The 115,343-nt window shown below is 51.1% G+C and carries 94 protein-coding genes, 3 tRNA genes and 1 riboswitch (2 of these 98 only partly in view); of the genes, 35 read left to right on the forward strand and 62 right to left on the reverse strand.

Annotated features, from left to right (window positions below; translation table 11 throughout):
- Positions 1-124, forward strand: partial view of an alkene reductase gene (locus tag ACSF8X_RS21920; protein ID WP_500851455.1) — the 3' portion only. The gene continues 977 nt to the left of window position 1, outside the view; only the last 124 of its 1,101 coding nucleotides appear in the window; its start codon lies beyond the left edge, outside the window; its stop codon occupies positions 122-124.
- A gap of 104 nt (positions 125-228) precedes the next feature.
- Here ACSF8X_RS21920 and ACSF8X_RS21925 read toward each other — a convergent pair whose 3' ends face one another.
- Complete coding sequence (locus ACSF8X_RS21925; protein WP_500851456.1) at positions 229-1,131, reverse strand: LysR substrate-binding domain-containing protein; 903 nt, start codon at positions 1,129-1,131, stop codon at positions 229-231.
- A gap of 200 nt (positions 1,132-1,331) precedes the next feature.
- On the opposite strand from ACSF8X_RS21925, the gene ACSF8X_RS21930 reads away from it, so the two are divergent.
- Positions 1,332-2,294, forward strand: coding sequence for an NAD(P)H-dependent oxidoreductase (locus ACSF8X_RS21930; protein ID WP_500851457.1), 963 nt, complete (start codon positions 1,332-1,334; stop codon positions 2,292-2,294).
- Positions 2,295-2,345: 51 nt separating this feature from the next.
- Here the strand turns inward: ACSF8X_RS21930 and ACSF8X_RS21935 are convergent, their stop codons facing one another.
- Positions 2,346-3,239 (reverse strand): SDR family oxidoreductase, encoded by an 894-nt coding sequence (locus ACSF8X_RS21935; protein ID WP_500851458.1) that lies wholly within the window; start codon positions 3,237-3,239, stop codon positions 2,346-2,348.
- A 154-nt stretch (positions 3,240-3,393) separates the two neighbouring features.
- On the opposite strand from ACSF8X_RS21935, the gene ACSF8X_RS21940 reads away from it, so the two are divergent.
- Entirely contained in the window at positions 3,394-4,278 is an 885-nt protein-coding gene (locus ACSF8X_RS21940) for a LysR family transcriptional regulator (RefSeq protein WP_500852145.1), read from the forward strand.
- 108 nt (positions 4,279-4,386) lie between these two features.
- Here the strand turns inward: ACSF8X_RS21940 and ACSF8X_RS21945 are convergent, their stop codons facing one another.
- From ACSF8X_RS21945 to ACSF8X_RS22045, 21 genes are all read right to left on the reverse strand, one after another.
- Complete coding sequence (locus ACSF8X_RS21945; protein ID WP_500851459.1) at positions 4,387-4,971, reverse strand: ATP-binding cassette domain-containing protein; 585 nt, start codon at positions 4,969-4,971, stop codon at positions 4,387-4,389.
- A complete protein-coding gene (locus ACSF8X_RS21950) occupies positions 4,955-5,680 on the reverse strand; it encodes an ATP-binding cassette domain-containing protein (RefSeq protein ID WP_500851460.1) in 726 nt (241 codons plus the stop codon). The genes ACSF8X_RS21945 and ACSF8X_RS21950 overlap by 17 nt, the downstream gene beginning before the upstream one ends.
- Positions 5,667-6,530, reverse strand: coding sequence for an ABC transporter permease (locus ACSF8X_RS21955; protein ID WP_500851461.1), 864 nt, complete (start codon positions 6,528-6,530; stop codon positions 5,667-5,669). The genes ACSF8X_RS21950 and ACSF8X_RS21955 overlap by 14 nt, the downstream gene beginning before the upstream one ends.
- Positions 6,527-7,528, reverse strand: a complete 1,002-nt coding sequence (locus ACSF8X_RS21960; protein ID WP_500851462.1) for an ABC transporter permease — start codon at positions 7,526-7,528, stop codon at positions 6,527-6,529. The genes ACSF8X_RS21955 and ACSF8X_RS21960 overlap by 4 nt, the downstream gene beginning before the upstream one ends.
- Positions 7,525-9,180: an ABC transporter substrate-binding protein gene (locus tag ACSF8X_RS21965; protein WP_500851463.1), complete on the reverse strand. Its 1,656-nt coding sequence runs from the start codon at positions 9,178-9,180 to the stop codon at positions 7,525-7,527. Before ACSF8X_RS21965 ends, ACSF8X_RS21960 begins: the two co-directional genes overlap by 4 nt.
- Positions 9,170-11,542: a carbamoyltransferase HypF gene (hypF, locus tag ACSF8X_RS21970; protein ID WP_500851464.1), complete on the reverse strand. Its 2,373-nt coding sequence runs from the start codon at positions 11,540-11,542 to the stop codon at positions 9,170-9,172. Before hypF ends, ACSF8X_RS21965 begins: the two co-directional genes overlap by 11 nt.
- A 5-nt stretch (positions 11,543-11,547) precedes the next feature.
- Positions 11,548-13,284, reverse strand: coding sequence for a Kae1-like domain-containing protein (locus ACSF8X_RS21975; protein ID WP_500851465.1), 1,737 nt, complete (start codon positions 13,282-13,284; stop codon positions 11,548-11,550).
- A gap of 13 nt (positions 13,285-13,297) precedes the next feature.
- The gene (locus ACSF8X_RS21980) at positions 13,298-13,834 is read right to left on the reverse strand and encodes a HyaD/HybD family hydrogenase maturation endopeptidase (protein ID WP_500851466.1); all 537 of its coding nucleotides are present in this window, start codon (positions 13,832-13,834) and stop codon (positions 13,298-13,300) included.
- On the reverse strand, positions 13,831-14,514 hold the full coding sequence (gene cybH / locus ACSF8X_RS21985; RefSeq protein ID WP_047880832.1) for a Ni/Fe-hydrogenase, b-type cytochrome subunit: 684 nt from the start codon (positions 14,512-14,514) through the stop codon (positions 13,831-13,833). Before cybH ends, ACSF8X_RS21980 begins: the two co-directional genes overlap by 4 nt.
- A 10-nt stretch (positions 14,515-14,524) precedes the next feature.
- Positions 14,525-16,228: a nickel-dependent hydrogenase large subunit gene (locus tag ACSF8X_RS21990; RefSeq protein WP_500851467.1), complete on the reverse strand. Its 1,704-nt coding sequence runs from the start codon at positions 16,226-16,228 to the stop codon at positions 14,525-14,527.
- 2 nt (positions 16,229-16,230) lie between these two features.
- Positions 16,231-17,376: a nickel-dependent hydrogenase small subunit gene (gene hyaA, locus ACSF8X_RS21995; RefSeq protein WP_500851468.1), complete on the reverse strand. Its 1,146-nt coding sequence runs from the start codon at positions 17,374-17,376 to the stop codon at positions 16,231-16,233.
- A gap of 126 nt (positions 17,377-17,502) precedes the next feature.
- Entirely contained in the window at positions 17,503-17,847 is a 345-nt protein-coding gene (gene hypA / locus ACSF8X_RS22000) for a hydrogenase/urease nickel incorporation protein HypA (protein ID WP_500851469.1), read from the reverse strand.
- Entirely contained in the window at positions 17,847-18,851 is a 1,005-nt protein-coding gene (hypE, locus tag ACSF8X_RS22005; protein ID WP_500851470.1) for a hydrogenase expression/formation protein HypE, read from the reverse strand. The genes hypA and hypE overlap by 1 nt, the downstream gene beginning before the upstream one ends.
- Positions 18,841-19,968: a hydrogenase formation protein HypD gene (hypD, locus tag ACSF8X_RS22010; RefSeq protein ID WP_500851471.1), complete on the reverse strand. Its 1,128-nt coding sequence runs from the start codon at positions 19,966-19,968 to the stop codon at positions 18,841-18,843. Before hypD ends, hypE begins: the two co-directional genes overlap by 11 nt.
- On the reverse strand, positions 19,956-20,210 hold the full coding sequence (locus tag ACSF8X_RS22015) for a HypC/HybG/HupF family hydrogenase formation chaperone (RefSeq protein ID WP_047880838.1): 255 nt from the start codon (positions 20,208-20,210) through the stop codon (positions 19,956-19,958). The genes hypD and ACSF8X_RS22015 overlap by 13 nt, the downstream gene beginning before the upstream one ends.
- 9 nt (positions 20,211-20,219) lie before the next feature.
- Complete coding sequence (gene hypB, locus ACSF8X_RS22020) at positions 20,220-20,936, reverse strand: hydrogenase nickel incorporation protein HypB (RefSeq protein WP_047880839.1); 717 nt, start codon at positions 20,934-20,936, stop codon at positions 20,220-20,222.
- A gap of 640 nt (positions 20,937-21,576) precedes the next feature.
- Positions 21,577-22,074 carry a 4Fe-4S binding protein gene (locus ACSF8X_RS22025; RefSeq protein WP_500851472.1) on the reverse strand — a complete coding sequence of 166 codons (498 nt, stop codon included), beginning with the start codon at positions 22,072-22,074 and terminating at the stop codon, positions 21,577-21,579.
- Complete coding sequence (locus tag ACSF8X_RS22030) at positions 22,061-22,672, reverse strand: molecular chaperone TorD family protein (RefSeq protein WP_500851473.1); 612 nt, start codon at positions 22,670-22,672, stop codon at positions 22,061-22,063. The genes ACSF8X_RS22025 and ACSF8X_RS22030 overlap by 14 nt, the downstream gene beginning before the upstream one ends.
- A 78-nt stretch (positions 22,673-22,750) precedes the next feature.
- The gene (locus tag ACSF8X_RS22035; RefSeq protein WP_500851474.1) at positions 22,751-23,602 is read right to left on the reverse strand and encodes a dimethyl sulfoxide reductase anchor subunit family protein; all 852 of its coding nucleotides are present in this window, start codon (positions 23,600-23,602) and stop codon (positions 22,751-22,753) included.
- Positions 23,602-24,231: a DMSO/selenate family reductase complex B subunit gene (locus ACSF8X_RS22040; RefSeq protein WP_047880843.1), complete on the reverse strand. Its 630-nt coding sequence runs from the start codon at positions 24,229-24,231 to the stop codon at positions 23,602-23,604. Before ACSF8X_RS22040 ends, ACSF8X_RS22035 begins: the two co-directional genes overlap by 1 nt.
- Positions 24,231-26,678 (reverse strand): DmsA/YnfE/YnfF family dimethyl sulfoxide reductase, encoded by a 2,448-nt coding sequence (locus tag ACSF8X_RS22045; RefSeq protein WP_047880844.1) that lies wholly within the window; start codon positions 26,676-26,678, stop codon positions 24,231-24,233. The genes ACSF8X_RS22040 and ACSF8X_RS22045 overlap by 1 nt, the downstream gene beginning before the upstream one ends.
- A gap of 1,066 nt (positions 26,679-27,744) precedes the next feature.
- Between ACSF8X_RS22045 and ACSF8X_RS22050 the strand changes: the two genes are divergently transcribed.
- Positions 27,745-27,927 carry a hypothetical protein gene (locus ACSF8X_RS22050; protein WP_500851475.1) on the forward strand — a complete coding sequence of 61 codons (183 nt, stop codon included), beginning with the start codon at positions 27,745-27,747 and terminating at the stop codon, positions 27,925-27,927.
- A 58-nt stretch (positions 27,928-27,985) separates the two neighbouring features.
- On the opposite strand, the gene ACSF8X_RS22055 is transcribed toward ACSF8X_RS22050, so the two are convergent.
- Positions 27,986-28,387 (reverse strand): hypothetical protein, encoded by a 402-nt coding sequence (locus ACSF8X_RS22055; RefSeq protein ID WP_500851476.1) that lies wholly within the window; start codon positions 28,385-28,387, stop codon positions 27,986-27,988.
- Positions 28,388-28,983: 596 nt separating this feature from the next.
- Between ACSF8X_RS22055 and ACSF8X_RS22060 the strand changes: the two genes are divergently transcribed.
- Positions 28,984-30,648: a P-loop ATPase, Sll1717 family gene (locus tag ACSF8X_RS22060; RefSeq protein WP_500851477.1), complete on the forward strand. Its 1,665-nt coding sequence runs from the start codon at positions 28,984-28,986 to the stop codon at positions 30,646-30,648.
- Positions 30,649-30,937: 289 nt separating this feature from the next.
- Here ACSF8X_RS22060 and ACSF8X_RS22065 read toward each other — a convergent pair.
- A tRNA-Ser gene (locus ACSF8X_RS22065) sits at positions 30,938-31,028 on the reverse strand.
- A gap of 282 nt (positions 31,029-31,310) precedes the next feature.
- Between ACSF8X_RS22065 and ACSF8X_RS22070 the strand changes: the two genes are divergently transcribed.
- Positions 31,311-32,435 (forward strand): M14 family metallopeptidase, encoded by a 1,125-nt coding sequence (locus ACSF8X_RS22070; protein WP_500851478.1) that lies wholly within the window; start codon positions 31,311-31,313, stop codon positions 32,433-32,435.
- A 93-nt stretch (positions 32,436-32,528) separates the two neighbouring features.
- On the opposite strand, the gene ACSF8X_RS22075 is transcribed toward ACSF8X_RS22070, so the two are convergent.
- From ACSF8X_RS22075 to ACSF8X_RS22085, 3 genes are all read right to left on the reverse strand, one after another.
- Positions 32,529-33,482: an HAD family hydrolase gene (locus ACSF8X_RS22075; protein WP_500852146.1), complete on the reverse strand. Its 954-nt coding sequence runs from the start codon at positions 33,480-33,482 to the stop codon at positions 32,529-32,531.
- A gap of 178 nt (positions 33,483-33,660) precedes the next feature.
- Positions 33,661-34,728, reverse strand: a complete 1,068-nt coding sequence (locus ACSF8X_RS22080; RefSeq protein ID WP_500851479.1) for an FUSC family protein — start codon at positions 34,726-34,728, stop codon at positions 33,661-33,663.
- Between the two features lie 169 nt (positions 34,729-34,897).
- Positions 34,898-36,154: an adenylosuccinate synthetase gene (locus ACSF8X_RS22085; protein WP_047881094.1), complete on the reverse strand. Its 1,257-nt coding sequence runs from the start codon at positions 36,152-36,154 to the stop codon at positions 34,898-34,900.
- A gap of 176 nt (positions 36,155-36,330) precedes the next feature.
- Between ACSF8X_RS22085 and ACSF8X_RS22090 the strand changes: the two genes are divergently transcribed.
- Positions 36,331-37,227, forward strand: a complete 897-nt coding sequence (locus ACSF8X_RS22090) for a LysR family transcriptional regulator (RefSeq protein ID WP_047881093.1) — start codon at positions 36,331-36,333, stop codon at positions 37,225-37,227.
- 198 nt (positions 37,228-37,425) lie between these two features.
- Positions 37,426-38,436 carry a manganese-dependent inorganic pyrophosphatase gene (locus ACSF8X_RS22095; protein WP_500852147.1) on the forward strand — a complete coding sequence of 337 codons (1,011 nt, stop codon included), beginning with the start codon at positions 37,426-37,428 and terminating at the stop codon, positions 38,434-38,436.
- A gap of 68 nt (positions 38,437-38,504) precedes the next feature.
- Here ACSF8X_RS22095 and ACSF8X_RS22100 read toward each other — a convergent pair whose 3' ends face one another.
- The 6 genes from ACSF8X_RS22100 to ACSF8X_RS22125 form a co-directional block, all read right to left on the reverse strand.
- Positions 38,505-39,194, reverse strand: coding sequence for a DedA family protein (locus tag ACSF8X_RS22100; RefSeq protein WP_047881091.1), 690 nt, complete (start codon positions 39,192-39,194; stop codon positions 38,505-38,507).
- Between the two features lie 32 nt (positions 39,195-39,226).
- Positions 39,227-39,676, reverse strand: coding sequence for a hypothetical protein (locus ACSF8X_RS22105; RefSeq protein ID WP_047881090.1), 450 nt, complete (start codon positions 39,674-39,676; stop codon positions 39,227-39,229).
- Between the two features lie 430 nt (positions 39,677-40,106).
- Positions 40,107-40,685: an HD domain-containing protein gene (locus tag ACSF8X_RS22110; RefSeq protein ID WP_500851480.1), complete on the reverse strand. Its 579-nt coding sequence runs from the start codon at positions 40,683-40,685 to the stop codon at positions 40,107-40,109.
- A gap of 303 nt (positions 40,686-40,988) precedes the next feature.
- Positions 40,989-41,065 (reverse strand) — tRNA-Asp (locus tag ACSF8X_RS22115).
- A 43-nt stretch (positions 41,066-41,108) separates the two neighbouring features.
- Positions 41,109-41,199: transfer RNA gene (locus tag ACSF8X_RS22120), tRNA-Ser, on the reverse strand.
- Positions 41,200-41,315: 116 nt separating this feature from the next.
- Positions 41,316-42,011, reverse strand: a complete 696-nt coding sequence (locus tag ACSF8X_RS22125) for a DUF4336 domain-containing protein (protein ID WP_500851481.1) — start codon at positions 42,009-42,011, stop codon at positions 41,316-41,318.
- Between the two features lie 265 nt (positions 42,012-42,276).
- On the opposite strand from ACSF8X_RS22125, the gene ACSF8X_RS22130 reads away from it, so the two are divergent.
- A complete protein-coding gene (locus ACSF8X_RS22130) occupies positions 42,277-42,645 on the forward strand; it encodes a helix-turn-helix domain-containing protein (protein ID WP_240478225.1) in 369 nt (122 codons plus the stop codon).
- A 363-nt stretch (positions 42,646-43,008) separates the two neighbouring features.
- Here the strand turns inward: ACSF8X_RS22130 and ACSF8X_RS22135 are convergent, their stop codons facing one another.
- Together ACSF8X_RS22135 and ACSF8X_RS22140 are read right to left on the reverse strand one after the other, a co-directional pair.
- On the reverse strand, positions 43,009-43,479 hold the full coding sequence (locus ACSF8X_RS22135; RefSeq protein ID WP_047876807.1) for a DM13 domain-containing protein: 471 nt from the start codon (positions 43,477-43,479) through the stop codon (positions 43,009-43,011).
- Between the two features lie 62 nt (positions 43,480-43,541).
- Positions 43,542-44,435, reverse strand: coding sequence for a LysR family transcriptional regulator (locus ACSF8X_RS22140; protein ID WP_047876808.1), 894 nt, complete (start codon positions 44,433-44,435; stop codon positions 43,542-43,544).
- 204 nt (positions 44,436-44,639) lie between these two features.
- Between ACSF8X_RS22140 and ACSF8X_RS22145 the strand changes: the two genes are divergently transcribed.
- Positions 44,640-45,086 (forward strand): PACE efflux transporter, encoded by a 447-nt coding sequence (locus tag ACSF8X_RS22145; protein ID WP_500851482.1) that lies wholly within the window; start codon positions 44,640-44,642, stop codon positions 45,084-45,086.
- 41 nt (positions 45,087-45,127) lie between these two features.
- Complete coding sequence (gene tyrS / locus ACSF8X_RS22150; protein WP_500851483.1) at positions 45,128-46,333, forward strand: tyrosine--tRNA ligase; 1,206 nt, start codon at positions 45,128-45,130, stop codon at positions 46,331-46,333.
- Here the strand turns inward: tyrS and ACSF8X_RS22155 are convergent.
- Entirely contained in the window at positions 46,330-47,022 is a 693-nt protein-coding gene (locus ACSF8X_RS22155) for an aspartate/glutamate racemase family protein (protein ID WP_500851484.1), read from the reverse strand. The genes tyrS and ACSF8X_RS22155 overlap by 4 nt on opposite strands.
- 226 nt (positions 47,023-47,248) lie before the next feature.
- On the opposite strand from ACSF8X_RS22155, the gene ACSF8X_RS22160 reads away from it, so the two are divergent.
- Positions 47,249-47,833, forward strand: a complete 585-nt coding sequence (locus ACSF8X_RS22160) for a cyclase family protein (RefSeq protein WP_500851485.1) — start codon at positions 47,249-47,251, stop codon at positions 47,831-47,833.
- Positions 47,834-47,911: 78 nt separating this feature from the next.
- Here ACSF8X_RS22160 and ACSF8X_RS22165 read toward each other — a convergent pair whose 3' ends face one another.
- The 4 genes from ACSF8X_RS22165 to ACSF8X_RS22180 all read right to left on the reverse strand — a co-directional run bounded on the left by ACSF8X_RS22165 (position 47,912) and on the right by ACSF8X_RS22180 (position 53,406).
- Positions 47,912-48,451 (reverse strand): GNAT family N-acetyltransferase, encoded by a 540-nt coding sequence (locus ACSF8X_RS22165; RefSeq protein ID WP_500851486.1) that lies wholly within the window; start codon positions 48,449-48,451, stop codon positions 47,912-47,914.
- A 39-nt stretch (positions 48,452-48,490) separates the two neighbouring features.
- Positions 48,491-49,660: a MerR family transcriptional regulator gene (locus ACSF8X_RS22170; protein WP_500851487.1), complete on the reverse strand. Its 1,170-nt coding sequence runs from the start codon at positions 49,658-49,660 to the stop codon at positions 48,491-48,493.
- A 200-nt stretch (positions 49,661-49,860) separates the two neighbouring features.
- On the reverse strand, positions 49,861-52,440 hold the full coding sequence (gene ygjK / locus ACSF8X_RS22175; protein ID WP_500851488.1) for an alpha-glucosidase: 2,580 nt from the start codon (positions 52,438-52,440) through the stop codon (positions 49,861-49,863).
- A gap of 189 nt (positions 52,441-52,629) precedes the next feature.
- Entirely contained in the window at positions 52,630-53,406 is a 777-nt protein-coding gene (locus tag ACSF8X_RS22180) for a transcriptional regulator (protein ID WP_500851489.1), read from the reverse strand.
- Positions 53,407-54,497: 1,091 nt separating this feature from the next.
- On the opposite strand from ACSF8X_RS22180, the gene ACSF8X_RS22185 reads away from it, so the two are divergent.
- From ACSF8X_RS22185 to ACSF8X_RS22210, 6 genes are all read left to right on the forward strand, one after another.
- Positions 54,498-58,142, forward strand: coding sequence for a DUF4132 domain-containing protein (locus ACSF8X_RS22185; RefSeq protein ID WP_500851490.1), 3,645 nt, complete (start codon positions 54,498-54,500; stop codon positions 58,140-58,142).
- A gap of 102 nt (positions 58,143-58,244) precedes the next feature.
- A complete protein-coding gene (locus tag ACSF8X_RS22190; RefSeq protein ID WP_500851491.1) occupies positions 58,245-59,339 on the forward strand; it encodes an ATP-binding protein in 1,095 nt (364 codons plus the stop codon).
- A complete protein-coding gene (locus ACSF8X_RS22195) occupies positions 59,326-61,668 on the forward strand; it encodes a DUF5682 family protein (protein WP_500851492.1) in 2,343 nt (780 codons plus the stop codon). Before ACSF8X_RS22190 ends, ACSF8X_RS22195 begins: the two co-directional genes overlap by 14 nt.
- Positions 61,661-62,767: a VWA domain-containing protein gene (locus ACSF8X_RS22200; RefSeq protein WP_500851493.1), complete on the forward strand. Its 1,107-nt coding sequence runs from the start codon at positions 61,661-61,663 to the stop codon at positions 62,765-62,767. The genes ACSF8X_RS22195 and ACSF8X_RS22200 overlap by 8 nt, the downstream gene beginning before the upstream one ends.
- Entirely contained in the window at positions 62,764-64,389 is a 1,626-nt protein-coding gene (locus ACSF8X_RS22205) for a hypothetical protein (RefSeq protein ID WP_500851494.1), read from the forward strand. Before ACSF8X_RS22200 ends, ACSF8X_RS22205 begins: the two co-directional genes overlap by 4 nt.
- Positions 64,376-64,666 carry a hypothetical protein gene (locus ACSF8X_RS22210; protein WP_500851495.1) on the forward strand — a complete coding sequence of 97 codons (291 nt, stop codon included), beginning with the start codon at positions 64,376-64,378 and terminating at the stop codon, positions 64,664-64,666. Before ACSF8X_RS22205 ends, ACSF8X_RS22210 begins: the two co-directional genes overlap by 14 nt.
- A 155-nt stretch (positions 64,667-64,821) precedes the next feature.
- On the opposite strand, the gene ACSF8X_RS22215 is transcribed toward ACSF8X_RS22210, so the two are convergent.
- From ACSF8X_RS22215 to ACSF8X_RS22230, 4 genes are all read right to left on the reverse strand, one after another.
- Positions 64,822-66,456 (reverse strand): phosphoethanolamine transferase, encoded by a 1,635-nt coding sequence (locus ACSF8X_RS22215; RefSeq protein ID WP_500851496.1) that lies wholly within the window; start codon positions 66,454-66,456, stop codon positions 64,822-64,824.
- 218 nt (positions 66,457-66,674) lie between these two features.
- Complete coding sequence (gene dbpA, locus ACSF8X_RS22220; RefSeq protein ID WP_500851497.1) at positions 66,675-68,063, reverse strand: ATP-dependent RNA helicase DbpA; 1,389 nt, start codon at positions 68,061-68,063, stop codon at positions 66,675-66,677.
- Between the two features lie 170 nt (positions 68,064-68,233).
- Positions 68,234-69,559 (reverse strand): DUF3943 domain-containing protein, encoded by a 1,326-nt coding sequence (locus tag ACSF8X_RS22225; protein ID WP_500851498.1) that lies wholly within the window; start codon positions 69,557-69,559, stop codon positions 68,234-68,236.
- A gap of 188 nt (positions 69,560-69,747) precedes the next feature.
- Positions 69,748-70,596: an alpha/beta hydrolase gene (locus ACSF8X_RS22230; RefSeq protein ID WP_169753861.1), complete on the reverse strand. Its 849-nt coding sequence runs from the start codon at positions 70,594-70,596 to the stop codon at positions 69,748-69,750.
- 402 nt (positions 70,597-70,998) lie between these two features.
- On the opposite strand from ACSF8X_RS22230, the gene ACSF8X_RS22235 reads away from it, so the two are divergent.
- Positions 70,999-71,799: a GGDEF domain-containing protein gene (locus ACSF8X_RS22235; protein ID WP_047876828.1), complete on the forward strand. Its 801-nt coding sequence runs from the start codon at positions 70,999-71,001 to the stop codon at positions 71,797-71,799.
- An 81-nt stretch (positions 71,800-71,880) separates the two neighbouring features.
- On the opposite strand, the gene ACSF8X_RS22240 is transcribed toward ACSF8X_RS22235, so the two are convergent.
- The gene (locus ACSF8X_RS22240; protein WP_047876829.1) at positions 71,881-73,053 is read right to left on the reverse strand and encodes a conjugal transfer protein TraF; all 1,173 of its coding nucleotides are present in this window, start codon (positions 73,051-73,053) and stop codon (positions 71,881-71,883) included.
- A gap of 377 nt (positions 73,054-73,430) precedes the next feature.
- Positions 73,431-73,604: riboswitch (Lysine riboswitch) on the forward strand.
- Between the two features lie 84 nt (positions 73,605-73,688).
- On the opposite strand from ACSF8X_RS22240, the gene ACSF8X_RS22245 reads away from it, so the two are divergent.
- Positions 73,689-75,275 (forward strand): Na+/H+ antiporter NhaC family protein, encoded by a 1,587-nt coding sequence (locus ACSF8X_RS22245; RefSeq protein ID WP_047876830.1) that lies wholly within the window; start codon positions 73,689-73,691, stop codon positions 75,273-75,275.
- Between the two features lie 106 nt (positions 75,276-75,381).
- Here ACSF8X_RS22245 and ACSF8X_RS22250 read toward each other — a convergent pair whose 3' ends face one another.
- Positions 75,382-76,089 carry a hypothetical protein gene (locus ACSF8X_RS22250; protein WP_047876831.1) on the reverse strand — a complete coding sequence of 236 codons (708 nt, stop codon included), beginning with the start codon at positions 76,087-76,089 and terminating at the stop codon, positions 75,382-75,384.
- Positions 76,090-76,572: 483 nt separating this feature from the next.
- Here ACSF8X_RS22250 and ACSF8X_RS22255 point away from each other — a divergent pair, with 483 nt between their 5' ends.
- Positions 76,573-78,771 carry an immunoglobulin-like domain-containing protein gene (locus ACSF8X_RS22255; protein ID WP_500851499.1) on the forward strand — a complete coding sequence of 733 codons (2,199 nt, stop codon included), beginning with the start codon at positions 76,573-76,575 and terminating at the stop codon, positions 78,769-78,771.
- Positions 78,772-78,897: 126 nt separating this feature from the next.
- Here ACSF8X_RS22255 and yqfB read toward each other — a convergent pair whose 3' ends face one another.
- Positions 78,898-79,215: a N(4)-acetylcytidine aminohydrolase gene (gene yqfB, locus ACSF8X_RS22260; protein WP_047876833.1), complete on the reverse strand. Its 318-nt coding sequence runs from the start codon at positions 79,213-79,215 to the stop codon at positions 78,898-78,900.
- 241 nt (positions 79,216-79,456) lie between these two features.
- Positions 79,457-80,692, reverse strand: a complete 1,236-nt coding sequence (locus ACSF8X_RS22265; protein WP_500851500.1) for an NRAMP family divalent metal transporter — start codon at positions 80,690-80,692, stop codon at positions 79,457-79,459.
- Between the two features lie 330 nt (positions 80,693-81,022).
- On the opposite strand from ACSF8X_RS22265, the gene ACSF8X_RS22270 reads away from it, so the two are divergent.
- A complete protein-coding gene (locus tag ACSF8X_RS22270; RefSeq protein WP_047876835.1) occupies positions 81,023-81,214 on the forward strand; it encodes a hypothetical protein in 192 nt (63 codons plus the stop codon).
- A 121-nt stretch (positions 81,215-81,335) separates the two neighbouring features.
- Here the strand turns inward: ACSF8X_RS22270 and malI are convergent, their stop codons facing one another.
- On the reverse strand, positions 81,336-82,358 hold the full coding sequence (gene malI / locus ACSF8X_RS22275) for a Mal regulon transcriptional regulator MalI (protein WP_047876836.1): 1,023 nt from the start codon (positions 82,356-82,358) through the stop codon (positions 81,336-81,338).
- A 311-nt stretch (positions 82,359-82,669) separates the two neighbouring features.
- Between malI and malX the strand changes: the two genes are divergently transcribed.
- Positions 82,670-84,241 (forward strand): maltose/glucose-specific PTS transporter subunit IIBC, encoded by a 1,572-nt coding sequence (gene malX / locus ACSF8X_RS22280; RefSeq protein WP_500851501.1) that lies wholly within the window; start codon positions 82,670-82,672, stop codon positions 84,239-84,241.
- Positions 84,242-84,435: 194 nt separating this feature from the next.
- Positions 84,436-85,614 carry a MalY/PatB family protein gene (locus ACSF8X_RS22285; protein WP_500851502.1) on the forward strand — a complete coding sequence of 393 codons (1,179 nt, stop codon included), beginning with the start codon at positions 84,436-84,438 and terminating at the stop codon, positions 85,612-85,614.
- Between the two features lie 29 nt (positions 85,615-85,643).
- Here the strand turns inward: ACSF8X_RS22285 and norR are convergent, their stop codons facing one another.
- Positions 85,644-87,218 carry a nitric oxide reductase transcriptional regulator NorR gene (gene norR / locus ACSF8X_RS22290; RefSeq protein WP_500852148.1) on the reverse strand — a complete coding sequence of 525 codons (1,575 nt, stop codon included), beginning with the start codon at positions 87,216-87,218 and terminating at the stop codon, positions 85,644-85,646.
- 239 nt (positions 87,219-87,457) lie between these two features.
- On the opposite strand from norR, the gene norV reads away from it, so the two are divergent.
- The 3 genes from norV (at position 87,458) to ACSF8X_RS22305 (ending at position 90,622) form a co-directional block, all read left to right on the forward strand.
- Positions 87,458-88,990 carry an anaerobic nitric oxide reductase flavorubredoxin gene (gene norV, locus ACSF8X_RS22295; RefSeq protein ID WP_500851503.1) on the forward strand — a complete coding sequence of 511 codons (1,533 nt, stop codon included), beginning with the start codon at positions 87,458-87,460 and terminating at the stop codon, positions 88,988-88,990.
- Positions 88,990-90,153, forward strand: coding sequence for an NADH:flavorubredoxin reductase NorW (gene norW / locus ACSF8X_RS22300; protein ID WP_500852149.1), 1,164 nt, complete (start codon positions 88,990-88,992; stop codon positions 90,151-90,153). Before norV ends, norW begins: the two co-directional genes overlap by 1 nt.
- Positions 90,154-90,268: 115 nt before the next feature.
- A complete protein-coding gene (locus ACSF8X_RS22305) occupies positions 90,269-90,622 on the forward strand; it encodes a TehB family protein (protein WP_500851504.1) in 354 nt (117 codons plus the stop codon).
- Here ACSF8X_RS22305 and ACSF8X_RS22310 read toward each other — a convergent pair.
- Positions 90,619-90,990, reverse strand: coding sequence for a hypothetical protein (locus ACSF8X_RS22310; RefSeq protein WP_500851506.1), 372 nt, complete (start codon positions 90,988-90,990; stop codon positions 90,619-90,621). The two genes, ACSF8X_RS22305 and ACSF8X_RS22310, sit on opposite strands and share 4 nt — an antisense overlap.
- 53 nt (positions 90,991-91,043) lie before the next feature.
- Entirely contained in the window at positions 91,044-92,333 is a 1,290-nt protein-coding gene (locus ACSF8X_RS22315; protein WP_500851507.1) for a phosphatase PAP2 family protein, read from the reverse strand.
- Between the two features lie 321 nt (positions 92,334-92,654).
- Between ACSF8X_RS22315 and ACSF8X_RS22320 the strand changes: the two genes are divergently transcribed.
- From ACSF8X_RS22320 to ACSF8X_RS22330, 3 genes are all read left to right on the forward strand, one after another.
- A complete protein-coding gene (locus ACSF8X_RS22320) occupies positions 92,655-93,449 on the forward strand; it encodes an oligogalacturonate-specific porin KdgM family protein (protein WP_500851508.1) in 795 nt (264 codons plus the stop codon).
- 217 nt (positions 93,450-93,666) lie between these two features.
- Entirely contained in the window at positions 93,667-94,122 is a 456-nt protein-coding gene (locus tag ACSF8X_RS22325) for a MarR family winged helix-turn-helix transcriptional regulator (RefSeq protein WP_047876842.1), read from the forward strand.
- 167 nt (positions 94,123-94,289) lie between these two features.
- Positions 94,290-95,450: an amidohydrolase gene (locus tag ACSF8X_RS22330; protein WP_500851509.1), complete on the forward strand. Its 1,161-nt coding sequence runs from the start codon at positions 94,290-94,292 to the stop codon at positions 95,448-95,450.
- 92 nt (positions 95,451-95,542) lie between these two features.
- Here the strand turns inward: ACSF8X_RS22330 and ushA are convergent, their stop codons facing one another.
- On the reverse strand, positions 95,543-97,198 hold the full coding sequence (gene ushA / locus ACSF8X_RS22335) for a bifunctional UDP-sugar hydrolase/5'-nucleotidase UshA (RefSeq protein WP_500851510.1): 1,656 nt from the start codon (positions 97,196-97,198) through the stop codon (positions 95,543-95,545).
- Between the two features lie 81 nt (positions 97,199-97,279).
- Positions 97,280-98,281: a porin gene (locus ACSF8X_RS22340; protein WP_500851511.1), complete on the reverse strand. Its 1,002-nt coding sequence runs from the start codon at positions 98,279-98,281 to the stop codon at positions 97,280-97,282.
- Between the two features lie 542 nt (positions 98,282-98,823).
- Between ACSF8X_RS22340 and ACSF8X_RS22345 the strand changes: the two genes are divergently transcribed.
- Both ACSF8X_RS22345 and ACSF8X_RS22350 read left to right on the forward strand, forming a co-directional pair.
- On the forward strand, positions 98,824-99,078 hold the full coding sequence (locus ACSF8X_RS22345; protein ID WP_157037747.1) for a hypothetical protein: 255 nt from the start codon (positions 98,824-98,826) through the stop codon (positions 99,076-99,078).
- Between the two features lie 535 nt (positions 99,079-99,613).
- Entirely contained in the window at positions 99,614-102,901 is a 3,288-nt protein-coding gene (locus ACSF8X_RS22350; RefSeq protein ID WP_500851513.1) for an autotransporter outer membrane beta-barrel domain-containing protein, read from the forward strand.
- A gap of 87 nt (positions 102,902-102,988) precedes the next feature.
- Here the strand turns inward: ACSF8X_RS22350 and ACSF8X_RS22355 are convergent, their stop codons facing one another.
- The 6 genes from ACSF8X_RS22355 to ACSF8X_RS22380 all read right to left on the reverse strand — a co-directional run bounded on the left by ACSF8X_RS22355 (position 102,989) and on the right by ACSF8X_RS22380 (position 109,232).
- Complete coding sequence (locus ACSF8X_RS22355; RefSeq protein ID WP_047876845.1) at positions 102,989-103,474, reverse strand: hypothetical protein; 486 nt, start codon at positions 103,472-103,474, stop codon at positions 102,989-102,991.
- Positions 103,475-103,527: 53 nt separating this feature from the next.
- The gene (locus ACSF8X_RS22360) at positions 103,528-104,655 is read right to left on the reverse strand and encodes an anhydro-N-acetylmuramic acid kinase (RefSeq protein WP_500851514.1); all 1,128 of its coding nucleotides are present in this window, start codon (positions 104,653-104,655) and stop codon (positions 103,528-103,530) included.
- 40 nt (positions 104,656-104,695) lie between these two features.
- Complete coding sequence (locus tag ACSF8X_RS22365; protein ID WP_500851515.1) at positions 104,696-105,721, reverse strand: M23 family metallopeptidase; 1,026 nt, start codon at positions 105,719-105,721, stop codon at positions 104,696-104,698.
- Between the two features lie 423 nt (positions 105,722-106,144).
- On the reverse strand, positions 106,145-107,356 hold the full coding sequence (gene fabV, locus ACSF8X_RS22370; protein WP_500851516.1) for an enoyl-ACP reductase FabV: 1,212 nt from the start codon (positions 107,354-107,356) through the stop codon (positions 106,145-106,147).
- A 15-nt stretch (positions 107,357-107,371) separates the two neighbouring features.
- The gene (locus tag ACSF8X_RS22375) at positions 107,372-107,839 is read right to left on the reverse strand and encodes a methylated-DNA--[protein]-cysteine S-methyltransferase (protein WP_500851517.1); all 468 of its coding nucleotides are present in this window, start codon (positions 107,837-107,839) and stop codon (positions 107,372-107,374) included.
- A gap of 31 nt (positions 107,840-107,870) precedes the next feature.
- A complete protein-coding gene (locus tag ACSF8X_RS22380; protein ID WP_500851518.1) occupies positions 107,871-109,232 on the reverse strand; it encodes a DNA-3-methyladenine glycosylase 2 family protein in 1,362 nt (453 codons plus the stop codon).
- A 740-nt stretch (positions 109,233-109,972) separates the two neighbouring features.
- On the opposite strand from ACSF8X_RS22380, the gene ACSF8X_RS22385 reads away from it, so the two are divergent.
- Together ACSF8X_RS22385 and ACSF8X_RS22390 are read left to right on the forward strand one after the other, a co-directional pair.
- The gene (locus ACSF8X_RS22385) at positions 109,973-110,944 is read left to right on the forward strand and encodes a TAXI family TRAP transporter solute-binding subunit (protein WP_047876849.1); all 972 of its coding nucleotides are present in this window, start codon (positions 109,973-109,975) and stop codon (positions 110,942-110,944) included.
- A 62-nt stretch (positions 110,945-111,006) separates the two neighbouring features.
- The gene (locus tag ACSF8X_RS22390; protein ID WP_500851519.1) at positions 111,007-113,601 is read left to right on the forward strand and encodes a TRAP transporter permease; all 2,595 of its coding nucleotides are present in this window, start codon (positions 111,007-111,009) and stop codon (positions 113,599-113,601) included.
- A gap of 43 nt (positions 113,602-113,644) precedes the next feature.
- Here the strand turns inward: ACSF8X_RS22390 and ACSF8X_RS22395 are convergent, their stop codons facing one another.
- Positions 113,645-114,256, reverse strand: a complete 612-nt coding sequence (locus tag ACSF8X_RS22395; protein ID WP_500851520.1) for a very short patch repair endonuclease — start codon at positions 114,254-114,256, stop codon at positions 113,645-113,647.
- Between the two features lie 168 nt (positions 114,257-114,424).
- Between ACSF8X_RS22395 and ACSF8X_RS22400 the strand changes: the two genes are divergently transcribed.
- Positions 114,425-115,343, forward strand: the 5' portion of a protein-coding gene (locus ACSF8X_RS22400; RefSeq protein WP_500851521.1) for a glycosyl transferase family protein. Its footprint extends 53 nt past the window's final position; only the first 919 of its 972 coding nucleotides appear in the window; its start codon is at positions 114,425-114,427; its stop codon lies beyond the right edge, outside the window.

The raw sequence follows: 115,343 nt of genomic DNA on the forward strand, positions 1-115,343 counted from the left end.
CGCAAACCCGGATCTGCCAAGCCGAATCCAGCACGGCTACCCGATGGCCGAGCATGATCCAAATACCCTGTTTGGGGGCAATGAAAAAGGTCTTCTGGATTACCCGGAATATCAAGCGAGCTAACTAGTTTAGCTCTAACGAAAAAGACAAGCTAAAAAGACAAAGCCCTGCCAGCTGATGTATCCCATCAGGCAGGGCTTTTTGATCCATTAAACAAGGCAAAGAACTCAGACAACCTGGCTGCGCTCAAGCAGAAAATCAATCAATACCCTAACCCGCTTCGCTTTCTGGGCATTTCTGTGAAAATAGATAAACACCCCAGGATAGGTATGCCAGAACGCCTCCAGCACCGGCACCAAATCCCCTTTGGCGAAATGCCCGGCAACTATCGGTTCGACAATTCGACCAACACCAAGCCCATTCAGGGCGGCATCCACCATCACATCGGTATCATTGACCACCAGCGCATTGGCCATATCGACGGTCAGTGACTCGCCGTGGTTATTGAGCACCAACGGTGCCAACTGATTAGACGCAATAAATCGATACTGGATCAGCCTATGTTGTTTCAGATCAGCTGGCTGCAAGGGATTCCCCCAATGGGCCACATAACCGGGCGAAGCAAACAATGCCTCTCTCATCGGCGGAGTCAGGGGCCTTGCCACCATCCCTTCTTCGATACGATGACCAAAGCGAATGCCCACATCAAACCCCTCTTTGAGAATATCAATGGCAGCATCCGAAATAGAGATCTCTAGTTCAATCGACGGATAACGCTGGCAAAATTCGGGATAAACCTGCTTGATAAGTGTTTGATAGACAAAACGCGGCACCGTCAGCCGCACCTTACCAGACGGACTCTTACTAAGATCACTAATACTTTCAACAGCCACATTAAGCTCGGCAACCGCCCCCTTGGTACTTTCATACAGCAGCCTACCGGCCTCGGTCAGCTCAATGCGCCGAGTTGTACGGGTAAATAGAGGCAACCCCAACTCATTCTCCAACGCCTTGAGGGCATTGCTGACTGACGGCGAGGCAATTTCCAATTTCTGGGCAGCCTTGGTAATACTGCCTTCATTGACAATCGTATGAAACATTGTCAACTGATTAAATGTCGTTCCATTCATTCACGTATTCACCTAGGCACCGTGTACCCAGCACCACTGTACACACTTTATTATTAGCTAAAGACTAATAATGATTTAAAGAAAAGTCATCTAATCATTAGCTATTGGCTCACGTACACTGGCAACCACATCAACCGTTTTTAGATTTCATTGTAGGGCCCTACACCTGCAATAAGACCACATAGCTAGGAGACAGCACCATGAGCCATGTACTTGTGATTTCAGGCCACCCAAACCTTGAGTCTTCCAATACCAACACCGTGATCCTCAATGAGCTCGAACGCCGTATCGATAGCCTTGAAGTGCGTCGCCTAGACAGCCTCTACCCAGACTACCAGATCGATATCGCCGCCGAACAGCAAGCACTACTCAAGGCCGATATCATCGTGTTCCAATTTCCGTTTTACTGGTATTCCGTTCCGGCCCTACTCAAAAAATGGATCGATGACGTATTTAGCTACAACTTCGCCTACGGCAGTAAAGGCGACAAACTAAAAGGCAAAGATTTCATTTTGTCCTTTACCATCGGCGGCCCGGCCGAATCCTATGATCCGCTCGGCTACAACCACTTCACCATCGAACAGATCATGCACCCGCTACAGCAAACAGCCTATTTGGCAGGGATGAACTACCAAAAACCGGTTTACAGCCACCGCATGGTTTATATCCCAGGGGTCTATAACGAACTGACAGAGGTGCAAGACAGAGCCAAAGCCCATGCCGTTCGCCTTGCCGAACAGATCAATACTCTGGCCCAAAGCAGCGAAAACACTATCAAGCAACAGATCATCGAATGGTTCGCGACCATGGATAAACTACCGGAGAATACCGATAGCTTTACCGTGCATCTTGCCAATGATCTCATCATGGATATGCCCGAAGGTACTTTCAATGGCGTCAACGGATTCCGTGACTGGTACGGTACAGCGCGGAGCCTATTCAAGCCGGGATGCACCCATACCATCGAGCAAATAGAGATTAAACCCAACGGCGATCGCTATGAGGCCGAACTTCGAGTGCGCCTACAGGCAGATACCCAAGCAACTTCGTGTTTCAACGGCGAAACCATCAATATTCTGGTCAACGAAACCTGGCAACTTTCTTTGAATAGCGAAGGGAAAATGGTAATTCACCAATACCGTGTCGAACCTGTGGCAGGCTAAGTGTCTCCACATACAACAAAAGGGACGCCAAGGCGTCCCTTTTGTGTACTATCAAGCAACCAGCTTGATGAGATCGGCTTTGTGCTCTTGAAGCCAAGCCTCGAAGGGTTGAGGCTGCTTTCCAGTAAGGATTTCAAATGCCTCGCTGGTGCCATCTGAACACTGGGCGCGGTTATGCTGATCCATCGTCACGCACAAATCAACAATCGGTGCTGGCAGCCCGAATGATTCCAGCTGTGCCTGATAGTCCTCATCCGTCAGATGCACCATAGTGGTGGAAGTACCCAGCACCTTGTCGATTAGCTTAGCCATATCGGCGTGGGTCAGTGACTGCGGGCCGTTCATCGCCAACGTCACCTTGCCCTGTGCTGGCTTAACAAGGGCAGACGCCGCTGCAAAGGCCAAATCTTTGCGAGACAGCTGTGCCACTCGGCCTTCTTCGGCAGAGCTCAGCCAATGCCCCGTTTGCAGCACACTGGCGAAATATTCCGGCAGGTTCTCAAAATACCAGTTGTTGCGCAGGATCGTCGCGTTCGCGATGGCACTTTGGTTAATGGCGTTTTCCGTTGCGGCATGCTCATGGGCAAAAACAACCGGTGACGATTGCGCCGCCCCCATCGAGGTATAGACAATATGATCAACGCCGGCCTTTTCTGCCGCTGCCACGGCATTTAAGTGAGCCTGGGTACGCGGGCCCGTGGCATCCATGCTAATCAGCAACATACTATCTGCACCCTGAAAGGCATTTTCCAGTGATGCCGCGCTGAAGAAGTCAGCTTCGCGCACCTCGACACCTTGCGCAGCCAATATCTGGAGTCGCTCTGCATTTCGCGTCGTCACAATCAGCTGGCTTGGTTTCACACCCAGCTCCTTCAGTAGGCTTTCGACCACTTGCGCACCCAATTTGCCTGAGGCACCCGTAACAAGAATTTTGCGATCTGACATATCTGTCTCTCCATCTATTGATGCTAAATAAGACAGCGATCCCCCTCATGCGCGGGCGTCTCGCTGTTGATGGAGACACTATATCGTTTGATGATTGATAGATAATTAGCCTTTGATTAAACTGATTGTTAATTAAAACTAAACAATGCGCACTATGATCTCACTTGATGACATGATGGTTTTTGCCAAAGTCGCGGAACGAAAGTCGTTTACCTTAGCTGCCGAAGAGCTGGATATCGGCAAGGCACGAGTTTCCCAAATTGTTTCCAAGCTCGAGCAATCCTTGAATACCCGCCTATTGCACCGTACAACCCGCTCACTGTCGCTAACTGATGCAGGAGCCCGCTACTACGACAAATGTAAGCTGATTGGCGAAATCGCCCTTGAGGCCAATGCAGAGACGCAAGACACCAACCAGATCCCAAGTGGTATCATCCGGATTTCGACCCCCAGCTCGGCAATGGTCGATATCCTGAGTGAATTTCTCCACCTCTACCCCAAGATCAAACTGGATATTGTTGAAAGCGACAGTTATAGCAACTTGATTGAATCACGCTGTGATATTGCACTGCGTGCCTCTTCAGCCTTGGAGGATTCCAGCCTGTATGCGGTCAAGCTCGGCTACTTCCGCGATATGCTGTGCGCTTCCCCTGCCTACCTCGCCAAGGTTGCCCCCGTCACCAAACCGGAAGATCTGCTGAAACTTGATTGGATAAGCCATCACATCGTCCACGGCGACAAACAGCTCACCCTAACCAACAGCCAAGGGACGATCACCCGATTACCTCACAGCCCGAAAGTACAAGTTCGCACCTCCGCCACAGTGAAAGAGTTTGTATTAAATGATCTGGGTTTTGCGATTATGCCCAGCTTCATGATGAAGAACGAGCTGGCAAAGGGAGATCTAACCCGCCTTTTGCCCGATGTGCATGACTTGGCGATCCCTATCTATGCCGTGTATCAGGAAAAGGCCCTGATGCCATTACGCGTCCGGACCCTGATTGAGTTCCTGCGACAAAAAGAAAGGGCATTCGAATAACAACGGATAATATCCCAATCCCCTTACAAGCCGGCATTCACCGGAAGACGAAGGCCCAAATTCAGTAGTCAGTTGCTCAATAGCTCAGTAGCTCAGTAGCTCAGTAGCTCAGTAGCTCAGTAGACGGTCGCAAACTTGGCCCAACAGCATACGATCATGGGAAATCACCAGTACGCCCAATTCCCTCGCCCGGCAATGGCCCAGCAAGGTTTGCCAAAGGTGCTTTTGGGTCAGCAGATCGAGCGGGGCCGATATTTCGTCACACAGCAGATACTGGGTTGACGGGATCAAAGCACGAACGACATTGAGCCGTTGCAGTTGCCCGCCGGACAACTGCTGCGGATAACGCTCCAGCCAACTCGGGCAAATACGGTAATCATCCAGCAAGGCGAAAAAATCCTCTGATCGCCAGCTCTCGCGTAACGACTGGCCCACTGTCAAATACGGGTTAAAGGCAAATTCCGGCTGCTGGGCCACCCATTGAACGGGATTCGCCTGCCCCTTTTGCCGCTCAGGAACCGACAACATGCCGCTGCTTAGCGGCTGGATCCCCGCCAGCACTTTGGCCAGAGTCGACTTGCCTACGCCACTCGGCCCGGACAATCCCACCACCTCGCCACGAGCCAGTGAAAGATCACACAAGGAGAGACGGTTTCGCTGATAGCAAACCACCCCATTACGCAGCATCAACATGGCTTTCCCCCCAGTTTTCCGGCAATGCCTCCCAAAGCGCCCGACTGTACGGGGCACAGTTCCCCCGCCTTATCGCTGCGGGGGTCGTGACATCAACCAACTGACCATGGCGCAGAACCAAAATACGATCGGCCCACGTCAGCAGCTGGCGCAAATTGTGCGAGATGATCAGCAGCCCAAGGTGTTCGCTATCGGCTTTATCGCGCAACTGGCGGTAAGTACGCTGTGCGCCTGCCTCATCCAAACCGGCGCAGGGTTCATCCGCCAGAATATAGGACGTGGACTGCACAAGAGCCTGCGCCAAGCAGGCCCGCTTGCCCATGCCGCCAGAGAGCTGATGACGGTAGCTACCCGCAATCTCCGGATCGATACCCAACGTGCTCCAGCGGTGGTGGGATGCCGTACTCTCTTCTTGGCAAGATGAACGCAACAGCCAACGTGACAGATGTTGTCTGACGCTTTTGAGCGGATCGAACACCGACGCCGACTGGGCTGAGAGTGCCACCGATCCAACGCCTTGGATATCCCCCTGCAAACGGTAACCCTTGGGGGCATGACCAAGCATGGCATGCGCCAGCAGGCTCTTGCCGCTTCCGCTCTCGCCAATAACCCCGACGATTTCTCCTTGCGCCAAGGTAAAGCTCAGCGGGTGGAGCAAATATGTTCCCCCGTTATTGGCAGCAATGGCCAATTGATTAACGTGCAGCATAATGATTCTCGGACAAAGACGAACGGTATAACGACAACGGTGAGCACTGCCCGCGGATCAGCAAGCTGACTCGCTGGGCCAGCAACGACAGCAACAACAGACAGACCACCAGCAAGGCACCGGGCAGCACGGCCAGCCACCATTCACCGGCAAGAAGATAACGACTGGCCTGAGACAATATCACCCCCATCGACGGTGTTGATGGCTCAAGGCCAAACCCCAAAAACGTCAATCCCGCCATGTGTGACAGGGCCTGGGGCAACATCAGCAATGCCCCGGTCAGCCATTGGGGGGCAACATGGGGAACGATATGCCGGAGCAACAAATGGGATCTTGGCTGCCCAAACTGCTGGGCCAGTTGATAATACGTCGAATGCGTCACGGCCTGCATATCGCACAACAGCAAGCGGGTCAGGCGCGGCCAATGACTCAGCGCAATGGCGGCCACCACCCCCGATGACGCGCCACCGAAGGCCAACGACAACAAAATCAAAAGCAGCAGGTGCGGCAAAGACAAGAAGACATCGACCAACAACTCAATACCACTGCCGATCCAACGATTTAACGTCGAGGCCAAAGCAAGCACCATCGCCAGCATACTGCTGATCACCACAGCCACAGAAGCCAGAAAAAGGCTGTTAAGCAAGCCCTTCAAGCTACGGGTCAGCATATCCCGCCCGAGCCAGTCGGTTCCGAAGGGGTGCAGCCAACTAGGCGGCATGTTGCGGGCCAGCAAATTAAGTTCCAGCCCAGACTGAGGCCACAGCACCGCTATCGCAACCAAGAATATCGCGCCCCACAGCGGCCACGCCATCAAACGTAACTTACGGAGACATAACACAGCACTCACCCCCGCACTCCCGGCGTTAACCCGGCGGCAAACAGCGATGCTGCCATATTGCCAACAAAAACAAGTACGGCACTAATTAGGGTTGCCCCCATGAACAGGGCAACATCGTTCGCCAATCCGGCTTTCACCAGCGTCTGCCCTAACCCCGGGTAATTGAAAATCGTCTCGGCCAAGATCGAACCGCTGAACAACTCGGCAAAACAGGCCAGATGAAGCACAAGGGCTGGAAGCAGACTGTTTTTCACAACATGGAAGCGGATCTGCGCCATGACACTTTGGCCATGAAGACGCGCATATTGCACCGGGGAGTCAGCCAATACATCGATGACCTTTTCCCGGGTATGCAATATCAGCGGAGCCATGTAGACCAATGCCAGCGTGGTCATCGGCAAAACCAGATGCAATAACATGCTGGCCATCCCCTGATCGCCAAAGCTGCTATGATACGGGGCGGCACAACACGCGGGAGCCCATTGGAGCTTCACCGCGAACAGGGCGATCATCACCATTCCGAGCCAGAACGGCGGAATGGCAGCCAGCACCCACGCAAAAGTGCGGATGATACTGTCGACCCAGCGGTAGGAAAAAAGACCGGCAAGCAAGCCCAACACATACCCCACCAACAGCGCAAGCAGCCAGCTTGATCCCATCAGCAGCAAAGAGAGCTGTCCCCGCGCCCACAGCACATCCAGCACTGGCTGACGGTAGAGATTAGAAAATCCCATATCCCCGCGAATAAGGTTCGCCAGCCACTGCGAGACCACCGGCCACCAGTGCACACCACTAGGCACACCATCAGGCACACCACCAGACCCGCTCATCCCCAGCCGCTCGGCCAACAGCACCTTCTGCGCCGCCGATGCAGCAAAGACATTGCCGTCAAGGTACTGGGTGACAGGATCCAACGGGGAAAAGGCAAGCAGCCCCCACGCCAGCACAACCACCAACAGGAGCTGCAGCCCCAGCCTGATATTGGTCCTGAATATCGAAAACATCATGGCCGGGCCGAGCACTCCCACGTCCAGTCGGTAATATTATTCGTCAGGGGCCAGCCGTGATCGTGGGGTTCGACCATCGGCGAAGCCAGATTAAGGCAAGGATTGCCCGCATACAAATGCTGCAAATTCACCAGCCACGTCCAAGGGACATCTTGATAGACCAACTGCTGGGCCTGTTGGAAATGGGGCATCGCCTCCAGCCACGACGGCGATGACTGAGCCGCATCCAGCTCGCGGTCCACTGCGGGACGGCTATAATACCCGCTATTGTAGAAATCCACTCCGCGAAAACGGCTATGGTAGGTGTAGCGCATCTCGCTTGGCGACAGCGCCCCGAACCCGAACAGCACTGGGGAGCGGTGCATCACCTTGCTGATATTCTCCCAACTTGTTCCCTTAGTCCTGACGGCAATGCCCAGCGGTTTGATCATCTGCGCCACGGCCAGCACCAGTTGCTCGCGAATACTGTCACCGGATTTGTAATAGAGCGTAAACTCAGCCCTCACCCCGTTCTTGGCCCGAACACCGTCAGGCTGAACCTGCCAGCCAGCCGCATCCAGTTGCGCCTTGGCCTGATCCAAAGAGGTATGGCGGTGAACCGGTTCAGTGCTCCACGGCAGACCATCGGCTATCGAGTATGCTTGCCTCGCGTGGCCATCCAGCAAGGCGTCGACCAGCAGCTTCCTGTCAATGATTCCATCGATTGCTGTCCGTATGGCCTTGTCACTGGTGACATCATTGCCAATGCTATGGCCGTCATAAGGCACCATCGGCCAGGCGATCCCCCGGTTATCGACACTGGTGATACTCCATAACTTGGTCGTTCCCGGAAGATTACGTGCATATTGCGGCGGGATCGCTGCAAGATCGAGCTGACGGGCCAGCAACTGGGTATAGCGGCTCTCCTCATCGCTAAAAACGATAATAAGATGGCGGAGATGAGGCTGAGGGCCGTAATACAGGGGATTGGCTACCAATTCGAGAAGCTGTCCTTTTTGCCAGCGCACAAACTGATACGGGCCGGAGCCAATCGGATGCTGCGCATAATCCGCCCCGTACGCATGCTGCGGCACAATAGCCAGCGAGGCCAGCGTATCCGCGAACAGAATATCCGCTTGCTTGAGGTAGAAGGTCAGCGATTCCGGTGAGTTAACCTCTATCCGGTCAAGGTTGCTCAAATCATAGAGCGTCGCGGCCGACTGGGCCGTACGATAGGTAAAGGCGACATCCTCCGCCGTCAGTGCCGTGCCGTCACTAAATACCAAGCCGGGACGGAGTGTGACAGTCCACGCCTTCTTGTCAGGGGAGAGCGTCCAGCCCTCCGCCAAGTCACCTTCCACATTCAGCTCGCCGTTGCGTTTGAGCAAAGCCGATTGGATCAAAGGATTATTGTATCGGCCCCAACCATAAATGGGATCGAAACCGGCCTCCGGCTCATCCCCCAGCGAAAGTGTCACTGGCTGATCATAACCGTCCGTGGCCTGCACCGAAGCAGCCGGATGATCCGATACCGCAGACCACGCAAGCGGGTGCCAAGCCGCACCGCTCAATAGCACCGACACAGAAAGGGCGGAGCACAGTGCCGATCGTCTTCTGGCCTGCGTCCCGTTGTTTTTTCGTTTCACCACGAATGGGAACGTATTATTGTTCATTGTGAATTCCATACCAGAGTTGGCCCAGCGCAATGCTGGCATCGTTGACCGGGAGTTGCTTGCAAGGCAGAACCGGCAAGCCCAACGCGATAAGTTGTTGCTGGCACAAGGCATACAGCAATTTGTTTTGAAACACCCCGCCGCACAAAGCGATACAAGGCTGCTCTTCTTTTTCTCCCCCAGCCAGCTTGGCTTGGGAATAATGTGCAACGGATAGCTGGCAAACAGCATCGGCCAGAGCCTGAATAAAACCCAAAGCAATAGAGGCCGTCCGTGCATGCGATAAGGGCTCCGCGTTGACCGCCGCGACGATCTGCCCAAACAACGCCTGCGTATCCCACACTTCGCGCCCTTCAAACGCCACCAACGGCAGTTCAAACGCCGTCCGTGCCTCTTCGCATTGGCCATTGCCATCAGCCGCGCCCGCCAGTGCCGCCCGCGCGGAAAGCTTCATTCCGGCCTCCCCTTCAAACTGGGTCTGGCCAACCAAGCCCAACAACCGGGCAACGGCATCAAACAGACGTCCCATCGAGCTACAGGCCACGCAGGCCGCCTTGGATGCCCATAACCGGTGCAGGTTTCGTATCCAGCGAGGGTCTACGCCATCAAGAGCCTCCAACTCCATCGCGATAACCTCATCTAAGCTGAACCGCTCGAACAGCAGAGCCAGCATTAACCGGGTCGGATCCTTGACCGCACTGTCACCGCCTATCAGCAAGAAAGGCTTAAGACTGGCAACACGCCGATAGCCATGAACATCGGCCACCATCGCCTCAGATCCCCACACACTGCCGTCATCACCCAGCCCTGTACCATCAAAGGCAAACCCCAGCACAGGCGCGGTCCGTTGGTTGATCGCCAACTGGCCGAGAATATGCGCATAATGGTGCTGCACCGCGAGATGCGCCGCAGGAAACGCCTGAGCAATCCGGGTCGAGGCATAATCAGGGTGCAAATCGTGCACCGCGACTTCTGGTGTCAAACCGTAGCAATGAATAAGAAAATCGGAGACTTGGCGATAGTGCTGCTCACTGGCCAAGGTATAGAGATCGCCAATATAGGGGCTGACGAGAACCTGCCGCTCGAACGCGACAGCCAAGCTGTTTTTCTGTTGGGCCCCGGCCGCGTAGACCGTGCGGTCAACCGGTTCAGGTAGGGAAAAGCTCAACGGGGCATACCCGCGCCCGAGCCGGAGTACCATCTCCTGACCGTTGATGACCTGCACGACGCTATCGTCACACGGGTGCTCGATAGGACGGTCATGGTCCAAAATGCCATCAACCACCTGCGCCAGCTGCCCGAGCACCGACTCATAATCAGTGAGAATCGGCTCCCCGCTGATATTGGCCGAGGTTGCCACCAGCGGCGTCGCCAAGCCTTCCAGAAGCAGGGTATGCAACGGGGTATAAGGCAAGAACAAGCCCAGTGTGTCGATATCCGGCGCCACACTATCAGCCACTGCGCACACCGGGTGCGGCTGCTTTTGCATCAGGACAATCGGCCGACGGGCACTACCCAGCACCCGCCACTCATCGCTGTCACCAACGACAATTTGTCGGGCCATCGCCTCGTCCTTCACCATCACGGCCAACGGCTTGGCCGGGCGTTGCTTGCGAGCGCGGAGCAACTGGACGGCGGCATCATTGGTGGCATCGCACATCAAATGAAAACCACCCAATCCTTTGACGGCGATAATTTTCCCCTGTGATAACGCCGTGATTGCCTCGCTCAAAGCGGCCTCTTCTGAGCCCGTTACCGCGCCGTCGACTGTCAAATAGCGCAACTGGGGCCCGCAATGATGGCAGCTAATCGGCTGGGCATGATAACGGCGATCCAGTGGATCATGATAGGCACGGGCGCAATCCGGGCACATGGCAAAACCCGCCATGGATGTCGCCTGCCGATCATAGGGCAGATGGCGAATAATCGAATAACGCGGGCCACAATTAGTACAGTTGGTGAAGGGGTAGCGATAAAAACGGCTGGCCGGATCGGCCATATCAGCAAGGCAGTCCTCACAGGTTGCCATATCCGGCGACAGCGCAACGGTAGCCCCCGCAGAAGATTCCTCACTTCCGATGATATGGAAACCGTCAACCGGCAGCCATTGGGCGAGCTCCTCTACCTTACAACCGTCAATGCGGGCCAACGGCGGCGGATTGGCAATGATTTCCGCAACGCAAGCCTCAACCGATGCCGCGCTGCCATGAAGGTGAATCGTCACGCCCTGCGCGTTGTTCAGCACCGTGCCATCCAGTTCAAACCCCTTTGCCACGCGATAGACAAAAGGCCGAAAGCCGACCCCCTGCACAATGCCTTGGATTTTCACCTCACAATGGCGAATTGTTGTTGCTACAGCCATCGTGCTTATCTCCGGCGACGCTGCTTGAGCAATAAGGCACCGACACTAAGGTTGCTGCCATCGAGCATCAGGCGACGGTTGGCGAACAGGGAAAAGTTCTTGCCAACGCGTACCGCGATACGCTGGGCAAGGCACTCGTTGCCCATTTCATTACCCGCCAGCACGACCTGCTCGATACCATGCTTGCCGTCGAGGTGCTCGATCCACGTAGCCAGATAGTCAGCCAAGGAATCCATGATCCCAAACGCCAACTTGGGCACTAGGCTGTCATCCCCGTTGGTGGCAAGCCGAAAGGCCATGATACTGGCTAGGGTCTGGTAGAAATCCAACCCGCTTACCGGCGACGATTCATCAAAGGCAAAATCAATACGGTGCGCATTCTTGCCACGGTAGGCCAACGCCGCCGCGACGACCCGATCGGCCAACTGCTGCTTCGACAACCCCGATGACGCCAGCCCCATCACACAGGCGGCTGCCGCAAACAAGGTGGTGAGGTTATCGCGCTCGCCCTGAAACAAGGTGTAGGCCATCTCGGCCATGGCATCGGGGTACTCGGTGGTGAAGCGGCCGACCAGCTCGCTACGCCCCCGCGCCTCCAACTCGTGAAGCAACTGCTCCCCCGTTTTGGGCAATGGGCGCAGCATAAAGAACGCCTCGGTATTCAGGCGGTGATCGAGAACGGCCAGCTGACCGGGGGACTGGTCGCTAAAATACACCACGGCACTATTGCGCAACACGCCCGATTCGATATTGCCACCATGAAGCGCGCACAGCGCATGGGTTTCCCGCCCTGAGGTGTCAGGGGTATGCGACGAAAACATCACCTTGCCCTTAACCTTGCCCTTGAGCCAGTCGGCACGCAGACCACGGATTGTCGCGCTGTCATGCAACGGCTCCTTGATCCCGAACAGCGGGTTGGGCAACGGCATTTGCGAGGAGTAAGCCAGCTCACTCCACTGGCCGTTAACCCAAGCTACCGCCATCTTGGCATCGCTGGTGTGGTAAAAGAGATAGTCCATCCCCTGCTGGCGCAGCACCTCGGCCAAAACAGACAGTGCCCGGCTCCAGGCAAAGCGCACATCGTATAGGGTATGCACCAATGTTTGGTGATCCTCCTTGGCACGTAACGCAACCCGAGGCTTTTCTAAGCTCGATAACGCCAAGACATGGTGGTGCTCTGCCGCAAAATGGGCAGAAAGCCGATTGGGGTTGCACACCAGAACCTGCGCCCGCAGGCCATCGGCAAACGGCGTGGTCCGGAAATCATAGCGGTGCCCCGCCCAAATCAGTTTCGCCTCGCCGCAACGGCGCAACTGGGCAGCCAGCTCCTGCAAGCCACCCAGCGAAACCTCACCGGGTACGTGCTTTTCACCATGGCACAGCGGGCATTCCAGCACCATTTGGCCAAACAGGGATGACTGGTTGTCGGAAAACTGCGGATGGCAATGGTTACAGAACGGCAATTGCACCGCGAGGTGGCTGAGAGCGCTGCGGCTGCCGATCCGCTCCGCGACCTCCTCCATCTTGGCATCCGTCAACCAGATTGAGTAAAGGAAATCCTTGGCAACCGACGCGGCCAACGCTTCCAACTGGCTCTGGTTGCCCTCCGCTTCGAGAATAAAGCAGCTGTTGTGCCAAGCGATAGTGACCTGCAGTTCAGGATAATCAAGGTAATGGTTGCACAACTGGGCGTAAAACGGCACCTTGCGCGAACAGGCAAAAGAAAATCGAATTAGCTTCATAAAACACCTGACATTAGCCGCGTTTGAATGAATCGGGGATCAAGGTATTGATATCGACATCGGCAACCCGCCGACACTCAATACCCAGCGAGCCCATATGGTCGAGCAGGGCTTTTTCCATCACCGGGATCGCCGCCTGAATTTTTCCTGTCAGACCTAAATGCATAGGCTCCAGTACGGTCGGCACCACGCCGACAATCCAGGTATCCGGCCGATCGCCCACCATCTCCATCATGATCAGGGTCTGCAGCATTTCCACTTCGTGGGCGCTGCCCTGCCAGTCGATTTCCGGCGGCGCATTATCAAAGTTGAAGTAATAGACCTGACCGGGCTCGGCCCCGGCGGCATTGACGGTATCCACCACAACCAAGTGGTCATAGCGGGACAGGATCGGCGTCAGCCCCTGAGCCAGCGTGCCACCGTCCAAGGTGTCGATGTGGTGTTCGGGATGACTAAAGCGGTAATTTTCAGCAATATAATTAACGAAGTGTACGCCGACTCCTTCGTCGGCGTACAAGACATTGCCAATACCAAGCAGCAATATCTTCATTCAGCGTGATCCTTACGGACGGATTTGTAATCGTAACCGGACAGGATCGAGTCGGCCGAACCGTTACGGAATCGGATCCCGGTCCATACCACCATGTAGATGTGCATAAACACAAAGATGATGAAGGCCCATGTCACGTAGTGGTGCCACAAACGAACATTCGCGAGCCCACCCATCAGGCGAGTCAGGTAGTCCGTCACCGGCAGTAGCAAGGCCGCCAGACCACCGTGATAAACGTTGTCATACAGCATCAACCCCGTTACGCACATGAAGATGGCCAATGTCGAAATACCGGCATACACCATCAGCTGCAACGGACCGTAGGCACCGTGGTGCGGCGGCTTGCCCATCCACAAATACGCCTTGATCTGCTGAAGCCAGCTCTTGGTGCTCAGGGCATCACTGATAGAACGTCGTTCCACATTGCTGCGGCTAAAGAAGAACAGGTAGACCCGGGCCATCGTGATTGCCACCAGCATGAAGCCAAACACCTCATGGGCAAAACGAATCCAACCATTGACCAGCACGTCACTGCTATCCGGTGCGACCAAAAACGGCCACGAGATATAAAAACCCGTGATCACCAAGGCCGTAATCGCCAAGGCCCGCAGCCAGTGGCAGACGCGGATAACAACAGAAAAGACCCGCTCTCGTTTATAGAGAACTTCTTCAGTACTCATCGCGAACTCCTTACAGTGCGTTAGGATCGATACGGAACTGGCTCAGAGACTGACCCTTGTAGTCCATCACGTGTACCGAACAGGCCATGCACGGGTCAAAGGAGTGGATCACCCGCAAAATCTCCAACGGCTTGGTCGGATCATCCAGTTTCAGGCCAACCAGAGAAGCCTCGTACGGGCCCACCTTGCCATTGCCGTCACGCGGGCCGGCATTCCATGTGGTCGGCACCACGGCCTGATAGTTCTCGACCAAACCATTCTTGATCCGAATCCAATGACTCAGCAGGCCACGCGGCGCTTCGACCATCGCAAAGCCCTTGTACTCCTTAGCTGCATCGAGATCCGGCGCAATGTAAGTCGAGGTATCAGACTGGATATTGGTGACAAGGGCATCAAAGGTACGGTTACCATGACGGGCCTGCACCAAGGTATGCAGCATACGAGCCGCAGTACGGCCCAACGTGGTAAACAAGGCTTCCTTCGGCAACCCGGTACGGGCCAAGAAGTCATCGACAACCTCGACGACCTCCGGCACACCACGGCCGTAGTTCACCAGCATGGCGGCCAGCGGGCCGACTTCAACCGGTTCTCCGGCATAGCGCGGGGATTTCACCCATGAATATTTGCCCTCGCCGTCAACCGTCGGCAGCTTGCCATAAACGGTATCGCGCTCGACAAACGGGGTATGCTCGGGGATCGTCGTTCCATCAAGCGGATGCTGCGGGTGCGCCGCGTTATACCAAGAGTGAGTGACATCCTCTTCGATCTTGTACGGGTCGATATCCTCGACATTGGCCAAGTCGCCGTTGCGAACAATACCGCTCTTGAACAGGTGCTGGTTCTGGCCAACCAGTACATCATCGGTCGACATGAAGTTGCGCACGTTGACACCGCCGAGCACCGAGGTCTCTTTGCCGTAGGCATCAGCCGCCATGATCAAATCAGCCTGGTAGGCACGCTCGATAAACTCCACCACCGTGGCCCTGCGCTGTTCCCACTCCTGCAGCCTTGCCGGGTTGATCATGTCACGGACACAGGTGATCCCACCAACCACTACCGATTGCGGGTGCGGGTTCTTGCCGCCCCAAATCGCCATCATTTCGGCCACAACACGCTGAATTTCCAACGCCTTGAAATAGTGAGACAAACCAATCAGGTTCTGCTCCGGCGTAAACGAATACGACGGGTTCCCCCAGTAGGCATTGGCAAATGGCCCAAGCTTGCCGGTATCGACAAACTTCTTCACTTTCTCTTGCACCGCACGCAGCTCGCCTTCACCGGCAGCCATCGGGGTATCGGAATACTTCATTGCTACCTGGGCGGCCTTGGCTGGATCCGCCTTCAGGGCAGAAACAACATCTATCCAGTCGAGGCCGTGCAGGATATAGAAGTGCACGATATGGTCATGCATGTGCAGTGCTTCGAGCATCATCGAACGCAGGTACTGGGCATTCATCGGAACGGCCGCGCCAATGGCATTTTCCACCGCCATGGTGCCGCACAGGTAATGCGAGAAGGTACAAACACCGCAGATGCGCTGAACCAACAAACCGACGTCAAACGGCGTACGGCCCTTGAGGATGATCTCCAGCCCGCGGAACAAGGTCGAAGACGCCCACGCCTTTTCGATCACATTGTTCTCGTCGACCTCGACTTCAATGCGAAGGTGCCCTTCAATGCGGGTGATAGGGTCAATTACAACACGTTTGCTCATTCTTAGTTGTCCTCATCGTTATACGTACCGGCAAAGAAGCTACCCACTGCGTGAGCGCCAATTCCTACCGCGGTCAGGCCAAGGGTGACGGCCCCAATAGTGTCCGCCGTCGCATCCAGACCATGCAACAGCTGGCGGCCAAGCGGCTTTTCGAAATCCGCCATGTCATCCCAAAAATCCGGCTCGGAGCAACCAATACAGCCGTGACCGGCCAAAACAGGCCAACTGGTATGGTTGTTGAAACGCTCCTGCGGGCAGTTGTTGTAGGTGTAAGGCCCCTTGCACCCCATTTTGTATAGGCAGTAGCCGTTCTCTGCACCGACATCACCGAACTCTTCGACAAATTCACCGGCGTCAAAATGGCCGCGTCGTTCGCAGTTGTCGTGCACTCGGGCCCCGTAAGCCCATTTCGGACGGTTGAAAGTATCAAGGGCCGGCAACTTGCCGAACATGATGAAATACATCAGGGTGCCGACAATGTTCGAAGAACTCGGCGGGCAACCACCTAGGTTGATCACCGGGCGGTCAACCACGGCATGGACACCTTTGGCACCAGTTGGGTTAGGCTTGGCGGCCTGTACCCCGCCGAACGACGCACAGGTACCTACCGAAATAATGGCTGCCGCCCCTGCCGCAGCCTCCTGCACCATCTCCAAGCCAGTACGACCTTTGCAGCCCAAGGTAAGGAAAGCCCCCCCGTTAGCGGTCGGAACAGCACCCTCAACTGCCAGCAGATACTGGCCCTTGTAGTTGCGCATCGCCGCATCAAGGTTTTCTTCCGCCTGCCAGCCTGCTGCGGCCATCAAGGTCTCCTGATACTCAAGCGATACATGATCAAAAATCAGCGTGCTGACATCCGGGGTCGATGAACGGATCAAGGACTCTGAACACCCGGTACATTCGGCCATGTGCAGCCAGATCAAAGGCACCCGATCTGCCAGCTCGGCAGCCTCGGCCACCAGCGAGCTAAAAGGCATAGGCAGTGCCAACGCGGCCGTCAGGGTCGCGCTCCACACAAGAAATTCCCGGCGGCTAATACCATTTTCAGCCAAGCGCTCTTGCAAAGGCTGTTGTTTATTACTGGGGAGTTGGCGCAGCTGTTCTAGCCGGGCCTTACCCAGCTCGTAGAGGGCAGCATGTGTATCCATTGCTCATCCTTATTATTATGGGTTGGTTGTTTCTGTGGTATCGATGGCCGCCAGCCCGATAGGCAGACGGCCCAAGGAATCTCATGCGAAAAAAAAGACGAGAGTAAACCCGTCACGTTGCAGGGCTCAGGTTTCCAGCTCCAGCTGCATCAGCAGCAGCTCCTCACCATCAATGACATCGGTATCCCGGCTGTTACAGTGCGGGCAGATCACCTGCCGTGTCTCCATCACCGCTTCATGCCCGCATTCACGACAGCGGATCACCAGAGGCTGAATTTGCATCTCGAGTACGGCATCGCGGCATACCCCTTCTTGCTTGAACGTCTCAAACGCCGTCTCCAGCAACGCAGGCTCCACGCCGCTAAGCTGGCCGACCTTGATGGCGACCCGTGTCACTCGGTTCGCCTGATTCTCACGGGCATGGCGTTCACACTGGTCAATCAGCGCGCTGACAATAGAGTATTCATGCATCAGCAAATCCTCGGTAACAGCTCACCTTGCGGGGCATCAAGGTAGCGCAGGCTGCCCCACGGGGTAGTCAGCAGAACCCGGCCAATCTGGCGCTGGTCCACACAGCCAATCACCGCCGCCTCTGGGCAACAAGAAAAATGACGCATCACGGCCAGTGCCACTTCGGCCTGCTCGGCTGGCAGGGCCAGAACGAACGTCCCTTCGTTGGCGAGATCAAACGGTTCCATGCCGTATAGCTCACACAGGCCCCGCACCTCGTCACGAACCGGAATCGCCTTTTCATCCAGTGTGATACCGATAGCAGCGGTACGGGCCCATTCATTGACGACCGCCGACAAACCGCCCCGGGTCGCATCACGCATGGCATGGATATCAATGCCCGCCGCAATCAATGCCTCGACCACCGGCCACAAGGTGGCGCAGTCACTTTGCAGATCCGAACTCAGTTCCAGCCCCTCGCGGTTCATCAGCACCGTTGCACCGTGGCAGCCAATATCGCGCGACACGATAATGGCGTCCCCTTCGCGGATCTGATGGGCAGAAATGCCCGGCCGCCGCAACTGGCCCAAGCCTGCGGTATTGATGAAGATGCCATCGGCACAACCGCGCGGCACCACTTTGGTATCGCCGCACACAACCAGCGCCCCGCTGACCTGAAGCTCTTTGGCCATGCTCTCGACAATGGTGCCGAGGGTTTCAATCGCCAGCCCTTCTTCCAAAATAAAGCTACAGCTGAGATAGAGCGGCTGGGCACCCATCATCGCGAGATCATTGACGGTACCGGCCACCGCCAGTTTGCCGATATCGCCACCGTTGAAGATCAGCGGTGATACCGTGAAGCTATCGGTCGTGAAAGCGGTCTGGTTCGACAGCGACAATACCGCCGCGTCTTCTTCCTGCCGCAAGACCTCATTGTCGAACGCAGAAAAGAACATTCCCTTGATCAACTGGTTCATTTCTTCGCCGCCGCCACCGTGGCTCAGTTGGATATATTTATCTTTCATTCAGCACTCCTTGATATCGGTAATAGGCGTTGCAGGCTCCCTCCGAGCTCACCATACAGCTGCCAAGCGGGCGCTGCGGGGTGCATCCCCGGCCAAACACTCGGCAGTCTGCGGGCTTGGCAAGACCACGGAGAATATCGCCGCACTGGCACGCTTTGTGGTCGTCAATTTCGCGATCGGTAAGAACGGCACCGAACTGACGTTCGGCATCACGATGGGCATACTCGGGCTTGAGGCGAAGTGCGGAATGGGCAATGGGCCCCAACCCACGCCAGCGGAACGCGTCGCGGGTTTCAAAGTAAGTATTCACCAACTGTTGGGCTGGGACGTTCCCATCAGGGCTAACAGCACGGCTATACTGGATATCGACCCTCGCCTCGCCGGCCACTTTCTGCCGAACCAGACGCAAGACCGACTCCATCACATCGACCGGCTCGAACCCCGCCACAACCACCGGGGTGGCAAAGTTATCCACCAGCGGCTGGTAAATCTTCGCCCCCTGAATCACGCTAACGTGCGACGGGCCGATAAAGGCATTGACCTGCACTTGGGGATCATCCATTACCGCATTGACGGCAGGTGGCACCAAGACATGGTTGATATGGAACAGCAAGTTGGTGACCCCGCGTGACTCGGCCTGCTGCAACAGCACGGCAGTCATCGGGGTTGAGGTTTCAAAACCGATGGCAAAGAAAACGACAGTTTTGGTTGGGTTGTCCTGCGCGATGCGCAATGCATCGAGCGGATCATAGAGGGGGCGCACATCGCCGCCACGGGCGCGGCATTGGGCCAGACTCCCCTGCGAGCCCGGCACCCGAATCATGTCCCCCAGCGTCACCAGAATCACATCCGGCTGCATTGCCAGCGTCACGGCGTGATCAATCCGCTCTTTGGGCATGACGCACACCGGACAGCCGGGGCCGTGGATAAACTGGATGTTATCGGGCAGCAGCGCCTTGAGACCAAACTTCATAATGGTATGGGTATGACCGCCACACACTTCCATGATATTGAGCGGAGCGGCAAGATCCGCGGCCTCATCCTTGATGGTACGCGCCAGATGACGCACCGTTTCCGGATTGCGGAAACCGTCATAGAGCTGCTTTATATCGAGCATGGTTCGTTTCCATCCTCGAGCTTATCAATCATTTCCTGATAGAGCGCAAGGCTTAGCTCGGCATCGGCCTTGTCGATCTTATTCATCACAAAACCGATGTGGATCAAGACATAGTCGCCGATCGCCAATGGCTCCATGTACAAATGACGGCTGACTTTGCGTTGCACCCCGAGCGATTCAACCGTGACGCTCAGATCATCATCGTCGATAGCGATAATTTTCGATGGCACTGACAAACACATAGTGCCTCCTCACTGAATCTGGCTGTTAAGCCAATCCACAACAGGGACCAATGTCTCGGGCTGTTTTACCGACACTTCAAGAACCACGGCATTGGGGTTGAGCTTTGCAACCTGCTCGCGTGCTTCCTCGACACTGAAATCAAAATACGGCAGCAAATCGCACTTGGTCAGCAGAACCAGATCAGCACGGCGGAACATCACCGGGTATTTTTCAATTTTGTCATCGCCTTCGGGAACCGAAACCAAAACAATATTCTTGTGGGTACCCACATCGTAACTGGCAGGGCAAACCAAGTTTCCGACATTTTCAACAAAGCAGATATCAAGATTATCCAGCGGGAGATGATGCAGCGCGCCGTGGACCATAAACGCATCCAGATGGCAGGCCGATCCGGTTTGAATTTGGTAGGCAGCAATACCCTGAGCCTGCAAGCGATCGGCATCGCGCGAGGTTTCCAAATCGCCTTCAATCACGGCATAACGTAGTGAGGTGTGTTGGTGCAAGTGCTCAAGAAGGGTCGTCTTGCCGCTGCCCGGGCTGCTCATCAAATTGAATGCCGAGACCCCGTGCGACTCAAAATGCTGGCGGTTATGCGCCGCTTCGAGATCATTTTTATCGAGTATTTTATGGATGACTCTCAGCGTTTTCTTATCATTTAGCTGCGGATTTTGGACTATATCGTGGTGATGATGATCAGTTAAAGAACAACCACAGTCTTTGCACATAAATACTCCAAACACATTCTATTTATTAATTTAATTTTTTCAGTCACATTTAAAGAAATATAAATATTTCTATTTAAACTCAATAAGAATGTATAAATGGGAATATCTAAAAAACATGCAAGACCGCCCAAATATTATATTCAGACCATTCAATACAAAATCTTAAAGGCAACACCCAACCGCATGAATCATTATCGGCAAAATAAGATCACATGCGCCACTTCAAATAAAGAGAGTTATTAATATGACTCTTATTGGCCATATTATTCCTGAGGAAATGCTCTATAAACACATAAAACATCAATCTAATATTGTATTTTTATGTCTTTATGGAATGAGGTAAACCGTTGATGAGAATGATTATTAAGTATAGAAAGAAATAGGAGGAGGCTCTTCAGCCCACAAAAACTGTCTTAAACACCATAATTTCTATGGAAAAACAGAGACGATATATAAATAAAAACCATAACTGCGCAGCTAAAAGTCATGAAAATCATGATTAGACTAAAAGCGCAACAAGACAAAAACATCGATAATTTATAATAGGGAGAAATTAAAAATAAACATACCAAGCAACCTCATACCTTATTACTTACTGCTCTTAAATAAGCATCATAAATACGAGGGTGCTTGGGTATATTTATCGTTTGAGTTGGAAGCTAATCATACTGGTATAACAGCTTTGGGCACATTGCCCGCAACCATTGCACTTATCGGCATCAATAATCGGCTTGGCATCGTCTTGCCATATTAATGCCCCGTATTGGCAGCTGTCTTCACAGCTACCGCAGTAGCCGTAGAGGTTTTCGCAACTATTGGAGACCGTCGCCACCAACCCCGTACTGATCTTTTGGCCGGACAGCGCAAGCGTCGGGCAGGCCTGCTGGCACTGCCCGCACAAGTCACAAAAGGCATAGTTAATATCAATGGCAGCCACGCCCCCTGCCATTTCGATAATTTGATTGGGGCATGCCGCCGCGCACTGGCCGCAACCATCGCACAGACGAACAAACATCGACTCCTCAACCGCAAAAGGCGGACGTGCGTTCATTCGCGGCTCGCTTCGCGGTTGCACGGCCGGGCGGCAGAGCCCGAATAGCCGACGCTTGCTATGATCAATCACTTCAGAGTGCGGCATCCAGATAATCTCGCTTGGTTGGCACCACAACGTGGTAATGATCGCACAGTGCTCCCAGCACATCCGCCGTTACCTCGGCCAGTAAGGCATAAGGGGCCTGGGCGGCAGCAACCGCAAAACGCCGATTAAAAAAGCCGAACCATGTCATCAGGTGCTCGCCCAACAGTTCTCTGGCCAGCTCCTCGCGGCCTGACTCAAGCAACATCCCGAGCACCATCAGCATCAGCCCGATCTGATCTTCAGGCTCTCGCTGCGCCGAGTCCAGCACAAAGCCGCAACGCTGCAAAAAGTACCGGTAAACAATGGTGGATTCGCCAAACAGCACCGCTTCCCGATCCAAATACGCAGAGCCCCACGGCGGTGCAGGCATCTCGCCTATCCCCGAAAACAAACGGTCGTGTTCGAGCTGCAACATGGATAGATCCTCAGCAGAGAAACGGGCAAGCACCTCGTTCAACGCAGCAACAGGCGTATCGACACTATGGAGCAGCGCATCCAGATTAGCCGCGGCATAATCTTTGGGCTGGTAGTAAAACAACGCCCCGAACAATTTGAGTACAACGCTGAGATCTTGTTGTTCAAGCTGGCTAATTTGCATGACGTACCTTTGATGTCTGGTGGGTAATATCAAAAAAATCGGGCGGAATAGCACCGCTACCCCGCCCGCTCATGGCTGTTAGTACAAGCCAGAGGTAAAGTGCATACCATAGAACACGTTGCGGCCAAGGATCTCGGCTACGAACAGCACGACAAAGGCCATGACAACGAACAAGTTCTTCTGGCGTTCCGGCGCAACAAACAACTCGGCATACAGCCATAGCGCAGCGGCCGCAGCCAACAGCACTACATGCCCGGCAACGTAGCCTGATAGCAGGGTGATCTGCTGCAAGCCGCTGTGAATAGCCGTTGAGATCCCGGCAAAATACAGGGTATGCATCACGGCAAACGCAATGTTGAGGGCGATCAGCGTTACGCCAGCCCACATCATGCTGCGGTTGATCCCTTCTGCCGACACATTCAGAACATTAAGCAGGGTGTAACCAAACATCAGGCCAGAGGTCACCACGGTGAACCAGAATGCCACTGTGGTCATCGACGTGTACCAAGCCGGTACGGTTTCGATCTGGTATACGTTCGCCATCGCAAACATGAAAACCACACCGACAACAATCGACAGACCGTTGATGCTCTTGCGGATCCCCTCGCTACCGATCTTCAGTACCGTCATCAACCAGTACAACCCCGCCAAAGAGAGGAATCCCGCACCGGTCAGGATCTCGTTGGACAAGGCGGCGCTGCCTACTCGGTTAAGAGCATTGAAGGCGCGCAGCGGGCTGCCTAGGTGCGTGGTGGAAAAGATGAACCCCACCCCCATCAGAACCAACACCGCAAAGCGGGCGATATTCATCCGCGCTTCAGAGATAGAAGGCAACTTGCTGAATGTCTGGAACCCGTTGATGGTCAAATGCGCACCGACCGCAGTTTGGGCCAGAACCGTAAAGGCGACTAATGGCGCTTCGTATAACATTATTTCACCTCTCTTGGATTCTGGAGGAAACCGGTACGGTCATTGGTTGGGCGACCATTAGGGTTCAGCTTAACAATCAGATTCGGGCTGGTAATGCGAGAGTCTGGCAGAGGTGCCACATCGGCATTGGAGCCGTACTTCGCACGCAGCTCATCAATTGGGCCGAATTCGATCGCACGCAGCGGGCAGCTATCGACGCAAATAGGCATCAAGCCTTCTGCGACACGCTCGTAGCAGCCATCGCACTTGGTCATGTGGCCTTTTTCCTCGCTGTACTGCGGCGCACCGTAAGGACACGCCATGTGGCATGACTTACAGCCGATACAGACGCTTTCGTCTACCACAACAAAGCCGTCTTCCTCGCGCTTGTGCATCGCCCCCGACGGGCAGACTTTGGTACAGGCCGGGTTCGAACAGTGGTTACAGGAAATCGACAGGTAGTAGGCAAACACATTCTGGCGGAATGCCCCATCCTGCTCGGTCCAGTTACCGCCTACATACTCGTACACACGGCGGAAGTTGCGGTCGACGCCGAGATCTTTGTTGTCCTTGCAAGAAAGCTGGCATGTTTTGCAACCCGTACACTTGCTGGAATCAATGTAAAAGCCATACTGCTTCGCGGTGCTCATTATTTGGCCCCCATTTTCTTAATTAGCGTCACTTCAACGAGGTTGGTATGGCTTGGGTTGGATTTCGCCAACGGGCTAGGACGCTGCGTGGTCAGCACGTTAATCGAGCCAGCTTGGTCAACACCTTTGGCATTCGGTGCATACCATGCCCCCTCACCCAGACCGACAACATGCGGCATAATGCGAGGCGTGACTTTCACGCGAACGTTCATCTCGCCGAACTTGCTGCGTACGCTGACCAAATCGCCGTTTTCGATACCGCGCTCAGTGGCGTCTACCGGGTTGATCCACAATTCCTGCGGAGCAGCCGCTTTCAGGATATCGACATTACCGTAGGTCGAGTGGGCACGCGCCTTGTAGTGGAAACCGGTAAGCTGAAGCGGGTAAGTCTTGCGATCCGGCGAATCCCAACCGTTGAAGGTCGAGACATATTCCGGCAGCGGGGTGATCGACTCGTCCGGGTCAAGCTCCCACTCCTCGCTGATTTTGGCCAGCGTCTCCGAGTATATTTCGATCTTGCCCGATGGTGACGGAAGCGGGTTGGCCTCCGGATCACGGCGGAAGTCCTCAAACGCCACATGCGGACGGTCGAATTGCTTCTTGTAGATCCCCTGCTTTCTCATCTCGTCGTATGCCGGCAAGTTAGGGTCGTTATTTTGCTTAACTGTTTCGGCGTACATCCATTGCAACCACTCTTCCTGAGTGCGGCCTTCGGTGAACTCGTCAAACACACCCATGCGTTTGGCAACGCCGGACATGATCTCGTAAATTGGCTTGCACTCGAAACGCGGCTCAATCGCCTGGCTGGCAAAAATAAAGTAAGGCATGGATGCCGCAGCACCATCCATACAGAAGTCAGACTGCTCTGAGGTGGTGCAGTCCGGCAGCACGATATCGGCGTATTTGGCTGATGACGTCATGTGGTTGTCGATCACCACAATCATTTCACATGCTTTTTCGTCTTGCAGAATATCGTGGGTACGGTTGATATCAGAATGCTGGTTGATCAGGCAGTTACCTGCGTAGTTCCAGATAAACTTGATGTTGTTGTTTAGCTTCTTCACCCCTTTGATGCCGTCAGTCAAATCGGTCATCTGGGTGCCACGGAAAATCGCATCGGTCCACAGGAACATAGGGATAGACGCGGTGATCGGGTTCGGCACTTTAGGGAAGCGCTGGAACGGGTAGGAATGGTTACCTTCACGAGCACCAGTACCACCGCCTTGCAAGCCAACCTGACCGCGAAGCAGCGACAGCATCATGATTGCCTTACAGGCTTGCTCGCCGTTGGCTGAGCGCTGCAGGCCCCACCCCTGTGTGATGTAAATACGTTTAGCATCACCGATTTCAACTGCCAGCTTGGTGATCACATCAGCCGGAATACCGGTAATTGGCTGTGCCCACTCAGGCGTTTTGGCAATACCGTCTGGGCCCGTGCCCATGATGTAATCTTTGTAGCTGCCATTTTCCGGCGCCGAGGCCGGTAGCGTTTTGCGGTCGTAGCCGACACAGTAGCGGTCGAGGAAGTCCTGATCGACCTTGTCCTTGCTGATCAATACATGCGCAATTGCTGCCACCAAGGCCGCATCGGTACCGTGCTTGATCGGGATCCACTGATCTTCTCGGCCTGCCGCCGTATCCGTGTATCGAGGGTCAATACAGATCGTACGTGTCTGGCTGATATTCTTCGCATCCACGTAGTTGTGGACTTGGCCACCACCGGACATCCGTGTTTCTGCCGGGTTGTTACCAAACATCAGGCAAAGATCAGCATTTTGGATATCATCAATCGAGTTGTTGTCGACCCAAGTACCGTAAAAGTACTCAGACATACATTCGATGTTAGCCGCAGAGTAATCACCATAATGGTTCAGGTAACCGCCGCACAGGTTCATCATCCGGGCAACCAGTGTTGCACTTGGATCCCAGCTCTTGGTCACGGTACCGCCCAGCGTACCCGTACCATAGTTCAGGTACACGGCATCGTTACCGTAATCCTTGATGATACGCTGCAGATTATCGCCAATCAGATCATAGGCTTCATCCCAGGTAATACGCTTGAACTTGCCCTCGCCACGCTTACCTACACGAAGAAGTGGGTATTTTAAACGGTCTGGCGCGTAAACACGGCGGCGCATAGAACGACCACGCAGACAGGCGCGCACCTGATGATTGTGGTTATACACATCATCACCTGTGTTATCGGTTTCCACCCACTTGATCTCACCATCAACCACATGCATGCGCAGCGGGCAACGAGAGCCGCAGTTCACCGTACATGCCGACCAGACGATTTTCTCATCCGGCTTGGCTGGGGTTTCTTTCGCTACAGCCTTGGTTGCGAAAGGCAAAGACAGCGCGTTTCCTGCCAGCGCCAATGCACCCAGTGCAGAGCCGCCCTTTAATGCATCGCGCCGCGTAATATTTAACTTACCATTTTGGCTCATGGTTTTTCCTAATTTCCGGTTTGAATTAGATAGTGGCGCTTAATTAATAGCTTTAGACAGGAAAGAACACGGATAAAATAAGCAAGCCATAACTTATCGTTATGTATCACTTACAAAAGCTATCAATTAAGTAAGCTCGCCAAGCCAAATAACAAGGCTCAACAGACAACCACTACTGACAACTCTATATGTGTGGCAACCCACTGTGTTGACCACAATCAATTTATAAAATGACACTAGGTGGAATCTTACATTCCATTTTGGCATTTATTATTAATGGGATATTAATAACACAATCAATGGTAATGACAATCGTTACCAAACACTCATAGGCATATTACAAGAGGTTGTTTTTAAAGGCATTTATATAATGGTGATTTATTGTAAACACAAAAACAAAATTCGACACCACAAAGCAAAGCCATATATTACTCACACCAAGAAGAAATGATCGAACGAAGAATAGAAGCCATTTTGTGCGCCTGTTTTGATTATGGATTAATCAAGTCAGTAAAATAACAATAGACAGCAAATTATAATGACATTGCTAGCATTATTTAGTCTCCTACTTCATTTACTTATTGATATATAGATATTTTAGCCATACTATCCATTATCTTTTTATGACATTAAAAACACGAATGATAATATATAAAATTTTCAAAAATAATGATGTGATTGTATGTATTGACTCAACAGACAACAATGCTGAAAAACAATCTGAGGATTTACTTAAAAATGGATATGATTATTGTTACAAAGTAAACGCCAGCACTGAAAATGAAGCCATTATAAAATTCAAAGAAAAAGAACGATTGAAAAAAACATCTATGATAAAGGGTGTCGTTCTCGGATTGCTCGCATTGTTTCTGTGGTACATGCCCATTGCCTACGAGATCCCCCAGAGCTTCGACTCCACATGCAGTTTTTGGAAGGTTATGTGGTATGAGGGCATATTTTCCCCATCGCAACATTATTACAACTACTACACATACCCAGCCGAATCATTAGAGGAGATAACACCTTTTTTGTTATCTCTGTCGTGCTGTTTATCCTCTCGGCATTAGTGAGAACAAAAGCATTTGCCATTATCTCATCACTCGCCTTCTCCGCCATCATCGCCATCACTGCGCTTGATATTTACTACCACGTTAATGGTTACTGTATCTACTGGGGCTACTATGGCCTGGTGTTAGTTTCACTATTGAGCTTGAAATATAGCTTCTCTATGAAGACAGAAAGTCAATAATATTTAATGCCAGCTAATTCCGTATAAGCGCATTAGCTGGCAAATTTCATTAAAACGATCAACCTTTCTTTGCCCATTGTGATTTGAATACAAAAAAGAAAAACAGCATGAACACAAAATCATTGAGCCCGTAGATGGTATAGAAAATGCCCGCAAACAAATCGGCATCATAGACAGCAGAAAGGCTATTAGACGCTATCCATTTTACCCAAGCGACAACATACACCAGCTTCTCTAAGGTAAATGCCCCCGCCAGCCATGTGATATTGGCTTTTATCGTTGCCGCCCCCAGATAGGCAAGCCCCCATACCATAATCATCAACAAGCCAAAATTAGACATCACAACAGGGTCAAACTCGTTGATCACACTATTGGTCAAGGCCCGCGAAAAGACTAACACCCCACCTATATTCATTGCCGCCGCAGCAACAAGTCCGAGCCTTACGGTATTTATGTTCATTGTTTACTCCTACAGAGCCAAGAATCTGGAAGTCTGGCAAGATACTCATCGCTTACACGCGAATTGTTAGTATACAACCAACGCGCAGTCCTCAGCCCCAGCAACAAAGTAATCACCCACAACAGGCACTTCTGAAATAGAAGCTTAACTCGCTGTTCGCACAGTCATAAGGTAAACGTATATAACCAATTAGACATAATTTGGATATAAAAAAACCGACGGCTAAGTCGGCTTTTTGAATATGCGAGGCTGGAATGTATGCAGCGAAGGATTGGCTACCAGCAGGAACTGTCTCTTTGCTCAAGGGAAGCCTGTTTAAGGTCTACAGGCTATCTTTTTCAATGAGCAAACTCAAGTTTGGACACTTGTGAGTTACAGCTATTGCTAAATTACCAAAATAAAATTATTTCAAGGATACCTAACCTATTTTCAATTCCTCAGGCTCTGGTTTCAGCCACTGCATGTTATATATTTATTTGCTTTAGCAAATTTTGTGGCTGAAGTCTCTTTTTTACATCTTAAAATAAGCCGCTAAACATAATGGTTCTAATATTCATAATAACGAATGAACATATTGACAATTATAAGGGTATATTTTGGCTGATAGAATAATCATAAAAAACAATCTAAGAGTTGGTGACTTAGATGCTGAAACAGATACTGCTTTCCTCAATTCCTGTTTTATCGATAAAGGCTATGTTGATGAGTTGTGTGATGTAAGCAATCCTTTATCAATAATTCTTGGTCGAACTGGTGCAGGTAAAAGTGCTCTTCTTTATAAAATTTCTCAAGAAACAGAAAAAAATGTTCAAATAGATCCCAATGACATTTCAGTTCGCTTTCTGGAGCATTCAGACATCATTCAGTTTTTTGATGCATTAGATGTAAACTTAGATTTATTTTATAGGCTTCTATGGCGTCATATATTAATAGTTGAATTATTAAAAATCAGATATAACATTAAAAATGAAATAGATAATAGAAATTTCATAGATAATATTGTTGATTACTTCAGAAAAGACACTGTTAAACAAAAGGCTATAGAATACTTCCGAGAATGGGGTGATAAGTTCTGGCTGGATACTGATGAACATTTAAAAGTAATAACAAAGAAATTAGAAAATGATACAAAAGCAAATCTAGGTGCGAAATTTAGTGACTTGAATATTAGCGTTAGTGGCGCTGATAAACTCACAGATGAGCAAAAGACTGAGATTAAGCAGAGAGCTAGTCAAGTTGTCAGTGGCTTACAAATAAAAAAGCTTAATGAAATGCTAGATTTATTATCAGAGCACTCATTCAATGACCCACAAAGACATTTTTACATCTTGATTGATCAACTAGATGAAAGCTGGGCCAATACTATGACTCGTTGTAGGTTTATTCGTGCCTTGATAGAGGAGATTAAAACATTCAGAAAAATAGAGAATGTTCAGATAGTTGCAGCAATGCGTAAAGATTTACTTGATCTTGTCTTCGATAAAACACGTGGAGCAGGCTTCCAAGAAGAAAAGTATGAATCCTATATTTTACCGATTAACTGGACAAAAGCAGAATTAACCGAACTTATTGAAAAACGGATAAATGAAGTTTTTAAAAGACAATACACGAGAAAATCAATCTCATTTAGTGACATTTTCCCTTTAGCCAAAAAGGGTCATGGTCAAATGGCTATTGATTTCATTTTAGAAAGAACATTATTTAGACCTAGAGATGTTTTGCAGTTTGTTAATGAGTGTTTTAAAGTAGCTTATGGAAGAGAAAGAATATCATGGAGGGCTATTTATGCAGCAGAGGCGCAGTATTCTGAAAAGCGATTAAAGTCTTTGAAAGAAGAGTGGGGAGAAGTATACCCTTCTTTTGATGATACTGTTGAAATATTGAGAGCTTTACCGATGTCATTTAGTCGTTCAAGTTTCACAGATATAAGGTTAGAGAACTTAGTAACTGATTTATATGATCAAAAAACAAATGATCCTTGTGTTTTAATTGTGAGAGATTACTTTAATTCATCTGGTGATGTAAAAATAACTGAAGTACTAAACAATGTATTAATTTGCTTATATCGTGTCGGTGTGATTGGAATAAAAATAAGCTCATTAAGCACATTTATATGGTCATTTATAGATCAAAGTACTGTCTCAAGAGGAGAAGTTCGTCGGGCTAGCCAAATCAAAGTCCATAAGATGCTACATCGTGCATTAGATATTGAAGTTGCTGGTACTGAACGTTTTGAAGAAATGGTTTTAGAACAACAATAGCAACATCTAGTAATACGAGGTGAAAGTTTAAGTCGGATTTACCTAGACTGTGATGGCATTGGTAAAGGCAAGCAAATAGAGAGTGAGTTGTCTATATGGGACAAATTCTCTAACTCATTTTGGGGCAAAAACGAGTTACAAACTGTTCTCTGCCCACTCTGTGTGGGAGGGGTACTGAAGACAATGTACTTTCGATTCGTTCAAATGGAATGACATAGGTTGAACCCTACCCCATTGTCACAAAACTCAGATGTAAAAAAGCCGACAATTAAGTCGGCTTTTTTGAAAGTGGCGGAGGGATAGGGATTTGAACCCTAGATACGCTATAAACGTATGCCGGTTTTCAAGACCGGTGCTTTCAACCACTCAGCCATCCCTCCGTAAGTGCGGTGAATATTACTCGACCAAAGGCAATGCGTAAAGACCCCACAAACTCAAGTGGATAAATTACGATCAATAATCGCTAGGTTTTACCAACCCGCTGCAATTTAAATACTCGTGAGTTACATTCGCCCATGCCAATGCTTGAAATATAAACAACAAATAGCTGAGTTTCCCCGGCAGATCACAATCGCGATGCCCAAGATAGCGTGCTGTCATCTTGTTATCTCACAAAGCAGCTATAGTTATATCCAATCTATTGGGCTACCTTGCGGATCACTATGAAAATATTCAGCAATTTCGAAAGCGGCAACATCACGGTTGTGAAATCCGATACCCCAGACAATATCCAGCTCGCCATTCCGGCAGACAACCAATCGGATATTGCCCAGTGGTTTCATTTTCGCCTTGAAAGCGAGCCTCAACGCCAGCACCAGTTCAAGATTTTGAATCTGGCCAAATCCGCCTATCCGGAAGGCTGGCAGGACTATGATGTGGTTGCCTCATATGACCGCGAGGAGTGGTTCAGAATCCCGTCCCAATTTGACGGCGACACCTTGAGTTTCAACGTGATCCCTGAATACGGCTCGATGTATTTTGCCTACTTTGCCCCTTATAGCTACGAACGCCATCAAGATCTCCTCCATCAAGCCCAAATGCACTTTAGCTGCACTCTCGACACCTTGGGCCAAACCCTTGACGGCAACGACGTAAGCCTGCTCACCATCGGCGAGCCTGATGAGGGCAAAAAGAATATTTGGATTATCGGCCGCCAGCATCCGGGCGAGACGATGGCTGAATGGTTTATCGAAGGACTGCTTCAGCGCCTGCTTGACGATACCGACACTGTTGCCAAAGCCCTGCTCGACAAGGCTGTCTTCAGGGTTGTGCCGAACATGAACCCGGACGGCAGCATCCGCGGCCATCTGCGTACCAATGCCATCGGGGTCAACCTCAACCGTGAATGGCAGGCGCCGTCGATGGAAAAAAGCCCGGAAGTATTCTTGGTGCGCGAGCAAATGCTGGCCTGTGGGGTGGATATGTTCCTCGATATCCACGGCGACGAGGCGATCCCCTACAATTTCGTGGCGGGCAGCGAAGGCATCCCTTCATATAACGAACATCACGCCGCACTGGAACAGGCGTTCAAGCAGGCACTCCTGACCATTACCCCCGAATTTCAGGATCAACACGGCTACGACAAAGATGCCCCCGGCAGTGCCAACCTGACTATCGGATCCAATTGGGTGGCCGAACAGTTCAAGTGCCTGTCATACACCATCGAAATGCCGTTTAAGGATCATATCGCCCATCCAGATGAATTCTACGGCTGGTCACCCGAGCGCAGCGTGGCATTCGGCCAGGATGTACTCGCTGCAATATGGGCGGTGGTGGATCAGATTTGATCCTGTCGATCAAAAAAACCGGAATAGGTTCTGCCTATTCCGGTTGTTGATGGTTCTTTGAAGGTCAGCGGATGCCGCTGGCACAAATATCGGCTAATAGATCTCACACCATTCGTTTTTCATATCTATCAGGTGCCAATTGTCGCGCTTGTTGGCTTCATCAAGGGCTGAATCCAAATGGCCAACGTCTGACTTCCGATCATATTTCCATTCCCGCGCCTCGTCGGTATGGTGAACAATCATCGCCATAGAATGGGGCTGACTTGTCGCCCATTGCATCATCGCTTGGTCACCATCTGAATTACCCACTGCCAGAATGGGTTTCTTACCGATGATATGTTGAATATTCTCGACTTTGCCCGCCTTATCATCGATTGTCAGGAGTTCCCCCAACTTCACCACCGTCGGCTTGCCGTCGTTGTAACTGTATTTGTACTTCAGGGCGCTACCAATAATTTGCTCTTGCGGGATATTATAGGCCTGCGGGGCCCACACCCGCATAAAATCCACCCCGCCCCCCGATACGATATAGGTTTTGAAATCGTTATCTTGCAGGTAGGCCAGCATCTCTTTCATCGGCTTGTAGGTTAACGCCGTATATGCCTTGTTGAAGCGTTTGTCCTTGGCGGCCTGTAGCCATTGCCCTACTGTTTTCTGGTACTCTTCAACCGTCATGCCGGAATGGGTCGCCTTTACGATTTCCAGCAGCGATTTTTCCCCGCCCGCGAAAACACTCTTGAGATCATCCTCCAGCACAAACTTGAACGGTTCTTGGGTTTTCCATTCGGGATGATCGGTGGCCATTGCCTTTATCTGATCGAACGCAAACACCAATTGGAAGTAATAGGGCTTTTCCGACCACAAGGTGCCATCATTGTCGAAAACCGCGATCCGATCTTCAACCGCCACAAATTTATCCGACTCTTTATTAGTGGCCTGTTTTACAAAATCCACTATCGCGGTCTTGCTCTTCCCGTCCTTCCATGAAGGAAGCAGCGATGAATTACACCCTTGAGCAAAACTGGTGTATGAAAAACTGGATAACATGACAAATGACAGAACATGTAATCGCCGCATTATAAACCACTCCTTTTTGATTAATGCTTTTAACTTAGACCAACCAGCCCAACTTGCACGTCAGCCTCGACAAAACCGTAACAACAAAAAAGCCAGCGTCTGAGATACACGCTGGCTGATTATTGCTATCAATGGCTGTCCATCACGGCTAACTGGCCTGATATTGGAACACCTTGCACAGGCTCTGGCTGAGTTTGGAAAACTGCCGTGCCAACTCGCGGTTTAGCCACAGGTAACCGAAATAACTGATGTCACTGGTATCATCCTGATCATGCGGGCCACGCTGCGGCAATAAGTGCAAAATAATGATTTCGTCTTTGTGGATCGGGGTGATGGTCTTACGCTCAATCTGGCGGCTCAACCGTTCAAAACGCCGGGCAAGCTGCTCCTTGGCCTGAGTCAGGCATGGCATATCGCTGATCTTCTGCTGACCTTTCTGGGTATCCCACGGGGTACTGACCAAGGTGTCGATCATGGTATAGATACGTTTTTCGATCAGCAGGACATTGGCGATCACTTGCTTGTTGGGGCCAGCCTCCTTGAGGGCATGGGGCAGCAAATCCTGCTGCTTGTCGAGCAGCTTTGCCAGCTCCTGAGTATGGAGCGGATTGAAGGTACTCATCGAGAGTTCCTGATTATGCTGATGGTAGTACTCGCCGCTTTTTTCCAAGAACTGACTCACCAAATCAAAGAAATGATCCGTCGCGCGGGAAGGGAAAACATAAATACTGCAAAGAATAGACACGATACCGGCCCACAGTACGTTAACGGTACGCCACATCGCAGCATCAAAATCTTCCGGGCCGCCACCTGCGACAACCACTATTGTTATTGCCACCACCAGCGATGCATAGGCGTATTTCTTCTGGGTGCAGTACATCGCCGCCAAGGTTACGGCCAAAAACATCAAATGGTGGAGCCAGTTATACTGAGCAGGGATCAAATACAGCGACAAACCCATCAGCGCGCCAATCACTGTCCCCCATATTCGCTGCTTGGCCTTGGAGAGAACCCCGCCGATAAAGGGAATCGTCCCCATTACGGTGACCGCCGTGATCAGCGCCCATGTGCCATAGGGGATGTCGAATAGACGGATGATCAACTGAATTAGGCTGAAGGCGATAAATACACGGAAAACATAAAGAAAACGGTAATTTTTTAGCGCAAAGTGTTGGTATTTGTTCATAGGGATGATGACATCAGATGAAAACTTCAATCATCATACAAACTATTCTTCAATTAGTACCACGTAAAATCCCCCATTCGTACAATCTTAGATCCGCCAAATGGAATACGGCTATCGTTCAGGCATAAAAAAAGCCAGTACCAAAGCCGGTACTGGCTGTGCCTAGCGGATGCGACTGAACCTGCATCCGGCTACGTTATTAACGCATGATCATCTGCTCGCGGCCTGGGCCGACAGAGACCATCTTCACCGGTACGCCCATCAGGGATTCGATGCGCAGTACGTAATCCTGAGCCGCTTTCGGCAACTCTTCGAACTTACGGCAACCGGTAATATCTTCGCTCCAGCCTTCCATATTTTCGTAAACAGGGCCTAGTGCCGCTGTTTGAGGCCAGATTGGATTTTCACTGTGCTCGCCATCGTAGGCAACACAGATCTTCAGACCTTCCAGACCGCTCAGACAGTCAAGCTTGGTCAGGGCCACTTCGGTTGCAGCCTGAAGCTCAACACCATTCTTGGTTGCAACGGCATCAAAGTAACCCATGTCACGTGGGCGGCCAGTGGTTGCGCCGAACTCACCCGCAAGTTCACGGAAGGCATCTTGCTCTTCCATTGCGGTGATCAGCGTACCCGTACCTACCGATGAGCTAAATGCCTTGGCAACGGCAATCACGCGCTCTGGGCGAAGGGCAGGAAGGCCACTACCGATACCAGCGTACATAGACACAACATTAGACGACGTTGTCCACGGGTATTCGCCGTATACCAAGTCACGACCAGCACCAAGCTGTGCTTCGAACAGTAGGTTTTTGTCTTCGGCCTGAATTGCCTTCAACGGCAGGCTAACGTTGCAAATCGCGTCACGCCAAGGCGCAGAAATCTCAAGCAACCATGCAGTCATCTCTTCTGCTGTCTGGCTGAATTCAAACGTTGGGTACAGGGCTTTAAGCTGTGGTAGTTTCCAATCCATCCAGAACTGGATACGCTCAAGCAGTACTTCAGGCTGCTTCAGCCAGCCGACCAAGATACCTTTTTTCATTACGCGGTCGCCGTAAGCGGGTGCTATGCCCTGGCGTGTTGAACCGTAAGCGCTGTCACCCAAACGTACTTCTTCCAGCGTATCTTCTAGCGCGTGGAGTGGAAGGCACAGTGTTGCGCGGTCAGAAATACATAGGTTTACCTTAACGCCAGCAGCTTCAACTTCTTCTAGCTCTTTTGACAGTGGCTCAGGGCTGATCACCATGCCAGGGCCTAGCACCGCAAGACAACCAGGGTTAAATACGCCGCTTGGCAGCTGGTGCAATTTGAACGTACCCAGATCATTCACCACGGTGTGGCCGGCATTGTTACCGCCCTGGAAACGGATGCTGGCTGCAGCTTGTTCAGCCAGAAAATCGACGATGCGGCCTTTGCCTTCATCACCCCAGTTTGCACCTACTACAACAGTTGACGACATAATTAACTCTCCTTAAAAGCGATGGGGACTATGCTATGCCTCGCCGACCAATAAGAAAAATTAATAATCGTTATAAGCCCGATAAGGATTCCATATGGGATTTTGTGACAAACGGCGTAGAATGAGGGGAACATTTTTGCTGCTGCAGGCAGCGTGTTCTGATACTGCGAGGCACCATGCTTGATCTCAACTGGCTCAATACCTTTACCACTCTTGCGAGGCTGGAGCATTTCGGCAAAACGGCGACAGAGCTGCATATGACCCAACCCAATGTCAGTTTGCATATCAAGCAGCTGGAACAGGCGACCCGGGTCAAGCTCATTGAACGCAACCCGTTCCGGCTTACCCAAGCAGGTGAGCGCTTACTACATAGCGCGCAGCTTACCTTGCAGGAACTTCAGGTCTGCCAAGCCGATCTCAATGCAATCAATGACCTGTGCCAAGGTACCTTGTCCATCGCGGCCAGTGATATCATTTCCCGCCTGCTGCTGATCAAGCCTTTTCAGTCTTTTAAGAAAGAATTCCCCGGTATCGACCTCTCGCTCTTTAATACCACGTCCTCACAAGCAGCCGAGCTAGTTCGCAGTGCAAAAGCCGATCTCGGTTTTGTCATTGCCCAAAAAGAGAGCCAACCATTGCACTTCACCGAGCTGCGCCAGATCCGGTGGTGCGCTCTGGGCAACGGCCTGAGCGACTGGCAAAAATCCGCACAGGAAAATATCGCCACCCCCTCGGGCGACGAGCCAACCCTGATCTTGCTCGGCCACGATACCCGTACCCGGGATTTGATCGATTCAGCCCTGCCGAGCCTGCGACTGCCCCGCTATCGAATAATGGAAGTCGGCAGTGTCGATGCCCAAATCGACTGGGCCGAGGCCGGTTTCGGCATCGCTATCGTACCGGCGTTCTCGCTCCACCCGAAACTCAACCTACAAAGTACCATTACACCGCTGCCCGACTTCCCAACCACCAGCTTGGGCTATATCGTGCGCCAGAACCAAGTCCTGTCGCGTGCAATCAAACAGTTGTTGAACTGGGTCAGCGAAGAGATCGCCAACAGCGCCAATGGCTAATTAATCTCTCGACTACTATTGCCTCCCTCAAACAATGGGGGAGCCCCATACAGCCTGAAATAGCAAGTTATTCACCGATAAATCAGCAAATTACACAGCAAAATATGTTGTGCCTCGCAAAATCCCGCTTCCCCCCTAGTGACATTCTCAACGGATAGCCATCATGCGCACGACTCAAACCTGTAAACGGATTTAATGATGAAAAAACATTACCTTGCAATACTGTTAGCGGCATGCAGCACATCCAGCATGGCATTCGAACTTACCACCCCTGCAGCCAATAACACCGACAATCTAGTATGGAGCGGCCACCTTAGCCCAGATACTGATACCGTCACCTCTGCCATTGCCGCCGCCCACATTTTCGGCGGTACGGCTGCGATCCCTGAGGCGGTAAACCCAGAGAGCCAGTTCGTCCTCGATTACTGCAAAGTCAAAACACCAACCATGCTCAGCGCGGTAAAAGCCGACAAAGTAGGCTTGGTTGACTTCAACCAGAAGACCCAGCTTCACAGCAGCATTGCCGAAGATAAAATCGTTGCGATCATCGACCACCACGCCATTGGCGGCAACCCAGTGAACATGCCACAAGTGGCTACCTTGGATATCCGCCCTTGGGGCTCGGCAGCAACTATTCTAGCCAACCGCGCTGAAACACTAGGCGTTTCCCTACCGGCAGAAATCGCTTGTACAACGCTGGGCGGCATTCTCTCTGACACAGTGGTATTCACCTCGCCAACCACCACTGAATATGACAAGCAATATGCTGAGAAATTGGCAAAAACAGCCGGGATCAAAGATATCAAGGCATTCGGCGAAAAAATGCTGGAAGCAAAATCAGATCTTAGCCATGTAAGCGCGGCCGATATCCTGACTCTGGATTACAAGAACTTTGCATACGGTGGCAAAAAAGTCGGTATCGGTGTTGCCGAAACCCTCACTGCCCAGCAACTGCTAAACCGTCGTGACGAGTTCGTTGCTGCGATGAAGGCTTACAAGAAAGAAGCTGGCCTTGATCACCTATTCTTCTCAGTCATCGATACCAAGCATAAGCGCGCCAACATGCTGTGGATCGACAGTGCCGACCAGAAAGTGGTTCAGGTAGCATTCAAGGGCAAGAACACCGGTGAATGGCTAACGCTAGATGGCGTAACATCGCGCAAACGCCAAATTGGCCCATCCATCCAAAAAGCTATCGAAGCGCAATAACCCCCGCCGCCGATATTTGGGCATAAAAAAACGGGCACCCATTGGGTGCCCGTTTTCATTTTCGTCTTTTAGATTTTTTCTGCGACTTGTGTTTTAGCCTGATGATTTTTAATCCACCACTGACGCAGGCGCATAGTCAGGAAGCTCAACACCGCAACCGACAGGGTAATAACCGGTGCGGCCATTAGCGCCATCGTTACCAAGCGGCTCAGGTTCTCTGGCAGCAGTGGCAAAACCATACCAAAACCACACAGCAGGCCAGTCCACAACATGGCGCTCAGCCATGAGAAGTAATGGAACTTACCAACCTTGCTCACTCGCATGCCCATCATCAACGGCAGCAGCGAACGCACTACTGGGATGAAGCGAGCGCAGAACAAGGCAACAAGGCCATGCTTGCCGAGCAATACGTCAACCTGCTGCAAGCGGCGCTGAGGAACAGCATCTACCCATTTCTGCACCTTAGGCAGCTTGTTCAGCCAACGGCCTTGCTGGTAAGCGGCCCAGCTTCCCATTGCCGAACAGAAGGCAATAAGCACAAGAATAAACACTGGGTCCAACACACCGACAGCTGCCAAGGTGCCAGACAAGATAACAACACTGTCACACGGGAACGGAGCGGCTGGAATAAATCCACTCTCAAGAAAAATAAGTGCGGCAACCACGAAATACACCATGGCGGCGCTGCCCGGAACCATCAGGGCATTGAAGTCTTGGTGCCAAAGCGCCATCAAGACCGACATAACTGAATCAAACATTTACATATCCTCACATCAAAACAAACGACGACTTACAATGCGAGGTGCATATTACGTGTGTGGATAAAACGATAGATGATGTTTGATTCCTGCCACCCGCCTAGACGATAACTCCGAAAACGCCGGTAGCACCATTCGCGGTAGCAGTAACAGACGGTTGCCACAATCCCTGCAAGCAAGTTGACAACATCATACCAATAGACATGCCGCAGCGGATCTGGCTCCCAGACCTCGCGTTCACTGCTGCCTGTTGCAGTCCGGGGAAAAACAAGACGGGAGTTCTGCCTAACGGGCAGAGCTGCATGCTTCTGCTTCCTTACTTTGAGAGTATGGCTATCAAAACGGTTCCATGCCTGTTCGGCAGAAGGGAATGAGGCAGCAGGGGAAACCGGCAAATCGGCATGGGCATAGCTGGCCTTGCCTACAGAGAGGCCAAGCCATAGCAATGATGACAGCAGATAAAAAGCACGGTTAATACGCAAAGCAATATTCCCACCGGATAGGAAGCTGATCTCGAAGCAAAGCCGACATCTAAGCCAGCTCCTGCTCTCAGGGTACGTTTTAACGCCGGAAGGAAGGAATTGCAATACAATTCATCAATCGTGAAGATGAGAAAAAGAATAATCTTGCGATACGAGAACGGTTGCGCAGCTATAAATACCTCTTAATATCGGTATCTTTTTGATTTTAGTCATTATGTTCAAACGCTAAAACTGTGACGTAACCACAAGTGACCCGCTTGTTTTTCGGTCGAAAAACACACAACCATTAACTCGTGTCACCCAACAGGTAAATCTTCTACCTTTTCTCAAATTTCGACGTTATTGGCCAGTGGACGAAAGTAGCATAGCCAGCCTCTCCCTTAGCCCCGCCTCACCAAAACCGACCGGTAACCAAACGTGAGAAAACAGGCTAAAGTGTATTGTTGCCTTTAGCCAGCAGGGCCGTCTCTTCATCAACCAAGGCTCTTATCTGGGCTGTCAATACGTCATTGTCAGTATACCGCTTGCCATAACTCAGGTTAAAACCGTAGTCAAAATCCACCGGGTTCATTCCTTGCGTATGCTGCAACATAGTTTCGAGCTTATCGAACGCTTTCGCCAACATCGCCTCAGGCGATGAGGCCTGCTCATACTCGTCCCACAGCATCAAAATTTCGGCTTGCAACTCTTGAGGCAGTGGTGTCATCAGTTGCTTCAAATCGTCCCGTTCCTGCGTTCCCTTATCCAGCCCCGGCATTTGATCAACGGCTGCAATATCACCGCTGATGGCTTCACCCAAGTCATGAATGATGCACATTTTCAGCATCTTGAGCATATCGATATCAGCATATTGTTTTTCAAACAGCATCACCATCAGGCACAAACGCCAGGTATGCTCGGCAGTGCTCTCCTGACGCCCGTTGGAAGTATGGGCCGATCGTAACGTCTGCTTTAACTGCTCCGCCCCTCGAAGAAATGACAAAATACCTGCTAATTCTGCTTGTTCCATGACTCTTCTGCTGACTAACCTAACATGAAGCCCCATTGTAATCGTACGGCAACCCGTTCGCTATATTGGTTCCTATTTCTGGCAGATGACTGGGCTGGCACTCCAGCGGGACTCATTCGACCGCAGGGCGAACTTAAATTCAACGCATACAAAAAAGCCCCAGCATTTCTGCTGAGGCTTCATTGTGTTGGCGGAGCGGCTGGGACTCAACGCGCACTGCCAGTGCCGCGCCCAAAAGACCGAAGGGCTTTCGGGAGCGTTAGATGTGAAAAAGCCCGACGCTTTCGCATCGGGCTAAATCGTTGGCGGAGCGGACGGGACTCGAACCCGCGACCCCCGGCGTGACAGGCCGGTATTCTAACCAACTGAACTACCGCTCCAATTCTTTATGAAACCTGGTTTTACAACCAAACTTCTAGAAAGTGGCGGAGGGATAGGGATTTGAACCCTAGATACGCTATAAACGTATGCCGGTTTTCAAGACCGGTGCTTTCAACCACTCAGCCATCCCTCCGTAGGTGCGGTGAATATTAGGGATTTTAACCAAGGCTGTAAAGCGTTAATTTCAAAAAAACAATCAACAGCGCAAATTTAACCCACACAGGGTAAATTCAGCTCATTAATCGCTATTTATGAACAAAAACGGTGAGTTAGTTTTTCAAAAACTGACTTTGCCTGCTGCTCTATTACCTCACCATGCGTAACGACGATACGTTGGAAATCCCACGATTTGACATGCTCGACAAAACGCCCGAATGCCTGCTTGTCTTTTATCGTCAAACCGAGCTTGAGGGGGGGCGCAATGCAGCAACCTTTGAAGCCTATCGGCTGAAACACATATTTTGTCATCACTCCTGAAAAGCCATCAGCGGGTTGCTCATCCGGATAATTTTGAATGAAATCCGTCACAATAAGTGACTGTGACTTATGGTGGAAAAATACCGTTTCACAGAACAGAGGTACCGACGGCATGGTTTCCCACGACAAGTCATTGGCCCACGGGGCTTCGATACCCGGTTGCAGGATATGGTACTTGGATAACGGGACTTTCCGGGGAATACCGGCGCTGACATAAAGATCTGCCTCAGGATAAGCGTCCGCCCAATCCTGTAACCAACGACTGTGATGATTATTAGCGGCAACAATATATCGCACCGATCCCAGCGCATTGACTTGCTGCTGCAACTCAGGTGTCAGAGCCGTCGCCGAATGCAGCCACAGGCTGCCGCCTTCCAGACGGACAACAGTCATTCTCAGGCCAAGCTGAGTCCCCAACATGTTCATACTGTCTTCATGAACCCAGATATCTTCCGCAATTTGCCGCATCAATCCCTTCCCCTATTCCTGCGATAAACACCCACATTTTATCTCACATGCGATTGTTCAAAGACAACGTTATACAACGCTTTCATCATCAACTTCGACCGTGAATGCCACATAAATCACATGGCAGATCCTGAAAATCGAAATATGACATTTTTATGACAGATGATTTATCAGGAAAATCGTTTATCAACATTAATACACTGAATTGTAAACGGCTTAAAGCTATTCATAATGCAGGCTCTTATTTCGATTCATTTATACAATTATGGAAATGTATCAACACCCTTCAGCCTACCCTGCTCACAACAGCTTGAAATTTCGCAAGCAAATTGAGGCATTTAGGGAAACCATCCATGCTGAAATCCACCCGATGCAAATGCTGGTATTCTTAGAGGTGATCAACAACCCACCTATGACAGTATCAGTGAGTTATATCAATGATCTCTTGGTAATCACACAGGCAGCAGCAAGCCGCCATTGCCGAGCACTTACTGAGCGATATTCGCCATCACGAGATGGCTACGGGCTGTGTACTTGGATCCAATGTCCAAAAGATTTCCGTTCTAAGTATTTGCAACTAACGGAAAAAGGATTGCTTGTCGCAGAAAAACTGCGCGCAAACTTCCAAAAATAAAACTAACACCCAGAACAAGAAGCAATCTCCATATTTACATGCCCCTTTTCACGCACCTTTTTGCATGTGATACATACATGATGTAGTAGGCGAGTATGCATAAAAAGCTCGTTCTAAAAACTGAAATTTCATCAGGATAAGAACGAGCTTCCACCGTTAATTTACGAAAACCCCTATTTAAATCTACTTTTGAGCCAACAATGTAACCAAATGTGTCAATGTGTTGACTCCTCGCCCTCAAAAGAAACCGTCCAAATTAAAGAGCTCCCCTTCCTGCCAGCCACAACCACCACCATCACAGCCGTGTAGTATCGCCTCAATACATGTAGTCACATGTGACATTACCAACATCCAAACATTCAACTAACGGTACTTGCCCGAGGTGATAAATTCCCCGAATGTCTCGCACCACACTACAACCGTGTTGTAGCGCTGAATATCGACACCATTGGTTATCGGCAACATAAAGCCATCAAACGTCTTAATCGCGCCAATGCGTACCATTTCAGGCTTCAATTGGTTGAATGCCACTTCGGTTTCAATATATTGCGGGGATAAATAGAGTTGATAATCAGGCCCAGGAGCAAGCTGACCAGAAAAGCTGATCATATCGGCCGACAAGGCGACTTCCCCTTCGCCCCAATGCAGGAAATCACTGTCCTGGCGCTCGCGATCAAAAGAAGACGTAAACAACGCATGCTCAACCGCTTCCTCTATCTCCGCGGCCGATGGAGAGGGCGGCGCAATTAAGACCGGCAACAAATACACCCCAAGAGCAAAACCAATCCCCAGCATTGCAAGGTGAGATACCATCAACCCTAACACTCGAGCCATAACGCCTCCTTGTCTGTTTCTCTAGACTGCCCACCTATTAGTTATATACCCAACTCAACAACCTAAACAAACCGATAACTATCGAATGCACGGGCAATAATTTCCATCGCGGCCTGGCGTACAGGCCCAGATTGATGCCGGCGTGACTCAACCACATCCACGGTTGTCACCCAGCCATCAGGCTCGAATGCGATATTGAGGATCTGCAGCTCTCCACGTTCCACACTACTTCTTGCAAGACGCTCTGGAACCAGCGCCCACCCCAAACCGTTAGCTGCCATTTCCAGCATCAATTGATGGGTATTTGCGTACCATACCTGCGGGCTAATGGCATAACTGAACCACAGCTCTTTGCCAACGGAGGAGCGATGAGCGAGCTGGCGGTAATTCCGCAAATCGGTATCGCTTACGGTTTTCTGGCTGGCCAACGGGTGAGTTGGCGCTGCCAAGGTCACGAAGCGGTTGTAACCAATCGTCTTGAACTCGGCATCTTCCAGCATGGTTCCATCGGCATAGACCACCCCAATATGCGCCCGCCCCTCACTGAACATAGCCTTGATGTCAAATGTCGATGCCGCCACCACATTGATCGTTGCCATCGGGTGCGAGTCGGCCAATGCACAGAGCTCAGCCAGCAAGCAGTTATCCAGCAGGCTTTCCTCCACGGCTATCACCAGCTCATGCTCTTCGGCGGTTTCTAGGGCCATCAGCTTTTGGTCCAAACGCTGCTGCTGGAGCAAAATGGTCTTTGCCATCGGCAAAAGCGCCTCGCCAGCCGGGGTCAAAACCGGGATATTGCCGCTCCGATCGAACAAGATCTGGTTGAAGGTGATCTCCAAGTTGGAAACCGCCTGACTCACCCCTGACTGGGCACGCCGGTACTTTCGCGCGGCCGCAGAAAAAGAGCCGCACTCACACACGGCAACGAATAATTTCAACTGTTCAAAACTGTACATGCATGGCTACCTACGCGTGGTTCGTCAATTTACAAGCAACGGTCAATTCAACATGGTTATTGATATAAAGCTAGCCTATCACGATCTGTGATAGCTGCTAACTTTTCATCCCCATTCCCACTGCTATTCTGAGCTAATACGCCTTGTCGCTGTAATATGCCAAGGTGAAAGTTACACCACTGAATACGATGAGAAAAACACGCAATGCAGCCTATCGAACGCCTTTTCCATGCCGTTTTGTTTGAAGTTCTGGCCATCTCACTCTCCATTGTCGGCCTGATGGTCTTTACCGATCACCCCGTCACCAAGTTATCAGGAACAATGATAACCGTTGCGACAATAGCGATGGTATGGAACATGGTGTTCAACGCCCTGTTCGACCGTCTGATTCCCGGCAAGCGCGAAGATCGCAGTTTCATGACCCGCATCATGCAGGTTATCGGCTTCGAAGGCGGCCTGCTGCTCATCACCGTGCCACTGATGGCATGGATGCTTTCCGTCGGACTATGGGAGGCCTTCGCGATGGATATTAGCGTCACGCTATTTATCACCGTTTACGCCTTTATTTTCAATTACTGCTACGACCACCTGCGAGCAGCCATACTCCGCCACCGTCAAGGCAACGCTGGCCATGATCACCTGCCGGTCTAACGGCCCCGTTTACACCTTTCACTGATTACCGAAGAGCAGTTATGAACAACCAAACCCCGAATACAATCCCTAGTGATGCCTTGGCAATGATTACCCGAGGTACAGACAGCATTAGCCCCTTTACCGCACTGAAACAAAAACTGGCCTTGAACCGCCCTCTTGTCGTTAAGTTGGGTGCCGATCCCACTGCACCGGACATTCACCTCGGCCACACGGTTATTCTCAACAAATTGCGCCAATTCCAGCAGCTAGGCCACCAGATCATTTTCCTTATCGGTGACTTTACCGGCCGGATCGGTGATCCCTCCGGCAAAAACACCACCCGCCCACCGTTGACAACCGAACAGGTCCTGGCCAATGCGGCTACTTACAAGGAGCAGGTATTCAAGATTCTTGATGCTGACAAGACCCAGATCGTCTTCAACTCCGAATGGCTCTCGCAGCTTGGCGCGGAAGGCATGATCCGGCTGTCTGCGAGCCAGACAGTGGCCAGAATGCTGGAACGGGAGGATTTCAAACAACGCTTTGCCAGCCAACGAGCCATCGGGATCCATGAATTTATCTACCCGCTCCTCCAAGGCTACGACTCGGTTGCGCTCAAGGCTGACATTGAACTTGGCGGCACCGACCAGACCTTCAACTTGCTGATGGGACGGGAACTGCAAAAACAGCATGGTCAAGAACCACAGGTAGTGATCACCATGCCGTTGCTGGTCGGTCTTGATGGAGAGAAGAAAATGTCTAAATCGGCTCACAACTACATTGGGGTCACTGAAGCACCGGATGAAATGTACGGCAAGCTGATGTCAATTTCCGACAGCCTGATGTGGAACTACTTTGAATTGCTCTCCTTCAGACCGCTGTCCGAAATCGAACAATTCAAGGCAGAGATTGATGCGGGACGCAATCCCAAAACCGTGAAGGTCCTGCTGGCCAAGGAGATCGTCGCACGCTTCCATGATCAGGAAGCCGCCGATCAGGCAGAACAACGCTTCGACAGCCGCTTCAAGCATCAGGCTCTGCCCGATGACCTTGAAGCCATTGAACTGCCCGTCGGCCTGAGTCTCAGCCAGTTGCTAAAACAAGCAGGTCTCGTGGCCTCGACCTCAGAAGCAATGCGTCTGATCGCCCAAGGAGCAGTGAAACGGGATGGCGAGAAACTTGAAGACCCGGCCCTGCCGGTACTTGCCGGCGAGGCGATCTACCAAGTCGGCAAGCGCCGGATCGCCAAAATCATCACCGCTTAATCCAAGGCTCGAGCAACAGCGGCGGCGGCATGGATCGCCGTCGTATCATAGAGCGGGACCTGGGTATCTTGGGGGCGAAGCAGCAAGGCAATTTCGGTACACCCCAAGATAACAGCCTGTGCACCCTGCTGGTACAGTGCTTCGGCGATTCGGATATACTCCTGCCGTGATGTCGCAGAGATAGTCCCCTGACAAAGTTCATCATAAATTATACGATGCACACACTCGCGGTCAGCTGCATCAGGAACGATGACCTCAATGCCAAAATTATCCTTGATACGGCCCGTATAGAAATCCTGCTCCATGGTAAAACGCGTACCTAGCAAGCCAACTTTGGTTATGTTATCGGTAAGCAACTGCTGTGCTGTGGCATCAGCAATATGCAATAACGGGATCGATACTGCAGCCTCAATGGCAGGGGCGACCTTATGCATCGTGTTTGTTCCGATCATGATAAAGTCCGCTCCGGCCGCTTCAACCGAGCGCGCCGCCTGAGCCAGTATTTCCGCGGTCGCGTTCCAATCCCCAGCATGTTGCAACGTTTCAATCTCAGCAAAGTTTACACTGTAAAGCACAATCTTCGCCGAGTGGAGGCCACCTAACTGCTGCTTCACCCCTTCATTGAGCGCCCGGTAATAACTGCTGGTCGACTCCCAGCTCATGCCACCCAGTAAACCTATCTTTTTCATAATCTTCCTTATTTAAAATGCAATGCTGTATGCCCAAACAACCCGCAAAGAAAAGAGCTGCAAGCCTATTAAAGTCGCAGGAACATAGAACACAATGTCCTTAAATTGATGTTTTTTGTCCTTATATCAGTAATCACCCATCACGGATTTCTCTACAATGGCGACCAACTAAACCAGACCACATCAACATACACCGATACAACAGCCGTACCCAAGGACACCAGCCATGACACACCACCTCATCAGCCTAGAACTGGATGAAACCCACCCGGCCTACCAATGGGCCAAACGCCAGTCCGACAGCGTCAATGCCTTTGGTCATATTGGCACCCACATTGACTGTTATACCCGAAGACCCACCCAGACGCATTACCGGACGGAAGCCGTTGTTATCGACTGCCGCGAGGGCATGCCGACCGCAGCCGATATCGAACGCTATCAAATTCAAGGGAAAGCCCTCGTCCTGTACACCGCCAATACGGCAGCCCATCAATACGGTACCGAGGCATACGGCAAACATGACACCGCACTTCACAGTGACGTGCTTGATGCCATTTTGGGCCAGAGCCCAGCCTTTATCATCATCGACAGTTACGGTATCGGCCAGCACGGCGACGAACATATGGCTTTTGACAGACGCTGCGAAGCCGCTGGATGCTTTGTCGTTGAAAACGTCCTGCTGACCCCGCCCATCGCCGAACAGCTGCGGCAAGTGGTTATCGCCATCCCGGCTACCCGCCAAGATGCGACCGGCCTTCGTTGCGAGGTAACGGCCATTTGCCCATCTGAAAACCATCATGCTGACAGCTAATAAAAAAGGCCACAAAAATGTGGCCTTGTCTCGGTATACTATGGGAACACGCCAATCTTTCGTATTCCCCGCAACGATTTACCAATACACCTGCTTGTCGAGAGCGGGAACACATGAAGAACGCCCGCTAATGGCCGGTATCGCCTGCTCACACAATGACAGCGCCAGCCAGCCTTCAGGGTACGTCAGCACCCGAGGGGCAGGAACAACCGCTTCGCTCACGGGTTCAAAGCCCACCTTGCCATAGTAATTCGGATCACCATAGGTAATGACGAACTCGACACCTTGCGCACGCAATACCTCCAAGGCAAAGCGGATCAGCCCCTGACCTACCCCCTTGCGTTGGCAGTCAGTACGCACCGCAACAGGAGATAGCAAATAAACCCGCCGCTCAGATTCGTCAAACCCCATACGGGTCATCATAATACAGCCGGCCAAATGCCCGTCGCCTTCCGCCACGAAGACCATGATATCTTCCGGATTAGTCGTAACCATCATCTCCCGGGCTAGTTCGCCGATCAGCGCCCCTTCCGTCTCACCTTCGGAATCCGAAAAGGTCTGGGTGAATAACCGCTGCACACGATCAAGGTAACTTGAGTCACATACTGAATATTTCATTGCTACTAATTTCTCTTCAATCAGCCCTGATGCAACCCATCAACGCTTTTGCAAAACAAACATCTGATAATCGAACTGGCGGCCACGCTGGCGATATATCGCCAGTTCCTTTTTGATATCACGCATCGCCGACGACTCAGCCATGTCGGCCTCAAGCGCATCAACCTGTGCCTGAAGTGGCTCGTAGTAAGCCGCCCATGAGTCATCACTGAGCGCAAAGCTGCCAAGCACCTCATAACCAGCCTGTTTTGCCTGTGCGATACGCACTTTCTCATCGCCGATATCCGGGTACTCATTGAGCCAAAACGCCCTAACCTCATCATCCGGTGTATCACAAGACCATACCAGATCACTGAGCACTAGCACCCCGCCCGGCGTCAACAACCGCTTCCACTGCTTAAAGGCATTCTCCACCCCCATAACGTAAGCAGAACTCTCGGCCCAGATGACATCAAAGGCCTCATCGGCAAACGGCAAGTCCGTCATACTGGCTGTCACCGCAGTGATTTTATCGGCCACACCGCACTCGCCCGCCCGGCGAGCCAACCGATCCAAAGCAGCGTCATGGTTATCAACCGCAGTGATCGGAGCCGGACAATGCGCAGCCAGTACCGTTGTTGCGATCCCCTGACCACATCCCACCTCAAGCAATTGCTCAGGCACGAACGGTACCTTGGCCAACGCGCGCAGGGTATCGGCTTCCGAGCCCGGCCCCCAGCGTTCCAACGGGTCAAAAACCCTAAAAAAGTCATTCATGTAACTATCATGGGTATTCATATCTTTCGAAATCCATCGCAATCTCAAGGCTTCTTTTTCACTGAAGCCCTGCTTTATCAACCAGTCAAAGTGCGCAGCTGGAGCCTGACTGTCCATATTCTGGTGCCACTCTCGCATCGAGTGCCTGCCGAGCATTGCCGCCAGCAGCTCCCTGGCTTTTTGCTTTTGGGCTATATCCTCGTCCAAAATGGCGAGGCGCTGCACCAAGCTTTCACGGTTTATCTGGCTATCCAGACACGCCTGACACTCCTTGAGCGTCAGCCCTCCGGCTTGCAACTGCTGCAAGAGCTTCACACGCTGGACATCCTGTTCGCTATAGGTCCGGTAGCCATTGTCCAGCCGATTGCCACAAATCAGCCCAAGCTTTTCGTAATACAGCAAGGTAGATCGGCTCAAGCCAACCTGCTGTGCCAATTCAGAAATACGGTACATCACCCACCCCTTTTATCTTTTACCCACCTTAAACTGTGAAGCATTAGACAGGTCAAGCAAATTTTATTTTCCCCAAACAAAAAAACCGGACGGTAGACACCTACCATCCGGTTTTTCCTTTCGGCCTATCTAGCGCCGTTGCAAATTCGAGCCTCGGTCAGGATCCGGGGGAATAACCCCTTCCGTCAGCCCTATGCGGGTTACTTACCGACAAAGCCGTTGTAAAGCATGTATAGGTGCGCCGCACTCCACGAGAAGTTATTCGCGCCCTGTACTTCACCGGTTTCCGGGTTGTAGTTTTCCTGAATCGGCGTAGTTTCGGTCAGGCCCTCGGCGTTCTTAAACAGCTTATCGACCATCTGGCGGGCTTCCGCACCATAACCGTAGTTGTCCATACCGCGGACGCCAAAGTAGAACTGATCCAGCCATACGCGGCCACGCCAGTAAATGTCCGGGCCGTAAGCCGGGTTATCCATTGCCGCCGTACCCAGCGGGATCTTCGGTGAATTGAACTTGCCAGTATCTAGCATGTTCTTCACCACCGCATCAGCGTGAGACTGATCGGCAACGTTGTTGAACAGCGGCGACCAGCCCTCAGGCCCCATGCCGCGCCATACAATCGGCTTACCCGCACAATGTACCGCCGTCGAACCGTTAAACTTGGTAACCTCCGGTGTCACATTGCTGATCTCAATGTCGTAATAGAAACCAGTAGCCTCGTCGAACATACACTGGTTGACATAGTTCTTGGTGTAAGCGGCATAATCGGCAAATAGCTTGGCATCGGCAGACTTGCCCAGTACCTTGGCAATTTCAGCCAGGAACAGGTTGTCCGAGTACCAATAAGATGCCTGATCCACTGACTCCTGCTTGATAGCATAGCCCTGCAACTTGTTGTCAACCGTGTTGCGCACTTCGGTAATACGCAGTTCCCAATCCTTCGATGCCGCCGCTATATCGCCGCCGTGGTTTTTGTCCGCATAGGCTTTCAACTGCTCGGCAGAGATAAAGCCGAAGACACCGGCGTTGTCACGGCCCGACTCCCAGCCAGCCGCCTCCTTGACCGGGATATACATATTGGCAGGGGTGGCAGTACCATCATCCAGTACGCTGTTGTACTCGGCCAAACCACCAACCCAGTATTCCGCGCCGTCCAAATTAACATGGAACTTCATCATGTCTTCGCGGTTATCACCCTGGATCTCGGCTGAATCGATCTCGTCACCCATCACCGTGTGAATAGGGTCTTTCGCTGCACCGTATTCAGGGATCCCGTTGTGGTTCGAGTCACGGTTGTTTTTCCACCAGTTGTGGTATTCAACCAACTTAGGATACATCTCCTCCAGCCAAACCTTGGCCTCTTCGCCACGGTTATGCTCGTCCTTCAGCGCCGTGTACACTTCCCATACCGCCCATGATGCTAGCGACGGCTTGGTATTGCGTTCATTCCAGTTAAGGCCGTTGGTTGCCAACGGTACATTCTGCTTGAATTCCTCATCCATCAAATCCCAGCGTTCTTTTGGCAGGTTATAGGTCACGACATCCAGCAGGTAGCCGCGATCCCACGGACGCACGGCATCATCGGCCTGAACTTGGAACTGGAACACGGTACGGATGTTTTCCATCGCCACATCCGGGTTGAAATGGGCCATTGCGTAAGCCTGCTTCCAAGTATCCCACGGCCAAGTCATGTTGCCGGAAAAGTATGGTGCGGTAACGGATGGCGTAACAGTATCGTGGTTGATCGCGCCAGCAGCACCACGCCAGTTGGCATGCAGAGTTTCCATCGCCTTCACCGCAACAAACTCATGCTCGGCAGAGGCAGCGTCATTGCTCAGGCCCTTCGCCAGGTATTCTTCCCAGCGCGCAGTGGAATCTTTCATGTAAGCGGTTGGATCAGCCATGATCTCGTCAAGCTTGGCATACTCGGATGCTTGCTCTTTAGCATTCTGAACATGGGTGTAGGCAGTGTGCAGAACAATCTTCTGGCCGTTGCCCAACTCAGCTTGCTGGGTAAAGCCTTTATTGTCAGGATCAATCGTCGCGCTCTGCGGCGCAACTGAACGCGTCACCTTGTATTTCGACTGACCGGAAGTCAGCAGCGACCAGCTGTTGCGCACGGCACCGAACGACACCTCGACACCGCTCTGTGTTGCAGCGATAGCTCGGGTATAAGTCGGGTAGATTTGCTCCACAGTCTTCACGCTGGCGTCTTTATTCTGATCTAGCACGCCATCCGTTGCCCGGTAGTGCTTGATCAACTCACCTTCCCACACACCGGTGATATCCAGCTTGTTCGGGTTCTTGATGGTTGTCTGGACCAAAGAGGTACGGTTGGAGACAAAACGCATTTCCAACGATGCTTCAATGCCCTGCTCGCCCTCGTACTTTTGGATCAGCGTACCCGGCAAGGAATAGGCCTGAGCCAATTTCAACGACATCGGCGAACCATCGACAATCAGGGTCAGACGGTCAAAACGGGCCGCCATGAATGAGACGTACTCTTCGGTCAACAGCGCCATGCCACCCAGCGCAATCTCACCGCCTTCCGTATCCAGCGTGTGGCCATGCCACGCACCATTATCGAACATCGGGATATAACGCAGATGGCCGCCATGCAAATCACGCAATGCAACAGGAACGCCTGCGCGATCAATCGTATTCTTAAACTCGGCAGCTTTCAGGGTTACAGAGGACTCCGTCGCGTTATCGCTATTGCAGCCGCTTAGAGACAGCGCAATACCGACCGCCACTGCGCACAGGGAAGCTTTGATGTTCATTATATTATCCTTAATTATATTAACCGTCGGATCCTTGCTTCATGAAAGAATAATCTCCCATAAAAAACAAAATGACCTTTCAGTATTTTATTGTGTATAGGGCGACAAACAGATATAAAAATCAGTGTTTAAACCGGACAACTAAAATTTAAATACCCGTTATTATTAAGTTTCAAACAACAACTACATTTAATTAGATTCTGTTTTTTTCTCAAAAGAAATTTCTTTTAACAACTCACCGTCAATATTAGGAATTGTCTTAGATAGAAAAACCTGATTACCGGGTGTAAAGGTCATTAGTACATTTCTAAGTCTTGGCGTAGTCTCTGAAGATTTATTCTTAATATCAAATTCAAGTAATTTATTATGAACTTCAGCGAGTAGCTTTTCTTCTTGTTCTTCGGTAATGGAAATTCTGTCAATACAAATAGGCATATTGACATCTTGGCTAAAAGCATCATGCATAAAGCGATTGGCAAACAATATTTCCAACGGCGATCCCTGATCAAAAACAAAACGCCCTTTACCGGTAAATTGATATTGCCTATCCCCTTTCAATACCAGGTAACCCAACATTTCCAATGCACGCAAATAAAGCGTTACAGACGTCTGGTTCAACTGGTAGGCCTGTGCTATTTCATCTAAGCTGCTATCATTAATTCGCAATAAATTCAGAAAATCAAAAAGGTGTGGATAGCGGTAAAATATCTCACCATTCAACCCTGTAATAACCTGCTCGCTCTCTTGCTGCAGCTGTTTGCCCCGCATCGATAGCTCAACCAAATCTGTATCGAGATATGACGCATAAAGCAAAATCTTATCCAACCCCAACGCCGTATTATGCAACTGCCTCTTTATTGTCGACAACGGGATTTCCATTTTCAAAGATAAGTCAGAATAGCCAATCCCTTTCTCTTTGATTTTTTCCCGCAAAGCCGCAAGTAAATACGTTGCTGAATGATTCATCTAACATTGCTCATATTCGTACTATCAACATCCATAAACCTAACACCAAGAGAATCCTTACTCTTGTGATATTAGTTCCATTTATTGTGACGTTTATATCTGCCATGCCGAGGAGTTTTCCCAATAATTTAATCGGCAATGACGTTAATAGCACCATTTGGAACTTCATCATCTTTTCTGATGCGGAGTATAATTCTTTTGAGACATAAAATTAAGTGGTTAACAAAAAATGTAATCGTTTTCTTTCAGAAGACAGATTTCTTGAGTCAGCAGTATCAATTTCCAATACCCATAAAACAAATAAAGGATAAGATCACAAAAAAGCGATTAGATAGTGGAAATAAATTCAATAAGTGTTCTGTGATTGGATTGTTATAAAGCATACTCTTTTGAGTAAATCGGTAGATTATAAACTTGAATGAACATCATATTTTTAACCTAAAATGCTAGCGATATCAAATTTTTGCCATGGCTATCACTCCCTCCTATTTCGAGTTCATCGTCACCGTATTTTTCAATGATAAAAATAACAAAATGGCTGTTAATTTTGTTGAATATGCGATGGATACATACTCAGCTAATCCACTTCGTCTACTTAGTAACATTGTGGTCAAGCATCCTCACTCATTACCCAACCCAAAAAGCTCAATCCTGTTCTAGATACTCAAAAATTCTCATTCCACAATATCAACTATCCGGATCGCTACCAAGCAACGAATGAGCATACTTACAACAGCGTGGCATTCCTGCGTCCAATACATCAATGCGGGCGCTGCATCAGCCTCCCCACTTACTACACCGCATGAAAGGCACAATTGTCGACCACGATCAGGCACTATTGCTAATCGACATGCTCAAGTAAAAGCAAAAGGCGTTAAATACCAGCCTACAAGCCCTATCCCCCCCTGTACTGAAGGTAACTTAAGCGTGACATCAACAAAGATTGTTTCGCTTACCCACTATATAAGCTTGCGTTGTTCCGATAACTATTGATTTTGACCCCATTGAACATTAACTTATGCCAATTATTGATATTTTACGCATGTTACACATAAATATCGCATCAATTATAACGACAATGGAATTTAATAATGAAAATCAGTGATCTCATTGCAGATTTAAAGAAAAATTACTTTTTTTCGGATAAAACCGCAGATGACATTAATGAATATGTATTCAATGACGCACAACCTGCGCTATATTCTGGCTCGCAAGAAAATATCTCTGATTTTTATATTAAAAGAATCATTAAAGAATTAGATAATATTGATGACGATCCGCTATACATCCGTCGCTTTGTCATCGCATTACTTAGCTCATCGTCCGATTTTGAATGGCTGGCTACCAGCGTCATGGACAGAGTTCAAACTATCTACCCTGAATTCCATACTCTTGTAGGTAATAGCACCGAAGAAATCCTTGATAAAGTATTCACCCTCGGTGAATGGAATGACATCAAGAAAGCCTTTTTCAAGCTATCCCAAATCGGCCTTCCAGAACAGGAAGTTATCGAATACCTAAAAAGCGACAAGCTAAAATCAGAAGGGTTCTATAACTTTATTCACAATCCTTACCTGCAGCTTTACCTCTTACCACAATTGAGAAAAGCCTATGACGCCAAAGATTGTGAAACATTTGATGCTATTTTCCGCGAATATTTCGCAGCCTGCCTGCAAGACCACTGCAAAAAAATCGACAAACGCCGAGATAAATTCAATGGCTCTTTGAACAGAATTGCATTGCCACAAGATGCTTTTGATCGTTTCATGGCTCTGTTTGATGGCACAGGCAACTGGGAAACAGATCTTGAATTCGTAGCTTCACAGCTAATCAGAGGTAAAGACCGCTATTCTTCCGAAGAAGAATACGTCCTGCTCAACGATAAAGACTTCGAGGATTTGATTTATTTCATCCTTGATTTAGAGCTATTCCACCGCTTCAGCGACTCAAAATACGTAAATAACTTCTCAACGATTATTTGTGTTCTGGATATTGAAAAATGGATTAATGAATTACGATTCTTCTCATCCTACCACTATTGTGCTTTCAACAATGCTCAGGAATTAATGAGTGAGCTGGACGATGCCATCAAGGTATATCCTGTTCTTCAACCAAGTTTCATTCAGTTTCTCGTCAACTACCTCACCAAGCACTACCACTGCTGCCTGAGAAATTATGATAAACCGAACGCGGAGAATTTCTCATCAAACTCACACCTGCAACTATTGAAATTACTGTGTGAGCGCTTTGGGGCCACTTACATTTGGGACTGTTATTACAACGACAACCCTAATAAACCAAAGAATGATATTTTCCACGGATTGCTAACGAAAGTTTCAGCACAGCCTGAACTGCTAGAGCGCAAGGTTCAATTTGACCAAGCCTTACTGCGCAAGGCGATCCCTTGCATTACCAAAAAAGAGCAAGACAATGCTCCTCTGCTCGATTTCATTCTAACCGGTGAAAATGCAGATGCCGTTGCAAAAATCGCACTGGATAACAGCAACATTGATTATGTTTCATGGCTATCACAACCTTATTTCGAGCGCCTAGCCACGGTATTTTTCAACGGTAAGAATGACAAGCTCGTTGTCGATTTCGTTGAAAATGCAAGCGACACATACTCTGCAGCTCCACTTCGACCGCTGAGCGAAATCGCGGTCAAGCACCCTCACTGCATCGCCAGCTACATGAAGGGGCTGATTGGCCATACGCAAAATATCAACCAGCGCAACAAGCTTGAGCTAGATACCCAAGCGTTTTATCACGACGGAGTCACCTATCCGGATCTCTACCCAAGAAACGAACTGGCATACTTACAACAGCATGGTATCCCTTGCGTTAAATACGTCGCAGCTGGCTCGGCGTCAGTCAAAGCACTCTTGCTGATCTGCCTAAAAGGCACGATTACCGACCACGATCAGGCACTCTTGCTGATCGACATGCTCAAGGAAAAACAAAAGGGGCTGAATGCCAATTTGCAAGCCTGCATCAAGGCACTACCGGAGACACTGAAACACGCGGTACTCTCAACCATTGCCGAGCAACTGGCTGATTTCAGTGGCCAGAAAGAGATCAATGCTGTCGAGTGCCTGTGCCACGAGCCCCTGAACGAAGAAACCGCCCTTGATCTGTTGAACAAGGTCAGCGAGGCACAGTCGCGTACCCTGCTGATCCAGCATGGCAATATCAACTTCATCCACCTGTACAAAACGGCCGACGGCAACTTTGATTTGGCTAGCTACCTCGCCGAGAGCTATCAGGCACCGAAGAAACTGCCTGTCAGCGAGGATATCCTCCAGCTGATCGAAACCAAAGACGGCAGCAATGGCTATGAGGCTGCAATCCAGCTGCTGCAGGTTTACCAGCACCACGATGCGTTTGTACCAAGTTCTGAAGGCCAAGCGATCCTGTCACAAATCACCGAGACCTCTCTCGATGATTTCATGTGCCACCTGATCAGCCAGTACGCCGATAGCATCACGGCCAAAAACCGTTGGTTGCTAACCATCCCGACCCTGCACGCCACGCCGAACACGGTCAAAATCCTGATGCCGCTTATCGAACGCTGGGCAAACGGTTCCAAACACCAACTGGCTGCCCAACTTATCAAACAGATGGGCGGCAGCGGGCTGACCCAAGTGTTCATGGCTCTGGATCGCCTAAGCCGCAACACCAAAAAACAGAGCGTCAAAGAAGCCATTGAAGATGCGTTTGCCATTGGTGCAAGCCAAAAAGGCATCACCAAAGGCGAGTTGGGCGACAGCTTGGTCGACAACATCGGCTTTGTTGACAACGCGATTCCGCTGCCATACTGCGGCCAGGATTTTGCGCTGATCCTCAACAAGGAGCTGAAGTTCTCGATCCGCAAGCCGGACGGCAAAATTGCGAAATCCCTGCCTAAGCCAAAAGTAGACGACGATGCCGCAGCTGCAGCCGAGGTGAACAAACACTTCAGCGAGCTGAAGAAAATGCTCAAGGATATGGTGACACTACAAACTCACCGCCTTGAAGACGCCTTCGTGATATGGCGCCAGTGGCAGTACGAGAAGTGGGCCGAGCTGTTCCTTGCCAACCCGGTAATGAACAAACTGGCTAGCCAGTTGGTATGGGGTATCTACGAGAACAATACCCTGACCCAAACCTTCACCGTTAACCCAGCGGTCATTACCGTCGATGACGAAGCGCTCGACATTGCGCCACACAGCCAGATCGGTTTGGTGCACCCTATCGAACTTAGCGCCGAGCAATTGGCCGAGTGGCAAGATTACTTCGCCGACTGGGAGATTTCGGTGCTATTCGATCAGCTAGCACGCCCGATGCTAACCCTGACCCCAACCGACAAAGATCCGCTGGCTTACGCGCCGAACTTGGTTTTCCGCAAATCGCCATCAACCGTGATCAACCGCCTGCGCAAGAAAGGCTGGTCCATAGGTTCAGTGCGTGATGGAGGCAGCTTCGACGAGCTGTACAAGGAAATCGACGAAGGCAACCTGGGCATCGAAATCACCTTCGATGAAGATGTATGGCATGGTGGCTACGGCTATGAATCGAACGAGATCGATATCGCCATTGGTAAGATTGAATTCTACCAAGCCGGCCAACTGCCTCGCGGCAGCTACTGCTACGCAGAACTCGATGAGCCTGAGTACGCAACACTGAAAAAAGACATCGAACAACTGCCGCTACGACTGGTTCAGGAACTGGTTCGCGAAGCGATTAACGGCTTTAAGTAACCGTCCCTCTCCTGAATCAGGCTAGCTGTTCGCGGCCTGATTCAGGTATATATTCATTCACAGCCAAAGCGGCTTCGCTTTGGCTGTCTTTCATTGAGCATTATGATGAACGTACAACGCCTGCCCGCAGAGCAACAATACCAACAGCAACTGAATGCCCTTCGCGAAGCCGATACCTTTGCCAAGCCCGTAGGCTGGCAGCTCAGCCCCAAAATGGTTCGCACTTTCATTCTCGGCAGCGACCAGCCCATTGCTGGGCAAACCATTACCCGCAAAATCTATGGCAACGATGCTGCCGTCGAGCGCGCCATTGTGACCTTGCTAGGGCAACAGGGGCTGCTATTGGTCGGCGAACCCGGCACAGCCAAATCCCTGCTATCCGAATTGTTAACGGCAGCCATTAGCGGCAACAGCACCCTGACGGTACAAGGCAGTGCTGGTTTGTTCGAAGAGAACATCCGCTATAGCTGGAACTATGCCGCCCTACTGAAATCCGGCCCAACCCTTGAGGCCATGGTGCCAGGGCCGCTTTACCAGTCGATGAAAAACGGGGCAATCATGCGCTTCGAAGAATTGACCCGATGCCCAACCGAAGTACAAGACAGCCTGATCCCAGTATTGTCCGACCGTATTTTGCATGTCCCTGAAATTCAGAATGAGCAAAACTACCTGCTGTCACAACCGGGCTTCAATATCATCGCCACCGCCAACCTCAATGACCGCGGCGTCAACCAGATCTCTTCGGCCCTCAAGCGCCGTTTCAATTTCGAAACGCTAAAACCGCTGGCTCAACGCAAAGACCGTATCGAACTGGTACTGGGCCAAGTCAACGACCGCCTCGAACATGACGATATCGGCCTGCGCCTTGATCAAGATACCGCCACCTTGCTGGTCACTGTTTTCGACGAGCTAAAATCTGGCACCGTAGCCGGTATCGCCATCGACTCGCCATCGACCTTGCTCTCCGTCCCCGAAGCAATCAACCTCGCCGTCCATGCCGCCATGCAGTGCCATTACTTCGGAGAAAAAGCCATTACCCCGGCACACCTTGCCACTTACCTGCAAGGCGCAGTCATCAAAGACAACCAGAAAGACGAAGCTTGCCTGCAAGACTACCTACGGGTGATCAAACGCAAACGCAGCGATGACCCGCTATGGCAATCATTCCTCGAAGGCTGCCGCAATGCCGGATGCTAACTGCAATACGGCCATGAACGGCCTAAACAGCAACCCCGACCTGATCTGGGCCCCGGTTCGCCACCACAGTCCGATTTGTAGCTGGCAGCTGCTACGGTTGGTCAAGCGGCACAAGCCGCATGTCATCATGATTGAAACGCCTGCCGATGCGCAGCCGCTGCTTACCTATTTGCAATCCGGCGATACCAAACCGCCAGTGGCCGCCTACATGTATAGCATGAGTGAAGACGGCCAAGCCCGACGCGGGTTTATCCCCTTCGCACCGATGTCACCTGAGTGGAATGCTCTACAAGCAGGAAAACAGCACAACATACCGTGTCATTTCATCGACTTGCCATATACCCATTGGCCTAAAAAACCGGAGGAGGATGACAACGGGGAGTTATCGAACACCGATCCGCTGCTTTACGACAGCGAAGAGGCATTCAGCGAAACTTACATCAAGGCCTTGCTCGCCCAAAGCCGCTGCGAATCATTCGACCAGTGGTGGGATCGCTATTTTGAGCACCAGTACCATACCCCTGCCGAGGCATTTTTCGAGCAGATGCAGCTATTCGGCAGCCAAATGCGCCAACACCAAGTCAACGCCGAACCGCATACCTTGCTGCGAGAACACTATATGGCAAGCCGGATCGCACCATGCCTTGCGGCCGGACAAAAAGTGCTGGTCGTCTGCGGTGCATTCCACTGCCAGGGGATTTGGCACTATCTCCAACAGGCCCAACCGTTGCAACTGCAACCTGAGCCTAACCAGCGTTCGGGGAGCCATCTGGTTCCCTACCCGCTGTCACGACTTAGCCATCGCCACTACGGCGCCAGCCTCAGTCACACTGGCTACTATGCCCATTGGTGGAGAAAACTCAAAGCAGCGCCAATCAAGCAACTGGGGATTCTTACCCGTCAGGTTCATGCCGAACTGGCTACCGAGCTGATGAGCTTTCTTGTCGACAAAGGTCATGCCGTAGCCATGCCGCAATGTGTCGATCTGGTTGTCGCTGCCGAACAGTTGGCCCAGCTCCGCGATATAGCGCCGGGTCGTAGCGAATTCATCGAGGCTGCCCAGTTGACGCTGGTCAAAGAGAGCCAACACGCATTCTCACGCTGGATTGATGAGTTCTTTACCGAATCAAAAGCCGGTACTGTCCCCAAAAACCTGCCGACAGCCCCGATCGTTGCCGATTTTCATGAACGCAGCCGTCAACTGAAGCTGCCTTGTCAGCTTATAGACGGCGAGGTACGCAAAGAGTTAGCGATCTACCGACAAGCCAACCACCTGTGCCAGTCGCATTTTTTGCATCAACTAGCGTTCCTCGATGTTCCTTACGGCGAGCAGCTTGGGGGGCCGAATTTTGCCAACCAATCGGATCTCCACCGAGTCCGGGAGCAATGGCAAATCAGGTTCAGCCCGGAAACTGAAAGCGCGCTGGTCGAGCAGAGCCACCTTGGCAGCACTATCGAAGAGGTGATCCACAATACGCTGCGCCAGCAACTCAACCGCAGTGATATAACAAGCTACCAAAGCGTCACGCTGTTGCTCGCCGCCTTGCAGATGGGCCTGCCGAACTGGTTGTCGCCGCTATTGGCACTGGTCAAACACCAAATGGACAGCGAAACAGATCAGTCGCAGCTCTATCCGTCCTTGTCGCTGCTGTTCCAGTGCCTGTCGGGCAACCGCCTGCTGGCGCATGACCACCAGCATGAGTTCGAATCGGTGATCCAGCACTGTTTCGTACGGCTGTGTGCCCGCCTGCCCCGGCTGGTAGACCCACGCCATGAAAAAGAGCTACTCCCACTGTTTGCTGAGCTACTGAAACTCACCCAGCAGCGGGCTGATCTCTGCCTGCCTAGCTACCTACAAGATGCCTTGGTCGCGATACCGGCAAACCAGTGCACCTTTGCCCTGCAAGGTGCCTGCAGCGCAATAGCCACGGTACTCGCCCAAACAGATCACGATCCTATTTTGCTGAACACTCTGCAAGCCATGATCGAACAGAGCTACCGGGAGCCCGATGCCCTAGGGGATTTTTGCTACGGCATCGCCCTTGTCGCAGGCCATCTGCTGTACCAACAAACCGAATTGAAACAGTGTCTGGACACCTTCCTGTCCTCATGTGACGAAGCACTCTACCTGCAAACACTGCCAGCCATGCGCCGTGCATTCTTGCAACTCGATTACGATGGCTTTACCCAAATGAGCCTGCTTTGCCAGCACGATCCCGACACCATCGCCCACGAAACCCAGCCCGACGCCGATGATATCGAGCTAATGCAGCAGATCCGGCAGGACGCGCTACAAGGGTTACAGTTCTGGGGAATACACTATGACTAATCACGATCTCTCCCGTCGCTGGCGACTTATCCTCGGCGGTCGCTTCCCGCAACAGCTCAATGCCGACGACACATACAAGGATGAATGCCTCGATGCGCTATATGGCCGGGAATTTCAGACCAGAATGCCGTGGAATCACATCGGCGGAAGGCAATCGGGGGCTCCTTGTCCGGTCGATTGGCTCAACAAAGTCCGCAAGGCCTTTCCCAAAGCCACCGCTGATATCCTGCAACGTCACGGGCTAGACCATTACGGCCTGACAGAATTGTTGATGGACAAGGAACTGCTGCGCCAGCAAAAACCGAATATGGCACTGCTGGAGACCCTACTGGCATACAAAGACAAGCTGCCTGAGAGCCTATCGCCAGAAATCGAGCGAATTATCAGTACCGTATGCGATGAACTCGAACAGGTGCTGTCACAACCAGTCCGCAGCATGTTCAGCCGCCAGCGGATCCCGCTGACACAGTCGCGCCCGATGCCCCTTTCCTACACCGACTGGCAACGTACAATCAGCCGGAACCTGAAGCATTACCAGCCAGATAGCGACACCTTTATTCTGGAACGGCCTTTCTTCTATCAAACCCAGAACAACCAGATCCCGTGGGATATCTATCTGGTGATCGACCAGAGCGGCTCCATGCTCAATGCCTTGATCCATGCTTCGGTGATCGCCGCTATCTTCTGCCGCCTGCCGATGCTCAACGTCCGACTCTACCTGTTCGATACCCGGGTCGTTGATTTCACCGAACAGGCCGATTCACCGCTCAATATCCTGCTCAACGTGCAAATGGGCGGAGGTACCGACATCGGCGGCGCGCTGGCCTTTACCCATAGCCAAATCGAACAGCCGCAACGCGCCATTGTTGTTCTGGTCAGCGACTTTGCCGAAGGAGGATCGCCGCACCTGCTCTACCAGACGGTCGAAAAAATGCAGCAAGACGGCATTATCCTCCTCGGCCTGACCGCCTTGGATCAGCACGGCAATGCCCAGTACAACAACTATGTCACCGAGCGACTGCTCGCCAAAGGCATGCCAATAGCATCAATGACACCGGAAAACCTAAGCCAGTGGATTGCCGAGGTGATCAAAAAATGACACTGCTAACCTGGACCCAGCAAATTACCGATGAGTTCCTACTAACCTGGACCAACCGAGGTATGCTGCGCCGCGCCAAAAAACAAGCGACGGAAGCCGATGCATCGCAATGGCACATTGAAGACAATGCAATACGCGGGCAGATCGACAACTTCCAGATTGCCCTCGCAGCCCCGGAACTCTCGTCACTACAATGTAACTGTGGCGCCCTTGAGCCCTGCAGCCATAAGGTTGCCTTCATTCTTGCACTGCAGGCCCTGCCGGCCGCCCAGCCAGATACTGCGCCAGTGGCCTTTGAGCTGTCACCTTGGCTTCTCGAGCAGTATTCGGATCTCGAAGCCATTTTTGGCAAGAGCAAAAGCCAAAAAGCCTTGGCCAGCTGGCACAAAGGCGCAACCATCAAGCTACATGCCTCGGCCGATCACGCGCTGGTCGATTGCCAAGTTGGCAAAAAAAACTATCAGATCTACCTGCCTGCCACCCTTAACTGGGACAATCTGGTTTGTTCCTGTCAGGAAAAGCAGTGCCAGCACCAAGCCCTGGCCATTGTCGGGTTATCTCTGCAAGAATCGAGATTTACCTTGCCTGCCGAGCAGCAGCAAACCCAGCTCAAGAAGGCACAGAAAGAAAAAATTCAGGACGTGGAACAGTGGGTATACCAACTGCTGGGCTACGGGCTCAAGAACGTCCTGCCGATCCAGCTAACGCAGGGAGAAAGTTTCGTGACTGAGTTAGGCCAGCACGATCTCCCCAAAATTGCCAGCTTGCTAGGCAGGCTGTTACATACCCTCAATGGACTGACCCAGCGCCATCTTACGGCTACAGCGGATATTGCCCTTGAACAGATCGGCTTGTTGCTGCGTTATCTGCAAGCGATACAGGCAGCCCCGAGCCACCTGCCCCTCCATCTATTGGCGGGCAGACACAAGCGGCAGTATACCGCTGCTGACCTGCAAGAAGTGATGGCCGTCAGCGCCGAGTACTGGCATACCGAAGACGGAGCCAGAGGGTACCGCTTTTACCTTTATGAGCGGCGCACGACACGCTGGTACTCCATCAGCGAAGGGCGGAAGGCACATATGGATATAGGGTGGAACAACCATGCAGCCCTCAATAGCCAACGGCTGATAACGGCAGACAACAATACGATGGCCCTGTCGGATCTGGCTCTGCACAGCGTGGATTTGAGCGGCCAGATCAGCGAAGACCACTCGTTGAAGATAGACCGACTGCTTTCGCAGCCGCAAGCGATCAGCTGGGAGTGCATCACAAACGATCCGGCCTTGTCTGTCCAAGCGCAATGGCAACGACTGAGCGAGTCCTGCAAGCAGCCTTTTTTTGACCCGCTTACCGATGCCCTCGGCTGGATCATCACCGACAGCGACATGGATATTGTTTGGCATCAGTACCAAGCCAATGGCAGTTGCACAGTCCAGACATCCTGCGGCAACAGCCTCTGCGTGAGCCTTAGTTCACACAGCCAAAAAGCGGTGGGATACAAAGGGGAGAAACTATTATTTGGTCGCTGGAACTTGGGCCTCACATCAATTGGCTTTCAGGTGCTGGAAATCTTCACTCCTCGTGACTTCAATGACAAGGCGGTAAAACATGCCAAGCCCTAACCTAAACGCGTTTTTCAGCCAATGGCAGCATATAGCCAAAATAGTCTGCCAGCAGGGGATCGACAATCTCACGCCGTCAATCCGCTTGCAGATTCAACGCTGGCAGCAAGATGCCGAGTTACTGGGACTGGCAGAAATCCTTCCCCTCAGCCAGCAATTAACCACCGATGCCGATCACAGCCCCCATTCGGCCCGGGCTTTCGCTCAACTGTTGGTACTGATGCAGGCCCTCGAACGATCGGCCATCAGCTGGAAGCTATCTCAACCTATCGAGTAGCCCCAACCCAGCCCAAAACAATTCAGTCCCAATCCAACCAAACCACTACGCAAAACCACTACGCAAAAAGGAGCGCTAAGAGCGCTCCTTTTGATTGATACATTGTCTAAACCACATATAGCCAGCGACAGATAGAACCCAGCGGCTATACCAAGCTATGAGCGGCACCGCGAAAAGATGTCCTGATCTTGTCTGTATTCGCTCGTCTGCACGTCCATAAGCCCTAACAGTGAATCAAACACATTGTCATGAGAAAACGACTGATCTTTCCCTAATTTTCGAAGACATTGCTCATCAAGGTTTTTCTGCTGGTAGAAATCCTCCGAAAACCACATCAACAAAGGTATGTGTGTCTGCTCTTTGGGAGCGATAGCATAAGGCATCCCGTGGAGGTACACGCCGTCTTCGCCTAAAGACTCACCATGATCCGAAATATAGATCAAGCCAACGTTATATTTATCTGTCAGCCCTTTTAAATCCTTGATGACTTCAGAGATAAAATAATCCGCAAACAAAATCGTATTATCATACGTGTTGATTAATTCTTCATTGGTACAATTTTCAATATCGGCTCGCTGACAGTCCGGTAAGAACTTTCGGTGTTCCTTAGGATAGCGTTCATAATATGTCGGCCCATGACTACCTGAAATATGATAGAAAATAATATTATTTTTATCTAAATCCTTAGTATCTTCAGCAAAGTTTTCAAGTAATGCGGTATCATAACAATTATCCGAATTACATAATGGATCTGTATCATCCGGCATTAAGGTCATTTTCTTAATATGATGAGCAACGCCTTTATCCCCGCCATCATGCTCTCGCCATACCGAACGAATCCCCGCCCGAGACATAATATCGACGACATTATCTTGGTTGTATGCTTTTTCCTTACTGTAGTTACTGCGGTTCATATTGGAAAACATACAAGGAACTGAGACTGCCGTGGCGGTACCACAGGATGTTACATGGCTAAAGAATATGGGGTCATGCACCGATGTATGCGCATTGGTCGGCTTGCCATAACCATAATATTGGTAGTTAAAGACGCGGGCCGTCTCGCCCAAGACAAAAACCAACAACGTCGGTTTCTCTGCCTGCCTAGCCGCCTCGGACTGTTTGGCATCAGTGCCAATTTGCTGATAAACCACGGGCTCTTTAATATAGGTGTCATTGATATAATTTGCCGTTGACCACACGTACTCGGTCGGAATAATCAGTTTCTTGAGCTGATGATTATTGCGCCCGACCGATGCATAATCTTTATAGTAAAACGCAGCAATGACCCCGATAATGACCAGCGAGATCCCCATCCCGACCACTTTCCACAGAAGGAAATTCTTAACGCCAGGGTATTCAAGTTTTGCCATCGCCAACAATATTGCAGGAACTAGCCCCATCAATACAAACCAGACGATAGAATAGAGACTCAAATAGCTAGTTGCCTCTCCCATATTCGTCTCGAATACATTTTCAACCATCCCATAATCAACATATACCCCATAACTAAACATGGCATAACTGACTAATGCAGACGTCAGCAACAGGAAAATAAAAAATGGCTTGGCAATATACGGCCAGTTAAAAATTTGAAAGATAAAATTAAATGTAGCAAAGAAAAACAAAGGAATCGATAAAACAAATCCAATTTTTACACTTTCCAAGCCATGAAAAATAGTAAAAAACTCACGCACTATAGGCACATTAACAACAATGACATAATACAGTGCCATTAATACAGGAAGCCTATTAAGCGAAACCCTTGTATTCACTTTTAGATTTTGGAACATAGTTTAATCTTTGAATTTATCAAGTAAGCCTAAGACATAGCTATTTACTCATAGTTCAAAATAATTATAGATAATTTTATCACTTCAACAAATTATGAAAACCATCAAATAACAAACAAGTTGTATATTGATGTTTATTCTGTGCCTATATATTTAGGCATGAAATAAAAAAGCCCGCGACATTGCGCGGGCTTTTCACGAAAAATCAGGATGAATGATTAACCGCGGATAACACGAACTCGGAATGAGCGACCTTTCATCTTTCCGTTTTCGATTTTCTTCAGGGCAAATTTTGCAACATCGCTATTCACGGCGACGTAGGCTGCCATATCAAACACATTGATCTTGCCAACCTGATCCCCTCGGATACCGTTCTCGCCTGTCAGAGCACCAAGAATATCACCCGGACGCAATTTCTGCTTCTTGCCACCTGAAATCTGCAATGTTGTCATGTGCGGGTACATCGGCGGCTGATCCAGCAAGTGCATCGGAGGCAGAGCCTCGCCCTCAATAGTCTTGTCGAGGTAATCCTCCAGCAGAGCGACCTTGTAATGCTCTTTATCGCTAAAGAACGAGCAAGCCACACCTTTGCTGCCGGCACGGCCTGTACGGCCGATACGGTGAATATGCACTTCGGTGTCGCGCGCTAGGTGGTAGTTAATTACGCAATCAAGCGCATCGACATCCAAGCCACGGGCCGCAACATCTGTTGCCACCAGCACCGAGGTACTCTTGTTGGCAAAACGCACCAATGTCTGATCACGCTCGCGCTGCTCCAAATCGCCATGCAATGCCACAGCACTGAAACCGTAACGCTCAAGCTCGTCGGCGACATCTTGGGTTTCAATCTTGGTATTACAAAATACCACTGTCGACTCAGGGCGATGTTTGGCCAGCAACAGGCGCAGCGCCGTCATTCGATCTTCGTTGCTATCAACATGATAGAAATGCTGATCGATGCTGCTGTCATCATGGGTTGATTCAACCTTCACCATCACTGGCTGGAACATAATACGGCTGGCAACCGATTCAATCTGCTTTGGATAAGTAGCACTGAACAGCAGGGTCTGGCGCTTGGCAGGAGCCGCATCAACAATCGCATCTAGCGAGTCTTGGAAGCCCATCTCAAGCATACGGTCTGCTTCATCAAGCACCAGTAAATTAAGATCATCAAGCGACAAGAAACCTTTGCGTACGTGCTCTTCAATACGGCCCGGCGTACCGACAATAATATGCGCGCCATGCTCCAGCGAGCCAATCTGCGGGCCAAACGGCATACCACCGCAAAGCGTCAGCACTTTGATGTTGTGAATAGAACGCGCCAGCTTGCGAATTTCCTTGGCAACCTGATCCGCCAATTCACGAGTCGGACACAGTACCAGAGACTGAACCCGGAAACGCTTCACATTCAGGTGCTCAAGCAGACCCAAACCGAATGCCGCCGTTTTGCCTGAACCGGTCTTGCCCTGTGCAATCACATCCTTGCCTTCCAGAATCGGCGGCAGGCTCTGTGACTGAATCGGTGTCATTGATTCGTAGCCAAGGGTAGTCAGGTTGGCAACAAGCTCCGGTTTTAGGTTCAAAGTTGAAAACGCGTTTTTGCTCACAGAAGGTATCCTGTCATGCCTTCACAGGCAGCAGCGCTACCTCAAGGCCAAATAAAATAGGGCATTAGCAGCAGGGTCATCATCATTTGCCTGCCACCACAAGGGCTGCGACACTAACAGTCTTCATCACAAAAAGCAAAGCCCCTCACAGGGTAACATCAGAATTCAGGCTACCAGCCGCGCTCACCGCCGCCAAAACGATAAATCAACTGGCCGACAAAGCTATCATCGTGGCTCCCCAACTTACCGCTATAGTAATGTACCCAGTCAGCTTGCAGTGCCCAGTTAGGGGAAAGCTGGTAATGCAGACCTAAGCCAGCATTAACCTGAAAGGAAGTGGTATCCCGATCCTGATCAAGCAGGCTCTCCCCAATCCCCCCTGTCACATAGGGGCGCAGGGGTTGGTCGGCCCCAAAATAATACTGCAGATCGAAACTGTAGTTCTCATAGGTCATGGCCTCGCCAGTCTGGAGGCTTCGGGTATCCGCGCGGGTATAACTCAACCGGGATGAAAAATTAGCGGTGTAATACAAGCCAAGACTGGCTGTCGGCGCCCAAGCGCTCTCTACCCCCCACTTGGTATCCAAATCCAAGTAGCGCCCCCCGACACTGATCCCGACAATGCCAAAATCAACCGGATCAACCACTGACATTGGCGATGTATGGGTATAGCGTCGCTGCAATGCCTGCCGGGCCTCACCATCACCGAATTGGTAACTAAGCCGTAGTGTCAACTGGGTATCGCTGCCCCCACCTGCGACAGGCACTTCCTGAAAACCTAGATACCCAGTACCTGCTTTGATCAGATCACGCCCAAGCCAACGGTTGATCCCACGGCCTATCGTGTCGACAGGATCCAGTAGGAACAAGGTGGTATTGCCTACCCACTCCGATCCCCAGACCTTGCCCCCACCCAGAATGATCTCCCGCTCTTTGTTAAACGCCCACTCGCCATATACCCAGCCCAGCACAGGTGTCACCACCAAATCCTGTACCGCCGGGATCTCGGCAAATGCCTCGACGCCATACTCCCAATAAAACGTCGACATCATGAACGAGTAAACAAAGGCATCCCATTGGCGATAACCTGACTTGCGTGCAATCTGGTAGTACACCCCGCCGAAATAGGGATGACCAATATAGTTGATATACCAGACATCCCGATCCCAGACGGGGCCGTGGCGGACGTTGTCCCACCACTTTTCCAGCAATCTGTCATCGCTCTTATCCCAGTTGGTTAAATCACTCGGCAACAAGGCAATGAATCCGGCAACCCCGACCCCATACCAGAAAATTGACTTTGTCTGCGACCACAGCCGTTCTTCATCCTCGCCGTTTTCGGCCGAAAACAGAGAAACCCGGTACGGTGAGTGATAAACGGCCGCATCATGGGCTTCCTGCTCCCACACACTATTGCTTCCCGAAGGCACGGCATACACCGAGGTTAATGGCACGACATCCGTTGCTGGCTCGTGAGCCGAGACACCCCCACTCATCAGCCATCCCAATACCGATAACAGTAAAAAAGGCAGACGTGCTCTCCTGCTCAGCGAATGCTGATAGAAACAATAAAGAAACCGCTCGGCCCGAACCATGTCAAATCCTTGCTTGTACTCATAAAAAAGGAGTATAGACAGAGGATTATGCTCACGTTGCCTCAAGGTGCAGGATTGTGAACAACTCATCACGATTTAGACAATGCAACTAGCCAGTCCCGTATATATTCACATACTGGTACGACGTTGTCCTCAACCGGTATGGCATGCCCCATCGGGTCGAAAAATTTAGGTTCAACGCCATAAAAAGCCGCCGTTGCCCGAACTTCCGACTCAGGCACCAACTTATCCTGCATCGCCCCAATCACGGCTGTTGCCAACGGCGAAGGCTCCGTGACTGCCGACGAATCTATAAACAGACGCAAATCCTCACCGACGACATCGGATAACAAGGCATCCAACTGGGCAGGTTCCGGAGTGCCAGCAAATAAGGCCGATGCCAGCACCGATTGATACAGCGGGTTAAGCAAAGCCAACTTAGGCATTGCCATCACCTGACCCAACACCATCGACAGCTGGGGATTGCCCAACCACAGTGTCTGCGTCAAATGATGAAACCCTTTCGGCGGCACCGACGCCAGCAAGAGCATCCCCTTGAGCGTATCGCTGCCGATCTCTGGCTGACCACTGGCATGCTGCACAACCAGCCCGCCCAAAGAATAGCCAGCAACCACCACGGGTTGATTTTCTTGCTGGTAAACATATTGGATAAAGCCCGCGACATCTTCCACATGGTCGCGAAACGGCACGTTGGAATAACCACAATGGCTCTGCCCGTGCCCCCTCATGCTCAGTGAGTAGACGGTAAATCCCCAACTCGACAGCAAGGGCATCATATGATGGGTAAACAGCTTCCCGCTACTGAGGATCCCATGAATGAAAATTATCGGGGGATACTTGCCCGCATCACTGCCCTCTGCTGGAGAGAAGTAGTATTCCAACTCACCGTCCTTGCCTGACCACATTCCCTTATCCATCGCGCCTCCTCCGACATTGATTACCCAATACGATAATTGATGATAAAAAGGAATTATTCCTAACGGGATTTCATATTTTTGAAAGCGGCTATAAATCAAAGAGAAACAACAAAGAAGCAACATCACAAAATGGTGGTTCTGTCTCGCCTTTATCCCTGATCTGAAGCCAGTCGCAAGCAGGGGCCAAACAAAGATACCCTCAAGGCATAGCTTATTTGGAGTCATACCAAGTGCCAATTTACAGGCATATGGCGATTAGTAAGCACTCACAACAAGACGAAATATCAACCAGAGAACATCGACAATTATTATTAACTTGATGCATATCAAGATTGTGAATTCAAGCACAATTATGATCCCATCTATCCAAGCCAGCCATAAACAGAGAAAGAATCGACAACCATGAACAAGGCTATAGCCACCCTATGGGCAGCCGGGAGCGTGTTACTTTTGCTGATCCTCATACTGAATGGACAGTGGTTTGTATCAAAACTGGAATTTGCCCTCGTATACCTCTGCGTCTTACTCGTACTCACTGTCATGATAGTGACGACTCCCACTTTTCAGCGGCAGAAAATCACCTTGATTGGTATGGGGTTAATCTTAATTGAAAAAATATACCGGGCTGCCAGTGAACTCTTCTTCACCGAAGAATGGCTGAACTCACTGCCTTCCTCCATACCGGTTATCTTAGAAGATGGGCTGGTTTTGATCGGCATTGCCTGCATGGCTCTGGGGACGATCAAAACCATTAATACCTATGAAAACAATCAAAACACCGATGATCTGACCTCGGTGTTTAACCGGAAGATGCTGGCCAAAATCCCACTCTATCAGTTCGATCTCATCTTTTTCGATTTGGATGACTTCAAACAGCTGAACGACCAGCATGGGCACAAGTTCGGTGACAGTGCCCTGATCCTGTTCAGCCAAAGCCTCAAGCAGCAACTTCAGCCCGATGAACTGTTGATCCGCTATGGTGGCGATGAGTTCATCGCTATTCTCAACCCACAACGTGCCAGTGAGTTCCTCGGTACCATAGCCGACACCCTAACGGCCCTTGATATCTCCTACAGCTATGGCGTATCAAGCGACATGTCGCGCAACCATCTCAAACAGGCGATTCATCAGGCCGATCAGAAACTCTATCAGATGAAAACTCGCAAACATCACACAGCAAGTACTTCAGCCATTAACCTCTAGAATAATGGCAATAGCCAATAAAAAAGGGCACCTAACGTGCCCTTCGCCCTATCCCGTACCTCAATCTACCAGTACATCAAGCTAGAAATGGAAAACCAACTGGGCAGAAACCCCATAGGTATCTTCTTTGCCGTAAAGGGCCGCAATATCCACCCCAAATTTACCGAATGGTTTTAGCCCGATCCCCGCAGTAACCATATCATCGGCACTGTCCGTCAAACTATGGGCATAGCCAAGACGTAACTGGGCTCGGCGCCACGCATCAAGCTCCACCCCAAGACGGGCAAACTGCGTCCGGTAATCCAATTCGGCAAACGGCTGGCTGCGATTGAGATCAATATCTGCCGCCAATGTAAAACGTGGGTGATTATAGGCAATGGCCGCTACATATACCGGCTCGATTTGATAAGTCATCACAGTACGACTGGAACCGGCAGGATTAGCATCCAGAGAATGGCTGAGCAGGTTTCGGCCAGATACCCCAACGACCGTATGGCGGCTCAGCGCGTACGCCGCGCCAATGTCCAGGTTGAACGCGCCTTTGTCGGTATAGTTGTCGGTCAGGTCAATCTCTTCATCATCAAATTTATCCAGCGTCTGCTGATAGCTATAGGCCAGCAGCCGCTGATATTTGGGCGAGATCCCCAAGCTCAAATCCCGATCGAGAAAAATAAACTCTTTGGCCAACGTAACGCCGATATCGACGCTGCCCCCGGCAACGCCAAGCCCAGAGGAATACAACGGTTGCTGGCCCGGGTCTGCGACCGCCAGATCCCGCTCGTCCACCTCTGTCAGCACAACAGCGGCCACCTCGGCCTTCACAAAGAAATTCATACTAAGGTGACGATTGGGAACAGCAATCACCATGCCGGCGTTGCCATCAGCATCCATTCGTCCATCATCCAACTGGGTTAGCCTCTCTCGCCATTGCTGCTGCAATGAGATGTTATCGGGATCGGCCTGCAACTGACGATGAATCTGCTGGAAACTATCAATATGATCGTAAAGCTCGTCATCACTGAAAAAACGTGCCCCGGCGACAGGAAGCACCAAACCGAACCGATCGTACGTTTTATTTTGCGTGGCCAATGCTGGATTATGAAAACTGGCTGACAGGTAATTGGCCGATGCGGCGCCAACGCCTCCCATTCCGACACTGCGCGTGTCTGCCATATTGACAGAAGCAGATACACCCGCAGGCAACGCCAACATTGCCGCAGCAACCAGCCAGAATGGCCTTTGTTGTATTAACATGTTCATCCCTGAGCTATATTTATCATGCACAATGTACAATTATCCTCTAACGACCACAATACACACTAAAGCAAGGCGGGTCTGAGTCTAACGGCTAGCCGTAAATCTGTGAACATTGTCATTTTCTATCAAGTTCCCAAAGGTTCGAGTGATAAACATACCCCAATCGGCAATCCGCCTATCCTTGCGTCCCTCTGCTTTTTATTCAGGCAAATCAAGCCCTATATTGATGACTTCGATAAATATTTTTTATTGAACAATAAAAAATTCTCATAAAAAGCCTGAAAAAAGGCGAAGATTTGCTGACATAATTATTCATACGTATATAATGTCATTCTTACTATGTTAAATCGGCACGATATATCATAGTAAAACCCTAAATCAGTAGAGGCGCGCTGCCTAAGAGTAACCGAGCGGAGGGTGATACCGACGAGGCCGGAGAAAGGAGTCAGCGCCGAAGTGGCAGTTGTTATCAAACACTGCTGCTGGGTCTGTGTCGAATAGGTACAGAACTGCCATAGTGTTTTTTCCTATGGAGCGCTACCTGAGGGGGTAACAAGTCATAACCAGTTTCGTCTTAGTTACACTTCCTTTCGGTAGATCTCCACCTTAAAATTTATAGGTGTGATGAGATCATGAACCTTGTTGATTATGCGGACTCTGCTTGGTCCGTCTTGCCCGCGATTCTCGCGGTTATTCTGGCCGTCACGACGCGCCGTGTCCTCCTCTCGTTAGGTGCTGGTATCTTTGCCGGTGCTCTGATGCTAAACCACTACTCCCCACTGGCTGCACTGCAATACCTTGTTAATAAAGTCCTTGCTATTGTTTGGGTCGACGGCGCACTCAACAGTGATAACGTCAACATGATCATCTTCATGTTGCTGCTAGGGGCACTAATCAGCCTGATGAGCGTTTCCGGTGCAACCCAAGCGTTTGCAGATTGGGCAGCGGTACGTTGTAAGGACCGCCGCAGCGCCAAATCCCTGACCGGCCTGATGGTATTCATCTTCTTCATCGACGACTTCTTCCACAGTCTGTCTGTGGGCGCCATCTGCCGACCAGTCACCGACCGCTTCAATATTTCCCGCGCCAAGCTAGCCTACCTGCTTGACTCCACTGCCGCGCCTGTCTGCGTACTGATGCCAATCTCTTCCTGGGGCGCATACATCATCGCCCTTGTTGGCGGGATCATGGCAGCCCATCACGTGACAGACCAGAGCCCAATTGGTGCCTTTGTCACCATGATGCCAATGAACCTGTATGCCGTATTCACCCTGCTTATGGTTCTGTGTGTTATCGCATTCCAGCTGGATATCGGCCCTATGCGCAAGCATGAATCATGGGCACTGGAAGGCAAGCTATGGGATGAGTCAAAAGGCAAGCCAACAGGTCTTGACGTTGAGGTTCCAGAAGACGCCAAAGGCGGCATGATTGACATGGTATTGCCAATCCTGACCCTGACCAGCGCAACGGTATTTTTCATGATCCAGTCTGGTGCAGAAGTCTTGGCTGCGGAAGGCCGTCCGTTCGGCATCATCGGCGCATTCGAAAACACCAATGTCGGCTCTTCGCTGGTTTACGGTGCTATCTGCAGCCTGGTTGTTTCCATCGCATTGGCCCTTCGCCTGAAGCTAAGCCACAAAACATGGCTAAGCGCAGCACCACAAGGTGTATCAGCCATGCTTCCGGCTATCATTATCCTGTTCTTCGCATGGACTATCGGTGCCGTTGTCCGTGACATGCAAACCGGTATTTACCTGGCTTCGCTGTCAAACGGCAACCTGCCTATCGAGCTACTGCCAGCCGTGGTATTTGTTCTGTCTTGCGCTATGGCATTCGCTACCGGTACAAGCTGGGGTACATTCGGCATCATGCTTCCGCTAGCGGGCGACATTGCAGCAGCCAGCGACATCACCATGCTGTTACCTATGCTGTCTGCAGTACTGGCCGGTGCCGTATTCGGTGACCACAGCTCTCCAATTTCAAGCACCAGTATCCTTTCTGCAACCGGTGCAGGCTGTCACCATATGGACCACGTAATGACCCAGCTGCCATACGCAACATCCGTCGCTTTCGGTGCGCTACTTGGCTATCTGGCTATCGGCTACACCCATTCGGCATGGGCAGGTTTCGCGGTTAGCGGCCTGTGGTTCCTAGGCTTCTGCATCTATGCAGTACGCACAAACCAACCGGTACTGGAAACGGAACCAGCCACAAACTAACCCTTCGGTTATACAAAAAAGAGCAAGGCAAACGCCTTGCTCTTTTTTTATCCCTGCGTACCAACATGACGCTGACCATTAAATATCGACACCTAGCGATATTTGATTACTGGCTATGTTTGATTTCCAATTTCGAAAAATATCCTTCGCTACCCGGTTCGACAAACAGCCCGATGGGCCCCTTTAGCTCCGAGCCGTGGAACAGGCGCTCCACCACCAGCACCTTGCTGCCATCAATATAGAAAATCCCCTGGTTCTTGTTAATCTCGGCTTTCAAGCGAAACCACTGCCCGGTTCGAACATTCGCAGGAGCATCGTACTGACCGGATGCCGCCTCATTCAATGCATCGGCGCTATGGTCAGGATGCGAAAAATACTGGATGGCGTAATGCTGCCTAACGCCGTACTCGGTTTCTTCCGTATGGGAGGGTTTGAAGTAGACCCCCTCATATTTGGACAAGTCTTCACTGACCCTAAAAACAATCCCCACCCCACCGGTGGCACTGTCTTGATCCACCGGCTCGCCAGCTAGCGAGATCTCAATCGTCCCGTCACGGAACTGCTCTTGCTCGAGCAGCAGAAATGTACAGTTTTCGCATTTGGGTTTCTCGCCCGGCAAAACCGATACATGGATCCCCTTCTGACCATGGTATTCCACGACTTCCGCCTTCACGCCTTGTGCCCGGGTCTTGTCCAGCGAATCCAACGAGGAGGCCTCAAAATGTACAGCCGACGCCTCCCCCATCATCACCAATCCCGCCAGATACATGCCAGTCACGCTTGCCTGCTTTATCCAATCAATTCGACCTATCATGAGCTGCTACCGTTTCAAATCTTTCCTTCAAGTTAGTCCACTCGCAGCACCCAGCAGGCTCAAAAATAAGACAACATTCTCCACTATGTGAATAAAGTCATTGAAAGATGCCGTATCTGAGACCGGCAACAAAGACAAACAACCGGACAACACCAAAAAACAAGGCATTTACGCTGTGTTATGTTGGAACCCAACAAGGCTCTATTCCCGTATCGTTCTGGCCACATAAGACACAAGCTAAACATAACCAACTGTTATTATTGAGATTAAAAACAGATAAAGACCTTACAAAGCCTGCGGTTACACCCGGAATTTCTGTCAATGGAATATTATTTTCCAATAATAAATTGTGACAGAGGATCACAACCCAACAAAAAAGCCTTGTTTTCCCGACAATTACTATTCCTGGCAGCAATATTTCCCTACTAGAATGCCGCCATCAACGCTGTGATAGGCACAGCGATATTGTTAGGAATTGCATTCATGCTGAAACGTAACGTTCTTCAACTGGCGGTTACTCTGGGCATCACCGTGATGTCTGGTGCAGCCTATGCCGACAACACTAAAATGGTTAACCCTGAAGGCGGCGTTGTCGTTGGTTACTGGCACAACTGGTGTGATGGCGCAGGCTATCAGGGCGGTAACGCACCTTGCGTGACTCTTGATGAAGTCAACCCAATGTACAACGTTCTTAACGTTTCATTCATGAAAGTCTTCGACGTTGCCGAAGGACGCATCCCGACATTCCGCCTAGACCCAGCCATCGGCCTGTCCGAGCAGCAGTTCACAGACCAAATCACGGCGCTGAACAAGCAAGGCCGCTCGGTTCTGATCGCCCTTGGCGGTGCTGATGCCCACATCGAACTGAAAACCGGTGACGAGCACGCCTTTGCCGACGAGATTATCCGCGTGACCGACCGCTACGGTTTCGACGGTCTGGATATCGATCTGGAGCAAGCCGCTGTCACAGCCGCTGACAACCAGACGGTAATTCCGGCAGCCCTGCGCATCGTTAAAGATCACTACCAGGCCCAAGGCAAAAACTTCCTGATCACCATGGCGCCAGAGTTCCCATACCTGACCACTGGTGGCAAATACGTTCCTTACATCGAGAATCTGGAAGGCTACTACGACTGGATCAACCCGCAGTTCTACAACCAAGGTGGCGACGGCATCTGGATTGATGGCGTGGGCTGGATTGCCCAGAACAACGATGCCCTGAAAGAAGAGTTTATCTACTACATCTCTGACTCATTGGTGAACGGCTCCCGCGGCTTCCACAAGATCCCGCACAACAAACTGGTATTCGGCATCCCAAGCAGCATTGATGCCGCAGCAACGGGCTTCGTCAAGCAGCCGCAGGATCTTTACGTTGCCTTCGACCGCCTGAAAAACCAAGGCCAGCCACTACGTGGCGTGATGACCTGGTCGGTAAACTGGGACATGGGCACTAACGCTTCAGGCCAAGCCTATAACGAACAATTCATCAAGGACTACGGCCCTTACGTTCACCAGCAGAACCCAACCCCACCGCCACCGAGCAATGGCGAGCCGATCCTAAAAGGCATTGACAACGCCCGCGTACAGCACGGTAGCGTGTTCAACGAGCTGGCAGGCGTCTCTGCATCTGACAAAGAAGATGGCGATCTGACGGGTTCAATCGTTGTTGAAGGCTCTGTTGATACCGGTGCGATTGGCACTTACGTTCTGACCTACCGTGTTCAGGACAGCGACAAGAACGAAACCGTGAAGGCGCGTAGCGTCGAAGTTTACAGCCACAAGCCTGTCTTCAACGGTGTTTCGGATACGACTGTTCAAATTGGCACTGCCTTCAACCCTCGTGCGGGCGTCACTGCCAACGACAACGAAGACGGCGATTTGACCGATACGATCCAAATCACGGGTGAGGTAAATACCAACAAGGCTGGTAGCTACAAGCTGCAGTACGCAGTAACTGACAGCGCCAACCAGACAGTTAGCGTCGAGCGCAAAGTCACTGTGACCGACGGCAGCAGCTGCGCCAATGCATGGGATGAAAGCGCAACATACGTAGAAGGCGACCAAGTGTCCCACAACGGCGCGACATGGGAAGCAGCTTGGTGGACGCGTGGCGACGAGCCGGGCACAACCGGCGAATGGGGCGTTTGGAGAAAAGTTGGTGACAGCTCTTGCGGCGGCGATATCACCGATCCTGAAACCGGTATCGAACTGAAGGTAACGGGTCTTGCCTCTGAATATGTTGCGGTAAACGGCGACGTACGCCTATCGCTTGAACTAACAGCCAACGAAGCGCTGGATGTCACCGTCATGGCTGTGGACAGCACTGGCACCGTGGTAAACCAAGCCAAAGTGAATCTGAACGGCAACCGTTCTATCACACTGGATATCTTCAACGCTGAAGCTGGCCAGTACACGCTAGACGTTGTGGGTACAGCTGAAAATGGTGAAATGACACTGTTTACCTCGCCATTTACCGTAAAAGCTGACGGCGGTGTTACACCACCTCCGGGTGATTACCCTCCATACCAGGCGGGCCATAGCTACCAGGCAGGCGACATCGTTGTCGGCAACGACAGCAACCTGTACGAGTGTAAGCCTTGGCCTTACACCGGCTGGTGTGCAAGTGCCTCATACGCACCGGGTGACAGCCTTTACTGGCAGGATGCGTGGACAAAGCGCTAAGCCTACCTAAGCGATAGCCCGCGACCCGCTGCACCCCATGACCGCAGCAGGACCGGAAAAACAAAAAAAGGAGCGATGCTATTCATCGCTCCTTTTTTATTATCATCCAATAGCAGATGGGATGATTCAGTCTACCTTGCGGTAGGTGATCACATACAATTCTTCGATGTCCGGGTAGATCTCTTTGATAACAGCCTTCAGCTCCGGCAGCGTCATATTTTCTTGCTCAGCATGGAATGCATTGAGCTCGCCGAACTGCACCGGCTCTACCGACAAAATCTCGATACGGCAAAACAGCCGTCCGTCTTCGAACGTACCCACATCAACCGTACTGCCCGGCTTGTAGTGATTCTCTGCCGCGTCTCGAATCGTAATGGTTTTACGTCCCGCGACAATGTCTGCCTCGAAGCGCTCAAAAAAAGTAATAAGCTCGTAATTTCGCATTGGCCTTCCTGTCTGGCAGCAACGCCGCTGCCATATGTCTCATGATCTGAAACCGGAGCATAGCAGAGCGGCCAACGCGATAACATCACAAGGCATTGATGGCCACAAACGATGATGCTCATGGAGCATTGGGTATCTACCATCCCCCCCAAATTATCATCAAATAAAAAAGCCGCTATTGCTAGCGGCTTTCTTGGATATAGCGATTATGGCAAGGGATAAGTGTTATAAGGGCTAAGCATCAGCCAATGAACTTCGCCACAAAGTTACCGATGTTGCTGAAGCTCGCTGCCGCCATCACAATAACAATCAGGCCGCCGATTGCCGTCAGGTAAGCCGGATGCTGGTAATCACCGACAATGTCCTTGCGGCGGGTCGCCAGCAGCACCATGCCAAGCACAATCGGCAGAATGATACTGTTTACCAGACCGGCCAGCATCAACAGCAGGATAGGCATATTCATTGTCACCGTACCCAAACTGGTCAGAACGATGAAACCCACACACCATGCCTTCTCGTTACGCGCGACGACGGGAAACAGAGTCTTGATGAGCGAAATGGCCATGTAGGAGTTACCAACCACTGAGGTAATCGAGGCCACGAACAGCACCAGACCGAAGATAAAGTAGCCCAGCTCACCCGCACCTTGGCGGAAGGCATCAGCCGCAGGGTTGGCCGTATCCAGAACCGCTCCGGTTGCAATCACCCCGAACACCCCCAGGAACAACAAGATACGAATCACCACTGCAATGGAGATACCCGCCCAGGCCGCTTTCTTGATTGCGCCTACCTGCTCCTCGCCCTGTAGGCCAATATCCACCAGTCGCTGGGCTCCGGTGTAGTAACCGCCAACAGCACCACCGACAATCGTCAGTGTCGGCAACAACAAACTACCGATATCCGTCGGCATCACCGCAGCAACCATTGTCTCGCCCATCGGCGGCAGGCTGGTCATCGCCACGTAGGCAATCAGGATAATCATGAACAGGCCAAGGTAACGGGCCATCTGATCCATACGCTTGGAGGCATTGTGGACGACAAACAGCAAGCACCCGACCACGCCAGTGAACAACGCGCCCCATGTCGTATCAACCCCAGTCAATACGTTCAGGCCCAGAGCGGCACCGCTAACGTTACCGAAGTTGAATGCCACGGCACCCAGCGCAAGCAGGATACCTACAAAATAGCCCATTCCCGGAGCGACCTTATTGGCAATGTCCTGAATACGCAATCCGGATACCCCGACAATTCGCCACAGGTTCATCACGATACCGAAAGTGATAAACATCGACGCGAATACGGGAAACGCCATGTCCATTTTGTAGATATTGGTAAAAACGGCAGTCTGGGTAAGAAAACCCGGTCCCACGGAAGTCGTTGCCATCAAAAAGGCCACGCTGAGGATCGCTTTGGTCTGCCATGAGGCTGGCGAATTCGGGATTGTTTGCGAAGTTATGGTAGAAGTTTGAGTGGTCATGCCGGGTTCCAAAATTTGTTGTCTCTCTCTTTATATAAAAAAGAAAAACAACTGACCGGGATCAGCTGACCTATGATGGGATATTCATTTAAAAACAAGCGACCGCTAGCGAGCAATCGTTTGCTGGGCGCGAATGTTAATCAGATCACGAATTGCTGTCAACACAAAAATACGCAGGGCAAAAAAATAATCCCGAGCTCAGCTTCCCCTCCCATACTTCCTGATGGTTCACCTCCCGAATATCAGTGTTGAGATACACCCATCCCATTTACTGCTACAGTTGTTTTGCAGGCTGAATTATTGATAAGAAAATCAAGATGGAGGTTACTGATGAAAAAAGTACTCGCTTTGGCAATCCTTGCTTTCTCCACAGCCACCTTTGCCAGCGGCATGAGCGGCGGCAGTACCGTAACAACGCCGTACATCATCTGCATGCAAGATGGGAAAATGCTAGGTGCCACAGCCATGCCAGTCTATGAGTGCACCAAACTGAAAAAAGCGGCAGCTGACAAAGCAAACTAGCTACGCACTCGTCACATAACATAATGAAAAGGCTCAAGTTCAATAGCTTACACCATTGACCTCGAGCCTATTACCACCGTGCCATTCATTCCACCACGCCGCAACTAAGTAGCTAAGTAGGCTATGCCGAACCGCGAATAATCAGCTCGGAAGGCAACACGACCTTCTCAGTCCCCTGTATCGGGTGCTTCATCCGGTTCAGCAGGCGCTGGCCCGCCTGCTCGCCAATCGACGTGGCCGTCGATGACATGAACGTTAGCGGCGGGTGAGTCAATTCTGCTTCGGGGACATCGTCAAACCCCAACAGCGCCACTTGCTGGCCGATATAATTGTCACAACCGACACTGCGATTGGCCCGTTCAACGCCGTAAACCGCCCCCAGTGCAACCGCCGAACGATGGCAGAGAATAGCGGTGATTTTGGGGTGCTGTACCAACAGCGACTGTACGGCTTCCGCGGCGGCCTTCTGGGTACCCTGACACTCAATCACCCACTCGTTTTTGAAGGGTAGGCCGTATTGGATCAACGCCGTACAGTAGCCCCCAATACGCTCGGCCCGGGTCAGGGAGTCCCCCAGCCCGCCGACATAGGCAATATGCCGGTGCCCCTGTTCAACAAGGTGCAAGGTCGCCTGCTTGGCAGCCTGCGTGTTGTCCGGTACGACGAAATCCACATCGTCGTTAACGCTGGCCCGAGCCACGCACACCACCGGGATGGCTGCATCTGCCAACATTTTCAGCACACCTTGGCTGGCTCCGCGCAGCGGACTGAATGCCACACCGGCCACCCCCTGCTGGATCATCGACTGAACGCAATGCTCAAGGCGCTCTGGGGAATCACCACACTGGGCGAGAAACAACATGTAGCCATGTTTTTCCAGCACCCGGCTAAAGCCTGCGGTGATCTCGGTATAAAACGGATCGGTAATATCTTTAAGCACTAATCCAATCAGGTTCGACTGGTGAGAACGCAGGTTGGCCGCCGCCTCATTGCGCACGTAACCCAAGGTCTTGATCGCCTCGTTGACCTTGGCAATGGTTGCCTCGGAGATCCGCCCCTTGTTACCCAAGACCAGCGACACCGTCGACACCGACACGCCTGCATACTCGGCCACATCAGTGATTTTTATTTTTTTCTGGCTCATCGGCAGTTCGTATCAAAACAATTTGGTTTATATAAGAGACCCAAAGCATATTACAGCCAAGTAAAACGTTCTACCGCCCCTTTCACACTTTTATCTTGATCACACTTTAAACCACCCGATTTGAAAGGATTAATTTTCGTGATCCATACAGCGAAATCATTAGGTAAAACGTTTTATCCTAATTTTAGCAAAATAACGACTACGCTGAGTGAAAGCCGAGATTGCCGCTCCCTCAGCGTTTTTTAAAACAAATTTGATAAAACGTTTTATCTACTCTACCTACAACAATAATACGGATAGGGGTTATCCATATGTCTCACTCATCAAAGAAAAGTACCTTGTGGGAATTTTTCCAAAGCCTTGGGAAAACCTTCATGCTGCCAGTCGCCCTGCTGGCTTTCTCCGGTATCCTGCTCGGGATCGGCAGCTCGCTATCAAGCACCGCCGTCAAAGAAAGCATGCCGTTCTTGGACATCATGCCGCTGCAGATGCTTTTCATGTGGATGACCAAAATCGGTCTGGTCGCCTTCATCTACCTGCCACTCATGTTTGCCGTCGCAATTCCTCTTGGTCTGGCGCGTGAAGAGAAAGGGGTCGCGGCCTTTGCCGGCTTCGTGGGCTACGCCGCCCTCAACCTGTCGATCAACTTCTACCTCACGGTGGCTGGCGTGCTGGGCAATGCCGAGCAGGAAGCCGCCTATGGCGTGAAATCCATCCTCGGTACTCAGTCGATTGATACCGGTATTTTGGGTGCAGTGATCGTCGGTATTATCGTTGCCAAGCTGCATGCCCGCTTCTACACCTACAAGATGCCTGATGCTCTGGCGTTCTTCGGCGGTGCCCGTTTCGTACCGATCATTACAACCGTAGTGCTAGGTTTGGTCGGCCTTGCCGTGCCGCTTATCTGGCCTTACTTCGCTGCTGGCATCAACGGCGTTGGCTCAGCGATTTCCCATGCAGGCCCGTTCGGCCCATTCCTGTTCGGCGCGGGCGAGCGACTACTGCTACCATTCGGTCTGCACCATATTCTGGTTGCCCTTATCCGCTTTACCGAAGCCGGCGGCACGCTCGATGTCTGTGGCAACACCGTCAGCGGCGCGCTCAACATCTTCTACGCCGAGCTGTCATGTTCAACCACCAATGGCTTTACCCCATCAGCGACCGCCTTCCTGTCACAAGGCAAGATGCCGGCATTCCTCGGCGGCCTACCAGGTGCGGCACTGGCGATGTACCACTGCTCTCGCCCGGAAAACCGCGGTAAGGTCAAGGCACTGCTACTGTCTGGCGTAGTAGCCTGTGTGGTAGGCGGTATCACCGAACCACTAGAGTTCCTGTTCCTGTTTGTCGCTCCGGTTCTGTACTTCATCCACGCTATTCTAACGGGTCTGGGCTTCATGGTAATGGGCCTGCTGGATGTGACCATCGGCAACACCGACGGCAATATCATCGACTTCTTCATCTTCGGTATCCTGCAAGGCACAGCAACCAAGTGGTATCTGGTACCTGTTATCGCAAGTATCTGGTTTGCGGTGTACTACTTCGTCTTCCGCTTCGCCATTACCCGCTTCAACCTGAAAACACCGGGCCGCGAAGTTGAAACAGCCGAGCAAATCGCAGCAGCTGTGGCTGGCGAAAAAACCACTGGCTACAAAGGCGACATCATCCTAGAAGCACTGGGCGGAGCCGATAACATCCTTGCCCTTGATAACTGCATCACCCGCCTGCGGATGTCAGTCAAGGACATGTCACTGGTCAATGATGCAGTACTCAAAGCCAACGGTGCGCTGGGTGTGGTAAAACTCGATGAGCACAACCTGCAAGTCGTGATTGGGCCACAGGTTCACCTGGTGAAAAACGAAATACAGAGCCTGCTGCCAGCGTAACACCGCAACACCACTAAAAAACAAACGGGAAGCCTCGGCTTCCCGTTTTCCACCACCGATAGCACTGGGCAGTTACCCAAATGCCCAATGCTATCGATAGGTATTCCACAACACAGTTCAATGCCGAGCCGTTCATACCCGAGCAGCCATGTTCAAAACCCACGCGGATCGGCACTACGTCATCAGAGGTTGTTATGTTTGATTTTTCCACACCGGTTAACCGATACGGTACCTACTGTACCCAGTGGGATTATGTTCAGGATCGCTTCGGTGCAGCCGACTTGCTGCCGTTCACCATTTCCGATATGGATTTCGAAACGGCCCCTTGCATCATTGATGCATTGCAGAATCGTTTAGGCCACGGCGTACTCGGCTATAGCCGCTGGAACCATGATGATTTCAAACAGGCGATTACCGGGTGGTTCGCCCAGCGCTACCAAGCCACGCTGGATCAGGAGGCCGTCGTTTACGGCCCTTCGGTGATTTACATCATCTCGCAGCTTGTGAACCTATGGACCAAGCCAGGTGACGGGGTGCTGATCCACACCCCGGCCTACGATGCCTTCGGCAATATGCTGGCGGCCAACCAGCGCGAGTTGTTTGCCAGCCCGCTGATGAAAACCGCAAACGGCAGCTACGCCATCGACTGGGAACAATTCGAAGAACAAGCAGCCCGTCCGGAATGCAAGGTACTGCTGCTGTGCAGCCCACATAACCCAACCGGACGGGTATGGCGCGAAGAGGAACTGGTGCAGATGGCGCGCATCTGCCACCAGCACGGTGTGAAAGTGATTTCAGACGATATTCACATGGATATGGCATTCAAGCGCTACATACCTTGGTCGCAGGTGGCAACCACCCCCCATTGGGCCATCGTCAGCTCGGGGTCAAAGTCCTTCAATATCCCGGCACTGACCGGCGCTTATGCCATCATCGCCGATCCAGAAGCCAGAGCTGATTACCTGACTCAGCTAAAAGCCGCCCATGGCTTGTCGTCGCCGTCTATCCTCGGAGTTATCGCGCATATATCGGCATACCGTGACGGTAGCGAGTGGCTCGATGCACTTAAAACGTACCTACACCAAAACCTGAGTTTTGTTGCCGAACAGCTCAATCAACACTGCCCGGCTGTCAACTACCAGCTTCCGGAAGGCACCTATCTGGCGTGGATTGATCTCAACCCGCTGCATATCGATATGGATGCCCTCCAGCAGATACTGATCAACGACTACAAAGTGGCGATCATGCGCGGCGATACCTATGGCCCGGAGGGGATCGGATATGTCCGGCTGAATGTCGGCTGCCCGCGCAGCAAAGTCGAAACAGGCATAAACGCCCTGATTGGCGCGATTAAACAGCTACAGCAACACTGAGTACCGCGCTATCAAGGTGATCACCAGCATCATTTCAGGCCAAGCCGCTTCATTAACCGGTGAAGGTTACCGGCATCAAGACCCAGCTGACGGGCAGCGGCGCTGAGCTTACCGCCGTTAGCGGTGATGGCCTGCTCGATCATTTTGATCTGAAACTGCTCCGTCGCCGCTTTCAGTCCCATCTCGACCGCCGCTGGCACTGCCGTTCCCCCAGCCACGTCTGTCACCCCCGTCATCATGGGGGTGATACCGTGCGCCGCCGAGCCCGCCGGTTCACTACGCACCAGCGACAACTGACCAAAATGAGACGGTTGCAGAACCAGCTCATCTTTGGTCGCATCAGCGCGAGCCAATACCGCTGCCCGGTGAATAGCATGTTCCAGCTCGCGGACATTGCCCGGCCATGAATAGGTCTGGAGCAATGTCATGACATCCGGCGAAAAACGGATCACGCTCGCCCCTAGCTTGGCCCTGCATCGCTCGGCAAAAAAGCCCGCCAACACCGTGATATCCTGCCCGCGATCACGCAGGGGCGGCACAAAAATCGGAAACACACTCAGGCGGTGATACAGATCGGCCCGAAACCGCCCTTCGGCCACCTCTTCATGCATCTGGCGATTGGTCGCCGCCACAATCCGAACGTTCACCTTGATATGGCGATCATCCCCCACCCGCTGGATATCGCCGTACTGGAGAGCCCGCAGCAATTTCGCCTGCAACGCCAATGACAGCTCGCCCACCTCATCCAAAAACAGAGTACCACCGTCGGCCAGCTCAAATTTCCCCTGTCGGTTACTGATCGCCCCGGTAAACGCCCCTTTGACATGGCCGAACAACTCGCTCTCGGCTACGGACTCAGGCAGTGCGGCACAGTTGAGGTAAACCAATTTTTTTGCCGCTCTGGCTGACTGGGCATGTACCGCCTGTGCCACCAGCTCTTTGCCGACCCCGGTCTCGCCCATCACCAATACCGACAAATCAGTATCTGCCACAGCGGCGATATGCGCTTTCATCTGCTCCATCGTTTCTGACTGGCCGATAATGGCTGAGGTGTCCCCTGCCATCGCCAATCCGGGTTCGGGCGTCACCGCCGCCACCCGTTCAAGCCTGTCCATCAGCAGGGCCGTATTCAAACTGCTGGCCGCCAACGCACTGATGATCCGCAGATCCTCATCATCCATCTGATCAAACTGGGCCGGATCCAACGCATCAATGGTGATCGCGCCAATCAAACGATCATCAAACACCAAGGGCAACCCCATACAGGAGTGCACCTTGAGATCCCCGCTATGATGGGGGATCAAGCCATCATACGGATCAGGCAACTGGCTATCGGCCGGAAAACGGACAATATCCCCCGCTCGGGCTATGGCCTCCAAACGGGGATGCTGAGACAACGCAAACCGCCGCCCCATCACATCCGGGGCCAACCCGTTAGTGGCAAGGGGAATAAAATGCTGGTCATGATAGGTCAGCAAAGCCGAGGCATCGCACCGCACGCTCATGCGCACCGCATACAATAGCCTCTCGAAACGATCTTGGTTCGACATTCCCGAGGCCAAATCCAACGCGACCCGAACCCATTCTTTACTCACTTGTTGCACTTTTTCACCCTCTTTTATCCCCATCATGCCCACCCAAAGAATGTCACATTGACAACAACAGTATCAAAAAGACAATACAAATAATATTGTCAAAACGACAACAAAAAATAAGATTTAAAAATAAACCCTTATTAAACAATAAGATAAAAAGTTGGCACAGCCCATGCAAATACTGAAACATCTAAATTTTATTTCGTCATTGATTCAATGACCTCAGTTAACGCATTAAGGGTATAGCCATGAGCATCCATGTAAAAAACAACATCCACTGGGTTGGCCAACGCGACTGGGAAGTACAAGATTTCCACGGCACCGAATTCAAAATGACACGCGGCACCAGCTACAACAGCTACCTGATCCGCGAAGAAAAAACCGTGCTGATCGATACCGTCGACCACCGCTTCAGCAAACAATTCATCCAAAACCTTGAAATGGAAATCGACCTAGCCAGCATCGACTTCATTGTTATCAACCATGCCGAAGAAGACCACTCAGGGGCACTATCGGCCCTGATGGAAAAAATCCCCGGCACGCCGATTTACTGCACCGAAAATGCCATTGATTCCATCGTCGGCCATCACCACCACCCTGAGTGGGACTTCCGCCCGGTAAAAACCGGCGAGAGCCTCGGTATCGGTAATGGCAAGCAACTCGTGTTCGTCGAGGCACCGATGTTGCATTGGCCAGACAGCATGATGACCTACCTAACCGGCGATGCGGTACTGTTCAGCAACGATGCCTTCGGCCAGCACTACTGCGACGAGCATCTGTTCAACGACGAGGTTGACCAGAACGAGCTGATGGATCAGTGCCTGCGCTACTATTCCAATATCCTGACACCGTTCAGCGGGCTCGTCACCGCCAAGATCCAAGAGGTGCTCAGCTTCAATTTGCCCGTCGATATGATCGCCACCTCACACGGTATCGTATGGCGTGACAACCCGGTACAAATCATCGAAAAGTACCTCGAGTGGGCAGGCAACTACCAAGAAGATCGGATCACTATTTTCTACGACACGATGTCAAACAACACCCGAATGATGGCCGATGCGATTGCCCAAGGCATCCACGATGTGGATCCGGGGGTTGCAGTGAAGGTGTTCAATGTTTCGCGCCATGACAAGAACGACATCCTCGCCAATGTCTTCCGCTCCAAGGGGATCTTGGTCGGCTCGTCGACCATGAACAATGTGATGATGCCGAAAATCGCAGGTATGCTGGAGGAGATTACCGGCTTGCGATTCAAAGATAAAAAAGCCGGGGCTTTCGGCAGCTACGGCTGGAACGGCGGCGCTGTCGACCGGATCCATGCCCGCTTGACCGATGCCGGTTTCGAAACCACCGTCAGCCTGAAAACCAAATGGCGACCAGACGGACTGGCAATGCGCCTTTGCCGCGAACACGGCCAGTATATTGCCAAGCAGTGGGCGCTGCACGACCTTGCGGTGACGCCCCTATCAGCACCCGCCCTGTCGCCACGGCCTCAAGCAGCGGAGCCCGCGACACTAACTGCAGCCATTGACCCCGTTGCCCCAATTAGCCCAGCGGCTATCCAGCAACCGGTCGAAAACCACCATGATGAGCATGGCGACGATTGCCAGTGCATGATTTGCAGTGTCTGCAACTGGATATACGACCCGATGCTAGGCGAACCCAACCAAGGCGTTGAGCCGGGCACACCATGGACTGCAGTACCTGACTACTTCCTTTGCCCTGAGTGCCATCTCGGCAAAGATGTGTTTATCGCCCACCCGCGCAGCGAGGTGGCATGATGAACGCACCTATTATCATAATCGGTAGCGGCTTTGCCGCTTACCAACTGGTAAAAACCCTGCGCCGAGCCAACACGGAAACACCGATCGCCGTGTTTACCCAAGATGCAGGCCATGACTACAACAAACCTGATTTGAGCCATGCCTTCTCGAAACAGCAAAGTGTCGAGGATCTGATCACACTGCGCGGCCCCGAATTCGCCGCCCAGTACCAGATCAGCCTATACGCCCACCATCGCGTCACGGCTATCGACACACAGCGTAACGAAATTACCGCCAACGGTGAGCAGTACCGTTATAGCAAGCTTGTGCTCGCCACCGGGGCAAGCCCGTTTGTACCGCCAATGGCAGGCAATGCAGCCAATAAGGTGCACACGATCAACAGTCTTGATGATTTTGCCCATCACCAGGCCGCTATCGACCAAGCCAAAGAGGTACTGATTATCGGCGGGGGGCTGATCGGCACCGAGCTTGCGGCCGATCTGGCAGCAACCGGCAAGACAATCACCCTTGTCGAACCGGGGCGCACGCTAATGGGAAACCAGCTAAACCGCTATGTTGCGACCGAACTGGCTGACCAACTCAGTGAAAGCGGCGTGCGCATTTACACCGGCAGCCATATCACAGCCCTTGACTACAGCGAACCCGGCAGCCAACAAGGCCGACTCATTGCCACCACCAACACAGGCTCGGCCATCCATGCTGATGCCGTTATTGTTGCTGCGGGCTTAAGACCCAATATTGGCCTTGCCAAGGCAGCCGGGCTCAAAACCAACCGGGGGATCTGTGTTGACCGCTACCTGCAAAGCTCGGTAACGGATATTTACGCCCTTGGCGATGGGGCTGAAATCGAGGGTGTGGTTATGGCTTATCTCCAGCCCATCGTACTGAGTGCCTCGGCACTGGCCAAAACCCTATTGGGCCAACAAACAGCGGCACACTTCCCGCCGATGATGGTGAAGGTGAAAACACCGAGCTACCCGATCCAAATCGGCGGCAATACCACAACCAAGGTCAAACGGTGGAATATGGATATTGGTGATAGCGGTATTCAAGCCAAAGCCTACGGTGAACATGACACCTTGCTCGGTTTTATCGTCACCGGTCAACAGACAAACCAAGCATTCCCGCTGCTGCGAGAGCTGATGTCTGCCGCACACTAAAACCAACAGAGACTGATATAGCGATCCGCACACGGTGCCAGTAACCCAGAGATCTGGCATCACCCATCGCAATCTCATTGATTCGACACACTATGACTACAGAGAGGAAAGACCCATGAGCCACCAACGTATTCCAGCCCATTGGACTATCCAGCGTTCGACACCGTTTTTTACCAAACAAAATGTTCCAGCGGCATTACTTAGCCATCACAATACCGCCGCCGGTGTCTTCGGCCAGTTATGTGTCATGGAAGGCACCGTCACCTATTACGGTTTTGCCGATGAAACCAGCACCGAACCGGAAGCTCGCGTCGTCATCAATGCCGGTCAGTTCGCGACCAGCCCTCCGCAATACTGGCACCGAATCGAACTGAGCGACGATGCCCAGTTCAATATCAACTTCTGGTCAGATGCCGACAAGCAGGGTGAAAAGCTGGTCAACACTCGCCGTTCGGCAGACAATAACTAACATCCGGCATTGGCTCCGGGTTCTAGCTCCCCAATAGGCTGAGCCGTTACTTTTTCAACCCAGCGCTGCCGTTTGGCCAATAAGGTGGTGCCAAAAATATCAGCCGCCTGCTGTGGGGTCATCATCGGGTACTGCCTTTTCAAGTAAATATAGGCAAGATCAAAACAGCAATTGGCTAGATCCATACATTCGCTGACAAGTCCCTCATTGCCGCCTTTTTCAGGCGGCAATAACCCTTTGACTATATTGAGTTCAACACTGATCTCCCCCAACTCTTCAACCGCTTTGGCAAAGGGAAAATCCAAATTATTTCTACGTAGATCATCCACACCGAGCTGCTCGCTAATTTCTAACAATCGTACTAACATTTTCGCTCCCACTGTCTAGCGATTAAATAAACAACACCATTACCTTTTCACAATCAAAATCGGGTCGAAATAGAAAGGACTATCGAACGACCATCATAATTGGTCTTATCAACTAGGTTATTGTCCAATTTTGACTTGATATAGGTGTATTTCAGGCCAGCCTCCCAATTGGGGGACAGTTGGTACCCCACACCGGCATCTACATTGAAATAACTGTTATCATCCCAATATTGGGCCTGACCCGACCCCGATAGATATAAATCATCCGTCAACATATACCTTGCCTGAGCTGTCAGGCTGGGTAGGAATGACCACGTTGTACTGTCGGCGTACTGCCCCCCTTGTTCCTTGTCGACCCCGACGCTGACCATATGCAGGTAACCGCCTAAACCAACATCCATTTTCAGGGCATCTCCGTCATAAACGTTCTTGTATAAGCTGGCCCCCAGCATCCAGTGACGGAACTGAGCATAAACATCCTCCCCTGTTTTGTATTCGTGGCCATCCAGCGAAAAATTCCGGCTTACCTCACCACGTCTCCGGGTCTCATTGGGGTTGAACTCCAGCTCAAGAAAATTACCTTTATCCAAGTCCCTCTGGTAATTGATATAAGCAAAAGGCTGGTACTTATCAATCGCCCCCGTCCCTTCCAGATAAGAGCGAGCGCCAAAATGACCGGCTGAATCAGCCAAGTTAAATCCCATTCCCAGCTCGAATCGGTTCTTCTTGGCCCCTTGATGTTGCATTACGGCACGAGATCCCTTGCCGCCAGTGGGCTCAAAAGCCTGATTGGTGACCGTCATCCCCACGGCAAATCCATCAGCGGTTGGCATAGCATTAAAATAGACACCATCGGCCCGGTGGGGTGAAACGAAATACTGGTTGGTCAAAAACGCAATGCCCGCCCCCGCAATCACATCTCCGGCAAAATGGCGGTTGCCATGCATTCGGCTGTAGCCCACAAAGGTCGCAGCAGCATAAGCGGGGATCCCCCATGCCGAACCATAACGAGACTGTAAAAATGCCGCCCCAGAAAAAGCCGCGCCAGTATGGCCTGATGGAAATGAGTTCCAACTGCTGTCATTGGGACGACGGCGACCGACACCTTTCTTTAAGCCATGTATAACTAATTGAGTACTCAGCGTAGAGTATGCAAGCTGCTTTGCCCCTTCGGCATCATCATGCATCCAAGCCGCGAACAAGCCTGTTGCCGGCAGCAATATCTGTATGGCATCACCGGCAACCACCATCGAATCATCTACCGAATCTGTAATGGCATTAGCCTGCACGCCAGCCGTCACTAATGATGCTGCAACCGTCAAAGAGACCAAACCTGCTTTCATAAATACCCGCCACTAATTTCAACGTTAAACATTTGCGCCCTATACATCTTCAAAGCACTCACTTTGCGGCAAATAGTTTTACATCAAACATACCAGTATTCAAGAGCGTTTTTCAGCCAGTAGGACCTCCAGCAAGCAAACCACTTTCAATTCAACACATTACACCGAATTGCATTTAAATCATTAAGAATACACACCTACCAATGATGAATGAACGCTGAACAAAGATAGATTAATACTGATCAAAACTTGATCATTCGACATCAAACCAATATATTCCACATCGAACCATTTAGCTCATAAACACATATAGGTATTACAATGAAGAAATTACTAGCCATCTCAATTCTTGCCACTCTATCTATCCCAGCCATGGCCAATACCTCGCTCGATATCTCTCAGATATCCAATAGCGAGACAGAGCTAAAAGCTGGCTACGGTTTTGACAATGGCTTGAAATTTGGTGGGGAATTAGTCTTCAAGGATGGCCTCAAAGAACTCAAGGAAGGGACGGTTGCCGCAGCATGGCGCTTTGATATCACTACCGGCTTTTATGTTGAGCCACAGCTAGCCTACACCATGCCCCATAAAGGCAAGGTGATGGAAACAATCACAAACCCAGACCCACTTGAAGGTGGAGTGACCCACCTTCGTGGCGAGTATGAAACCGGCAATACCTTTAAGGTGGGCCTAAAGACAGGTTACGACTTTGATAACGGCTTCTCGGTAGCGGCCCGCTACCGCTATGACATGCGCAAGGATGATGCAAAATTGGTCGCAGTCAGCAAAGGAAAACGCATCACCGATGAAACTCTTGGCGGTACCAGCCCATCAGACCGTGTTCATCGTACCGACCTGACCCTTGGCTACAGCTTCGACTTCGTCGACCTTTCGGCCAACTGGGTTCACAAGCAAGGTGAAGTAAAGATCAACCACGATGCACTAGACAAAGCGATCGGCAAGCAAAAATACAAGGCTGACGATTACGAGTTCAAGGCCGCGTTTACCAAGGCAGGCAATTTCATCCCTTACGCCCAATACACGGTGAAGACTCTCGAGGGCAAGAGCAGCGATATCGACAACCAGTTCAAAGTCGGTATCAACTACCGATTCTAATAGATTAATAACAATATCCGTTGGCTTAACACTGTTTGCGCCGAGAGGTCCTGTCCTCTTCGGCGCTTTTTTTTGCACCAGCATATATGATGGTCCAAGACCGCATTATTCTCCCAGACAAGCTGTTCTGGTAGATTAGACATAGAACCTTAAGCTATTATCAAGGAATATATCCACGCAACCTCAAGATGCTGGGTTTACAATTAAGGAATACCCTATGTCTAGCAAACTACCACCATATAAGACTGCTGCTGGTGCAAGCTGGATCGCAACCCGTCTGATCCAGAACAACATGGCGCACCGCATTGCCGAGAAAAACGACAAGATCAATATCGAACAATTATTGATGTTGATGGAACTCAACTATGAAGATGGACTGCGGCCGTCCGTATTGGCTGAGCGGATGATGCGCAGCAAAGGCACCATTTCCAGCCTAATCAAACACGCCCAACGTAATGAATTCATCGCCTCGTCCTCTGATCCCAACCACAAAAATGCCAAGCGCCTGTACCTGACCGTCTATGGCAAGAAAGTTCACGATGAACTCACCCCTATCATCGACGAAGAACTAGAAGCGGCGATGGACGGCGTTCCGGCGGAACTTCGCGAGGAAATAGTCAAAGTTATGTTTAACGTTATCCGCCGTAACCATCCGTCATTCTTCGACTACTGAAAAAGATCAGTAGCAGCTTCTACCCACAATACACCTGCGTTTTTTATATACCACCCAGCACGTATATAAAGAACGCAGCGTATCTAGCTAGCGCGATTTAACTCACACTCTGAAACTCAACATCGGCGTAAGCTAACCCTTTGATCCGTATTATCAAAGGTTTCATCATGTCATTCCTTCCACAATCAACCTCACAGTTTGATCCAGTTCTGTTTCGCCAGCAACTCCATCGATTTCCCGAACTCTCAGGCCAAGAACACAGCACAGCCAATGCCATTGCCCGCCAGCTACAGGCATTCGGCCTATCACCCAAAACAGCAGTAACCGCCAGCAATGGCGTGGGGATCGTATGCGAAATAAACAGCGGCAAACCGGGTTCCACAACCCTGCTAAGGGCTGACTTCGACGCCTTACCCATCGAGGAGATAGCCAGCCACGACCATATATCTTGCCACTGCGGCGTAATGCATGCCTGTGGCCATGATGGCCATACTGCCAGCCTGATGACCGTCGCCCACCAGTTGAGCCTAACCCCGCCCTCGTCTGGTCGTGTATTGCTATTGTTCCAACCAGCCGAGGAAACGGGCACAGGTGCTGCCGATATGATCGGCAACCGCTGGCTGGCCGAGCAGCAGGTAGATCAGGCTTTTGCCTACCACAATTTGCCCGGTTACCCACGCCACAGCGTGATCACCAAACCGGGCAATTTCGCCTGCGCCTCGACTGGGGTATCCATTGAGCTTATCGGCAAAACCTCCCATGCCGCCCGGCCGGAAAACGGCATTAATCCCACCCAGGCGATGGTGGCGCTGATCTCCTTCCTCCAGCAGCTCCCCAAGCAATTCTCCCCCGTGTTTTCCCTTGTCACCGTGGTTCATGCCAAGCTGGGCGAATCCGCATTCGGCACCTCGCCGGGATACGCGAAAATCGAGGCCACGCTACGCAGTGAGGAAACCGATACCTTGGCGGCGATGCAAAGGGCAATTACGGCGGAGCTCAAGCATCAATGCGAACAGCACCAGCTCGAGTCGACGCTCAACTGGCAGGAGTCATTCCGCGCAGTCGTCAACGCTGCCCCCCAAACCGAACAGGTATTGGCTGCCGCACAGGATCTCGGCCTAAAAACCATCGTTTTAGAAGAGCCGATGCGTTGGTCGGAAGACATGGCGGAATTTCTTGCGACCTGGCCGGGCAATATGTTCTGCCTCGGCAGCGGTGAGAGCCACCCCGAATTGCACAATCCGGATTTTGACTTCCCCGATCCGTTAATCGATACGGCCAGCAGGATGTTCCTGCGTCTCATCGATACAATCCACAACGGCAGCTAAGTCCTCGCGCCACTATCGTTGAACCCCGCCAGCCATGCCGATAAAAAAGCCGCTTCAATAGAGGCGGCTTTAGCGGAGTTCAAGATTGGAGATTACTTGTAAACAATCTCACCTTTTGGTTCAAACTTGTTCACATCAATCGGTGAGTGCGAGGTAATAAACTCTTTCAGTACCTCTGCATCCACATAGCCGGTGTTGACATAGGCAGGGTGCGTGCTGATCTTCGGATAGCCATCACCGCCAGCGGCATTGAAAGAAGGTACGGTGAAGCGGTAAATCTTCTCAGAATCTAGCGCCTTGCCGCCGATCTTCACATCGGTCACCTTGTCACCGGCAACGGTCATGGTCACACCGGCAAACTGCGCATAGGCACCGGAGTCTTTGCTCTTGGTGCCGACTACATTCAGGTAATCCTGAATTTCAGCCCCCGTCATATCAACGTAAGTAATGATGTTGCCAAATGGCTGTACCGTTAATACATCCTTATAGGTCACATTACCGCCAGCAATCGATGCCCGCACGCCGCCCGAGTTCATCACGGCGAAATCTGCCTTGGCACGTTCCATGTGAGACATGGCAATCAAACGGCCGAGGTTAGTCTGGTTGTTGCGCACAATACTGCGCTCGCCTTGCAGATCACCATTGGTCTTGCCAATCACAATATCCAATGCCGCTTCGCCCTTTTCCTTGAATGGTTTCAAGGTAGAGTAAACAGACTGATCCTGCGCAATTTCATCTTGGATGAATACACGAACCTTCTTGCCATCAGCCGTCTTCACTTTCTTCTTCAGGTTAACCGGGATCAGCTCATACGATGCCAGCGTAAACTCGCCGTTTTTGAAGGTATAGTCAGCGCGGCCGACGTACTTCCCCCACTCATGGGCCTGAACGATAGTTGTGCCGTTTTGTACATCCGGCACACACTTGTCGCCCGCCTTGAATTTGGCATAGCGATTCGGGCCTTCCATACATACGGGCTCCTGCGAGTGGCCGCCGACGATCATATCCAGATCGCCTTCATTCACGTAGCGGGCAAGCAGTACATCACCCGGCGCATTCGAACCGTGGTTACCATCTTGATAATGGCCCATGTGGGTCGCGGCGATAATCACATCAGGATTATGCTCTGCCTTGAGTTCCGCGATCACTTTCTTCGCTTCAACTTTAGGGTCTGTGAACGTGACTTCGGCAATGTATTCAGGATTACCAATTTTGGCGGTGTCTTCGGTGGTCAGACCGATAACCGCAATTTTGACTCCCTGCTTATCGAAGATCTTGTACGGTGCAAACATCCGCTTGCCATCTTTGTAGATATTGGCAGCGAGGAACGGGAAGTCAGCCCACTCAACCTGCTTGGCCAGTACATCAAGCGGGTTATCGAATTCGTGGTTGCCTACTGCCATGGCATCATAACCAATCATATTCATGCCGATAAAATCAGGCTCGGCGTCCTGCAAGTCTGACTCCGGCACACCGGTATTGATATCGCCACCAGATAACAGAAGAAGTGATCCTCCCTCGGCCTTTACTTCCTCGCGGATTTGGTTGATCAACGTCGCACGGGCAGGCATCCCCAGTTCGCCATTGCGGTTGTGCCAAAAGTTACCGTGGTTATCATTGGTATGCAAAATAGTAATGCTGTATTCCTTGTCCTTTTCCCAACCTTGGGCAGTAGACATATCAAGGGCAGAACACCCGGCAGCAACAGCACCGGCCAACAGGGTAAGGGCAATATTCTTAATTTTCATTGTGAACCTCGGGTAGGTATAAAAAAGGGCTTCCCGGAGGCAGTAAACCGAGAAACCCTGAGGCAGAATCAAACTGTCACATTAGAACCAGTAGTAAGCCTTAACGAATGCCAGCGCTCCAGAATCCATTTTGTCTTCGCCTTCAAGCACATCACCGATAGCGACTTCGGCAGCCAACTTCAGGTTCTTGGCGTACATATATTCAGTACCAATAACACCGTAGATTGAGGAATCCGTGTCGCCGTCAACATCGGCGTAGTTGATGCTGGCCAGCAGGCTCAGTTGCTCTGACAATGCGTACTTACCACCAAGGTTGACGCCGAATTCGTTTTTGTCAGCACCACCGTTGAAGTTCTTGGTTTCGTCAAATACCAAACCACCGAGCATCACGTTGCCGAAGTTTGCTTCAGCGTGAAGAGAATAGATTTCTGTCTCATCCCCAACCTCTGCACCGGCGATCACCGTGAACGAATCACCGTAGTAACCAATGAAACCATTGGTCACTGCACCGTATAGCGAGTCAGTAATGTAGCTGTACTTCACCGGTTCACCGTCTTTGGTATCACCATCCCAGCCTTCCAGAGAGTGGGAAACCGACATCTTAACCTTGCCGAATTTACCGATATAGCGAATCGTGTTGTCCTGATCACCCGCTTCAGAGATCCCCAAACCCAATTCGTTGGTCACGTCACCAAATGCATCCACTTTGTCGTAAGCGGTATCGGTACGGCCAAATTCCATGGCATGATTGTCAGTAAAGTTGTAACCCACCATGACTTTGTCGATAACCAAACGCAGGTGGTTATCTGGTAGCCAGTGCTCACGCTCGGCATCAATTTCAAACTTGGCGTAAAAATCACCGGTTTGACCCTTCAGGCCAATAGTGGCAAATGATTGGTCTACATACGTAGTATCTGGTCCCATTGGCGTTTTGTCTGTATCAGAAACAATCGTGCCACCAACTTCTGCACCACCGTATACTTTAATGTTATCGCCATTATCATTTTTATAAATAGTAGCGGCTTGTACTGTGCCACCCACAAATAGTCCGGCAACTGCCACTGCTAATAATTTTTTATTCATTGTTATTTACCTTTGCCCCAAACAATGGGATTCGACCAATTCATTAACGTCAATAATAATCGTGACTACGATTAAAAAAGCGTGGCAATAATAATGTGGGCATAACTAATAACTATTCGGTGGATCACACTTTTTCGGCAAACAAAAAAATAAAAGCATTTTTTCACTGCGACATGATTGTAATCGAATACATTTTATTAAACTTCAATATCACGATATAACAGATAAATCATTCAAAAATAGATTATATATTAGTCACATGATTTAAATCATAACTAATGGTTACCTTATCTGTTGTTTTGAAATATAAAACAACCAACAAATAACGCAAAAGGAATAGCGATAATGTAAAAATCCCAAACCTAATAAGAAAATTAAGCCAAGCACTCTTTGGAGGAATAAATTATTTTTACCTATTAATTTTGTAATAGATGGGATAACCCTACATTATCTCGGGAAATCTAGAGCTAAGTACCATGTTTAAATGGCTCCTAACAGCTAACAGTCCGTAAAAAGCCCTAGAGTAAGAAGGGAAGGCATTGATGAAAAAGATAAAAGCCAGTGTGTTAAGACTGGCTTTTATCGGTTGGCAAGCGTTTAGCAAGTTGCGAGCAGCTAATGTTTTTCACGCTGCAATGAACGATTATCATGTTTTTCCATCTGATCAGCATCAGGCTGATATGAGTTGTTATAAATTTCTGGCGTTGAACACCCGAACAAAAACAGCGCAGCTAATGATACTAAAAACACCTTCATATAACTCTCCCGTCTGTTTAACAACTTCAATAATAGCCTAACAAAAAATGATGTGTAAATAGAATTAAGTCAATTATTTAATAACGACATTAAATTCCATTTTAATATAACCAATATAAACACTGAAAAATACAAGTCATAACAGACACAAAAATAAAATCACACCCACAACAAAATCCTGTGAGCTCTCATTTTATATGTTGCGTTTATTATTTTTAATTCATCATTCAGTGTGAGTCTATCTACACTCTGATAGACTACGGCGCCATAAACCAGCGAAGGCTTTCTCTCTTCATATCTAAATCAGTTATACGCAAGTATAAAATTTGTCGGCAAACACATAACCAGCACTGTTAATTACCTCTGTCTCGCCCCTGTACAAGTAAACCCGTCGTCTCAGATCCAACTATCCAGTCTCATCTTATTGAGTTTCACGTTATTGGCTCTCCGTAACGGTTCTTCACGCCTAATCTACTCATAAAAGCATTCTCATAAGACCCGTTGCTCTTGAGACAAATAAATATGACAACAATGGATAGGAGCCACCTCATGGTAAGGTATTTTCAACGATACAATATGATACATGCGCTAGGTTTCGTTCTTCTGTTCAACTTATCCATTGGGAAGGCTCTAGCTGCATTTATACCAGCCCCAAATACCGTACAGTTTCGGCTTGAGGGCTGTAACAATGGCGGAAATATTCCACTGCTTCCCTCTGGCAATACACTGCCCAATACCGATGGAAACTTCACCTGTCAGGATCCCTCAAGCCTGGGAGGCAACGACACGCCTTATACCACAGGTAACTTGGGCAAAGGCTGGAATGAGCTTGATCTGGTTCCTCACCGATTAATAGCGACCAACGGCAACAGTTCCGGCGCTATCACCTATGATGTCATTATTGCCGCTGATAATGCTGATAGTGGCGGTGTCATTGGTTATGATCAGATTGCCGATGTGCAAATTATCCAATCGCCCGATACCTTGAATGTTTTTTCAGATGCTTCCTGCTCGGTCACCGTTGGCGCTCAATCCATTGATAGCAGCGGTACGGTAACAGGAGGGATTGACTCGGTTATTTACCGCCAGTTAACCATTACCCAGGCAGCAAATACGACCTGTGTGATTGACTGGGCCAATCGAATAGCTATCGGGGCCAACCAATTTTCAGGTTCATCCTTACAAGCCTATATGTTTGAATCCGAAGACTTTCAGCAAGGAAAGAAAACGGTACCCATTTCTGTAAGAGAGCTTGTCGCAGCCGGAATACGTAAAGACATGACGGCGACTCGAGGAGGCGGGCAGGTATGGAATGTTACAAAGTCAGCCACCCCATCAACCATCGATTTGGGAAACACCTGTGATACAAGCACCAGCAATTCAGCTGAAGTCACAATTCGAGTTGAGTGGAGCGTACTCCCAACGCAGGGGGATAGCGTATTAGTCATCACCAATATCTTTGCGACGAACCCTTCCGCTCGAGAGATGGCCGTTGTAATCAGCGATACCATTTTTGGCGATCCCGACGGTGCGGCGGGCGGATCCCCCATTGCCGCCTTGGATACCGTAACCTCAGGGGAAGAGACCCTGCTGCCAGGGCAAGAGAAAAAAATACTCACTCATACCTATAATGCCCCAGGAGCAGTGAGTGATTTAAGTGATACGGCCGTTGCGACATTTATTGATAAGGTCACCGGGATCGCATTTGATATTACCCCTGAAGTCAGTTTTGATTTGAACAACGACGGGCTCGGAATCCAACCATCCGGCCAAGACACCAGCACCGCAAATATTTCCGATACGGAAAAAATCACCGGGAATGGCCTTAGTTACCAAGTTGATAGCCTTGGCGGCGCTGGTGCTGACGGCTCATTTAGCAACAACTATTCCCTCGGCACACCACTGGAAGCCTCTGATCCTGATTTAGTTTGGACCTCCATGACCCAAACACAGGCCGGTTTTGCCGAATTCACCAAAACAATTACAGCGAACATCGCGACAACGTCTTCAGGCACGCTATCTGATTGGGCATTATTGACAGCGTCAGATGGCTCGCAGGCCACAAGCGGTACTCAAGATAATCCCGTGTCCATCCAAATTACCCGCTCAGCATTAATTAACCTCGATGTTGAGCTGACAGTACCGCCTTTGGTGAGCCCTGATACTTTGCAATGTACCGTAGAGATAACCAATGCCAGTAATCAAATTGTAGATACGCTTCTGTTTGAATTTTCCGGCAGCGAAAATATATTCACCAAACAACACACATCCAACAACCTTGATCCCGAGCAGCACACTGCCACCGTGACCAGTTGTGGCGGCTTAGCTGGCGAGACCATCAAACTCGCAGATCTTACACTGCCAGCCAATCCCACCAGCGCCGACTGTGAGGATAAAATCGCCTTTATCTTTACAACACCGGTACCGGAAGATCCCGTGCTCGTGGCCGTTGACAAAATTACCTTACCAGAAGGAGAAGAAAACGGATGGATTATGACTCTCTCCGGCCCTGGTACGGGTGCTAACGGCATAACATTGGTTACCAGTGATTCCTCCCCCGGAAACTTTGAGTATTTCCAAGGTGCCAACGGCAACTTTGAACTGCAAAACGGTACTTATACCATCACGGAATCACCCAGAGAGGGCTGGCGCCCCGTATCCAGCAGCGGCTGCAACTTTGACGTCGATGTTATTCGAGATGCAGGCACCACCAAGTTTTGTTCTTTCACCAATACCAAAACTGGCACAATTATTATTCACAAACAAACAAAACCGAAATATGGCGAAGGCTTTTCATTTACCCATGACATTGACCCGAATGTAAATCCGTTCAATCTGGATCATGGCCAGTATCAACGCTTTGATGGTGTATTACCCGGCAGCTATAACATTGTAGAAACTGATCCCGGCCCGGATTACTCACTGGCTAATCTTACCTGTTCAGAATCATCAGCGATAAACAGCCAAATTGATATCGCTTCTCGCCAAGTCAGTATCGAGCTGGAGCCCGGCGAGCTTATTGAATGTACATACACCAATGTCAAAAACGGTATGGTCATTCTGGATAAACTGACCAACGGTTACCCGACAGAAGACCGCTGGCAATTCACACTCTCTGGTACGGGCGTCAATACCTCCGCCTTCACCCCTCCAAACAGAATTGATTTTGCAGGAATCAAACTAAAGCCATACCATACATACACGCTGTGTGAAGTCGAGGTTCCTTATGGCTGGCAACCTGTATGGGTGGTCGATACCAATAATGACCATTATGCCGACGAAGTACTTTTCTTTGATGTCAGAGCATCAAATTCACCGGTGAACTATAGAATCGGAGCCAGCCAAGCCTTCAACCCCGATGCCGAGACCCAAAAGGTCGGTGAGGGCAACCTACGATCCTGCGTGAACTTTGTTGTGAAACCAGGCCAAGCGCTGTATTTTAAAGTTGATAATATTCAATTCGATAAACCCAAAATTGCAGACAAGCCTGAACCAAACGAACCTTGTTACGACAAACCCGTCTACGGGCATTACCTCGGCACGGAAACGTTCCAATCCCAGAGTTATCAACTAGGCAACCACACTATCCAAAATTGTGAAATTGCAAAAGAATTGCTAGAGAAAAAAGCCCCATCTAGCAATGTTGAATACTTGGCGACCAAACTATTCAATGCTCAGCTTCATCAACATTTTGGGTTGAAGACATGCCACAAGGCAAACAATGCCATGAAACATGCGCATGAAATGTTGCTGAAATATCGTTACAACGGCCAAAGCCAAAGATGGGGGCTCAGGGATAGGTACCAAGCATCAAGGCTCAGTCATGATTTGGACTTATATACCGCTCAACGGCTTTGCCCATAAATAAAACGATAACATCAATATAAACAAAAAAACCGAAGGGATAACCACCGCCTTCGGTTTTTCATTTTTAGATAATATTAATTGCGCTTAATACTTGAACTCAAAACTTACCGAGCCGCTGTCTACATCTACCGTATTTTCATCGCCAAGCTCACCACCAGCTTGGACAGAAATACTAAAATCATCCGTGGCATTGAATTTCACACCGCCACCGAATTCTGTAGGATCAGTGGTATTCTTATTTTGGTAGACACTATATTTATCAACCCTATTGTTGCTTACCGGCCGGGCCCCCTCGCCAACAAACTCAACTGTCTGGCGCTGAGATTGCGAAGCATCAATAAAAATTTGCCCCAACTGACGTTTCGGTGTTGTTGTTTGAGGTAAGGATGTATTCGGCAAGGGCTCAGTAAGCATGGGTGACGACTTATCACTCGCCAAGGATGGAACGCTGAATGCACTCACGGCAAGAACTACCAAGCCAATTCCAATAAGCCTCTGCTTTATCGATCCATTTTCCATCATCATCCCACCATTTACCGTGCTAGCAGCACTGCCCAATAACACTGACATGATGCCATACATCCTATTGGCTGTGAACTCAGTGGGAATAGATGCCTGTTTCGTTACGCGGGGTAAATAACCCCAAGCGATGCCAGCCGAGAAGCCCCTGTCACTTCAGGAACATTACTCGGCAACCCATGCATACGCTGGCGGGCCAGCCAGGCAAACGCCATTGCTTCCATATAATCGGGATCTATACCGGCATCACGGGTATTGGCCACCGACCAATCAGGCAAGAGTGCCGCCAAGCGAGCCATCAGCTGCGGGTTATTGCCCCCTCCGCCGCATACCAATAACTGCGGTTGTGGTCCCTCGTCAAAGAGCTGGACCTGCTCGGCAATCGTCGCGGCGGTAAATTCCAACAACGTCGCCTGAACATCTTCCGCAGCCAGCGTTTCTTCAACCGCACTTTGATACTGTGCGAGCTGGCTTTCCAGCCACGGTAAATTGTAGTGCTCACGACCGGTACTTTTCGGATAGGTGCGGGCAAGATAAGGATCGGCCATCAACTGTGCCAGCAATGTCTCCTGCACATGGCCACTGGCAGCAAAAACGCCACCTTGATCATACTTCTGGCCCAGCTGCTGATACACCCAGGCATCCATCAGCATATTGCCGGGCCCGGTGTCATAACCCAGTACCGGCATATCCGGTCGCAATACGGAAATATTGGCAATCCCACCAATATTGAGGAACACCGTTGTCGAATCACGCTGCTCAAACAGATAGCGGTGGAAGGCCGGTACCAAGGGAGCCCCCTGCCCCCCCAGAGCCATATCCTTGCGCCGAAAATCGGCTACAGTGGTGATCCCGGTTCGGGCCGCGATGATGTTGGCATCCCCCAACTGGGTCGTAAACGGCCACTGGCCATCAGGCTGATGGAAAACTGTCTGGCCATGGTTGCCGATCGCGGTGATCTGATCCGCGGCCACATCGGTCTTTTCAAGCAGGTATAGTATCGCATCGGCAAATAACTGGCCCAGCTGGTGGTCCAGCTCGCCTATCTGCTTGAGTGTTGTCGGCTGTCCAATACAGACATCCAGCAGTGCTGCCTTAAGGGGATCGGGCATCGGGAAATCCACAGAAGCCAATAGTTCAACCTTCTGCGCCTGATCCATCGCAACCAGAGCAACATCCACACCATCAAGACTGGTGCCCGACATTACCCCAATATACAGTTCCCGTGCCATATCATCTCCAAAGCGGCTACGATTGCCGACAATCATTAAATTACAACCTTGAGGTCGCCACCATAGGCAATGCCTTAAGGCCACTCCCCCCGCTTTTAGCCGTCTGAATCGGATCCCTTTTCGGTTCAGCCGACTCAATCGCATCCAGTGCCTCGACCTGTACCGCCTGAGTCAGTTTAACCTGCATGGTAACGACACGGCCGACCATATCAAGCAATGACGTCCACTGTACCGTTTTTTCCTTTTCAAACAAGCTGTCGAAGTTATCCGGCGTCCACTCGACAAACGAACGAGGGTTAAGAGCGCGGCCCAAGAAGCGCAGCTCATAGTGCAAATGGGGGCCCGTCGACAATCCAGTGTTACCCGTCCAGCCCAGAAGATCCCCCTTGCGGACAAACTGACCTGACTTCACATTGAACTTCTTCATATGGGAATAACTGGTCGCAAAACCAAATGAATGGTTGAGCTTAAGGAAGTTCCCCGAGCCTTTGTTGCTTGGGCGGGTCACCTCCACCACGCCGTCGGCCGGTGAGAAAATTTCCGTGCCGATATTGGCGGCAAAATCCAGCCCCAAATGACGCTTGCGCTTACCCGTCACCGGGTGGATCCGAACTCCGTATTGAGACGACATACGGGTGCCCGGTGTCGGGCTGCCGTTGGGGATCAAGCTAAACAATGTTCCGCGCACTGCCGAGCTAACCGCTGCACTGTTGACTCTCTTCTCAAGCGTCGCTGCGCCACCTTCTACGCCCGCAACCCCCAAGACGGCTTCAACGTCATCAATCCTCTCGCTAAGCATCGAGAGCTCGGCTTTCTTCTCTGAGAGTTTTTCAAGCAAAGCCTGGTTGGTGGCATTCTCCTCGGTAAGCGACTCGCTGAGGGTACTCATCTGCTGCAGGGACAATTGGTTGTCTTGATACAGGCTATAAACACTGTATCCACCGATGCCGAGTCCGGCAAACAGCGACAACCCGGCCAATGCAAAATAACGTTTTTTAAGGCGGCTAATTAAATAATGAGAGGTGCCACGATGATCGGACACCGAAATACAAATGTTGTCTGACATAAAAAGCTACTTATTACGAGTTAAACGACAAAGCAAGAAATCCGCCCCTCTGCGGCACGCTTGATCATTCATCCCTATAATCAGCTCGACCTTACGCCATAACGACATAGCGTTTCTTTTAACTTGCATATCAATAATAATTGAACCATAGCGACACTATTGCCTTCCAACCAATGGAAACAACAATGCACCGTCACCATGCAACGCCACGACAACGTTCGCTATAGTTACTTTTTTGTAGTAATTTCGGCTAATGATAATGTCAAAATCCATCTATCGCCACCACCATAATGGTAATATTCATAAACTAATACCGATTCAGAACTATCTCGGTTTTAATCATGATCAGACAGATAAAAAAATGCCACAGCATGACTGTGGCACATATTCATTCAATACATTTCATTTGATACAAAAATAAGTTTACGGCTGCATTTTCGTCAATATATTGACACTTACAGGCTGACTATAATCAACCTCGTCATAGGCAAATCCATTCAACTGCAAAAAATCCTGCTTATATCCAGCGTAATCTCCCAGCTCGGCAAAATTGTCCTCGTTGATCTGGACCATGAGCTCGGCTACCTCCCGCTGTACATCCTGTGCTAACTCCCAATCATCCATGCGGATCAGGCGTTCCCCATCTGTCTCAACCGCATTATCCGGGTAGAACTTGGTCGCGAACATCCGCTGCATTTGCTCAATGCAACCCTCATGGCACCCTTTGGCCTTCATCACCTTGAACAAAGCCAAAATATACGGGGCAAATGCCGGAATAAACACGCTGGCCTTGGTCACCAAAGCCTTGCAGACCGCCACATGGGCCTGCCCGCCGATATCAGCCAAACGCTGGTTAATCTCATCAGCACTGTGATGGAGATGCTTTTTTGCTTGCCCTAAAGTCCCTTGGTGATAAATAGGGTAAGTCAGCGGGGAGCCGACATAGGAGTAGGCCACGGTTCGGCATCCCGGGGCCAATACCCCGGCATCGGCAAGGCAGGCTATCCAATCCGTCCAAACCTCACCACCCATAACCTTAACTGTTTCAGCAGCCTCCTGCTCCGAAGCCGTACCTACGGTTAGCATTTCCATCGTATCGCGTTCGAGGTTAAGGGTAGGGCCTGTCACTGGCTGCCCCAACGTCTTTATCACCGAACGCCACATATCTGGCGCGGTATTGGTCGCCTCCGGCTTTGGTCGTACTCCCGTCGCCAAGCTGTACACCACCAAGTCAACCTGCCCGCCCAAATCGGCTTGAATCGCATCAATCACCTGACGACGAACAGCCGGTGAAAATGCATCCCCCACAATATTGGTCGCGATCCGTCCGGCACGCTCTGCCTCTTGGCGGAAAAAGATATTGTTATACCATCCCGCTGTCCCGATCCCCTTGTCACTCGGGCCACGCTCAAACGAGACACCGAGGGTATCAGCGTCAGACCCACCAAAGGTCAGCGCGATCCGCGACGCCAGACCAAATCCCGAAGAAGCCCCGAGTATCAGCACCCGCTTGGGCCCATTGATAATCGGCGCAGCCTTCTTGACGTAGTCGATCTGGTTCCTGACAGCCTGTTGGCAGCCATAGGGGTGGGCCGAACGAGCAATCACGCCGTTGATAATCGGTTCTATCACCATAATCCAATCCTTAGCTCAGTAGTTTGCCGAATCCATCTGCTTCTCATGGTCAAGCAACCACACTTTAATGTCCAGTCCCCCAGCATATCCGGTGAGCTTACCGGAACTGCCTATCACCCGATGGCAGGGTACAATGATCGGTATGGGGTTTTTGCCGTTTGCCGCCCCCACCGCCCTTACTGCTTTGGGGTTTCCTATTTCCCGCGCGATATCGGCATAGGAGCAAGTCTCTCCATATCCAACCTGCTTGAGAGCCTGCCAAACCGTTTTCTGAAAGGCCGTTCCGGCCATCTCCAATGGCAACTCAAATTCGCTTCGCTCGCCGGCAAAATACTCGGCCAGCTGCAAGCAGCACTGTTGGGTCAACGGACTGGGATTCTGGGCCAAATCGGCAGAGGCATCAAAGGCGATTTCGGTCACCGCGCTGTTGTTGGCCAGCACATTCAGCCAGCCAATCGGCGTATTGATAAGTTGATTGTTCATGAATCTATCTCGCTACATTCACCACTTGCCATCAGGCTAGTAGCGACCACAAATATAAAGTCAGGTAACTCCGCCAAGGGGCGGCAGAAAGGGGCTCGCATGGATATTGCGTCAAGGCCTTCTTCACCCCGAGATCCCCCTCAAGGAAAATATCCGGCTCGCTCAGTCCACGCATCCGCAGGTAATTTACCGTCCACGGGCCTATCCCCGGCAAAGCCAACAGGGCGGCAGGATCATCCAGTGAATGATCAACAGCAAAGCGAGCCAGAATACTTAGCGTATCACGCCTACGCTGTGGCATACCGAGCGATGAGAAATCCCAGTCAGCTACCTGTTGGGGGGATGGAAAATAGCACCGCCCATCCTCATTGTCAGGATTCATGGCAACCAGCTTGGTCACCAAGTTTCGGGCGGCCTTCACCGATACCTGCTGGCCGAGCACCGCACGCACGCCCGCTTCAAACGGGCTCCAAATTCCCGGCAGACGAATTCCAGAAGACAAAAGCGGCTCCCCCATCGCCAGCACAAGGCATGACTCAATACGCGCCGAGTCAGCATCCAAATCCAGACAGCGGCGAATATTGGCAAGAAGAACTGCCAGCTGGGTAATATCATCTAGCTCGATTGTCACATTAAACCGAGACTTATCAGGATCATGCACCGCGGTAAAGTGCCCTTTACTCTTCCCGTAGCCAAAGGTGCGGCCGTAGCTATTTTCGCCCACCCACTCCAGCCCCTCGATAAGCCGCGAGCAATAAAAATCCCTAACCGCGCTCCAATCATAAGGGGGACGATATGCCAACGTCACGGTGACAGCCCCTGAAGAGAGCGGCTGTCTATTTCGCTGACGACGTACTTCTGTTGGCGTCAGGGCAAAATGCTGCCTGAAACTGTCGTTAAATCGCCGGATACTGTTGAAACCACACGCCAAGGCGATTTCTGTCACCGGCAAGCGGGTCTCATGCAGCAGTTTTTTCGCCAGCAGGCACTGTCGATATAGGCTGTAGGCTTTCGGCGACATACCGATCTCGGTATCGAATAGCTTGCGCAGGTAGCGCTCAGATACCCCCAACCGAGCTGCAAGCTGCGGCAAATCCCCCGAACCCAAAGCACCTTCATCAATCAAACGCTGAGCACGGCGAAACGTCGTGCTTTTACCCAGCCATGCCGGAGAGCCCGGCGCACTGTCGGGACGGCAGCGCAAACAGGGGCGGTACCCAGCGTTGGCAGCGGCAATGGCCGACGGAAAATATTCAACGTTACGCTCAAGCGGTGCTGGAGCCGGGCAGATAGGGCGGCAATAAATCCCCGTTGTTTTGACGGCGGTGAAGAATAGCCCGTCGTAACGGCGGTCCTTGCTCAGTCTCGCCTGCTGGCACTGCTCGGCCGACATTGGCTCACACGTTCCCTGCCGCCTGTTTGCTGTAGTCGTGGCAGATTGATGTCTGGGTAATACCGGCATAGCAGGCAGGCTCCGTTAATGAATATACGTTCAGTCTACCGCGCCCGCTCCACATTACTAGCCATAATCGGTACTCACCTTTTTCCTGCCACCAGCCCCTCTATCCTCCCGACTTAACCTCGTCAAAAAGCAGCTCCAATCTGACAGCGATTTCTCACACCGGCAGAAGAAGGCACAGAACATTCTCCTATTGTAGGAATACCCCCATTAAAACAGCCTCATTCCGAGCCTGAAAACAGCTAAAAATCAGCCATAATTGCCATAAAATCCGCTATCAAAAAGAGGATATCTCTTGTGATGTCACGCTATTCTCGATCGCACAGCGCCATACAGACGATAAAACAGGCAATATATCCCGCTTTTGCACGCATTTTCACAATATAACGCCATTTCTCAAAATATGGGAAAGCGATATATCCATAACTTCTTTTTACCTTTACAGTGAATCAGTAACAGGCTTGTTAATACATGCTGTCACTGACATGCATAATCAAGCAAACTGATACACATCCCGCTCTCAGGGACAAACACAACACACAAGCAACATCATAAAAAATAAAACAATGACAGACCTAGGTGGCACATTGAGCGTGCCGTTACAGGCAGGCTTCTGCATAAAGCAAAAGCCTGCCTGCCCACCAAGCGACTATGGATAAATCAGGAATGAGAAAATGAAAGGAATATCGCTGATTGCAGCCGTTATTGCTGCCGCCTCTACATTATCATATAGCGAGAATAGCCTCGCTTTAGAACAGTTCATTACCATCGGTACCGGCGGTCAAACTGGCGTTTACTATGTTGCCGGCCAGTCCATCTGCCGTTTCGTCAACCGTGGCGTCGGTGACCACGGCATCAAATGCAATGCCCCGGCTAGCGGCGGTGGCGTGGCCAACGTAAACGGGATCCGCAGCGGCGAGTACAACTTCGGTGTCATGCAGTCGGATCACCAATACAAAGCCTTTTACGGTCAAGCGCCTTTTGCCACCCAAGGCAAAATGGCCGACATCCGCTCGGTCTTCTCGCTCCAAAGCGAGATCTTCACCATCCTTGCCCGCAAAGATGCCAATATTGCCGATTTCGACGGCCTGAAAGGCAAACGCGTCAATATCGGCAACCCCGGCTCTGGCCAGCGGGATACCTTTGAGCAGCTTATCGATGCCAAAGACTGGAACCATTCGGTCTTCTCCCTTGTCGCCGATCTCAAGCCAGCCGAACAAGCCGCGGCAATGACCGACAACAACATCGATGCCATGAGCTACTTTGTCGGCCACCCCAACGGGGCAATTCAGGAAGCGACGACGACAGTAGATGCGGTATTTGTTCCGGTAACCGGCCCGATCATTGACGCGCTGGTTGCCGACAAGCCTTACTTCACGAAGACAGAAATCCCGGGCGGCATGTACCGCGGCAACCCGGATCCCGTCCCATCGCTCGGTGGCAAAGCAGTCCTTTCCACCAGTACCCACACCGACCCCGAGCTGGTTTACCAACTGGTGAAATCGGTATTCGACAACATCGACCGCTTCAAACGCCTGCATCCGGCCTTTGCCTCGCTCAACGAGAAAGAGATGATCAATGCCGGTCTCACCGCCCCGCTCCACGAAGGAGCCGAGCGTTATTACAAGGAGCGAGGTTGGCTCTAAGCCATGCTTCGCATTGTAAAAACGAGTGCCGCTTTTGCGGCACTCGCTATTGAGTAAACGTTATGGAAAAAACACCTATTACATCCCATGATGCCCTGTCGACCGAAGAGCTCATCGCCCAGGATGTTGGCGCCCGCTTACCTTCCGGGCCAATGGCAAAGCTGATTGCCGCCCTCGCCCTGTCTTGGTCCCTGTTCCAGCTCTGGATCGCCTCGCCGCTGCCTTTCATTATCGGCTTCGGGGTGATGAACGACACCGAAACCCGCGCCATCCATCTGGCTTTCGCCCTGCTGCTGGCCTTCTTCGTCTTCCCGGCCCGCAAGCGCTCTCCTCGTGATCGCGTCCCCGGCAGTGACTGGCTGCTCGGCCTTGTTTCAGCCGCAGCAGCGCTTTATCTTTTTGTTTTCTATGCCGAACTGGCCCAGCGCCCGGGCAACCTCACCACCGCCGATTTCATCACCGCCTGTGTAGGGATCCCGCTGCTACTGGAAGCGGCCCGCCGGGTTCTCGGCCCGGCATTGCCGCTTATTGCCAGCCTATTTCTTATCTATAGTCTGGCTGGGCCGTGGATGCCGGGGCTTCTCGCCCACCGTGGCGTTCCGCTGCCGGCACTGGCCAACCACCAATGGATCACCACCGAAGGAGTATTCGGTATTGCCCTTGGCGTATCCACCAGCTTCGTGTTCCTATTCGTGCTGTTCGGGGCTTTGCTTGAACGGGCCGGGGCCGGCCATTACTTCATCCAGCTCGCCTTTAGCATGCTCGGCCACCTGCGCGGCGGCCCAGCCAAAGCCGCCGTCGTTGCCTCGGGGCTGACCGGGCTGATCTCCGGCTCGTCGATTGCCAATGTCGTCACCACCGGCACATTCACTATCCCGATGATGCGCAAGGTCGGCTTCAGCGCAGAAAAAGCCGGAGCCGTCGAGGTCGCCTCGTCGGTCAATGGCCAGATAATGCCACCGGTTATGGGGGCGGCCGCCTTCCTGATGGTTGAATACGTCGGCATACCCTATGTCGATATCATCAAGCATGCCTTCCTGCCCGCGGCGATTTCCTATATCTCGCTGCTCTACATCGTCCATCTCGAAGCCCTAAAACTCGGCATGCAGCCCCTTGCGGTGGCAACCGTGCGTCCTTGGCTGGCCAGACTGACCGGATTTGCCTTCGGCGCAGCCCTGATCAGCGGGCTGTCGATGGCCGTCTACTATGGCCTAGGCTGGCTCAAACCTCTGCTGGGCGACTACACCCTGCCCGGCGTAGCTATACTTCTGGGCATCGCCTACCTTGGCCTGCTAAAAGTCGCGGCCATGAACGAACCGCTCGCCAGCGAAGAAGATACTAGCCTTGATACCCTGCCATCCACCCGTGCCGTGCTGCTCTCCGGACTGCACTACCTGCTGCCCGTCGTGGTGTTGGTATGGTGCTTAATGGTCGAGCGCCTATCACCGGGGCTATCCGCCTTCTGGGGCACGGTGATCCTCGTGGTTATCGTGCTGACCCAACGCCCGCTGCTTAACTGGCTGCGTACCGATGGCAAGCATCACTATGGCACGGTTGAGGAGGGGATTGTCGATCTGCGCGAGGGGCTGATCGCCGGGGCCCGCAATATGATAGGGATTGGCATCGCCACGGCAACCGCCGGGATCATTGTCGGTGCCGTCTCGCAAACCGGTGTGGGACTGGTGCTGGCAGATCTGGTCGAGATGCTGTCGATGGGCAACCTGCTACTGATGCTGATGCTTACTGCCCTGCTCAGCCTGATCCTCGGTATGGGGTTGCCAACTACCGCCAACTACATTGTGGTATCTAGCCTGCTTGCACCTGTTATTGTCGTACTTGGCCAGCAGCAAGGATTAATTGTACCGCTGATCGCTGTGCACCTATTCGTGTTCTACTTCGGTATCATGGCCGACGTCACCCCACCGGTTGGCCTCGCCTCATTTGCAGCCGCAGCAGTCTCGAAAGGCGACCCCATCAAGACGGGCCTGACCGCGTTCTACTACAGCCTGCGAACCGCGGCACTGCCGTTCCTGTTCATCTTCAACACCGATCTGCTGCTAATCGATGTCGACTGGGCCCACGGGATCGCCATCTTTATTGTAGCCACCATTGCAATGCTGATCTTCGCGGCAGCCACCCAGGGCTACTTCCTGACCCGCAACCGCTGGTACGAAACCCTGCTGCTACTGCTGGTTGCCTTTACCTTGTTCCGCCCGGGATTCTGGCAAGACCAAATCACCGATCCGTTCCGCTACGTTGCCCCTAGCGAACTCGGTGCAGAACTCAATAGCCTGAGCGAAGGGGATATCCTGCGCATGCGGATACGCGGCGAGGATGCTGTCGGGGTCATCAGGGATTTCTCGGTACTGTTCGAAGTACCCGCGGGTGATACCGGCGATGCCAAGCAACAGGCTCTCGGGTTGGAAACTTACCAGCAGGACGGCAAAACCCTGATTGATATCGTCCATTTCTCCAGCCCAGCCGAAAAAGCCGGACTGATGTTCGATCAGGAAATTGTCGAGCTGCGTATCCCGGCCCAGCGCTGGGCCAAGGAATGGTTCTGGCTGCCAGCCGGGCTGCTATTTCTGGTGATCGTGGCCCTCCAGCGCCGCCGGATCAACTCAGCAGAGCAACAACAACCTCTTGTTCAGCCTTAACGAAAAACGCGGCCAATGGGCCGCGTTTTTAATCTATACGTACTTAAGCTGCTTTAGCTATTGCCTCTAATGAGCACTCACCATCTTTTTGAGCATTCGCTGTTAACTGCCTCACCGTGCCTTCCACTAGCCGTATGATGGTATATCGAGCATGAATATCAATACAATTCAAAAGATTACACCTTGGCGACTGATAGGCATCAAAGTCGACATTCAATACAGGTAACGGCGCGTTACCGGAAACTTCACAGGAGTGACCGCCACCTTCTAACCAGCAGGAAACAAAATCCAGCAAGTCATCCAACGGAAAAGCGGCCTTTCTACCCAACGCACACTCCCACACCACCAGCACCCGCCAACCACGTTCATCTAGCCACTCCCTCGTCCTTCTATCCCTTTCTTGGTTTTTCCTGAACTTACTCACCCAAAACCGTCTATTCGTCTTAGGCAAGTGAAAACCAGCACACCCTTTATGGGCATGCCAGAAACAACCATGGACGAAAACCACCGCATGATATTTGGAGAACACCATATCCGGATGCCCCTTCAGCTTGGGATCATGAAGCCGATAACGGTAGCCACGAGCGAACAAATGCCGCCTGAGGAAAAGCTCAAGCTTGGTATTCTTAGAGCGGAATCGGGACATATCTGGCATAGCAGCCTCAATACAAAACACACCTTTAAGATATAACCGACAGCACTGCTCAGTGCTTAGACTTATTCGGCTCCATCTAAAATTCTCCCTATAACTCATCACCTCTAGTTATTAAGTTCATACACGAGAAAATGGTACGATGGCAAAAACAACTCAAGGAATAGAGTAATGAGCGCATTTTCAGATTACATCAAACTCGTCGGCCGCGGCGAAAAAGGCCGACGACCGCTCACCCAAGAAGAAGCCCGCGACGCACTGCGAATGTACCTCAATGGCGAAGCCGAACTACTTCAGCTCGCAACCTTACTGATGCTACAACGGGTGCGCTGCGAAACCGCCGATGAAGCAGCGGGGTATATTGAAGCCCTCCGCGAGCGCATCGACCCGCAATGGCAGGCTATCAATACCACTATCGACTGGCCATGTTTTGCCGGTAAAAGGCGCCAGCCACCGTGGTTGCTGCTGGCCGCCAAACTGCTCGCCCAACGCGGCATCAAGGTCGTACTTAGCGGACACATGGCTGTCGATGCGGTGAAATACCAGATCGAAAGCGCCTGCCCAGCCCTTGAAATCCAGCAAGCCGCAACGCCAGCGGAGGCATCCTCCATCCTTGCAACCGACCATATCTGCTATGTTCCGCTAGCCAGCTATTGTGAACCGCTTGTCGAACTATTGGCCCTGCGCGATCTCATGGGGCTGCGCACCCCGCTCAATACCGTTGCCCGAACCCTTAACCCAACAGCCGCCCCCTATTCGATTCACGGGATCTTCCACCAAGGCTACGAGAAAATCCATGCCGATGCCGCACTCCGTGTCGGTGATAACAACATGGTTGCTTTCAAAGGCGAAGGCGGCGAAAGCGAACGTAGCCCGCGCACAACCTGCCACATAGCAGGCATGCATAACGGCATTCGGTTTGACGAAGAGTGGCCGACCTTACTAGAAGCATCATCAGGCAAACATGGTGAGATAAGCGGAGAGTATCTGCAGAGTGTGTGGCTCGGTCATCGCCATAGCGAGTACGGAAAATATGCAACCATTGGAACATTGGCGATCATCTTGAAAATGATGGATAAAGCGAATAGCC

Source organism: Photobacterium panuliri, assembly GCF_059920555.1.

Excerpts from the sequence above, each read along its gene's own strand:
- ACSF8X_RS21930 (WP_500851457.1), top strand. The coding sequence starts at position 1,332 with ATGAGCCATGTACTTGTGATTTCAGGCCACCCAAACCTTGAGTCTTCC.
- ACSF8X_RS22395 (WP_500851520.1), bottom strand. The coding sequence starts at position 114,256 with ATGCCAGATATGTCCCGATTCCGCTCTAAGAATACCAAGCTTGAGCTT.
- ACSF8X_RS22025 (WP_500851472.1), bottom strand. The coding sequence starts at position 22,074 with ATGCCGCACTCTGAAGTGATTGATCATAGCAAGCGTCGGCTATTCGGG.
- ACSF8X_RS22360 (WP_500851514.1), bottom strand. The coding sequence starts at position 104,655 with ATGGCACGGGAACTGTATATTGGGGTAATGTCGGGCACCAGTCTTGAT.
- ACSF8X_RS22240 (WP_047876829.1), bottom strand. The coding sequence starts at position 73,053 with ATGTTAATACAACAAAGGCCATTCTGGCTGGTTGCTGCGGCAATGTTG.
- ACSF8X_RS22210 (WP_500851495.1), top strand. The coding sequence starts at position 64,376 with ATGCCAAGCCCTAACCTAAACGCGTTTTTCAGCCAATGGCAGCATATA.
- ACSF8X_RS22040 (WP_047880843.1), bottom strand. The coding sequence starts at position 24,231 with ATGAGCACCGCGAAGCAGTATGGCTTTTACATTGATTCCAGCAAGTGT.
- ACSF8X_RS22285 (WP_500851502.1), top strand. The coding sequence starts at position 84,436 with ATGTTTGATTTTTCCACACCGGTTAACCGATACGGTACCTACTGTACC.
- ACSF8X_RS22350 (WP_500851513.1), top strand. The coding sequence starts at position 99,614 with ATGATACATGCGCTAGGTTTCGTTCTTCTGTTCAACTTATCCATTGGG.
- ushA (WP_500851510.1), bottom strand. The coding sequence starts at position 97,198 with ATGAAAATTAAGAATATTGCCCTTACCCTGTTGGCCGGTGCTGTTGCT.
- ACSF8X_RS22135 (WP_047876807.1), bottom strand. The coding sequence starts at position 43,479 with ATGGCTCGAGTGTTAGGGTTGATGGTATCTCACCTTGCAATGCTGGGG.
- ACSF8X_RS22390 (WP_500851519.1), top strand. The coding sequence starts at position 111,007 with ATGGAAAAAACACCTATTACATCCCATGATGCCCTGTCGACCGAAGAG.
- ACSF8X_RS22075 (WP_500852146.1), bottom strand. The coding sequence starts at position 33,482 with ATGTTATCCAGTTTTTCATACACCAGTTTTGCTCAAGGGTGTAATTCA.
- ACSF8X_RS22195 (WP_500851492.1), top strand. The coding sequence starts at position 59,326 with ATGCCGGATGCTAACTGCAATACGGCCATGAACGGCCTAAACAGCAAC.
- ygjK (WP_500851488.1), bottom strand. The coding sequence starts at position 52,440 with ATGAACATCAAAGCTTCCCTGTGCGCAGTGGCGGTCGGTATTGCGCTG.
- ACSF8X_RS22230 (WP_169753861.1), bottom strand. The coding sequence starts at position 70,596 with ATGGATAAGGGAATGTGGTCAGGCAAGGACGGTGAGTTGGAATACTAC.
- ACSF8X_RS22315 (WP_500851507.1), bottom strand. The coding sequence starts at position 92,333 with ATGAAAGCAGGTTTGGTCTCTTTGACGGTTGCAGCATCATTAGTGACG.
- ACSF8X_RS22375 (WP_500851517.1), bottom strand. The coding sequence starts at position 107,839 with ATGAACAATCAACTTATCAATACGCCGATTGGCTGGCTGAATGTGCTG.
- ACSF8X_RS22145 (WP_500851482.1), top strand. The coding sequence starts at position 44,640 with ATGCAGCCTATCGAACGCCTTTTCCATGCCGTTTTGTTTGAAGTTCTG.
- ACSF8X_RS21935 (WP_500851458.1), bottom strand. The coding sequence starts at position 3,239 with ATGTCAGATCGCAAAATTCTTGTTACGGGTGCCTCAGGCAAATTGGGT.
- ACSF8X_RS22365 (WP_500851515.1), bottom strand. The coding sequence starts at position 105,721 with ATGTCAGACAACATTTGTATTTCGGTGTCCGATCATCGTGGCACCTCT.
- ACSF8X_RS22265 (WP_500851500.1), bottom strand. The coding sequence starts at position 80,692 with ATGACCACTCAAACTTCTACCATAACTTCGCAAACAATCCCGAATTCG.
- ACSF8X_RS21980 (WP_500851466.1), bottom strand. The coding sequence starts at position 13,834 with ATGAAGATATTGCTGCTTGGTATTGGCAATGTCTTGTACGCCGACGAA.
- fabV (WP_500851516.1), bottom strand. The coding sequence starts at position 107,356 with ATGGTGATAGAACCGATTATCAACGGCGTGATTGCTCGTTCGGCCCAC.
- ACSF8X_RS22035 (WP_500851474.1), bottom strand. The coding sequence starts at position 23,602 with ATGTTATACGAAGCGCCATTAGTCGCCTTTACGGTTCTGGCCCAAACT.
- ACSF8X_RS21960 (WP_500851462.1), bottom strand. The coding sequence starts at position 7,528 with ATGATGTTTTCGATATTCAGGACCAATATCAGGCTGGGGCTGCAGCTC.
- malI (WP_047876836.1), bottom strand. The coding sequence starts at position 82,358 with ATGAGCCAGAAAAAAATAAAAATCACTGATGTGGCCGAGTATGCAGGC.
- ACSF8X_RS22255 (WP_500851499.1), top strand. The coding sequence starts at position 76,573 with ATGCTGAAACGTAACGTTCTTCAACTGGCGGTTACTCTGGGCATCACC.
- cybH (WP_047880832.1), bottom strand. The coding sequence starts at position 14,514 with ATGAGTACTGAAGAAGTTCTCTATAAACGAGAGCGGGTCTTTTCTGTT.
- tyrS (WP_500851483.1), top strand. The coding sequence starts at position 45,128 with ATGAACAACCAAACCCCGAATACAATCCCTAGTGATGCCTTGGCAATG.
- ACSF8X_RS22345 (WP_157037747.1), top strand. The coding sequence starts at position 98,824 with ATGAAAAAGATAAAAGCCAGTGTGTTAAGACTGGCTTTTATCGGTTGG.
- ACSF8X_RS22225 (WP_500851498.1), bottom strand. The coding sequence starts at position 69,559 with ATGAGTGGGGGTGTCTCGGCTCACGAGCCAGCAACGGATGTCGTGCCA.
- ACSF8X_RS22180 (WP_500851489.1), bottom strand. The coding sequence starts at position 53,406 with ATGAATCATTCAGCAACGTATTTACTTGCGGCTTTGCGGGAAAAAATC.
- ACSF8X_RS21925 (WP_500851456.1), bottom strand. The coding sequence starts at position 1,131 with ATGAATGGAACGACATTTAATCAGTTGACAATGTTTCATACGATTGTC.
- ACSF8X_RS21940 (WP_500852145.1), top strand. The coding sequence starts at position 3,394 with ATGATCTCACTTGATGACATGATGGTTTTTGCCAAAGTCGCGGAACGA.
- ACSF8X_RS21965 (WP_500851463.1), bottom strand. The coding sequence starts at position 9,180 with ATGAACAATAATACGTTCCCATTCGTGGTGAAACGAAAAAACAACGGG.
- ACSF8X_RS22165 (WP_500851486.1), bottom strand. The coding sequence starts at position 48,451 with ATGAAATATTCAGTATGTGACTCAAGTTACCTTGATCGTGTGCAGCGG.
- ACSF8X_RS22125 (WP_500851481.1), bottom strand. The coding sequence starts at position 42,011 with ATGCGGCAAATTGCGGAAGATATCTGGGTTCATGAAGACAGTATGAAC.
- ACSF8X_RS22130 (WP_240478225.1), top strand. The coding sequence starts at position 42,277 with ATGGAAATGTATCAACACCCTTCAGCCTACCCTGCTCACAACAGCTTG.
- ACSF8X_RS22235 (WP_047876828.1), top strand. The coding sequence starts at position 70,999 with ATGAACAAGGCTATAGCCACCCTATGGGCAGCCGGGAGCGTGTTACTT.
- ACSF8X_RS22160 (WP_500851485.1), top strand. The coding sequence starts at position 47,249 with ATGACACACCACCTCATCAGCCTAGAACTGGATGAAACCCACCCGGCC.
- hypB (WP_047880839.1), bottom strand. The coding sequence starts at position 20,936 with ATGTGCAAAGACTGTGGTTGTTCTTTAACTGATCATCATCACCACGAT.
- ACSF8X_RS22170 (WP_500851487.1), bottom strand. The coding sequence starts at position 49,660 with ATGTACCGTATTTCTGAATTGGCACAGCAGGTTGGCTTGAGCCGATCT.
- ACSF8X_RS22190 (WP_500851491.1), top strand. The coding sequence starts at position 58,245 with ATGATGAACGTACAACGCCTGCCCGCAGAGCAACAATACCAACAGCAA.
- ACSF8X_RS22085 (WP_047881094.1), bottom strand. The coding sequence starts at position 36,154 with ATGTCGTCAACTGTTGTAGTAGGTGCAAACTGGGGTGATGAAGGCAAA.
- ACSF8X_RS21990 (WP_500851467.1), bottom strand. The coding sequence starts at position 16,228 with ATGAGCAAACGTGTTGTAATTGACCCTATCACCCGCATTGAAGGGCAC.
- norW (WP_500852149.1), top strand. The coding sequence starts at position 88,990 with ATGAACGCACCTATTATCATAATCGGTAGCGGCTTTGCCGCTTACCAA.
- hypD (WP_500851471.1), bottom strand. The coding sequence starts at position 19,968 with ATGCTCGATATAAAGCAGCTCTATGACGGTTTCCGCAATCCGGAAACG.
- ACSF8X_RS22015 (WP_047880838.1), bottom strand. The coding sequence starts at position 20,210 with ATGTGTTTGTCAGTGCCATCGAAAATTATCGCTATCGACGATGATGAT.
- ACSF8X_RS22385 (WP_047876849.1), top strand. The coding sequence starts at position 109,973 with ATGAAAGGAATATCGCTGATTGCAGCCGTTATTGCTGCCGCCTCTACA.
- ACSF8X_RS22270 (WP_047876835.1), top strand. The coding sequence starts at position 81,023 with ATGAAAAAAGTACTCGCTTTGGCAATCCTTGCTTTCTCCACAGCCACC.
- ACSF8X_RS21945 (WP_500851459.1), bottom strand. The coding sequence starts at position 4,971 with ATGTTGATGCTGCGTAATGGGGTGGTTTGCTATCAGCGAAACCGTCTC.
- ACSF8X_RS22110 (WP_500851480.1), bottom strand. The coding sequence starts at position 40,685 with ATGGAACAAGCAGAATTAGCAGGTATTTTGTCATTTCTTCGAGGGGCG.
- malX (WP_500851501.1), top strand. The coding sequence starts at position 82,670 with ATGTCTCACTCATCAAAGAAAAGTACCTTGTGGGAATTTTTCCAAAGC.
- ACSF8X_RS22340 (WP_500851511.1), bottom strand. The coding sequence starts at position 98,281 with ATGAATAAAAAATTATTAGCAGTGGCAGTTGCCGGACTATTTGTGGGT.
- ACSF8X_RS22380 (WP_500851518.1), bottom strand. The coding sequence starts at position 109,232 with ATGTCGGCCGAGCAGTGCCAGCAGGCGAGACTGAGCAAGGACCGCCGT.
- ACSF8X_RS22155 (WP_500851484.1), bottom strand. The coding sequence starts at position 47,022 with ATGAAAAAGATAGGTTTACTGGGTGGCATGAGCTGGGAGTCGACCAGC.
- ACSF8X_RS22095 (WP_500852147.1), top strand. The coding sequence starts at position 37,426 with ATGAAAAAACATTACCTTGCAATACTGTTAGCGGCATGCAGCACATCC.
- hyaA (WP_500851468.1), bottom strand. The coding sequence starts at position 17,376 with ATGGATACACATGCTGCCCTCTACGAGCTGGGTAAGGCCCGGCTAGAA.
- ACSF8X_RS21975 (WP_500851465.1), bottom strand. The coding sequence starts at position 13,284 with ATGAAGCTAATTCGATTTTCTTTTGCCTGTTCGCGCAAGGTGCCGTTT.
- ACSF8X_RS22245 (WP_047876830.1), top strand. The coding sequence starts at position 73,689 with ATGAACCTTGTTGATTATGCGGACTCTGCTTGGTCCGTCTTGCCCGCG.
- ACSF8X_RS22140 (WP_047876808.1), bottom strand. The coding sequence starts at position 44,435 with ATGTACAGTTTTGAACAGTTGAAATTATTCGTTGCCGTGTGTGAGTGC.
- ACSF8X_RS22200 (WP_500851493.1), top strand. The coding sequence starts at position 61,661 with ATGACTAATCACGATCTCTCCCGTCGCTGGCGACTTATCCTCGGCGGT.
- ACSF8X_RS22320 (WP_500851508.1), top strand. The coding sequence starts at position 92,655 with ATGAAGAAATTACTAGCCATCTCAATTCTTGCCACTCTATCTATCCCA.
- yqfB (WP_047876833.1), bottom strand. The coding sequence starts at position 79,215 with ATGCGAAATTACGAGCTTATTACTTTTTTTGAGCGCTTCGAGGCAGAC.
- ACSF8X_RS22185 (WP_500851490.1), top strand. The coding sequence starts at position 54,498 with ATGAAAATCAGTGATCTCATTGCAGATTTAAAGAAAAATTACTTTTTT.
- ACSF8X_RS22310 (WP_500851506.1), bottom strand. The coding sequence starts at position 90,990 with ATGTTAGTACGATTGTTAGAAATTAGCGAGCAGCTCGGTGTGGATGAT.
- ACSF8X_RS22070 (WP_500851478.1), top strand. The coding sequence starts at position 31,311 with ATGAAAATATTCAGCAATTTCGAAAGCGGCAACATCACGGTTGTGAAA.
- ACSF8X_RS22045 (WP_047880844.1), bottom strand. The coding sequence starts at position 26,678 with ATGAGCCAAAATGGTAAGTTAAATATTACGCGGCGCGATGCATTAAAG.
- ACSF8X_RS22055 (WP_500851476.1), bottom strand. The coding sequence starts at position 28,387 with ATGAACATAAATACCGTAAGGCTCGGACTTGTTGCTGCGGCGGCAATG.
- ACSF8X_RS22355 (WP_047876845.1), bottom strand. The coding sequence starts at position 103,474 with ATGTCAGTGTTATTGGGCAGTGCTGCTAGCACGGTAAATGGTGGGATG.
- ACSF8X_RS22205 (WP_500851494.1), top strand. The coding sequence starts at position 62,764 with ATGACACTGCTAACCTGGACCCAGCAAATTACCGATGAGTTCCTACTA.
- ACSF8X_RS22090 (WP_047881093.1), top strand. The coding sequence starts at position 36,331 with ATGCTTGATCTCAACTGGCTCAATACCTTTACCACTCTTGCGAGGCTG.
- ACSF8X_RS22250 (WP_047876831.1), bottom strand. The coding sequence starts at position 76,089 with ATGATAGGTCGAATTGATTGGATAAAGCAGGCAAGCGTGACTGGCATG.
- hypA (WP_500851469.1), bottom strand. The coding sequence starts at position 17,847 with ATGCATGAATACTCTATTGTCAGCGCGCTGATTGACCAGTGTGAACGC.
- ACSF8X_RS22330 (WP_500851509.1), top strand. The coding sequence starts at position 94,290 with ATGTCATTCCTTCCACAATCAACCTCACAGTTTGATCCAGTTCTGTTT.
- ACSF8X_RS22030 (WP_500851473.1), bottom strand. The coding sequence starts at position 22,672 with ATGCAAATTAGCCAGCTTGAACAACAAGATCTCAGCGTTGTACTCAAA.
- norV (WP_500851503.1), top strand. The coding sequence starts at position 87,458 with ATGAGCATCCATGTAAAAAACAACATCCACTGGGTTGGCCAACGCGAC.
- hypE (WP_500851470.1), bottom strand. The coding sequence starts at position 18,851 with ATGAAAGATAAATATATCCAACTGAGCCACGGTGGCGGCGGCGAAGAA.
- ACSF8X_RS22215 (WP_500851496.1), bottom strand. The coding sequence starts at position 66,456 with ATGTTCCAAAATCTAAAAGTGAATACAAGGGTTTCGCTTAATAGGCTT.
- ACSF8X_RS22100 (WP_047881091.1), bottom strand. The coding sequence starts at position 39,194 with ATGTTTGATTCAGTTATGTCGGTCTTGATGGCGCTTTGGCACCAAGAC.
- ACSF8X_RS21950 (WP_500851460.1), bottom strand. The coding sequence starts at position 5,680 with ATGCTGCACGTTAATCAATTGGCCATTGCTGCCAATAACGGGGGAACA.
- ACSF8X_RS22305 (WP_500851504.1), top strand. The coding sequence starts at position 90,269 with ATGAGCCACCAACGTATTCCAGCCCATTGGACTATCCAGCGTTCGACA.
- ACSF8X_RS22325 (WP_047876842.1), top strand. The coding sequence starts at position 93,667 with ATGTCTAGCAAACTACCACCATATAAGACTGCTGCTGGTGCAAGCTGG.
- hypF (WP_500851464.1), bottom strand. The coding sequence starts at position 11,542 with ATGGCTGTAGCAACAACAATTCGCCATTGTGAGGTGAAAATCCAAGGC.